Origin of the sequence: Paenibacillus sp. FSL R5-0713, assembly GCF_037973325.1 — a bacterium.
Taxonomy (GTDB): Bacteria; Bacillota; Bacilli; order Paenibacillales; family Paenibacillaceae; genus Paenibacillus.
The window spans coordinates 5,767,148-5,882,490 of the sequence record NZ_CP150229.1; the positions used below are offsets into that span (position 1 = coordinate 5,767,148).

Genomic DNA, 115,343 nt, shown 5'->3' on the forward strand with positions numbered 1-115,343 from the left:
CTGGCAGCCAGGGTCATCTGATGGAACATGTACATCCTGAGCATACCAGGCCGAGCCTTCATACTCACGTATTTTGGTCCAGGTATCGAGCCTTTCATATTCAGGCTCTTCTCCGTATCCTTGCTCTTCCCATGAACCGGGAATCTGAATGGTCTCCCATGATGTATTTTCACACTGTGAAGGCGGTAGTATCTTTTGTGCAATATGCTCATCGGGCTCCAGATCCAATCGAAACTGCCATGTTCCATTGAAGTTCAATGTATGACGTGCCTTAGCTATATCAGACAAATTCATATCGTATAACCATCCCTTCACCTGAGTTCTTGTAAACTCAGTCTATGATGTAGTGCCCTCCGTGACCATTGCTTATCATGGGAAGTGCATGGACAATATGATGAAGCTGGAACATGTCAGTGATGTCGAAAACGTTTTATTTTATAAGCAGGGGCAAGGCCCATTACTTCGTACTCATTCCTCGTTTAGGTCAGCCATTGATGCTTTGGACGAAGATTGGGTTCTCGCCTGTTTGTAAGCAGAAGGAGATTCCCCAACATATTTCTTGAATTTACTGTGGAAGTAGTCCACATTCGCATACCCGACTCTCGCCGCGACCTGATGGACCTTCAATCCTTCATCCAGCAATTCCTTGGCCTTTTCCATACGAACCTTGTCCAGGAATGCATTGAAATACTCTCCAGTATGATTCTTGAACAACTTCCCCAAGTAACTGCTGTTATAGTTAAACACTTCAGCAAGGACCTCCAGCTTGAGATTTTCGCCAGGGTTACGTTGGATAAATTCAATCATCTGTTTCAATACAGTATCCTTGCTCCCCCCACCCATACGTTGAATAAGGCGATTAAAATGTTCCAATGCCATGACCTTGAGATCCGACATCGTAAATTGATGATAGACTTCATTAATCAGAACCGAATGTTCTTGCATAATGGAGTGCATATGTTGATTCGTAGCTGCAAGCTTGTTGAACGCTAGGGAGAACACTTGGGAGAAAGCCGTTTTGATCGCTTGCTCTGTTCGGTGATATGGGACCAAGCGCTCTTCCATCTCACCCAGTACCCGCATAACGGACTCACTGCTACGGATGTCTAACGCATAATACAGCTTGTCACCGAGTTCGTCCTCAACGGGCTCATGTGTTCCATCCACAGCTTCAGCTCCTGGCTCAGCAACGCCTTTGCCTTCGCTACCTTCAGTCCACAGCATGATGCGCTTCTCTGTGAACAAGAAGCGTTCACCGAGTGTACGATTCGCCTGCGTGAATGAACGCGCAATTTCAGAAGTGAAATGTACGGGTTCACCCGCAGCACCATACATGTGGATCTCCCATTCTCCCAGAAGTCCTTCCAGCTCATCATAAAGAATTCTTGCAGATGACTCGGATGTGATTGTTTCCTTGCTTAACAACCCCAGACCGGAATGGAACGAGAAGACGATGCCCCGGTCTTTCTGGTCAAATGCTTCAATCAGTTTGCGTTTCATAACACTTCCTCGTTGCAGATCGGGGGCCGCATGCATCTCAAGCAGAATAATCTGATAATGAGGCCAGTGCAGCCCCAGGCTATCTTCTTCCATGCTGCCCGCACCTTCCAAACTGTCAAAGAGCAACGCCTCAATCTGGTGCTCCAGATAGACAGTATCTTCACCAGCTTGACGTGCCATTGTCTCCCGTTCACGGGTCAGGATCGTAGCAATCCGCTCCAGTTCACTGATGATCTCATCTTCATCCACCGGTTTGAGCAGATAACCATCCACACCAAAACTGATGGCTTTCTTGGCATAATCAAAATCGGCATAACCGCTCAATATCAAAAAGTGCGAATCCGGATGATTCCGGCGCACTTCTTCAATCACATCCAGCCCGGTCATACCGGGCATGCGAATATCAATAATCGTCAGATCAGGCTCCAATTCCTCAAACCGGGAGATAGCCTCACGCCCGCTTGCAGCTGTCGCGATGACCTGGAATCCATATTTTTCCCAATCGATAATGGTTGTCAGTCCCTCACGTATGCTCGGTTCGTCATCCACCAAAAACACTTTATACATGTTGGTCCCCTCCTGCTGGCAAGGTGAAAGAAACCTCTGTTCCTTCCCCATATACACTCTTCATCTGCAATCCATATGGCTCCCCGTACGTCAATGTTAAGCGTTGATGTACATTACGCATGCCGATCCGACTCTTCTCCTGTTCCTCCGGTCCACAGATAAACTGCATCACCTCAGCCAGTCGTTCTGGCGTTATGCCTGCACCATTGTCATCCACACGGATCTGCACAATGTTCTCTACTAAACGAATACTTATATGAACACGGACTGTGCCCTCTTTGTTCTCCAGACCATGGACAATCGCATTCTCAACCAAAGGTTGAATAATGAGAGGCGGAATGTACATCTTCTCCACCTCGGGATCAATATCGATCTGGAATGCAAGACGGTCGCCGTAACGGAATTTCTGAATTTCCAAATAGGAACGTACCATTTCAAGTTCAGCCCGGAAGGTTGTTTTTCCACTGCCAATCTCCAGACTCTTGCGCATCAGCTTGCCCAGCAGTCTGACGATGTTGGCAATCTCCGCTTCTCCCTTAATATGCGCTTTCATCCGAATGGACTCCAGTGCATTAAACAAGAAATGTGGATTGATCTGGCTCGCCATCATTTTCAGTTTAATCTCTTTTTGGGCGATTTCCAATTGATTGTTCTGTTCTGTCGCTTCTACCACCTGTGTCATGAGTTCATTGATACTTTTCACCATATAGTTGAACTGTCGTGACAATTGTCCAATCTCATCGTTTCCATCAATCCGCGAAGTCACGTTCAGATCACCTAATGCCAGCTTGTTGAGGTGTTTACTCAGCCGGAGCAATCGGTTGGAAGTGAGGAACGAGATGATATATACGAATAATAGGGCGATAACGAGCACAAGTATAATGAAAATCATGCCAATCATGCTGACGGTGTTCGCGTCTTTGACGATATTTTTGGTGGCAAAAACCGAAATAACCTTCAGACTGTTCATACTCGATCCAGGGCCCAACTCATCAATAACAATGTTGGATGGCTCCCCCCGAAAATCAGCTTCAATGGTTCCCTTTGCCTGATTCTGCAAATCAACGCCAAAATCAAGCTCGTCCAGCGTTTTCCCTACCAGTTCGGTATTCTTTGCTGCAACCACATACCCCTGCTCGTCCGTAATCATCGTCTCAAACTGTTCCTGACGGAGCAATCCATTCAGTTCATCCTGATTGATGACAATCATCAATACGCCCTCGGTCCGATATTCGGCAAAAGGTACTTTGCGTACCAAGCTGAGCTTGTGTACAGGATTATCTTCCTTGTCCGGAATGTAGAACCACCCGATGCTGGTTGTTTTCAATGCCTGTTGGTACCAGTAGCTCTCTTCCGTCTGCTTGTCTACCGGGATGAATTCGAGGTTGTTGATCAATGTTGGGTTAGTTGAGTAAAAACGAATGCCGGCGATCTCACGGTACAAACGCCTGTACTCCTGAAAGTCTTTGTACGCAAGATAAGCCGAGGTTAGCTCCACAACGCTCTTATACCGTTTATTCACGATCTCCTTGAGATCCGCATTAAACATTAAAAGATTGGATATATCCGTTGGTACACGCAGCATCGTCGCCGTCTGGCTCTTGATCTTGTCCACATTGATGATCGTCTGCCCTATCGCATTGTCCAGGGCCTGCTGGCGAAAATAACTTGTCACAGCAAGGCCAACAATCAATACCGGAATCATGACAACCAGTACATAGGAAATGAGCAATTTATGCTTTAATTTGAGATTATTGGTGGTTCGTATTAGCCTTTTAAACATGTCTGCACCTTCCGTCATCTGTATAAGCGCTTACATATAAAGAGCAGGATCAGGATGTTCTGTCCTCTAAATTAATCATACCACATAACCGCCAGAATTCGGATTGTCATCACAATGGATATATCTGTTGCCGGGCAACAAGCCAGCATAGTCTCTAAAAATAGTCTTTAAAAAAGAAGCCGCCATTAACATGGCGGCCAGATTTACCGAATTATTTCTGCTGCCAGAAGTTTAGTGACTCCTAGATGGGCGAAATCCATATCTTTTGGCACGCCATGCAACAACCAAAGCCATCAATGTTAAAGCCAAGATGGCCCAGTTAAATGACGAAGCTCCCCATTGATTCAGAAGAACACCTCCCGCCATTCCCCCAAGGGCAATAGCCAGATTCCAAACGGTTGTATTAATCGGCATTACAAGATCCACACCTTGTTCGCCCGTAGCTTGAGCAAGTCCGGTCTGCAACAGGGTAGCCGCACCTCCAAATGTCAGCCCCCACAGTGCAACAGAACCGAAGATGACAACCACATGCTCACTCCAAAGACCTAATACAAGGGAAATTAAAGCAAAACCCGCAAGGCTCAGAAGAACCAGCATACGCAACCACCGATCAATGAAAATACCTGTAATCCAGATGCCCACCAATGCCATCAGACCAAATACAAGTAAAATGAGTCCAACCTTGGATTCCAAACCGAAATCGGTGAGAAAAGGAGCAATATACGTGTATAAAATATTATGAGCCAACATCCAGGCTAAAACGACAGTTAAAATGGGAATTACACCGGGGGTAAACAGAACTTGCATGACAGAGATACGCTTATCCGCTGACTGTCCCGGATAGTCGGGTACTTTCCAAAGCACCCAGAAAATCAGTATAAACGCCAGCAATGACATCAGCCAGAACACCGAGCGCCAACCCATTAATGAACCCAGCAGCGTACCTGCCGGAACACCAAATGATAAGGCAATCGGCGTGCCAATCATAGCCACAGCCATCCCCCTTCCCTTGAGATGCTCAGGTACCATCCGTAATGCATAACCACCAATCAGGCCCCAGGAGACACCGGCTGCAACACCGGCCAAGGAACGAGCGAATAGTGTCAGCACATAGTTTGACGAAAGGGCAGTAATGGTGTTGAAGACAAGAAAACCGATAATAGACAGAAGTAAAAGCGGACGACGACGCCAGCCCTTTGTCAGCACCGCCACAGGTATGGCAGCAACCAGCGACCCAACAGCATAAAAGGTGACAAGCTGCCCCGCCCCTGCCTCAGAGATCTGCAGCCCTTCTTTAATTTGCGGTAGCAAACCCGCAGGAAGTGTTTCGGTCATAATGGCTATGAAACCCGCCATAGCCAAGGCCAACAGCCCCAACCATGGAAAACGTTGAGAAGATATATCCGACATTTGTGCAGCTCCTTTTAAGGTAGTATGGAATAAATAATTGAATTGTGGATCGATCATTCCTTATATTATTCACACTGCCTCACCTTGTCAATGACTTTTGGATCGATTAGTATATAATTAAGAAAAAGGAGGGAATATTTTATGGCGAGAACGGGACGTCCACGCATTTTCGATCGGGATGAAGCCCTATTACAGGCGATGATGCTCTTTTGGGAGCAAGGATTCGAGGCCACTTCCTTACTTCAGCTTCGAGCAGCTATGGGGGATATTTCAGCAGCCAGCTTTTATGCAGCCTTTGATTCCAAAGAAGCGTTGTATAAAGAAGCAGTAGAACGATATATGGTTACGTTTGGACGTGTGACGGAAAGCTTCTCGGATCTCACACTCTCACCAAGAGAAGCGATTGAAACAACACTAAGAAGTACCGCAAAAATGCAAACAGACAGCGCGCATCCATCTGGCTGTTTAATTGTGCTGTCAGCTAGCACATGTTCTTCCAAAAACAATCATATTCGTGACATTGCCGCTGAGAAAAGAAAGCTGACTCGTAACCGCCTGCAGGATTGCATCCAGCGTGCTGTGGATGTCGGTGAAATTCCTGCTTCCACGAATGTAGCCATGCTAACCACCGTATTTGATACCTTTATGCAAGGCATATCTACACAAGCCCGCGATGGCGTTCCTTTTGCAACGATCGATGAGGCTATCACGGAATTCATGGGCATCTGGAACCTTGTTCAACATTCAGCCTGACTTTATCTACGAACTATATGGATCGGTTAAAAAAGCCAAAAAAGGCACTCCCACAATTGGAAGTGCCTGCTCAGTATAAATTTTATGCGCGTGCTGTTAAGGACGAGGTGTGCTAACGCCGTTCAGGATCAGCTTCGGATGAATGTCAGCGTTCAGTGAAGCGGAAACTGCACAATATTTTTCCTCAGCCATCTGGATGGCTTTCCAGATACGGTAATCTGGGATATCCCCATCGACTTTGAAGATCAGATCAATGGATGTGAAGCCTTTCGGCATCTCTTCGCTGCGTGTCCCCTGCGCTTCAATCTCAATCGACTCAATTTTGTCCAGGAATGCGTCCAGAATCATCGTAATATCGATTCCCATACAGCCGCCGAGACCTGCCAGTAACAATTCCATCGGGGTTGCACCCTTGCTGTCACCACCATAAGCAGCAGTGGCATCCATGCCAACCGCGTAGCCAGACGGTCCTTCGGAAGTAAATGCGCGTTTGCCTTTCCATACGGTTGTTACATTCATGATGTTATCCTTCTTTCTTAAAATAGGTTAAGTTCAAGCGAAAAAGGTTTGCACTTTCCACTCCGATGACAGAACAACCTTCCGATCGCTGTTATCCCCAGATTTTTTTGATTCCCTTCTTCAAGGAGAAAATCAGGGGATAAAGGCGCACGCTCCGCTTCTCCAGGTTTCTTCTGTCCTCTCCGTTCTTGTGCAAAAAGTTTAGTTGAACTGATATCGTTCACGACCTTAAATACCCGCTTAGGATACGTTCGTTCTTCCGATCGCTGTTATCTTCATCAAAATTCAGTAATTTGTTGCAAGAACCGGCGGGTGCGTTCTTGCGTCGGATGTTCAAAAAAAGCCTGTGGACTTGCTTCTTCCACGATCGATCCATCCGCCATAAAGACGATTTTGTTCGCCACATTACGGGCAAACTTCAATTCATGCGTCACGACCAGCATCGTCATGCCTTCCTCTGCCAGCTCCTTCATGACGGAAAGCACCTCTCCGACAAGTTCGGGATCAAGGGCAGAAGTTGGCTCATCAAACAGCATCACTTCAGGCTCCATCGCAAGTGCACGTGCAATGGCGACCCGCTGCTGTTGTCCACCGGACAATCGGGATGGATATGCATCCTGCTTGTCCGACAGGCCCACGCGATCCAGAAGAATCCGGCCACGTTCGGCCGCTTCGTCACGCTTGATTTTTTTCACCGTCACAAGACCTTCCATGACATTGCCCAGCACCGTCTTGTGCGGATACAGATTGAACTGCTGGAATACCATGCCGGTCTGGCGGCGAATCTCCAATACCCGGGCACGCTGTACACGCAGCGAATCAGCACTGTTAACCACAACACCGTTCACTTCAATCTGTCCTCCAGACAGTTCTTCCAGTCCATTTAGGCAGCGCAGCAAGGTACTTTTGCCTGAACCACTCGGACCGAGCAATACAACAATATCTTTGGCATCGACATGAAGATCGATGTTCGTGAGCACTTCATTTTGTCCAAAACGTTTGGTAAGTCCGGTTGTTGTAATCATCGGTTCTCTCCTCCCATCAGTAAGCGCGGGCTAACCGGCGCTCCACTTGTTCCAGAATGGCCGAGAAGCCGATACTCATAATCCAGTAGATCACACCGATCGCCAGATAAAACGGCATATTCACATAATATTGCGCTACTAATAGCTGTGCCGAACGCAGCAACTCTGTAACCCCAAGGGCAGCAACAAGTGATGTTTCCTTCAACATGCCAATAAACGTGTTCCCCATCGGCGGGATGGCGATGCGCACAGCTTGCGGGAAGATAATGCGTCTCATTGCTTGAGCCGGGGTCATTCCGGTTGCGTATGCAGCTTCCATCTGTCCTTTCGGTACAGCCTGAATCGCTCCACGGAACGTCTCCGACAGAAACGCACCTGCATTCAGACTTAGTCCCAAACAAGCAGCTGTAAGGGACCCCAGGGTCACTCCATAATCGACCAATCCGTAATAAATGACGAATAATTGCACCAGCAGCGGGGTTCCCCGCATGATGGATACATAAAACCTTGCGATCAGCCTAAGCCATATCGGACCCTTCAGACGAGCAATAGCAACAAGTAATCCGATGATGAATGCAAAAAACATCGAGATCACCGTTACGTATAACGTATAGTAAGCCCCCTTCAGAAAGAAGGGGATATTCTCAAATACCAGTTCCATGGGTTAAATCTCCCCTTCGCCTTGCCAGTTCATTATTGCGCAGGCTCTTCACCAAACCATTTTTTGAAGATGGTGTTGTATGTGCCATCATCTTTCATGCCTTTGAGCGCATCATTCAATGCTGCAACGAGTTCCGGATTGTCTTTGCGAACAGCGATACCTGCTTGGTCACTCTTGATTGCTTCGCCTACAGCTTTGATCTTTAATCCGTTGGCATCAACAATCGGTTTCAGTGCGTACATGTTGTTGATTGTGGCGTCAATCCGTCCAGCATTCAGGTCTTTCAGTGAAGAGATGACATCGTCATAGGTTTTAATCGTGAAGTCTCCCACTTTAGGCAACACTTCATTACGCAGATACGTCTCATCATTTGTACCCAGACCTACGCCAATTGTTTTTCCTTTGAAATCTTCCAGCTTGGTGATATCGTTATTGTCTTCTTTTACAATGATTTTCACTTGGTTCGTAATATACGGATCACTGAAGTCGAGAACTTTCTTACGATCATCGGTAATGGTCATCTGGCTGATAATAGCATCCAGCTTCTTCGCTTGCAGACTTGGTGTCAGACCAGAGAACTCCTGGGATACAAATTCAACCTTAACCCCAAGACGCTTCGCAACCTCACGTGCGATATCGGCATCATAGCCGTCCATTTCTTTCTTATCGTTCAGGAAGTTGTATGGTGCGTATGTGCCCATCATGCCCACTTTAATCACGCCAGCAGACTTGATCTGCTCCAGTTCATTGCTTGCCTGTGCACCATTCGTGCCCCCATTGTCTGTTGCCTTACTTCCACAAGCACTAAGTACCAGCACAGTCATCAGCAGAATCGCTGTCAAAGACCAGCCTTTACGCGTTTTCGATCCATATGTTTTGTTCATTACGTTAACTTCCTCTCATTCGTGTATTGATCTGGGTGTACATTTGGTTACGCTATTGTGATCAAACAGCAGTTGTACCCATTATTCCCTGCTAGTTGTGTAATCATGTGAATCTCTGGTCTCTCGTTGAAAAATAAAGCTGCGGACTTTGCACATGCTTATGTACCCAATAGTCCGTAAAATTCAAAGCTTGCTGCCTCAGCTGCCAACGAAGAAGCTGTCATGGCGGAGAACTTGCTGTGCAACTCATCCGAACCGAACAACCAGCGTGATATCATGCCTTCGATCATGCTTACCAACAGCGCTGCTCGCAGCGGTACATCCATGCCCTGAGGCAACATGCCGAGTTCGATGGCACGTTCCATATTGTGTCGGAACGCAGTCTCGACGGCATTTCGTGTCTCCTCGACCAGTCGTTGTACGGATTCTTCAGTCACGATGCCTTTAAGCAACAGTTCCATAAAATATCGATTCTGTGCGGCGAACATGAACAGGTCAGTGAATAGCCTCTCCGATGCTTTCACCATATCTTCTACCGATCCGGCATCCTTGCGGTATCCTTGTCCAATCGCCTCAAGCAATTCCTCCTTGCCCGTTAATATAATTTCCGAAGCAATGGCTTCTTTGCTTTTGAAATGCCAGTAAAACGTCCCTTGCGCCACACCAGCCTCACGGACGATATCGGAAATTTTCGTCTGATGGTAACCTTGGGTTGCAAAACGCTCCATTGCTATGCGTATTATTTGGTCCCGCCGTTCTTCACCGGGTTCCAAACCGTTGATTTTGGTCATTCCTGTAACCCTCCCGATTGATGAGTCAGTCAGTTAATGTATATCCTATGGGATAACTAGGTTTTTGTCAATATAGTTTTAAACAAATGATTACAAGCATAAGTTGAAGTTGAGTGCATTTGTGATCATAATAGGTGATAGCCTTGTTCAAATGAACAGGCATGGTCAAGCAGGACAGCCTGTGCTGTCACCTGCATATCAAGGAGGAAGAGAATTGGACATTATATCATCCATTATTATGGGCATCATCGAAGGTTTGACTGAGTTTTTGCCCGTGTCCTCCACTGGACACATGATTCTGACTGCCCACTTGCTGGGTTTATCGGAGGACAACGAGTCAGTCAAAACGTTTGAGGTGGTTGTTCAACTCGGAGCTGTACTTGCTGTTGTTGTACTGTATTGGAACAAATTCATTGATATGTTCCGCTTCACCGGAGGCAGCAGACCTTACTCCCGCCGCCTCAATCTGGGACATATCTTCCTGGCGATGGTTCCTGCCGTAGTCATTGGACTTGTATTCCGCGACTGGATCAAAGCACATTTGTTTGGTCCGGAGACAGTGCTGTACAGCCTCGTTATAGGTGGTATATTGATGATCGTAGCAGAACGCTGGAGCCGTAAGAGTGAACGAATTACTACCCATGATGTCGATGATATTTCTTACAAACAGGCATTCGCAGTGGGTATATTTCAGATCTTGGCATTGTGGCCAGGCTTCTCCCGTTCCGGATCAACGATCTCAGGCGGTCTCTTTGCAGGGGTAAGCCGCGTAGCCGCTGCGGAGTTCACATTCCTCGTGTCTGTGCCAATTATGATTGGTGCTACGGGATATGACCTGTACAAAAGTATTGATCACCTGAACGGCAGTGATTTCCCGATCTTTGCGATAGGATTCATCGCTGCTTTCATCGTCGCCATGCTTGCGATCAAGACGTTCCTGTCCATTTTGAAAAAATTGAGCCTGACCGTCTTTGCCGTGTATCGCTTCGTCTTGGCAGCCGTGTTCTTTATTATTTTAATGTAACCTTACATTGCAATGAATTAAGACAGGCAAAATCAATGGCGGCCTCACATTCCATTTGGAACGAGGCCGCCATATTTATGCTATATGTCATGCTTCTGTTCATTCACGATTCCGTTGATCTATGATTTTTGGGCTACTTAGAAACAGGAATAGCTGTACTTAGATGAAGTCTTGCTCTTCGTGACTTCCTTTTTGGTTGGGTGGGACCATTGGTGATGCCGACTAGGTTCACTATGTATCGTGGACATTCAGATTCATGTTCACTTCTCCAAAAACAGTCTGGCTTAGGACCACTCTTTCACTTGAATGCTCCGGTGTTTCTTCCAATATTTTAATCTTTCACGCAGATTATATCTATTCTCCTTTTGTTGCTGCAGCAATTGCTTGACTCCGATCATCAACAATCGGTATCTTCGGTCATCATTGTGGCTTAATTGGTGCATTTCCTCAAAAATTTCATTTTTCATACGGATCTTGTTCACTCCAAATATTCAGTTTGTTCTCACAGTATACATGGGAGCACTGAACAAATTCTAAACAAGCGCTAGTCCTCAACTTCACTTATTCGAATACACATTTTGCGTGCTGGAATGAAGCAGAAAAACCCCTTCCAGTCGCTGGACAAGAAGAGGTCTCCGTAGTTAAGTTAATTAACAAGCTGCTTTTGCCTTCATACGCTTAAACTTTGGATTCAAGCGTCTCCAGATACTCGGAGATTTGAGCAGGTGTTTTAGCCCATTTGCTATGCAGATGTGCGATTTTCTTGCCGTTTTGGAAGACAAGCAGGCTTGGAATACCGCGTACACCATTTTCTTCAGCAAACGGCTGGAACTTTTCTGCATCTAGGGCATAGAAGGTTTTGTCCGTATGTTGGTCGATAACATCCCCGATAAAACGATCCAGGTTTTTGCAGTCTGGACACCAGGTTGTATCAAATTTAATGACGGTAAAACCATCAGAGTTGATTGTATCCAAATATTGCTGTTCACTTTGAATTCTTTCCATATGTCTTCTCTCCCTTATATGTTGTTTTTAATGGCTGATCTTCATTGTACCTTGTATAGTTACAATTGAAAATAGGCTTAATGGCGTTAGCGATGCTGCTTGTATAGATTAGCGGGACTAAGCTCACGTATTTGCTGAATTTCTACGGTGGTAAGTGCAGGCGAATTCGAAGCGGCAATATTGTGCAGCAACTGGTCTCTCGAGCTAGCACCAGGGACAACGGCTGCAACCGCAGGATGGGATAACGCATACCGAATAGCCGTCTGAGCCATGCTGCGTTGGTCCGTAACAAGACGACTTAACCCTTGCCGAATGGTATATAGTTGCTCTGGCGTATAGTCCAGATAACCTTTGTCTGCCTTGGCAAATCCGGAATCGGCGAGCACACCGCTAGCTACGGGCCCACGGGCAATTACACTGATCCCCTTTTGTTCCAATAAAGGCAGCACCTCTTCTTCCGCTCTGCGGTCAGCAACACTGTACTGGTTCATCACACTTACGATGGATGCCCTCTTTACATACTCCCGAATCACATTAGGACGAATGGAGGAAATTCCGTAATATCGGATAAGTCCTTCCTTCTTCAGTTCCTCAAACGCTTCGATTGTCTCTTCGATGGGATCGTCCAATGTGCCGCCATGCAGCTGGTATAAATCAATGTAATCGGTCTGCAACCGCTTCAAGCTTTCATGTACAGCCTGCTTAATGTAGGCTTTGGATGGGTCCCAAGACCAACCCTCTTTGCCGGGCAGACGACGATTTCCTACTTTGGTCGCCACAACGACTTGGTCCCGGCGCCCCTTAATAGCTTGTCCTACAATCTCTTCATTACGTCCTGCGTCGTAAAGATCGGCTGTATCCAACAGGTTGACCCCATGATCCAAAGCCTCATGAATCAGGCCCATTGCGGGTTCCATTTCGGTTCCAAGTGACATACATCCCAGCCCAATCTCCGACACCATCAGTTCGGATGTACCCAGACGATTTTTCTTCATACGTGCATCTCCCTCCATACGTTCTGCAAGTATCCATTGTATCATTCTTGCTGGTAAAAATCGCATTATAGATGAAAGCAAGGGGTTGCTCTCAGATTGCACAAAAAAACCTGGAAGGACTTCATCTCCAGGTTTCTCATGATCATCATGTTCATTCAAACGAAAAACGAACGATCAAAATCTATTTCACTTCCACGCGTGGTCTGGATTGACTTGTTCCATTGGACGAATTGGAGCTTTTCATCATACCCGAGACCGTGCTGAACAGCTTATCTCTTGCTTGTTTGTTCCTCATCAGATAAGTCACACCTGCGCCGATCGCCGTCATCAGTATTCCTCTTCTTTTAGACATGTGCTTCTCCTCCTTCAGGATAAATGTACATCGTGTCTTGTTTGACAATTACCCTTTGGGAGCAAAACGAAACGAAGTACAGGCTTGATCACACAAAAAAAGATGACCTCCGAATCGTTCAGAGGTCATCTTTCAAGCCACATTTGCCGTCCGCTTAATCGGACGGTGTTGCCATATGGGTCATTTCTTCATGTTTGTAGGTTGAACCATCCGCGGTCAGATAAAAGTGTCCGAGGGGATGCAGGTTTTCGTCCAACTCATAGACAAGCGGGATGCCTGTCGGGATATTGAGCGCCACCACGTCTGCCTCGGACAATTGGTCCAGATGCATGACGAGTGAACGAAGCGTGTTACCGTGCGCAGAGATCAGCACTCTTTTGCCCGCCGATACCATCGGTTTAATCTCCGCATTCCAGTACTCCAGCACACGCTTGGATGTATCCATCAGGTTCTCTGTAACGGGGATGGTGCACCCGAGCCGCTTGTACTTGTCCAGATCCTGTACATATCGTTCATCGGTCTCATCCAATGCAGGGGGAGATACGTTAACGGAGCGTCTCCATTCCTTCACTTGGTCTTCCCCATACTTCAACGCAGTCTGCTGTTTATTCAGTCCTTGCAGCGCACCATAATGACGTTCATTCAGCTTCCAGGTCTTCGTAATGGGAATCCACATAAGGTCCATCTCATCGAGCGCAATATCCAGTGTACGGATGGAACGTTTCAAGACGGAGGCATAGGCATAATCAAAATCAAACCCTTGCTCCTTCATGATCTTCCCAGCTTTACGAGCTTCTCCGTAACCATCTGTTGTGAGATCGACATCCGTCCAACCCGTAAAACGATTCTCTACATTCCACATGCTCTGTCCATGACGAATCAAAACAACTCTGTACATAACCGTGAACCCTCCTTCCATGGAAACATTACCCTCAAGATGAGCAAGATATGCTTAATTACATTAATAATACGGTGCCATCATCAGGTATACTACGACGCCCGTGGAACTGACGTACAGCCAGATGGGCATCGTCCAACGTGCAATTTTGCGGTGTTTCTTTAATTGATTCGTCCAGCCCCACACAAGTGTGAACAACGCCAACGGAACGATCAGGGCTGCCAGTATACTATGGGTAATCAGAATGAAGAAATAGATGGAACGAATGATGCCCTCGCCGCCATATTTGGACGTCTCTGGTGAGAGGTAGTGAAACGTCAGATAGGTCACGAGGAATAAAAGTGTTGTTGAGAATGCAGCAAGAATAAATCGTTTGTGCAACTTCACATTCCGCTTGATAATAGCAATCAGCGCTGCGAGCAGGAAGATGAAGGTAAAGCTGTTAAACACGGCATTAAACCGTGGCAACACCGTAATATCAAAGGTCACATCACCTTTGTATCCAATGGACGGTGCGAAGAACAATAATAAAATAATGACATTAGCGAGAATGGAAATCGTAATAATGATGCCTGCGAAATTTTTATTGCTCGTCGGGGATGGAATGTTCGGCTCCCCTTTGTTATTTTTGCCCAATGCAAAATCCTCCTCATATCCTAACTTCTATGTTCTATATCATTATATCTCGGCAATTCCGGGCTGTTAAGTGACAACACTCTGAACAAAAACCGTTGCACTCCCCTATAAAATGCCCCTTTGCTGCTGTTTTCAATCAAATCCACAGCAGCTCCCATTTACCCATGCCTTTATTTGTGGTATAATTAATGCAATTAATCACATACGCGTTGAAACTGGAGGAGCCTGTCACCAAGGGCCCCTCTTTGTCTTTTTCAGGCACAGAACGGCACTTTTCCTAATGCCTTTCTGTGTCTTTTTGTTTTATGAAGCTGAGAATGGATAGCCCTTGGGCAGGTAAACCTATAAACGCTACTGCTGGAGAGGAGCACACCTATGGAATTTATTTTGGTTCTTGCACTTATTTTGATCTTCACCAAACTTGCGGGTGATTTGTCCGTTAGATTGGGCCAACCATCGGTACTAGGGAAACTGATTGTGGGTGTCATCCTCGGACCTGCTATTCTCGGTTGGGTTCAGCAAAGTGATTTCGTCCACTATATGGCCGAAATCGGGGTACTATTGTTGATGTTCATCGCTGGACTGGAGACCGATCTGGAACAATTGAAGAAAAACTGGAAAGCAGCCTTTGCCGTTGCTGTGGGTGGTATTATTTTACCATTCATCGGAGGATACGGTTCGGCCATGGCGTTCGGTATGTCACAGACACACGCATTATTCTTTGGACTTTTATTCTGTGCCACGTCCGTCAGCATTTCCGTTCAGACACTAAAAGACATGGATCAACTAAGCTCTCGTGAGGGTACAACAATCCTTGGTGCAGCTGTTGTCGATGATGTCCTGGTCGTTGTGATTCTTGCCGTTATGATGAGCTTGCTGGGTACAGGCGGAGGTGACACTTCGATTTCTCTACTCATTGGTAAGAAGTTATTATTCTTTGTTATCATTATCGCTGCCAGCTGGTTCCTTGTTCCACGCATCATGAAGTGGATGGCACCATTGAAGGTAACGGAAACCGTTATTACTGCGGGACTGATCATTTGTTTCGGATTTTCCTACTTTGCGGAGTGGATGGGTGTTGCAGGAATTATTGGTGCTTTTGCAGCAGGTATTGCGATCTCTCAAACCAACTTCAAACATGAAGTTGAAACCAAACTGGAACCGATCGCCTACGGAATTTTTGTTCCGGTGTTCTTTGTCAGTATTGGTTTGAATGTCACGTTTGATGGTGTGGGTTCACAAATTTGGTTTATTGTCGTTATCAGTATCATCGCGATTGTAACCAAACTTATCGGTGGAGGAGCCGGTGCACGACTGACTGGATTTAATATGTCATCTTCATTGGCCATTGGCTCAGGAATGATTTCAAGAGGTGAGGTTGCTCTCATTATCGCTTCAACCGGACTTGCTTCCGGATTGCTTGATCCGGAGTATTTTACCAGCGTCGTGATCATGGTTATCGTAACCACATTGGTCACGCCTCCTCTGCTCAAAATTACCTTTGCACGCAAAAAGGGTGAAAAGCGAGTCGAAAAAGGAATTGAAGAATCACATCTTGGTGGATGAGGGCTGGCTGGGCCTGAAGATTGATCACTTTTTCTAAGGAACCCAGTACGTCTTATTTGGTCCTCTGGCTCTCTTTTTCAATTCTAAGAAACATCAGACACTTTATTTTCCAAATTTCCATAGCAAAACGCTGAAAATGGCTGTATATTCCGATATAGCGTTTCTCAGGTTCCTTATATTACTGCTAGTGCTTCGAATCCCTGAATAAGACGTCTCAGATTCCTTAGTTTTTATTGACGCTCTGCGCTTTTTTTCCAAGCATAGGCCCGGACGGACGACGCATATCGGCTCTACGGAGAACTTAATTAAATGTAAACCGCCTTGAAAGGGCGAATACTCTACTTTTACAGCGTCTACATTGCATTCGCACATTAAGGACGGCGTTCACTCACGTTCAAAGTGTAGCACTTATCAGATCCGAATACGCCAGTCTCGATTTGGCTTTCAGACTAGGAGTTGAGATACGGTCTAGTTGAAAGGTATTGAAATCATTCCGTATTTGAAGCTATACTTGATTTAGAAAAGCAATATATCGGTCGTGAAGCACACGCCGCTTTGATCTATTCTTCCCCTTCGACATGAAGGTTGGAGAGGGTCAGAGCGGCTTTTTGTATTTTCACATAACGACTTGAAGCACTATTCACGTTCGTTTTAATTTATTTTATTTTTAGAGGAGATGAAAGACGATGAGCATTGATTTTGATGAGGCTTATGAAGTTTGGATGCACTCCCTTTTGGAGAAGGAGACGAACCCTCGAGTGCTTTCCAGAATAAAAAATGGACTGGAACATAGCACATTGGAATTTTTGCGTTCCGTTTGGTTTCCAGTGATGAAAAACTTTAACCATCTGCAACCCGAATGGGAGGTTCGTGATTTTCATAACGGCTATCGGTATCTGGATCTAGCTTACCTGCCAGGAAACGGTATCAAAGGGGGGATTGAGATTCAAGGTTACGGACCACATGCTCGTGATCTGGATGTACGGCGTTTCAAAGATTTATGCTGGCGACATTGTCTGCTGACGTTGGATGATTGGATTTTTCTGCCGATCGCGTATCTCTCCATTAAGGATGAACCGAAACGGTGCCAGCAGCTAGTGCTGTCTTTTATGGGAAAATTCATGGCCACAGATGTGCCCCCGTCCCTTAATTGGCTGGAAGCCGAGACTGTTCGTTATGCCAGACGCATTATCCGTCCCTTTGCCCCGTCGGAACTTGCTACGCATCTGCGAATCACAGATCAGCACGCTCGAAGAGTTCTTCACAGTCTAATTGTTCAAGAGGTATTACATGTCGCAAGTGGCACACAACGATATCGAACCTACATCTTACGAACATGAGACACGCTATTTCACCCGTACAGCACATGTTCATTTTTTAACGAACTCAGGACACCTTATTATGATGATATGGAGTAAATCAGGGCAATTGGAGGGGCATTTTCGTGAAATAAGGTTTACCGGATTCGTTAGAATTCCAACATGCCTCATATCTCGATAATAAGCTCACCTGAGTTCGTCAGCATTTTTGGATATGCCCTTTGAAACGTTTTGAAACGCTCAGAGTTACTAGACTACTCTTAAAGCTCAATGCGAACCACTGGAGTTACTGGGGTTTCAGATCCTTGAGTCACTAACGAGTTACATGGGGAGTTAAACGGAAATTTACACGAAGAGTTACATGGAGAGTTACATAATAGAGTTACTTGGATTGTTATATGAATTGTTACACGAAGAATTAATCAGAGAAATAGCTGGATTAGCTCTGAACTTGAACTCCCTGCAATAGCTTATGGGATAGTCTACAGTTCCGAGAAGTAAGTTACTTGAAGTTGATTAAATTACTTAGAAGAGGCCTCCCATCCTACAGAGAAAACAAAAAAAGACCACCTTACACTCAAGAGGTCTTCCATCTATGCCCGTTCTGACAGCAGGCTGTCCCATTTTAAGTTAACACGCCAACATAAAAACCAATTGAAATAAAGACAGCACACCATACAAATGCGCCGATGCTGGATACCACTACATATCTGCCAATCGCCATACGGCTAATCCCGGAAAAACAGCACATCAGATGACGAATGCCTGGAATGAAATAACCCAGGATGATGGACCAATACCCATATTTGAGAAACCATGACTCCACCCTGCCAAATCGTTTGGCATTCACGCCGACCCACTTGCCGTATTTTTCAATCAGTGGTCGGCCGGCCTTCTTACCAATCGTATAGCTGAGCAGCCCTCCGGTAAATGCGCCACCGAAACTGACGGCGATGGATACCGAGTAATTCAATACCGAGATGGAGGCGAGATAACCGACAAAGGTCATCATCACCTCATCCGGAATCGGCATCCCGATAACGCCAAGAGCCAGTAGTCCGTATATTGCGAAATAACCATATTGACCAATAAATTCTTTTGCAAATTCCATACTGACTCGCTCCTTATTTCGGTTCCACAATATCCTTCTCATGTGAGGCTAGCACTTGTTTTAGAGACGGGAATCGGATTTGGCTCACCATGAGACCGGATAATACAATAATGACAAGATAGGCTACACCGTGTGTGAAATAAGGACTCCAGAGGGCGAAAAAGGACATCAGACCTCCGGCAAATGTAATCGGCATCCCGACAAAACCGCTGCTTGCTGTCTTCTGACAGTTATAACGGGCCAGGCGCAATGCACCGCAAACTGGAAACAATGCGGTCAGTGCCATTCCCAGCACACTCACTTCATTCATGGAGTTCAGGTACAGAATCAGCACAGGGGCTGTTCCGAATGAAACTACATCCGCAAGCGAGTCCAGGGCTTTCCCGAACTCACCCTCACAGTGCAATTTGCGGGCTGCATAGCCGTCAAACAGATCAAAAAACATCGCTACCCATATCATCATCACAGCCAGGGCAAATTCACCATGAATAGCCATAATGACTGCCAGCATGCCTGAACTCAGATTCCCCAAGGTTAAAATCGATGGTAAAGACTTCATAAGAGTTGACTCCCTTTCGTACTAGGCTTTAGGAAAAATAATATAAAAACGGACTCCATCCGGTGTATTCTCCACTCCATAATTGCACCCATGCAGATCGAGAATCTGCTTCGCAATGGCCAGACCGAGCCCGGTTCCCCCCATTTTGCGATTACGTGAGCGCTCGACCCGATAGAACCTCTCCCATATATACTGCCGCTCAGCTTCAGCAATGTGCTCGCCCTTGTTCTCAATGGAAATATGGACAAAACCTTCACGCCTGCTGATCTCAATAGTTATATCGGTATGTGGTAATGCATGACGTATAGCATTCATCATGATATTGAAAATAACTTGCTCCAGCTTGCTGCGGTCACCTTCAACCGTCTGTTCTGTTGTGGATACAAGCACCACATCCAATCCTTTGTCCTTCAGTTGCGGACCCAGACGGCCGGCGATATCTTCAATCATGTCAGCTAGTGCAACAGCATCCGTATTCAATTGAACCGCTGAGGATTCCAGTCGCACCAGATCCAGCATCTCTTCAACCATCGTTTCCATCTTGATCGCCTCATCGGCAATGATCTCAATGTAGCGCTCCCGCTTGCTCTCACTCACGCCGTCCTTCAGCCCTTCGGAATATCCCTTAATGATGCTGATTGGTGTCTTTAGTTCATGAGATGCATCGGCAAAAAACTTGCGCTGTCGCTGTTCAATCTGCTGCTTCATTTCCATATCCGTACGCATCTGTGTGTTGGCCTGCCTCAGCTCTTCGAGTGTCTGACCCAATGTCCCCGATAAAGCATTAAGGCTGTTAGACAGACTGCCGATTTCATCGTTACGCCGGATGGGTGATTTCACCGTGAAATCCAGCGTAGACATTTTCTTGGCAACATGGTTCAAGGCCAAGAGCGGCTTCGTTACAATTCGGGACAGAAGCAACGCCAGCAACAGAATCAATATAAATGCCCCAATGCCAAAATATGCATAGAACAAACGTGTTGCCTCATTTGCTTCCCTCATCTCCTGTAGAGAGGTGAGTGAGAAAATCAGTTGCTGCTCAGGTCCGGAACGATGCACTGGAGCAATAGTGATCACATTGCGAACACCACTCCAGCTATCCATCCATTCTTCGTTGAGCATTTTGCCGTTGGCCAACGCAAGTTGGTCTTCTGTGGACAAAGGGAACCGACTATCCAGTGCCTGCACCAGCAATCCCTGCCTCTGGCTCCACGTTGCCAGATTGGGAAGAACTACCTCGGTCAGTACGCCTGACCATTCCTTTACCGGTTCAATGGATTCCTGAAAGCTTTCTGTTCCCCATGCAGCAGAAGTAGCATCCTGGATTTTGTATGGATAGACCATGGACCCGCTGGCCGGGCCTTTCACCGTGAGTTCCTGCCCATATTTCAGATGAGATGTAATCCAGCCAGCATTCTCACTATTGATAAACAAGGACAAGGACACCTTCACGTGACTCCCATCCTGCTGTAACAACGTAATATGGAACGGGTCATTAACCAGTCTTCCGGTGTTGGTCAGAATCACCAGATGTGACTGATTCTGACGCATGAACTTACCGGTTTCCTTGGCTAGCTGCAGATCACTCCAATGGCCATTAGAGTATTGCTGTTCGAACTTGGACAGCTTTTTCTTCATACTGCTGACCTTCTGATGCTGATAGAAGTCCGGGAACCAGACCAACTGGGCAAATACCGTTGTTCCATATAGAAGAACCAGACATCCTGCCATGACCAGGAAAAGCTTCATCGTTACGCCATTTCTTCTCATGCTTCTGCCTCGAAACGATATCCGGTGCCAATTACCGTCCGGATACACTTGGCTTCATCACCTAATTTGCCGCGCAGCTTCTTGATATGAGTATCCACAACACGTGAGTCTCCTTCAAAATCAAATCCCCAGATCCGATTCAAAATGGCATCTCGGGACAACACAATGCCTGCATTTCGCACCAAATAAAGCAACAGGTCATATTCCTTTGGCGCAAGCTCAACTTCAACTCCGTCCTTCTCCAGCCGCCGAGCCCATGGATCAAGCGTTACCTGTCCGAAGCGAATGACACCTTGCTCTCGTCCAACTGCGCCTTCAACACGCTTCATTAATGTCTCTGCACGTGCAACCAGCACACGTGGGCTAAACGGCTTGGTGACGTAATCGTCTACGCCCAGCTGAAATCCATGAATTTTATCGTCATCCTCGGACCGTGCAGTCAGCATGATAATAGGTACGGTGGATTGGGATCGAATATGCTCACATAACGTCCATCCATCCATTTCCGGCATCAAAACATCCAAAATGACCAGATCCACCTCATGCAGAGCCAACAGTTCCAATGCCTGTACTCCATGTTCTGCTTCTATAACGTTCCATTGTTCTTTTATGAAATAATCGGCCACAATCTCACGAATGCGGCTTTCATCTTCCACCAGAAGCACTGTTCTGATCATGGCCGACTCTCCTTTTTAGATTCTGATGATAACATACCTATTCCATGTGTCGTTCATGTGTCCAGACATGTTTTGGAATGAACTCCATGATATATACGATTAATATAAGCCAAAAGTTACTAATTTTTATCAAAATTCGCACAAAAAAGAAGCCGTCAACGAGCAAGCTCTTGCTCATTGACAGCTACTTGAATGAAATCGACGTGTGTTATCCAGAATTGAAGCGCTACTGCGCGCTCACAGGTAACACTTAGCGTTGTTGCTCCAGACGGTGTGCCACATGCAGTGTAGGACCAACAAAACGATTCAACGGGAATCCGCCGGCAATCGCTTTAGTCACGAAGGCTTTACCTTCACGAACAGCCTCTTTCACTGAAAGACCACGAGCCAAGCCTGCGGTAATCGCCGCAGACGTAGTGCAGCCCGCACCATGCGTATATCCAGAGCCGACAACATCGGCTTCAAACCATTCGTAGTTGGTTCCATCATAGAGTAGATCCATTGCTTTACCCGGGCTAATTACACCTCTGTCCTTGATCAGAACATGTTTCGAGCCATGGGCATGAATGGTTGCTGCTGCTGCTTCCATCTGTTCCTTGGAACGAATCGGTCCACTTTTCGCCAGTTGAGATGCTTCGAACAGATTAGGTGTAACCAGATCCGCACCTGGCAACAGGAATTCGATCATCGCTTCCGTATTTTCAGGTTGCAGCACTTCATCTGTACCTTTGCAGACCATCACGGGATCAATAACGATCTGTGGCAGGCCACTGCGGCGAATATGTTTTGCCACCAATTCAATAATATCTACAGAACCGAGCATGCCTGTCTTCATGGCATCAAAACCGATGCCGTCCAGAACCGTGCGAAGCTGGGCTTCAACCACATTTAATTCCACAGGAAAGACCTGGTGATCCCATGTATCGGGCTCCATCGCCACAACTGTAGTCAGTACGGTCATACCATACACACCCAGCTCCTGGAAAGTTTTCAAATCAGCTTGAATCCCTGCACCGCCGCTCGTGTCCGAACCAGCTATTGTTAATGTTTTTGGAATCGTCATGATCGTTGCATTCTCCTTCGTGTCTCAGTTGACATTATCCTATCCCTTGTACGAGCGGATGTCAATGGCATCTGAAGCCATACGGAGCATGGTTTTCAGGATGATTCAGTTCACATCTTTGGTCTCCAGACGAAACATGGACAACGAAGCAATCCATATCCCTACAGCTCCTAGGGTCAGAGGGATAATAATCAGTGAATGAATGGAATACTCCGCCCCGTTAAATCCGGAGCAGACAATCAACACCAGCAGAAGGGAAGAGGTCATAGTAGTTGTAACTGAATGCTTACGCATACCAAAGAATAAGGGAATGAGTGCCATGCTGGCTGCCGATAAGGAACTAATACCATACTTCAACAGAAATCCCAATATATCCTGATATGTCAACGAGCCAGGAATGAAAGCGTAGAATTGATTAGCAATCAACAGCAGTGAGCCCATCAACAGGTCGGTAACCATAATCATCACAAAGGTGAAAAGAAACACGATAATCAATTTGGCTGCAATGATTTTATGACGCTGGATTGGATAGGTGAACATCACGTTCATCGTTTTATTTCGATACTCACTGATCACCAGCTTGGATAATAAAGCTCCTGCGAACACGATAAAGGTTGCCCTTACAAACGTATCAACAATCATAAAGGCCATCTGATAATCGGCATAGGCATAATCGTCTGCTCCAATATCCACAAATCCTATCATAATCAGAAAAAGAAGAATGCCCACATTGGCAATACCTGCAGCTGCAAAATTCCGCGAAAAGCGGTGCTTCCGCATCTCAAGCCTGATCAGTTTAAGCAACGTCATCATCCCCTTTCACAAGCTTCATGAAGTGTTCCTCAAGGGAATGAGCCCGTTTGGATAAGGATTCGATCTCAATGTCATACTGGATCAGCTTGGTGTTTAGTTCCGAAGGAATGATTCCCGGATCATAAATGCGTACCGTGTGGTCATCGACCAATTTATAATTACTCAAACTAAGTTGATGTTCAATGACATAGGTCGCTTTGCGGATATCTACCGCCTGTAGCTCAATGTACTCATTTTGACTTCCCCGAATGCTCTCCATCGATACTTCTTCGACCAAGCGGCCACCGCGAATGACACCAACCGTGTCGGCAATCTGCTCTATCTCGCCAAGAATGTGACTTGAGACCAACAGGGTGATGCGATACTCGTTGCTAAGGCGCTTGAATAAATCTCGCATTTCCCGGATCCCTACAGGGTCCAATCCGTTGATCGGTTCATCCAGAATGAGCAGTTCAGGTGTGGTTATGAGTGCACGAGCCAGTCCGAGCCTCTGCTTCATGCCCAGGGAGAAATCCTTGACCGATTTCTTGCCTGTATCCTTCAACCCTACCATCTCCATCGTGTTGTCGATGATCTTTTTGTTGTAGAATCCCATGTATTCACAGTGAAGCTCCAGATTCTCGCGAGCAGACAGTCTATCATAGAAAAAAGGATATTCAATAATGCTGCCCATTCGCTTCAGCACTTCATAGGAGGTCGGCGTAAGCTTCTCCCCAAACAATTCAATCTCCCCTGAGGTGGGTTTGACGAGATTGGTCAGCATCTTCATGATGGTTGTTTTACCTGCACCGTTCGGACCAAGAAACCCATAGATCTCACCTTGCTTAATACTCATATTGACGTTGGATACAACCTCTGCCCCTTCATATACTTTGGTCACATCTATCGTTCGTGCGATATAATTCATCGTCTTGTTCTCCTTTACGTCCCCTGTCCGGGTTCCTATATCTGTATTGTAAAGAGAAAAGTCTGCTTTTTTATTAATCAAATCTTACAAAAACCTTAAGCTTGCCCGATAACACCAAAACAGCTCTACCAAGCCTTGAAGGTCACTGAAAATACAGTCCGTTGATCTGGCACACTATGTAAATGAATGCTTCCACCCATCCGCTCAACTAACCGCTTCGTGATCGTTAGACCAAGACCGCTGCCCTGATAGAGTCGATTACGGGAATCCTCCAGCGTATACATGCGTTCGAACACACGATTATGCTCACTTTCCGGAATCCCCTTGCCTTGATCCCAGATCTGCAGCGTAACATGTCCATCTGTCGATCGTTCAATTGATAGACCCAACACCTTACCCTCTGCTCCATATTTCATCCCATTGGTAATCAGATTATCCAACACTCGGTCCAGAGCTTCTTCATTCGCTTGCACGAAGATATCCCCCTCAGGTATCTCCAACTGAACGTGCAACCCGAGCTTCGTCAACATTTCATAAAAGGAGAGCATCTTCACGCGGCTTAATTCGCTTATATTCACCCGACTAAGCACCAGCTCTGTGTCTCCGGATTCCAGCTTCGCCAAGTCAAAAAAGGAATGGATCAAACGCAAAACTTCCTGCGCCTTATCCTGGATTTTCTCCGTCATAATCTTCCGTTCCTGATCGGTCAGTGATGAACTGTGCAGCAAGGTCTCACTGTAACCCAGCACAACTGTGAGCGGCGTTTTCAGGTCATGTGAAATGTTGGAAAGCATATTGCGCATTTCCTTCTCCTGATTCGTATAACCGGCCTTAGCGCGATGCGCATGGTCCAACAGCTGGTTCATGTCTTTCAGAAGCTGGCTAACCTGCTCATCACTGTTGAATACAAGCAAACGCTCAAAGGTGCCTTGATCCAGAATTGCGGATATTTTCTCATGAATATAGGACAGGTGTTGGCTGCGTTTCCGCAATCTCATCCACAATCCAATGACCATAATGGCTAGAATACCTGTTGTGATAGCAAAAATCAGTGTCATGTCTGCTCCGCCTCCAGCTTATATCCGATGCCCCAGAGTGTCTTGATATACTGGGGATCTGAAGGATCAGCCTCCAGTTTCTCACGCAGACGACGCATATGTACGTTAATGATATTTTCGTCCCCATAGTAATGATCATCCCAGACCGAGGCGTAGATCTGGGCCTTGGTGAACACTTTGCCCGGATGGGTGACCAATAGCTTCAGAATGCCAAACTCCTTGGAGGTTAGCTTGACGGGTGTACCTTCACGCTCCACCTCGTACGTCTCCATGTCGACAACAAGTCCTCCAATGTGAATACGCTGATCTTTAGCCACTTCTGCCACAGGCTGAGCGGTATAATTGGCGCGACGAATGGCAGCTTTAATGCGGGCGGTCAGTTCGATTAACGAGAAAGGTTTGCTCAAGTAATCATCTGCGCCGAAGCCCAGACCGAGCGCTTTATCCACCTCCCCATCCTTCGCAGACAGAATGAGCACAGGCACCAAACTCACTGCCCGAATGGTTTGCAGTACATCCATCCCACTCTTGCGAGGGAGCATCAGGTCCAGAATAACCAGATCATATCCAGGTTGTGACTGGCTGAACTGGCGTTCTGCTTCTAAGCCGTCATATGCATACGTGACGTCGTAGCCCTCTTTTTTCAGATAAGGTCCGACCATTTCACTAATGGAACGATCATCTTCAACAAACAACAAGCGGTGACTTGACACGTGTTTCCCTCCAACATGAACATTTTTTCCTATATTACCTCACAGTTTGGTTGAATTGGCAATGACATACGAAAAAACCTGACAGGAAGTACACTTCGATATAAAGTGTGTTTTCCTGCCAGGTCTATGAGCGTTTATAGATGAATGCTTGTTCGTTTAATCTCAATATCCGTTCTCGCTGTGTATCCAGCATAGTCCAATGGTTCCTGCACCTGCATGGATACTCACCACAGGGATGAACGGCATGATTTCGGTCTTTAGTTTGGGGAGCAGATTGGCAATCTGCTTCTTGATCGTGACGGCTTCTTCCTGATTGTTCGCATGCATAATGCATACATGCTTTACTTTCTCCATATCCAGCTTAAGCATATCCAACATGCGATCTTTCGTTCGCTTGAACGTGCGAATCTTCTCATTCACAACTACTTTGCCCTCTTCAAATCGTAGCAGCAGATGGATCTTGAGCAGTTGACTGATGATCAGCTGTGTGCCGGATACCCGGCCACTGCGATGAAGATGCTGAAGGCTCGCTGGTATGAGGTAAAAGGACATGTTATCAATCATTTGTTCAATATTTACTTTGATCTCGGAAGCCGAACATCCCTGCTTCTGCCATTCTAATCCTTTCATAACCATCTCACGAAGAGGATAGGCACCTGCCTTTGAATCAATTGCGGTCACCGTCACTCCTGCAATCTCTGCAGCCTGCATGGACGTATGCAGCGTTCCGCTAAGCGCTGTAGAGCAATGAATCGTAATAATCTCATCGTACTTGTCTTTGAGCGATTCATACAGTTCAATGAACTCGCCAATAGGTGGCTGCGAACTGCTCGCACGTGAAGCCTCCGCAAGTTTCTCATAGAACATTTCAGATGTAATGTCATCGGTTTCCCGGTAACATTCCTCTCCAAATACGATGCGCAGCGGTACGATGTAGATATGATTTTGCTCCGCAAAAACGGGATCCAGTGTACTGGTACTATCGGTGACCCATGCAATTTTCTTCATGACATCCTTCTCTCTTGCCGGATTGTTCGTTCTGTATCCTCAATCGTCAGGCACAAGCCCGGCGGTTTATTTAAAATTTGAATATTTTACATTGTAAACGTTTGCGATACTGCCCCTCAATTATAAATGACTGGACAGACCGTTGTCTTGTGGCGCAATCATGAACGCCCCTATTAATCCCATTATTAGCTAAAAAAATGTCTTGCCTGTGAAGGAATAAATTGGTATGCTGTTGTCCTTCTCTCTTTTTCGCCTTGACTGAAGTGAACGGAAACGCCGTTCAATCCACTTATCGGAGGTGTCACATGCTTTATTTCACTCTGGCTTCCAAAGCCTACTCCCGGAATCTGCAATACCGCGGGGCACACATGGTACATAACTTGGCAAGCGCCATGTTTGGTTACATGTATGCCTGCCTCTGGATCGGCATCGGGGCCGACCATACGCTCGGGGAATACGGGACACAGGGGATGATCAGTTACATTGCATTCACGCAATCTTCTCTCTGGATCTCGGGTTTTCTCACGAATGGATTGGGGATTCCCCTATCCGTCAGGACAGGGCAGATTGCACTGGATCTGATGAGGCCTGTTCATCTGTTCACCCACCTGATGGCGCGCGAATGGGGGCAGATTGCCTACCAGTTCGTGTACAAAAGTATTCCAATCTACCTGCTCTTCTCCATTGTCTTTTCCCTGCATTGGCCCTCAGACGTTTCAACACTTGGTTATGCTGCACTTGGTCTTGCCGGCGCCGCATACTTGTCCATCTGTATGAACTACATCATTGGTGTCACGTCGATGTGGACCACAGAGTCCTCCTGGCTTCACTGGGGCAATCACGCGATGATGAATCTGCTGGCTGGTTTTTTCATTCCGCTGGAATGGCTGCCGAACTGGCTTGAACAACTTGCCTGGATATCCCCCTACCCATTCCTTCTCTATGTACCTACCCGAATCTATCTTGGTTTCGAAGATGGCTCCTTGTTATGGGGAACCTTGCTTTGGTGCGTCTTTATGACGTTGATTTGTCTTGTGATCACCCAAGTGTTACGTCGTAAAGTGGAGGTGCAGGGCGGATGAAGCGAACTTCCTGGTTCCATTTATATAAAATGCTCATTCGAACAAGCATCCGCAGCCGGATGCAATACAAGTTCAATTTCATCATGGCGTCCGTACTGGCCGCTTTAATTCAGATCTCCGAGTTCCTGATGGTTGCTCTTGTACTGCACCGATTCGGAGCAATTAAGGGCTGGTCCCTCCATGAGATCGGTTATCTCTTTGCGATCATGACGTTATCCAAAACACTGTATCGGACATTCGGCAATGAGGTGCATCATCTGGAAAAATATCTGGTTAATGGTGAGCTTGATCAACTGTTAACACGTCCCATGCCCATATTGCTGGCACTGCTGCCGCAAAACTTCCGCATCATGGCTGGAGAAGTCCTACAAGGCGGATTCATTCTCTGCTGGTCTTTGACAGGCATGATGCACAGCGGACAGATCGGCTGGATCGCCATTCCCTTCTCCCTGCTCATTATTCTGACGGGAGCAGTCATTCTCTTTTCTATCGGACTCGCGACTGCCACACTCGGATTCTGGACCACACGCATCGAGGAATTACAGACGATTACTGAAGATGCAGCACGAACGGCTGCCCAATATCCGCTAACGTTATATCCCAAATGGATGTCTGGCATTCTGCTAACGGTGATTCCCGTAGGGTTCGTCAACTATATCCCATCACTCTATCTACTGCGGGGTGAAGGAGGAGCGTGGATTCTTATTGTTGTTGCGGCGGTTGCCGTACTGAGCTTGGCTGCAAGTCTGCGTTTCTGGCAATTCGGCTTGACCAAATATCAAAGTACAGGTAGCTAAGGAGGCGAAAAGAATTATGAACATGATCACAGCACGACATCTGCAAAAGGAATTCAAAACTCCTGTTATTCGCGAAGGACGTTTCTCCGGATTACGTACATTATTTTCACGTGAGTATGTGTCCAAGGAAGCGGTGCGCGATATCAGTTTTGATATCGGCCCAGGTGAGTTTGTAGGCTACATCGGTCCAAACGGGGCCGGCAAATCTACAACGATCAAAATGCTGACAGGTATCCTGCACCCCACCTCGGGCGAGGTACGGCTTGACGGTATGAACCCGCATCTGGACAGGCGCAGAACCGTTGGTCGACTCGGCGTCGTGTTTGGCCAGCGGAGCCAGCTCTGGTGGGATCTGCCTGTGAAAGATTCATATGATATTCTGGCTGAGATGTACGGCGTCCGGACCGAGGACAAAAAGAAACGGCTGTCCCAGTTCGCCGAGCTGCTGGACCTTGAATCGTTCTGGGCCACGCCTGTCCGCAAGCTCTCGCTTGGACAACGCATGCGTGCGGATCTCGCAGCTTCCATGCTGCATGATCCCGAACTGCTTTTTCTCGATGAACCCACGATTGGACTGGATGTGAACGCCAAACGGAACATACGCCAATTTCTACGTACATTAAATGAAGAGTTTGGCAAAACGATTTTGCTGACCACCCATGACATGGACGACATCGAACAGTTATGCAGCCGGGTCATGGTGATCAACCATGGTCAGCTTACATATGACGGCTCGATCCCTTCTCTGCGTGACACTATCGGTCTGCCGACACTTATCCGAGTTACGTATCGGGGTTCATTTCTTATGCCTGATACCATACCGTCCCCCATTCAGATCACAGCAGTGGAAGGGCAGATTGTCACTGTGGAAGTTAACCGGAAGGAATGGAGAACGATGGACATTCTGAAGCAACTTGAACAATGGGGTGAGATTGAAGATGTGGAGATGAAGGAACCCGACTTCGAAGATATCATCCACCGGGTGTATTAGTTTGCCCATTTTGTGAGGAAATAGGATGAAGACCTGTTCTTACGCCGTTACATGAGAGAGGGACATGGCGTACTGTACTAATGGAGGTGAAGCGTCATGCTTGTGACCAAACATGTCCTTGCAGCATCCAGTGTACACGCCACTCCCTATTTCATCGTACGTGGCATGATGCCGGGACCGGTAATGTTTATTACATCCGGGGTTCACGGGAACGAAACGGCGAGCATGGCTGCTGCGCAAAAACTCGCAGATGATTGTGCGACTGGTCGCCACAGCATTCGGCGAGGGCTGTTAATTATCGTGCCACGTGTGAACCAGCAAGCCTACGCCAAGAAAATCAGAGGCAAGCCAGATCTGAATCGTACGTTTCCACGCCGTATGTCAGGCAAGGCCAAGCATCCGCTCGCTGCTGCAGTTTTTCGGTTGGCGCGTGAACATCGGGCCGATTGGTGGCTTGATCTGCATGAAGCCAATGGCCTGTCTCAACTGAGTTCCCGAGTGCTTGGACAGACGTTGATCACCAATCCCGGCAGTCGCACCATTCCAGCTTGCAGGAAAGTTATTGAACGGATGAATCGGTCGATTGCCATTCGTGATCGTCATTTTAACCTGAAGCAGCATGAATTGCCGGGATCTGCCCGTACAGCGGCTTCAAGAGTACTACAAGCCCGTTCTGTTACCGTGGAGACCTGCTGGAGTCTGAAGCGCGCGACCCGTATCAAGTATCAAACGGAGATTGTGCACCATTTTCTGCGTGAAGCGGGCATGTCATGATTAAGACCATTAAGATAGAGATAAAATAAACCTCGAACAGAGCGTGCCCGAAGTACATCTTAAGGCGCTCTTTGTCCGAGGTTTTACAGTTTATAACTCTTTCTTTTGCACCCTGAACGATTGAATATAATTGTCGATATCGTCCTCTGGTGTATGCAACAGTCTAGCCAGATGAATCTGCATCTCTTCCAGATGCTCAATATGCTTCTGAATATCAGCGATTCGGTCACGGACGAGTGTTTTTAACGTATCCTTTTCCATGTCTTCCTGGCTAAGCAGTTGCAGGGTCTCTTGTATCTCCTTTAAGGAGTAACCCAGCAACTGGGCATCCTTAATGAACTTAATTTTGACCAGATAATCCTCGGTATACACCCGGTATCCGTTGGAGGAACGACGGGGAGCAGGCAGAATACCACTATCCTCGTAGTAACGGAGGGTTGCCATACTCACACCGGTACGCTTGGCCAACATTCCTCTTGTCATGGTTTCCATGCCTACCCCTCCACCCTTCTGCAGACTTATTGTGCTTGTTCGTTACGTATCTTGGTATATTTGGCATCGTAAGTGACCTCAGGAAATTGAGATGCAGGGCCTTGCAATAACGGCTGCTCCTCCCCTTTGAGATACCGGTCAAAGAATGCGAGCGCATAGGATCTTGTTATATCCACATTATGTTCTGGCGTCATGCCTCTGGCAAACATTTTCGGTGAAATCAATGAAATATCCGTAAAGCTTTGATGGAAGAAATTCTCCACCGTCAGATAATAGGTATCATTCAGACTGCTTGTCATCACATGGTCCAAATCCGGCTCAAACTCAGGGTAGAACACGTTATCTTTGGATGTAGCATTTGGATCGAAGCTTTTAGCCGTTTCGCCAGACATGATGTACATAAAGGGTTGTTTTAATGCCGTCTTGGAGATGCTGCCCCAGAAGCCGCCTTCCAAACTGAGTCCTGCACGTAAACGTTCATCCTGTGCGAGTGCTTCGGCTGTTGTAGCCCCGCCATAAGAGTGCCCCATAATGCCTGTATGATTCAGGTCAAGCTTGCCTTCCAACACCTGATTGGGATCATTCAGATTCCACTGTTCAAGCGTGTCGAGTACAAATCGTGCATCCGCTGCACGAATGCCTACTCCCTCCACATTATATTGATACAGTTCTTCTGACGTTGCAAATTCAGGTCCGGCTTCATAAGACACTTTACGCCCATCGGGGAAGGTAACGCGAGCTGAGGTATACGGATGATCCATACCAACAACAATATAGCCATGGCTGACCAGTTCCTCGACAGCAGTCATGCTCTGGAAACGGGCAGAACGGACACCGGGAGAGAACAGCACCACCGGATAAGAAGGGCTTGCGTCTGATATGGCTGCGCCTTTAACCACATGTGTCGGAATAGTATCAAGGTAGCTGAACACCTTGGGCGGGATCCCAAATACCAGACTGATAGCTTCTCCAAGTTCAGACGGGTAAGATTCAGGAGTTATTCCCTTTGCATCCTCCGGTTTCACTGGATACCACACGTTAATCATCAGTTCCCGTTTGTCCCCACTTTCGGGTGTAAACGTCTCTTCCCGGGTTTCATCCACCAATTGTTGCGAAAAAGTACCGATCGCAAACTTCCCCGTAGGATCAGGTATCTTAAATGCTGGAAAATACCAAGTGAGCAGTCCTGAGCCAGCGCCGGAGACCAGCGCCAGCATCGCAACCAGCGTGAGTTGAAGCCAAGAACGCCATCTTGGTTTCTGCTTCTCTGCAAAATGCCCGGTGACTCTGTTACGATACTCTTTCACTACCTTAATGATTAATACGATGAAGATTATGCCTGCAACAAGATACGTTGGCAGCAGCATCACGCGAAACGAATCTAAGATACCGTGAAGCAGCAATGCTAATATCAAGGCAGCCGACATTCCTGCCGCAAGTTTCCGACGCTTTGAGTACATAGGTATACACAACGCTGCGCCAATCGTTACAAGTACCAGTATCCATTCCATTAGTTTCATCATTCATCCTCCAAACATTGTTGATGAAACCAGAATAAACCTTGAAGTATACTTCAAGGTCAAGGCTGAATTTTAGAAACAATTTATCGAGGAATTCGTATATCCCATTTGCGAAGTTCGGTCAATGTACACGTTCCGGACGCGAAAGCCTTAATACCTGTTGAGTTCGGCCCAGGATATATCCGCCCTGTCATTACCTGCTCTCCCTGCTGAATGAACACCTCAATGGAGCTGACATCCATAAAAATATGAAGCTCCAGTTTCCCGTCAAGCAGTTCCACGGTCGCAGCACGTTCTCCCCCCGGCCCTTGTCCGGCTCGCTCGCGATTTATGCATAGACGACGCTGCTGCACATCATAGGAAATCACGGTTTCTTCATCCTCACCCGTGCGCAGCTTCAATCCGAATTGTCGTGCCTGTTCCGCTTCGAATACAGCATACATTTCGTAACGGTCTCCGCTGATTCCAAGATCAAGATCATGTTCATCACCATTTAGTTGTATACCGTACTGTTCGTTGCCATCCGACCTGTACTGTATAAGTTCGGGAAGCGGCTGGAATATCAATCGGTCTCCCCTACGAATTAGCTGTCTCGGCAGAGTCATCGCTCCAGCCCAGGCATGAGACTTTTGTGTCGGAATTTCTGTTTCCCACGTATCCATCCAGGCCACCATAATTCGTCGTCCCTGTGCATCCCCCATCGTCTGAGGTGCGTAAAAGTCGAAGCCACAGTCCAGCGGAACGTACTCCTCGTATTTCAGTACACCTTGGTCTTCATCCAGCGTTCCCATCATATAAACGGTTGAATGCAAGTTGCGATAGTTATCTCCCTGAGCAGGCATACGCTGCGGAGACATGATCAGCACATCTCGGCCATCCAGTGTGAACAGATCGGGACATTCCCAATTGTCGCCAAGCGTCCCGTCACTCTGGGCCATAATGTTAACATAACTCCAATCCAGCAAGTCCACTGAACGGTATAACAGAATGACACCTTTGCCCGCAGCATCATTCGATCCAAGGACGCAATAGTACACACCGTTTCGTTCAAACACTTTCGGATCACGGAAGTCCTTCGGACTGGTATGCTCTGGGATTTGATCCAGCCGAATGACCGGATTCATTGCGCTTTTGACAAAATCAATTCCATTCTCCGAGACAGCGATATTCTGTGTCTGCAAGTAATCGTTATCCTTGTCGGGTCCAGTCACCACATGCCCCGTGTACATCAGCACCAACTTGCCATCCTGCACGATTGCACTTCCAGAGAAACAGCCTCCACTGTCGTAGCTCTGATCGGGTGCCAGTGCAACAGGTAGATAAGACCACGTAACCAAATCACGGCTCACCGCATGGCCCCAGTGCATCGGCCCCCATACCGGTTCGTAGGGATAATGCTGATAGAACATATGATACATCCCACCGAAGTATATGAAGCCGTTGGGATCATTCATCCAGCCCACTTCTGGCATCAAATGATAGGCCATTCTATAGGTTGGATCAACCTGGTGCCGATGTTCCTTGATATATGCGTTGGCCCGGGCGAGTGTATAACTCTCCTTCGTGTGAGCCGAAGCACTCGTCAGTCCAAGGTCTGTCTCTTGCCTTGTGTCTATTTCCTGTTTCTCGTATCGTTCCTGGTTCATATGTCCTTCACTCCTGTCTCTCTCTATATCACCCAACTGAACTTATTTGATAGCCCCTTGCATGACCCCCTGAATAATGTACTTCTGCGCAAACAGATACACGGTCAGTACTGGCAGCAAGGTCAAGACCAGACCAGCCATCAATGGACCGTAATCAACTGTGTATGTCCCATAAAAATAAAACGTGGACAGCGGCAGCGTACGCTGCTCGGATGATGTCAGCACCAGGGATGGCAGCAGAAAATCATTCCATATCCACAATACATTCAGCACGCTAATCGTTACGGTTGTTGGCAGTAACACCGGCAGTACGATTCGAAAAAAGGTTTGCACTCTGCCGCAGCCATCCATTAGAGCCGCCTCTTCAAGCTCCAGGGGAATACTTTTGATAAAGCCATGATAGATAAATACGGCGAGCGGACTGCCAAAGCCAATATACATGTAGATCAGCGACCACTTGTTATCCAGCAGGCTGAGCGAGCCGTATATTTTAACCAGCGGAATCATAATAGCCTGAAACGGAATAATCATCGCAGCTACCATCAGGAAAAAGAGATACTGGTTCACCTTGCTATTGTGACGAACAAAGTAATGGGCTGTCATCGCCGCAAAAAGAGCAATCAGTAACACACCTGCAATGGTTATGAGCAACGAATTGCTGAAGGCGGATACATATCCCATTTTGTCAAACGCATTGACATAATTATCGAATTGAAAGGAGCTTGGTAACCCTAGCGGATCGGAAGTAATTGCCTGGTTAGCCTTGAACGAATTGACGATGAGAAGTACAAACGGAAATACAAACAAAATCATTACAACGATTAATGCACTAAACTTGATCCAGTTAAGAATGCGCGATTGTCCAGCCATCATGCCTCGACCTCCAGTTTTTTGCTGAAATAAACCTGGAGCAGTGTAATGGCGGCTACAAGGATAAACAGCACAAAGGCTTCTGCCTGCCCCAATCCGTAGTCACGAGCAAGAAAGGCCTGCTCATAGACATGCATGGATACCATCTCGGTGCTCTTGAAGGGCCCGCCACTGGTCAGGGAGACGTTCAGATCATACACCATGAAACCCCGTTGCAGTGACAAAAAGATGCAGACAATAAACGAAGGAACCATCAGCGGCAATACAATGCGCGCCAGCATTTTGCGATTACTTGCCCCATCTATGCTGGCTGCTTCCATAACATCCTTCGGCACATTCATCAGTCCTGCAATGTAGATAACCATCATATAGCCGGCATACTGCCAAACGGTCACCACAATGAGTGCCCAGAACGCTTTGTCCGGGTCAGCCAGCCAGGAGGTGGAAAACAGAGTGAGGTTCATCTTTTGTCCTGCAAAGACGAGTACCTGATTAAAAATAAACTGCCAGATGAAACCAAGCACGATTCCACCCACCAGATTCGGCAGGAAAAATCCGGCCCGAAACCAGCCCTGCGCCTTCATTCCCCGGGTTACCGCGTAAGCGAGCAGGAAAGCAACCGCATTGGTGAGCACAACGGTAATAAATACGTACTCCAGCGTCATCCCGAATGATTTCCAGAACACGGTGTCCTTGAACACACCAATATAATTATCCCAGCCAACAAAGTTTTGATCGATGGCAATGCCATCCCAGTTCGTAAACGTCAAATAAATACCATACAGAAATGGAATAATCATTACTGTAGCAAACGCAAATAATGTCGGGCCAGTAAAGATCAGGCGGGTTCGCAGACGTGTCCATAATCCTTTTTCGGTCAGCATTGTCAACCTCCACTCTATCCAAATAATTAGCCTAACGGTTGTGCCGGAAACAACGAACAGACCTCGTGTGCAAGTTGTACATTCATCATCTCCGGCTTACCGCAAGTCTCTCTCTATGTGCTGCTCAGGGCTAAGATTAATTCCTTTATCCTTTATTTCACGTTGCTCCAGTATGCCTGAATTTCGCTCGCAAGTCCGGCACGGTCAATGACGTCAGCCAAGTATTTCTGCATGGACGCACCCAGTTTGGACCAGTGATCCGCAGGGAGTGTACTCATTGATTCCTCGATTTTGCCTGCCTTGATGTATTCACTAATGGACTTGCCAAGCGGATCGGTCGGCTCCAGTGTAATGTTGCTGAATGCCGGAATAATACTGGCTTGATTCACCAAGAAATCCTGACCCTTTTCGTTATAAACAATCCACTCCAAAAATTTCTTCGCAGCTTCCTGTTGTGCTGGTGTGCTCTTTTCCTTATCCAACAATATTCGTTTGGATACGGCAGCAGAGATTTGCGTATTACCGAAATCATCTGCATTATTGCTCACAGGTACTGGCAGGAAGCCGTATTTTCCATCTGCTGTATCAAAGCTTGAAATTTGCGGCCATGCCCAGTTGCCCTGGAACCAGATGCCAACCTCACCCTTGCCAAGCACCTCAGGTCCACGTTCATAAGTTCCGGACAGGGGAGAAGCCTTGTCAATATTGTAGGTTTTCATCAGATCAAATGTATCTAACAAGCCATTAAACACGGCGTTGGAAGCAAGGTCCACTTGACCTGCCTTCAGATCAGTTATGAATTGATCCACCTTCGCACGGTCCGGCGACTGCCCACCATATGCAAGCCCCAGATAATGCGCACCAAGCGACCAATCCATCGGAGATACAATCAAAGGTGATTTTCCAGTAGCAGCGATCTTTTGGAACAGCTCATCAAGTTGTGCAGTGGTCTGTACAGACTTTGGATCAAATGTTCCACCTACCGCCTGATCCAAAACATTCTGGTTATAGATGAATCCATATCCTTCAATAGAGAACGGGAAGGCATAATTTTTGCCATCAAACGTCGTAGCTGCTGTGCTATTCTCCACAGCGTCCTTCATCCAAGACTCGGATGTGAGATCCAGAACACGATCCTTGAATTTCTCGACATCCCCTGTATCCAGCATCATCATCGTTGTAGGACTGCCGGAAGCATACAAAGCAGACGCTTTTTCAAACGGAGACTGTCCACTGCCTACAGGTACAATTTCTAGTGTGACATTTGGATTTTCGGCATGGAAGTCTTTAGCCGCTTGCTCCAGCTGACTGTTAATTTCCGACTTGGAATTGAGCAAGGTGATTTTGACACTCTCACTGCTGCTCCCCTCTGAGGAGGTGTTGGACTCCGTCGCTGCTTTACTTCCACATGCTGACAATACAAGCATCATAATCAAAGACAATACCGATAATTTCATCATCCATCTCTGTTCTCTTTTCATCTTGTTATGGCCCCCGATCAGTAGTTTAAAAGGAAACGCTTACAAATCGAATTATAATGTCAAAGGTTTGACATGTCAATCGTTTGACATACCATTTAAAAAAAATATTGCGCCTTGATTTTTTCGAGGCAAAAGGACAAACAGGAAAAAACGACCTGTATCAGGTCGTCTCTCTCTCCACTAAGGTAACTGGCAAAATATGCTCCATTCCGATCTTCTCTTCCGCGATCTGACGCCGAATCAGATCAATCGCCAGCTTAGCCATAGCCTCCACCGGCTGCCTAATCGTTGTTATGCCAGGCACCGTATACCCTGCCGCACGACTGTCATCATAACCTACAATAGCGATCTCATCAGGTACCTTGCGCCCACCTAACACGATCTGCTTCAGCGCATGCACCGCCATCAGATCACTCGTTACAAACAGCCCATCCACCTCCGGGTGTTGTGCAAGCAGCTTATCCACCAATTCCGTATACTGATGCTGATCAAACACATTCAGATCGGTTTCATGAATCATGACCGGCTTGACTCCATGAGCCTGCAATGTATCAACGAAACCTGTCGTCCGGCGATTGGAGAGCATTTGTAATTCCAAATTACCGCAAATATGTGCCAAATGCCGTCTGTTCTTCGAGAGTAGCAATTCAGCAGCCATAACCCCTCCCTGATAGTTATCAGATGAGATAAAAGGGATGTCTTCACCGATCTTACGATCAAAGGTCACAATTGGGGAATGCAGGTTCATATACTCATCGACTTCCAGTGTATGACTTCCCATAATAATGCCATCCACGCGATTCCCCTTGAGCATTTCCACATATTCACGCTCTTTGGAAGGGTCCATGTGGGAGTTGCATAACATAATTTTAAATCCATTCTGGTATGCATGGTACTCAACATAGTTAGCCAGTTCTCCAAAAAACGGATGAGATACATCGGGAATAATCAAGCCTATAACATTGGATTGCTTACGCAGAAGAGAACGGGCAATTTCGTTGGGTCGATAGTTCAGTTCGTCCATGGTTTGATACACTTTATCCCGAGTCTTCTGACTGATATATCCCCGGTTGTTTAATACACGCGAGACGGTAGTTACAGAAACTCCTGCCCTGAGTGCAACATCATGAATAGTTGCCATAACAGCCTCTTTTCCTACAACATTCTTCATACCTTTAACATTATAAACCTATTGCTCACCCTGAACCAAACCCTTGGTATCCGCCCGCTGCTTCATTCCGCCACAATTCTTGCTCTCGGCATGCTATGCATTGCTCCGTGCGTAACATGGACCTGTACCACATACGTACCTGGTTCTTCAAAGGTATGCTGGATTTCATACAGCCCTTCCTCTGTCTCATTGGCAGTAATAGCCCCTTGATTCTCCAGTTCTTCAGCTGTCATCATACCTTGCTCCGGAGATACAGAAGGCGGATCATCAAGCTCATTCCAGATCTGGAATTGCACATTGTCGGCATGACTTAACGGTGCATCTCCCTGTGTAAGCTTCACCTGCAACCGTGTTGGTTTATGAAGAGTAGCCTTCTCCGGAACGTCAAGTTTCACCCGAACCATCTCTGGCATCTCCCCGGAAGCAGCCTGTTCCTCATAGGAGCAGCCAGCGACCAAAAACATTAGCACCAAAAAGGGCATGAACCAACGAGCTTGTACGCTCATCACCATCTATCCTTTCTTATCAAGAAGATTTGGGTGTTTTGCCGATACCCCACAGCATCACAATGATGATAATAAAGGCGATCAGTGCCAGTAGTGGAATGGTGATGAAACCAAACCAGTTCAGATAGTCGGTATAACATGGAACCTTGCCACACGCTACGGCATTACCTGTAGCCGAAAAAATACGCTGGATCGTTACATGATATAACGAAATGCCGCCACCGACGAAACTAAGTGGGAGTACGTATTTCGTGATGCCCACGTCATCCTTAAAGTAGGCAATGCCCAGCAAGATGGTTAGTGGATACATGAATATACGCTGATACCAACACAGATCACATGGAAGATAGCCCTTGATCTCACTAAAATAGAGACTCCCCCCTGTTGCAATAACCGATACCGCCCAAGCAACAAATAACCGGGTATCCACATTTTTCGCTGGACGCTCCGATTTTGATGATGTACTCATTCCTCTGTCCCCCTCTTCATTTTGCTTATGCCAAATTATCATACCTCATTCTGGACTTCATCGGCTATTCCAGCTGTTATGTAGGTCATTCTCGATGATTATACCAAATATTTGAACTTATGGGTGAAACCAAAAAAAGCTGCCGTATGGGGCAGCTTTTTTTGGTTGATTCTGTTATAAAAAACGTTGTATTACATGGATTTAGTCAGTGTAATAGAACCATCTTTTTGTGCCCATTTTACATCCCAGTTCAGAAGTTCAGCAATGAAACGCAGAGGTACTTGCGTACGTCCATCTTTGTTTACGAATACCGTTGCACCCACGTTTTTCTTCACGCCGTTCACTTCCATAACGTTGTTGTTCACCCAGAATTCAAGGGTATCATCGCCAGCCATTACCGTTACTTGTTGTGCTTTTTTGTCCCATTTCACTGTTGCGCCAATACCTTCACTCAAGAAACGCAATGGAATGTATGTTGTGTTTTTCCAAAGCACTGGTGTGGTGTCCATGTTGGTTGTTTTGTCGTTAATTTTCAGCATTTTGCTGTTCAGTTGCATCCACACCGTTGTCATTTCTGGCGCTGGTGCAGGTGTTGCTGGCTCTTGGAATTTGTCGTTAAATTGAGTCACAATTGCGTTACCCAAGGCTTGACCTACACCAAACATCACTTTGAAGCCTTCACGATTGGTTGTATAAGAAGCATCATAATTGCCTGCTGCATATTGATTCAATACGTTTTGCACTTGATTTTCATGTGTTGTCAGCGCTTGTTGTCCTGCTGCTTTTGGCAGATTACCAGCTGTTGCGGAATCCAGGAATGCTGCGAATTCTGTTGTAAATCCGTCAATACGTTTCTCTACTGCTGCACGAGCCGCAGCATCGTTGTTTTTCACAGCTTTTACATAATCGCTTTGCGCATTAACGTGATTGGTTACCCAAATTTTCTCGAAAGCATTGGCACCATCGTTACCGTAAACGGAAGCAATCGCTGCTTTGAAGTCAGCTGTGTTTCCAGCTTCAGCTGTAATCAGTGCGTTGGAAGCGGCTGTACGTCCATCATATTCCTCTTGCATTTGCAGAGCCGAAAGCGCAAAGTGCTCGGAAGCCAAATGGTTGAGTGCAGATCTCAGATCAGCTGCTTTTGTATCTGCTTTGCTATTTTCGAATTTCTCAGGCATTTGTGTAGTAATTGCTGTGGAAAGTGCCTTACTTACGTCGAACATTTCTTTGAACCCTTCACGGTAAGCCTTGTATGCATCAGCGTAATCTCCAGCTACATACTCATCAAATACTTTTTGCACGAGATCTTCATGTACTTGCAGAGCTTGTTTGGCTGCTGCTTTTGGCAATTTACCTTCGGTAGCTGTGCTCAGGAACGTGGAGAACTCATCCACGAAACCGTTGATGTTTGCCTGTGCTTGTTTGATGCCAGCCTGGTTGCCCATTTTGGTTGCTTTCACCAAATCATCGGTGTATTTGTTATGAGCACGGAAGATACGTTCGAATTCTTTGGCACCTGCCTCACCATATAGGGAAGCGATTGCTGGCTGCATATCCAGTGCATTCTGGTCGAGTGCTTTGTAGGCTGCATCTGCATCTTTTGCTCCGTCATATGCTTTGGCCATTGCCGTTACTGCGAGTGCAAAGTGTTCGGACAGCAGGTGGTCCAGGTTTGCTCTCAAGTCAGCCGCAGGTGTATTCACGGAAGCTTTCATCATTGTCATTGGTGTCTGTGGAGCGGATGCTGCTCCAGCGATCCCCGGCATCAACAGTGTCAAGCTAAGTACAGGTGCGATAAACTTCTTCATCTTCATTTTCATTACGTGTTCACTCCTCGATTATGTTTTGTGTATAATTTCTTTCCTCGTCGTCGTCTTCATAGGGTGTAACGCAGGGTTTTCTATTCTGGATCACTCTGTGGGCAAAAAAAATTACAGCCTTCAGTGAAGAAAGCTGTAGATGCCTGATGTATCAAGGTTTTTTTGAATTAAAAAAAACTAAAATTATAGTGATCTTTCCGTTCCAAGACTACCTACATACTGTAAGACAGATACTTTATTTCCCTATATTTCTCAATTAAAGCTTACATCAAAGGTTATCCTGAAGTACAATGAAGACATATCAACTTATTCGCGAAGGAGGTCCATTCATGACCTGGTTGCCTTATGTTTTAATTGTCGGTATCGCCTTGTTTGGGGGTATTGCTACCCTGATTATCGGTAATTCCAAAGCCAATCAGACCAGCAACCCCGAATATGATCGACGCACAAAGCAAAACCTCAGTAAACTTTCCTATGTATACGTTGGTGCGATTGTACTTGGTTTTGGCGGACTAGTCCTCTATCTCTTCAACTAAAATGTTTCGATTCAGCAAAGAATACGTTCAAACATGCCTAGCAGCTTACGTTTTCGTTCTACATATCCAATGGTTGAGGGGCCATCTCCCCTCTCCCTTATTACTGCCAAAAATCCTCGTAACATCCATATTTGTAACTGTTCGTAAAGCTGCCTCCTGTTAAAATTAGCATTCTCCTGCACATAGCCCTCTTCAAAGTCAGCCATAATCTTTCCAAGTTCTTGCCTATGTGTTGACGCGGGAATTGTAGAAGTTAGTACTGCTGCCAGATCGAAATGATGATCGTCCATTCTTACTTCACCGAAATCAATAATGTAGATAGACTCTTTTGTAAACAACAAATTCCACATGCCCAGATCCCCATGAACGACTGAGTGGTTCGTCTTGCGAAATTCCAGACACTCCTCTGTAAGCTGGGCTAACGTACGAACTTGTTCAGATGACGAAGCTAACACTACATTGGAAACCTCACCCCATAATTGAGATAAATCGAAACGATCTTCCATACCAGCAACCTTAAGATGATTCGTCGTACGATGAAAAAGACCGATCACCTGACCTAACCGAACAAAGTCAATGTCACTTTGGGAACGCGGAAGCAAATCCTCTATGTAGATCTGCAAATTATAAAACTCATTATTATATGTAATATACGGAATCTTGTATTTTGTCTGTATCATGGATGGTGAAATGTTTACCGATGCCAATGCCTGAAGCATTTCATACTCAATCCACGCCTGTTGTTCGTTCCTCAGTTTACGTAACACGAACTTACCTTGTGTAGACTCGATTAACATCGCTTTAGAACTATTACCGTGTTCTATGGCATTAAATCCTACAATATTCCCAATATCATAATGAACTACCACGTAATGAAAAATTGTCATGCCTTCACCTCGTTTCCTGATCCTAAGCGATCTATTCAACAGACAGATGCTAGTCTCCTGTCTCTACACACATGTTTACAAGTTGGAGATAATTCAGAATTATTCTGGATATGTTCGGGGTTTAATATAAAGCCATAAGGGACAGCGAGCCCATTAAATTAAACCAAACCCCAACTTGAAGGAGAGATATATGATGAAAAAGAACATGAAGAAATCCGTAGCAACGATGATGGTACTGGGCATGACATTAACAGGAGCAACGGGCGTATTTGCCGGAACGCAGCTGGAGAAGATCTCGGCATACCTTAACCATGGAATCAGCTTCAATGTAGATGGCGCGGCTTACTCACCAACCGATGGCAATGGCAAAAAACTGGCTCCAATTACCTATAACAACTCTACTTATCTGCCTGTACGTGCGCTTGCCGATGCGCTGCATGTGCCTGTATCCTATGACGGCAAAAAAGGTCAGGTCATTATCGGCCAAGCCACGAGCAATCCTTCGGCCTTGACGAATGTAACGTATAGCGCAGCACAAAAAGAGGCAATTCAAAAGGCTTTTGCACAATTCGATGGGTTCGAGACAGCTTATGCTCCTCAGCAGATGATTGCAGGTGACACGTTTAAAAGTGTAGGGGCAGGTGGCGACGGCGTCAGCTTTGTTTTCAACCATATGAAAGTGGATGTATCTCCAAGAGATTATTCGGACGGTTATACGAGCAAAGACGTGAAACTGTCCAATGGCGTTATCGCCAAATGGTACACACCAGACCAAACGGGCATGCTCACGTTCCAACTGGATGATCGCTACGTTACCCTTAGCTCGCCGGATCATAAATTGAGTCAAGCTCAGTTGCAACAAGTCGCTGTCTCTGTTCAAAAATCTAACAGCAACAATGATCAAGGGATCACTGCATTCGCAGATGTGAACTACAGCAAGCAACAATTGGATAACATTCGCAAAGCATTTGCGAAATTTGACGGGTTTACAACAGCTTATGCCCCACAACATATGGTTGCCGGAGACACGTTCAAAAGCGTAGGTGCAGGCGGCGATGGTGTAAACTTTGTTTTTAATCGCATGAATGTTACGGTATCTCCTAAAGACTACTCGTTCAGCTATGATGGCAAAACGGTTAAACTGCCTAATGGCGTATCCGCCAAATGGTATACACCAGACCAAACGGATATGCTCACGTTCAAGCTGGATGATCGTTATGTAACCCTCAGCTCACCGAATAACCAATTGACTCACACTCAACTGGAGCAGATGGCGGTATCCGTACAAAAAGTGAAATAATTGATGCGCGATCCTTAGATCGAAATAGGAAATATAAACACACATCATTTTGGTCCCACTCTATGAGCTGGGGCTGATTTGATGTGTATTTTATCCTTGCCCTTTATGTGTCGCAATGTATGTGAGGAAATATCTTTTAAACATCGTGCTCTCCTTTCTCCAAATGCTTTCTCCCTAGTCTCCAATTCATGAACATATTGATATCTTCGATGGCGTCTAGGATAGTTCCCCTAAATGCACTATTCTCCCTAAGTTCCTTCAGCACAACAGGCTTTACTAGCCGTTTTTCTAATTTTCCTTTGGTACGTGCCGTATGAGCCAAACCCATGACTGCACTGGCTCTGACATTGGCATTCGGATGATCTGCCACCCGAAGACATATATTCTGTGCGACCCTCCAGTCCTGATGAAACATGCCAACGGATAAGGGCAGATATAATAACTCTTCCAACAACTGCCGCTCCATGATGATCTGAATTTCCTCATCCGTATATGGAGCAACAGCTTGATAGATACGTTTCATCATAATTAAAGTACCAACTCCGTTAAACGAACAACCCTGCGATACACCATCGCATCCATCAAATCCTCCCAGTCGAATTCACTGGCATTAACGTCTCGATAATAGACCGCAGCAGCAGGCAAGAAACCAACCAGAGGCCCTGTACCACCACATATCAGACTCCCGCCGTCTCCGCCTTTGGGCATCACATCCCCAGCCGAATCGAGCGTAAGCTCATATTTGTAGGGATCACCAGCAAACTTTATGCCAAAGAAATTCGGCAGTTCCAGATCATAAGCACGATCATCCTTTTCTTCAACTCGTGAAGAGGCCGTCTCTGCCGATCCATCCACAGTTTCATCCATGCCTTCCACACTTCCAAAATGCCTCAATCTCATCGTATAGTCGAAGCTGTCTCCCCAAGGGAATAACGTGCGACAACCGCCACCATAGATATACTCCCATTCGTCTTCAGTCAGCAGACCAAAGCCCGCCGCTGCTTCCTCTCTCACGACGTCTTCCAGTTCTATTCCCTCGTTGAACCACAGGATTCGCACTTCATCTTCACTTTGGCGAATCAGACGGAATTGTTGATGCAATTCATATTCACGGATCTCCGACTGTTTAAACTGCTCCAGTGCTGCCGGAAAATCAGAATCTTCCTGCGCGAAGGCTTCCTCCTCGGACACTTCAATCCAGCCCAGCGAAATGGTCTCACATTCCACAAGCATGGGCGCAATGTTAACCGTTCTGACAGGTGACATCTGACTCGCCAGAAACGAATCCACGTCCTCTACACCATACTCACTGACCGTTTCATGTAGGTCGCCTGAGGTTTCTTCGTTCATACCATGCTGCCAACGATCCCAGCCGAGGGTTATGCGGTTCCCAGGCACAAATACAAACCTCTCCTCTTCATGCGTAAACACACCTGTCTGGATTCGCTGACCGAAACGTTCAAATGTCTCGAGACCCTCATATACCATACCTTCCGGTAACTGATGAATCAGCTTACGCATCCAAGCCTCTTTGTCCTGGGCATTCAACTCCTGCCACATGTCTCGACTCAAAGCTTCCACAACTTCCCCCGCCTCTCCTAATGCACTTTCAATTCGCTAAAATGCTCCACTGTCTGGCCCAGTACAATCTTCCTTGCCCTGTTACATTTTTATTTGCCTGCGGCCTGCAACAGTTTCAGCAATAATTCCTTCCGTCTTCCTTCCGCTTTGCGAGCGAGCGTTGTGAGCTTCTCCACCTTGCCGAAGATTGGGTAAAGTACACGTTCCACTTCGTAATGCTCAAGTCCTTGAATCTGCCTAACCAACCGTTCGAGTATTTCATCATTCTCCAGCTCAGGCTGAATCTTCAGCTTCAGACTATCCGTTGAACGACGCAAGCTGGCGACTAACGCAGGTATGGACTGAGCCGTTACACCCTGTTGTTCCACAAATGCCGCAATGAACTTATCCTGAATTAACTGATGCTCATCATCCACTTCGCCCATGTAATATTCAATCAGCGGGAAATACCGCTCATCCACAAGACCCAGTCCAAAGGTTGCATAACTGCCTGGCATACCATTTTTCTCTCCCTCGGTATCCTCGTAAAACTCAAACTCCTGGATAGCCTCACGCGCATACTCTTCTAGGAGTGGATGTAGCTCCGGGTACTCCAATGCATTGGCAAAGAATCGGTGCGTATCCGACTTGGCGAGTCCTTTGATCGGCAAATACTGTTTTACACTGGACTTGAGCTTGATCTTATAACTTTTTGGAAAGCCCTGCTTCAACAAATGAGTGATAAAGGTAAGTGCCTGCTGATAGGCACCCGGCTCTTCCTTCCGAATGTGAATGGTCATCAGAGCGAATACATCATTTGCTTTGCATTCCACTTCTTCCGTTTTCACATGAATATCCTCTTTCGCATACGTCCCGCTGCCTTCCGTCATCATCAGTGCTGCACGTCTGCTGCCGAGTTGCTTCGCGAGTTCCAGGTAAGTCTGACCTTCGGCTTTGCTATAATTCGGCTCAAATCGTAGAATCATCACCGCCGCGTATAACAGTAGATCTATCGGTTGAGTCCCGGCTACTTGCGCCTTCTGCTTCTTATCCGACGATTGGTCTGCCTGTGATTCAACATCCCATTCCAACGTCGCTCCTGGCTTAAGCGAATAGTCATTGGTACGATATGCAGAAGACTGCACATCATAATACTGTGGCAAGAACTGACTCTCCGCCCATGCCTTCAACGCACGAGTAATATCACCCCGATGTTCGGCAAGCGCCTTCGGACGACCCTGATTCAACTCTTGAATCCGGTCATACTGCCTGAGAATCCATGCCACATCCAGTTCAGGAAACAGTTTAGGGTCAAGCAGATGACGCGTCAAAAAAAAGGATTCTAACGGCTTTGTTGGATATGCACCATTCTCCAGCTTCTGATCAATGTATGTATGAATACGCTCAAGCAACTGCTGCTTTTTCTCTTCATTGATATATTCCAGCAAAGTCAGTTGCAGCTTTCCTTCTGTTGTAGGGAATTTACCACGGAAGGTAAATCGATAGTCAATCAACGGGGAATCGGCCAGCTTGTCCAGTCTTCCCTGAACAACCTCTACTAGCCTAGGTCCAATCTCGTTACGAACCTGTTCCTCGGTAAAGGCTCCTGCCTGCTTCGATTTCAGACCATCATCCAAACCCAGATCTACACTGTCTACTGTAGTCCGTCCAGGTCTATAATCCAGCAAAATATCATTGAAAATGCCCATTTGCAGCGTAGTTCGCTTCACAACACTTTCCAAGTCATCCCGCTGTTCCTGTTCATCAAACCATTCATGAATTGTCGTCATCATCTCTTCCATTGCCTGGTCATAAAGTGTACTCATCGAATCTCCTGCCTTCCCATGCATCTAATGATGTTCATCAACCAAACTTGAACCTCTATGAATCCCGGACCAATCCGGGGCATCTCTGTTATAAATACGTATTGATGTTCGTATACTACCTATTATTTTACTCTCTCAAGTACATGGGGAACAATAAGGCAGCAGGGGGAGAAAAGGTGGTGAAAGATAACCATAAGTGGTATTTAAGACATGCCCTAGTCAAAGAGATCTACGGATGCCTTTCACATCTATGTAGGCTCTCGGTATGCCCTCGCTATCATCATGCCCACGTTGTATAATCATGATATTCCTTTTCAGGAGGTCAGACGAAATGAGCTACAGCAAATACTTCCCTTTGGAAAACTATTTGAATCAGGTTGCAATCACCCTTACATATGCAGAGCTTGAGGAAATTCTCGGATTTAAGTTACCCCCGACAGCCTATAATCGCGAGCAATGGTGGGTGAATAATGCCATGAATCATACACAGGCGCTATCCTGGTTAAATGCCGGATGGAAGGTGGATAATGTGATTTTAGGCAAAAACGTTACCTTTGTCCGCTGCGAGTCATAATATATCTGAGACATACCAAAAAGCAGGTTAGACTGATGAATTCATCAGTTCTAACCTGCTTTGAATATTAATTAACTGTCTTATACCACTCATTCACTTCGGCGGTAATATCATCGCCGCCCATGGATTTCCACTTCGTCACAAACGCATCAAATTCCTCAATGCCCACCTGGCCATAGATGATCTTGCTGAACGTATCCTTCTCCAGCTTGTCGATTGCGTCCTTCTTCATTTTCATCGTCTCGGTTGGAGCCCCCGTGAATTTGTTCTTGATCGCATTATCTTTATTCGCAACGACCACTTCAGCGGCCGCAAATACTTCAGGTTTGTTGGCAATCTTCGTATTTTTCTCAAAAGGAGTCTCTGGCTCTTTGCCCTTCGCAAGTTCCGCCAGCGTATCCATCATCAGATTCGGAATTCGGGCACCATCATACGTAATCGTATATTTGAGTGGTGATACGCCATCCTTCACTTCAGCTTCACCAACGACTTTGCCATCCACGATGTCATAGTCATATCCTTGCGCGAAGCCATGCTCGAACTCGCTGCCTACTTCCGGGTTGGCAAAATTGTCGAACAGATAATTCTGATATGTGAAGAAAATCTCCGGGTTCGCCATGTCTTTGTTAATCAACACAACGCCATTGCTTGCACCAGATCCATGTTGGTGGCTCTCACCTGTTGGCCCAGTAGGTAATGCAATGGCTTTGTACGTGGCACCATCCACATTTTTCTTCACATCATCAATCGGCCAATTTGGCATCCAGTGTGGTCCAACGATAATGCCTGCTTTACCTGCGGTAAACAGTTCTGCTGCCTTGATCTCGTCATACACGCCAGCTTCTTTGGGCAGGTAACCTTTGGACAACCAATCCTTCATTGTCGCGAGGCCTTCCTTCACGCCTGGCTGAATGGAACCATATTGCAGTGTTCCGTCTCCAGCATCATTCCACTGTCCAGGCATCGTGTTGTACATGCCGAAGATCCAGCCGGATTCCGTCATCCAGGTATTCAGCGCATTTTTCATGCCCACCGTCAGACCATACGTATCTTTCTTACCGTTCCCATCCGGGTCCTGATTCGTAAAAGCATCCATGACCGTAACCAGCTCATCGATCGTTTTCGGCTCATCCAGTCCCAGCTTCTTCAGCCAGTCTTCCCGGATAAACATGACCGAATCACCATTGTAGGCATAATCGAAGATTGGAATGCCGTAACGCTCGCCCTCATACATGTACGGATACCATTCTTCCGGTGCCGATTCGGATGCCTGTTTCCATGTGTCCGAAGCATACTTGTCAAACAACTCGCCTGCATTCGCAAATTTGCCGGACTCAATTAATTCCCGCACCAGATTGTAGTCTCCCCGAATGGAGACAATATCCGGCAACTCTTCGTTAGCGGAAAGGGACAAGCGCAATTTCGTGTAAAATGCGTCATTCGTTACCGATACAGCCCACGGTGTGGTCAGATCGATGCCGAGTCGTTCCTTGGCCCATTTCGTATGCACATTGTTCTGTGCGGTTTCCCCATTCTTGAATTTCGTATCATCATTCCAGGCTCGCAGATAACTCATCTGTACCGCAGGTTCATACTTCCCGTCTTGCAGAGCAAGTGGTGCAGCAGCTTCCTTGGCCGGTTCTTCCTTGGCCCCCGAACTACATGCCGTTACAGCAACCATCGTTATTGCGAGTAATGCCGTCATCATTTTTCTATACATGAACTAACCCCTCCTCAGGTAACTTGGATACCCTTATGTGCCAAATGCACCTTACATGAAAAGGATAGTGCAGCCGGGGAGGCAAACATATATCACAATTTCAATGTTCATATCGATTTGTTAACCGTTCCGAAAATCCTGCGGGGTCAGTCCATAATGTTTGCGGAACACCTGAATGAAATAAGGCGTGTTGTTGTACCCCACTTCCTGACCGACTTCATAGATCTTCATCGCCGTATGCTTAAGCAAATGAACCGCACGTTCCATTCTGGAACGGATAATGTAATCACTAATGCCTTCGCCTGTGGATTGTTTGTACATTTTGGACAGATATACCGGGTGCAGATGCACCTCTCCGGCAATGACCTGCAACGACAGATCCTCGCCCAGATGATGATCAATCCATTGCTGCACCTGCCGAATCAGCGTTGATCCGGCATCCTGACCCGCATCGCTGGTGCTCTCAGCCCACTGCTGCATCACAGACCGAGTCCACGTTTCCAGACTACGCAGTGAGATGCCATAGCCATCCTTGAGCAACTGCTGGTACTGCTCGCCAAGCACTTCGGCTAACTGCCTTCCTTCCCGATGAGCCATATAGGAGAAGGCCGCCGCCAGATAATGAAAAGCCACATACACATGTTCCGGGAACACACTGTTCGACAGTTCAGCAAAGATCTGATCAATCTTGCGGTGTGCATCCTCCATGCGCCCCGCTTCCAGCAGCGCCGTCAGACCTGGCGGTTCATACAGCGCCGCAAGTGACTTCAACGTGGCTCCATTGGTTCCCGCTGCCGGATTCAGATGTAATCCTTTGCCCGCATCGGCTTGCTTGCGAAGTGCACTGACGGCTTGATGATATAGCTGAGGCACCTGATCTGGAAAACGTCCCATACGACTAACGGACAGGGAAATGGTCGCATTCAGATACTGCCTCACACTGTGAAGCAACCGTTCTCCAAGTCGGCCCATTAGCATTTCCGGTTCGGCTTGGGTTTGTTTGGGACTGGCCATAAAGACCAGATCATCATAGGCGTCATCCGTATGACAGAGGTGATAGGTACTGCCGTAGATCTCTTCCACTACATTGGAGATGGCGTACTTCATCAGTCGAAATGCTCTATGTGTGGGTTGATGGTCATCATACCGGATGAGCAGCAGTTGCATTTTATCCTGTGGCCGGAACCCGATCTCCAATTGCCTCAGCTTGCCTTCGAGTTCAGCATCCGCAAATTTATGTCCTAACAGTACATCCTTCATCAGTTCCGCACGCTTCTCGGGCAGATGCTCCCTTACCGAATACATGGCCCGCTGATGCAGCATTTGTTTCTCACCTTCCAGGCGAATCTGCACGGCGGCCTGCTGCACGGATTCGATCAGTTCCTCATCCCGGACCGGTTTGAGCAAGTAACTGACTGTCCCATGTTTGAGCGCCTGCTTCGCATAATCGAAGGAAGCATGCCCCGATAAAATAATACATTTGGTCTGTTCCCACTTTTGCCGAATGTGACTGACCAGATCCAGACCCGACATACCCGGCATGCGGATATCCGTGATAATAATATGGATCTGATGTGTTGCCATATGTTCCAGTGCCTCTTTGACTGAATAAGCTTTGAATACCTGACCAATCCCGTGTTCTCTCCAGGGTATGGAGACAGCGATTGACTCTACTGCGGAATGTTCATCATCCACGACCATCAGATTCATCATGCGGTTGTTCCTCCTCAAACCATCGAATTTCTACACTAAGTCCACCGTAGGGAATCGCTCCAAAATGAAGACCAGACGACAGCCCATAACGCGTAACGAGACGCTGGTGCACATTCCACGTGCCTGTTCCAATCTCCTCACCCATCGGTTCATTGATCTCCCGTTCCAATTCCGCAATCTCTTCCGCTGTCAGCGTGACACCGTCATTGTCTACAAACAGGCTATATCTTGTATATTTCCGCCCCTCAATATGTTCGGGTACCGCCATCCCCGTTACGACGACATGCCCACTGCCCTCCATCGGCTCAATGCCGTGGATCACCGCATTTTCTACGATGGGTTGAATGAGCAGCCGCGGAATATGGAGCTGCATCAAGTGCTGCGGTACGGCAATCTCGTAGGTCAGCCGATTGGTCCGCATCTGCTGGATGGACAGATAATGGTCTAATAGCCGGATCTCTTCCTCCACTGTCGTCATGTCATTCTCGCCCCGCGTAATGTAGCGATAGTAATCTCCCAGACTTAGCGACATGGCAATCACCGCTTCCCGGTTGCCAAGCTGGGTCATATTTTTGATATAAAACAGGCAGTTGTACAGGAAATGGGGATTGATCTGTGATTGCAGATGTTTCAGTGTGGCTTCCCGTGACCGGATACGTTCCTCATATACTTTCTCGATCAATTCCTGAATCTGCTCCGCCATATGGTTGAAGCTCTGGGTCAGGTACGCGAATTCATCACGGGAGTGATCGACTGGAATCCGCGTGGACAACTGGCCTTTGCGAATCTGTTGCAGCCCTCTCATCAAGCGATGAATGGGCACCTGAACTTTTCGATACAAAAGTAATGCAGCACCGATACTCAGCACGAGCAATAACAGAATGGAGATAATAAACATATTTCGGCTCTTATCCATCGGGTTCAGCAGATCATCCAATACCACCGGGTTCACGTACACTGCTTGCAGTTGTTTGGAGTGCACGTAACTGACCAGATACTGTTTGTCGCCCACCTCCAGCTGATGATTACCTTCCCTCTCCGGTCCGTTAAAGGGGATATCTCGCATGATCGCTTCGACCAGTTCGGGGTCTGCCGTACGGTTCAGCAACGGATCGTTACCTGGTACGAGCAAGAAAGGATCTCCGCCCTGCGTTTCTTTAAAATCATCCAACATGGCAACCACGTTCATCGGGTCAAAATCAATCTCCATCACCGTTCGCACGCCTGCGTTCACCGGTTTTTCATTCCACTCGTAGTTATCCGTGAAAAAGTAGGTGAAACTCCCCTTCTCCAGCTGCCATTGGCCAGGTTGCGGGAACGTCAACATTTTCTCATCGTAGACCGTCCGGCTGGACATGGTAGATAACACAAGTTCCGCTTGTGGCAGCACAATGGTAATATCGTTCTTCCAACGGCTGGTGGACTGGTACAACGATAATTTGTCGAGAATATCCAGATAGATGCTGTTTTTCTCATATTGGCTGGTTGAGTCCGTCATGTAGCGGTAATGCAGAATACTCGGATCTCGCAGCAACGTCAGGCCATACAGCGAAAGCTGCTCGATATTTTTATCTACCTGAGAACTGAAATAATTGAACTGGTTCAGACTCGATTGCTGTTTCTCTTCGACGACCATATCCACATTTGCTTGGTTCGCGTACGTATAGAGCAGCAGAATGGGCACAAGCAGGCAGATTAAGAGAATGACCGTCTTCGCAAATACTGTGAATTTCATCGTTTCACCCTGTCCCTGAATTTGAAGTCCTTCTATACCGAAGTCCTATTTTATATTGAAAACCCTTACATTTCTAGTTGATTTTATATTCGCACGCTTTCCTGCAACTTGTAATCCCCTGTTTCCATTAACAAGTTAATATTTCAACATCCGCATTGAAATGTTGTTCTATAGTCCGCCCTTTTCCGTTGCTATAATTCAGTTGCTCCACTCTGTGCAGAGGCTTGCTCGCCTCATGTTTCCAGGGTTGGACGAGATAAAGGAGGGACCCTGATGGCTATCGAACAACCGTTAACAACCCATACGCCGGTACGAAAAATGACACCCCATCCACGCAAACGTACCCGCTGGAATTTCAAACGCACGTGGCCGCTGCATCTGATGCTGCTGCCTGCTGTACTGCTCACATTGCTGTTCGCCTATGTGCCCATGGGCGGCATTATTATTGCTTTTCAGGATTTCAAACCGTGGCTGGGGTTCACTGGCTCCAAATGGGTGGGCTGGGACAACTTCCGGTTCATGTTCGAATATCCCGACAGCGTTCAGGTCATCTGGAACACGGTACTGATCGCTTCAATGAAAATTGTGGCCGGACTTATCGCCCCTGTTGTATTTGCCATTTTACTGAATGAGGTTCGGAACTCCACGTTCAAACGTTTCTCACAGACCTTGGTGTATCTGCCCCATTTCCTATCCTGGGTAGTCCTGGGCGGCATTCTGCTCGATATGTTATCACCGGAAGGTGGACTGGTAAACCAGGTGCTGGCGGCGGCTGGTGTTGAACCAATTTTCTTTCTGGGGGATGGCGACTGGTTCCGTGTAACGGTGGTGGTCAGTGATGTATGGAAGGAATTTGGATTCGGCACGATTGTATTTCTGGCAGCACTTGCAGGCATTAATCCCGCATTGTATGAGGCTTCTGAGGTAGATGGAGCAACGCGGCTCAGACAGACATTACATATTACCCTGCCTGCACTTGTGCCGATGATTATCGTGGTAGGTACGTTATCACTGGGCAATATCCTGAATGCAGGTTTTGACCAGATCTTTAACCTGTACAATCCGCTGGTGTATGAGAAAGGCGATATTATTGATACCTTTGTCTACCGGATGGGGATTCTGAATGGCAAAATGAGCTTTGCGACCGCTGTTGGACTATTCAAATCATTTGTCGCGATGTTCCTGGTCATCTCCGCGTACCGAATGGCGTACAAAATCGCCAATTATCGTATTTTCTAAAAGGGTTAGCATAATGCATTAAGGGGGAATCAAGGTGTATCATAAAACAACCGGGTACCGTATATTCAATGGTTTTAACCTGATATTCATCGCGGCCGTCTCGATCCTGTGCATCCTGCCGCTGGTCCATATTCTGGCCGTTTCCTTCAGTGGTAAGGCGGCAGCATCCGCCAATCTGGTAACACTTTGGCCGATTGATTTTACGGTGGACGCGTACACCAAAACATTTGGTAACAGTAACTTTCTCAGTGCACTCTGGATCTCAGTCCAGCGTACGGTTCTGGGCACACTGCTCAGTATGACACTTGTCTTCCTGACGGCTTATCCATTATCCAAGGAAAGTCTGCACTTCAAGGGGCGCTCGTTATATGCATGGTTTTTCATCTTCACGATGCTGTTCAGCGGGGGATTGATTCCGTCCTATATTTTGATTCAGAAGCTTGGACTGATTAATACGATGTGGGCTCTCATTTTGCCGGGAGCGGTCGCTGTTTGGAACCTGATTCTGATGATGAACTTTTTCCGCAACGTACCGAAAGAACTGGAAGAAGCTGCATTCATCGATGGGGCCAATCATATCACGACCCTGTTCAAAATCTATCTGCCAGTCTCCATGCCCGCGATTGCGACGATCTCTTTATTCACCATGGTAGGTCAGTGGAATTCCTGGTTCGACGGGCTGATCTATATGAATGATGCTTCCAAATATCCACTCGCCACGTTAATGCAGACCATAATCGTACAGCAGGATTTCTCCAACATGAACGTGGATGCAACGCAGCTCCAGAACATGTCTCAGCGTACGGTGAATGCGGCTCAGATCTTTATTGGCGCTCTGCCGATTCTGCTTGTGTATCCGTTCTTGCAGCGTTTCTTCGTAAAGGGAATTGTGCTCGGGGCGGTAAAAGAGTAAGGCAAACACACGGAATCCCGTCATGGGATTCTTCTCCGTTGTATAAGTGCACTCTATAAGCTCATTATTTCAGTTGTTTTGAGATTTTTCTGCCGCGAATAGCGTTGTTATATTCATTAATTAATTCATCCAGCACCATGGATTGGCGAATAACCTCCGGATGCCACAGTTCCGCATATTGATCAGCAATCTGGTAGAGCCTTTGCCGTGCATGTTCGATACATTCCTGAATGGTTTCCGGATTATGTACCATACTCCCGCCCCCTGTTATCCTTGAATATCATCATCCAAAAAAGACCATCTAATATAATATTCGGAACAATAGGGGGTTTGGATTACCCCAAAATTAAAATTTTGGTTATTTTTTCTTGTAAAATTTATTATGGCGGGGTTCACATGAACTGATGTTACACATCTGTTCAAATCAAATAAACCGGATCGGCTGTCGCCTCTCCGGTTTTATTCAGCTGCGCTTTTCAATATGTTAGCTATCATGCTTCATTCATCTTAAACCTACGTCATCAAAGCGATTGTGTATCGTCTCTGGAAAGGCACGTTTAATGGCATCAATGGCACGTTGTTCGGTCACTCCTGCCTCTCGGATAAGCTCAATCACGTTCTGCACACATTTCGGTTCCTTCGTATTCCATGAGATCGAATCATTAACTACATCAACAATCCGCGAATACAGTTCTGCGAGCAATGCATACTCATGCATGACATGAACCATCCGATCTGATAGGTACGCCAGCCCTGCAACATAAGAGGCAATGTCCAGTCTTGATCTGGCATAATAGCGCAGTACAGTCGCCGCTTGTTCTGTATCATATGCTCCAGCCTGCAAAGTAGCAGCCATAACCGTATACGCAGCCGCTCCACAGGCATAATCCTGGGAGGGCAGCATGTAGTCATGGGTTTCCCATTTGTATACGGCCTGAATTAATGATTCCTTGCAAACTTCCCATAGATCCACAGATTCATGAGATTCCAGCACCTGATAGTACCAGTATGGCGTACTGTTCCTGCCAAATGAATCATAAGAAAGACGAATGATTTCATTGCCTTTACTTTCACAGATGAATAGCACCTGCTCCGCATCATCATATCCGGCTGCAATGACAAATTGATCATGCCAGAGAATCGCACCTACGCCCCGGTCAATGGACGCCTTGATGTCCAGCACGGCCTGCTTCTGATAGAGCGGAAAAGTCGGTTCAAATGAAAATCCACCATGTTGTCCCGTTGTTACGCCAAGAAAATCAGCCGCCACAAAGTTCTCTGCCATCCAGTTGTATGCCGAGATTGATTCTGCGGTCAGACGCCGATCCACCACTAATCGGAATGCACTTGCCGTCATACCTGCAATCATGTGGCGAGGGAAATCCATCCACTGTGTGTGCAATAAAATACGGTACATCGCATCTGTATACGAACCCACACTATTCCATGATAGGTGTGCATCAGCAGAGGTTGGGGCTTGCGGGAAGCGGATCCAGTCCTGCAATACTACTTTTGTCGCCATCATCCTTCACTCCCTTCCTCTCTCATCCTATCGTGCTGAATGTGCTCCCCACCGTGGTATAGTAGACCTTTTACGGTCAGGATACTTCCTGGATATCAATCGAAAATAATCAATAGCCTGCTCTTCCAGTGCTTTCGCCTTCACTAGTAACTGTGCTAGATCTTCTGTGATATCTGGTCTCAAGACACGTCTATTCTCCTGCTGAACCATATATCCTTTCATTTGGTCAATTAACGTCCCAAGCTGTTCATAACATGTATAAGCCTGATCCAGTTCGTTCCATATCCCTCGAACATCCTGCAGATACATTCTTATTTCGGTTCGCGAATGGCAGAAGGATTCCAAAATATAACCCGCACCCGACTCATCAAAATCCCCACTCCGTAAAGCCAGCACCCACTCATCATATGCCTTTCTACCTGAAGCAATATTCTGATCAGGTAACAGACGATAGGGAATATCCCAATCCTCTATCGCCAGTCGCAGGGATTCCAGCAGCATCTGTTGTTCAGAAATGCGGACCTGACCACCAAATACCTGACAATACCAAAATCCGGTAAAGTTTAAACCGAAATTGTCATACAACAAAATCTGCGGTTCCTTGCTCCATCCGTCTTGCACATAAAAGATGCGGTCACGGTCATCATATCCAGAAATAACACCGAACTCAGGAATCCAGTAGATCACACCAGTACCTTCATCAATACTGCGTCTCACCCAATTCACTGCATCCTGCTGGTAATAACCAAACGTGGAATGACGTGTACGTCCCCCATCCCAGATCGTGAATATCCCCAGGTTATCAACTCCGGGACGATGTGCTTCCCCCCATTGTCCATACGCTGTAACCGACATGGGAAGTAGCCGGCGATGTACTGCCAGCTTGAAAGCCATGCCTGTATATCCGGCAAGTACATATTTGGAACCTTGAAACTGGCCCGTATGGGTTAGTATCGCATGCAGACTATCCACGTATGATTTGGACTCCCGCTTCATGATGAGGTTATTTAACACGACTTCAGCCAAAGAAAAAGCTCCTCTCCATGGTGGTTTGCCTGATGTATTTACGAGAAACAGCAGCTTGCTCTGCACTGCTCGTTTGTTGCGTGTTTACAGACTCACTCTATGTTCCAAGCCTGTGGATCAACACTTCTGCGCTTTGCTGAAGCTTGCGTCTAAGCCACCCAGGAGACAAAAGCTCTTCCCATTCGCTAATAAACAAATGCTGCAAGAAAGCGTCCGTGTCATAAAATTCAACCGAATAAATCCGATCGTGGCTTGCCCGAATACGATACCCCTGCCACATCTCCATTTGCTGCACTTCCTTCAAACGAATCTCAGCTACAAACGGTTTTCGCACAGGCAATGATTCTTCCCATCCACCTAGCAAGGCGTCTGATCTATACTCAAATCTCTCATCCGATATTGATACATGGACAACACCCTCCAATCGAATGGCCACTTGCTGTACTGGGTCTGCTTCATAACCCACCACGTAATCGGCGTTAAACTGGGATATCATCTTTAATGGGCACAAGGAAAACTGCCGTTCTCCATCATGATCCCTGTAATGAATATGTACTCTGCGCAAGTCAGTTATGGCATGGGACAATAATTCAAAGAATTGCAGTTGCTTCGGTTGCGCCGAAAACACCGGAAGCTCGCTACTTCCCATCTGTTGTTCCTCCAACGTAAAACGCTCCAGCAAATGTGCTACACGTTTCACCGCGTCTGCTTGATCATAATCGTAATGTCGATATCGATGCGCCAGATATTTCAACACACGTTGCTCTTCTTCTGTCATATACAAATGGGGCAATCGAAAAGTCTGATCCTCATAACAATAGCCCCGATATTTTGCCATATACACCAAAGGGGCTCGCAAGGAACTTGCCATATATTCAATATCACGCTGAGCCTGACGACGGGAGATTTCAAATTCACGGGCAAGCCAGCTGCTATTCGGAAAACGTCCACCCCGAATCTGTTCGTCAAACCAGTGAATCCGATGCATATTACTCATCTTCCCGCCCCCGATCTTTTCCGATCCTATTTCACTTATTATATCAAAAGACATGGCCTGTTCCGAAGAACAGGCCTGATATGTCAGACGTGTGCCTTATCCACTCTGGATTGCACTGCTTTGGAGCATTTCTTGCATACTTTCAGACTTGTACCGTCTGTTTTTGTTTGCGTATATAACAACTTTATTCGGGTACTGCTACATACCGGGCATGTTCCCCGGCCCCTGGAAGGAAGACTCCACAAGACGCGTCCTCTTTTGGTTTTTGCCAATGGTTGTGAACCTCTTTTCAATATGGTTTGTGTGTTCACCGTTATTATATAGGGCATGGTACGACACAGAATGTCGCATCAGTTTTAAAGGTGTTTCAGAAAATAAAAAATGTCCCCTCTTCGACCTGAAGAAAGGACAACATTTAGGAAATATCTGTGCTCGACTGAGCTGCGGCCTGCAATAATGGTTGCAGGAGTCCTGGAAAGCGCATTTCCAAATCATCGGACCGCAGGGTGAGAAAATGCTGGGTGCCTTGCACTCTGACCCGAATAACTCCGGCTTCCCGCAGAGTTCGAATGTGGTGTGACATCGTTGACTTCACAACAGGTGCATGAAAATGGCTGCACGGCTGCTCCCCGCTTCTGGCTGCTTCCGCAACAATCCCAAGGCGAGTCGGGTCACTCAGCGCATACAGTACGGAGGAAAGTTCAATATCTGACACCTGTGGATGATGTAAAATTTTCATACGGTAGTCTCCTTTTTTCAGACTATGCATTGTATTCTAACACAGATCCATGATATATTTCTAATGTTCGACACCAATCGAACTTTAATGATTTCGTTATGAAACCCCTGCTGTTAGGCACGGGATTGACATCATACTACATTTTGCAAATGTTACACACCGTTTCTGAAATGTTGCGAAATACACATCACTTTAGGAGGTTTTTATGAACAACACCGCAACCGCATCATCAGGGGAACGGACCGGAATACAGGAAGGATTAATTGTAGGCTTGCTTGGCTTCACCGTTGTACTCGTTGTTATGAATACAATGATGTTTAATCTGGCGCTGCCCAAAATTGCAGCCGAATTCATGCTTACTTCCGTCGCTTCCTCATGGATTGTTACAGGGTATTCCATTGTATTTGCCATCTCCTCGATTACGTTCTCACGTCTATCGGATTTCATACCCATTCGTACATTATTCACAACCGGGCTTACGTTACTTGGTGCAGCATCCGTTCTCGGGTTCTTCAGTAATCATTTCATCATTTTGCTTATTGCACGTCTGATTCAGGCTGCGGGTGCTGCTTCTGTTCCGGGTCTCGCCATTGTACTGATTACACGATACATTCCCAATGATCGCCGGGGTAAATCGATGGCTGTCATCATGTCCGCCAGTTCACTGGGGCTTGGACTTGGTCCCGTCATTGGGGGAAGTATTACTCAATTTCTGGGATGGCATGATCTATTTATCGTTACGGGACTAACGTTATTCTTGATTCCTGTATTCTTTAAACTACTTCCGCGGGAAACCCCGCAAAAAGGTTCATTCGACCTGCTGGGTGCCGTGCTTCTTGCGATCGGTACTACCGGTGTATTGTTATTCCTGACTTCACGTCAGTGGTTCACGCTTGTTATCGGTGCAGCGGCACTGCTTCTGTTCTGGCTCCGAATTCGGCGCGCGGCAGATCCATTTGTTCAGCCTGCTTTGTTCAAAAACAAAAAATATATGATGCTCAGCTCGCTGGGGATTGTATCGTATATCAATAACTTCTCAACGCTGTTCCTGCTGCCGCAAATTTTGGCGCATCTATATGGACTGACCCCTGCTCAATCCGGACTTGTCATCTTCCCGGGCGCAGTCGTGTCCATGCTGTTGTCCAATCGAATCGGTCGAATGATTGACCGCCACGGCAATACGTTGCTGCTGAAGTTTGCACCATGGTTGCTACTGGCCGCAGCCGGATTGTTCGCCTTATTTGCAGACAATAACATCTACGCCATTATGGCTGTGTATGTCCTGCTCAGCGTTGGTTTCTCATCCCTGACCACCAGCGTGTCCAATGAATTGTCTGGTAACCTGACCATGGATCAGGTGGGCGCAGGTATGGGACTGTTCCAACTCAGTCAGTTCTTCAGCGGTGCTTTCAGCGTTGCAGTTACTGGTGTAGCATTAACAGCTATGCAGAACTTGCCACTCTCCTCGGCGTACACCAATATTTTCTGGGGTATGACCGTAGTTGCACTGGCATCCGTTATTTTCTCTCAGGTGTATCTTAGAATGCAGTCACGGAAAAATAAAAATTTTGTGTAAACGATCCTCTTCAGGATCGTTTACATTCCGGTACTATTGTATTAGAAAAACAAGCTGTTCAAGTATTTCCAATAAAACAAAGGAAGCCAACTTTGTCATTGGCCTCCTTTGTTTTATTTTTTATGACTCTTTTAATTTACCATTGCTTGTGAGCAATAAAATGATGCTTCCCAATAAAGTTAAAATAAAGATGGTATATACAAGACGTGAAGTTTGCAACTCGTACATCGGGTTAAATCCGTTCACTGAATTAGATTGATCTACTAATGACCACAATGGCGCATATTTCACATCAAAAATCATATGTTCAGGACCATACACCAATTTGAATGGGACGAGAATTACACCAAACAAGATTAGTAAAACTCCATATGTAATAAGTATTCTTTTTTGAATCTTGTTCATATAAAATAATCTCCCTTCAAATCATTCAGTGGTTTAGAATTTAGGCACTTGGAGCACCCGTTGGAGGAGCAGGAGTTGTTGCAGAGCTATTTTTACTGCTATTTTCTCGAGACCAATATTCGTTAGATTTTGTTCTTAATTTTTTGTTGATTCCAGACACAGGTCCTTCAATGACTTGAACGATGCCACCTGTAGAATCAATATAATAATATGTTCCAGTCCAGTTTTCCTCAGTCCATTTAATATACGGTCTTGTCCCCCAAACTGTCCATCCCGGTACTGTAGCTCCCTGAGCTATTGTCGACTCTTGCGTAGCACTAAATGTAGCATTGAATCCCATTTTATTTTTTATCACATTAGCACCCGTGAAGCCGAGCGAAACACTTGTTGTAAGTTTTTTAGTATACGTCGCGGTTATGGGTACACTCGAACGGTAATTATCTTCTGTGATCCAAGTTGTGCTATAAGTGATCAAATCTTTTGAAGAAGTAATGGCAGGTTCCTTGGACCAGCCTTGCCCAACAATAGCAGACGGAGAGATATCCCCATTTTTAGTGTTAGAAATATTTTGAGATGTTGTGATGACTGCATTCTCAACAATTGTATCAATATCTCTTATACTGTCTCCATATTTTTGTGGATCAGAGTTAAAAAACTTTAATAAAGACTGTGCATATGCAGCTCTATTAGTAATCTCACCGGTTTCTTTGTCAACACCTCTAATCGGAATGGTTGTTACTTTTTCAGACATCAGTGTAGTTTGATCGAATATCTGAGACGACTCAATTATAGTCAAATCTTTTAATTGTTGTGCCTCATTTTCCACGTTTTGAGCACTTATACTTGCTACTTCAGATCCCAAAAGCAACGAACTAATCACTATAGAACTAATTAAAATCTTCTTCATTTGAACGCCATCTCCTTTATAATAGATTAAAATTTTATATGAAGCCCTATCCTCCCATCATTCCAAATATATTTACAATACATATAATCTATTCAATATAAAACTATATACCCCTTCTTTTTCCATAAATTCTTTTTAAAAAATACAGTGTCATCTAACCCATCTAGAGTAAAAGGCTGGGCAAAACCCAGCCCCTCCTCATCAAACCGTACGTGAGATTTTCCCTCATACGGCTTTCCGATGTTCGTCTTTCATGGGCATGCAGCATATTTACTTTGGCCTCATGACCTAGTTTCCCCTATGAGAGTTGTTGAGTGTTTTCTAGCGTGTCGTTAGCCATTTTGCCAGTCACAAACTCGTACCTCTTGGTGAAACGTGAACAAAGCAGGGCTCCTTCCCTCCCCAAAGTTATGTTGTCCTTGGGTTCTTCGGTACTATGAGCCCCTCGGACTCCCTTCCCACAGACGTTTCACTTCTTCTTTTGGACTTATAGAGCATCTCTTTATGGATTCCTAAAAAAAATTCGTGTGGGGGAAGGTCTCCCCAGTTCACTGTATGATCTTTCAAGCTATGCCGCTCCCTTTACGCCGGAAGGTTCTTCACTGCTGCTCCAAGTTCTGTACAGTTTCCTTGGCCTTCGTCTATTTTCTCGAGACTCGGCACCTTCTCTTCCCCCTTGCAGGACCTTTTTGACGACGCGACAGGATTCACTTCATGTTGCGGCCTGGCTTGTTGCTCGCCCTGTCTCTGACAGGTGTAGTTTTGTTGATGCGCTTTTACACACAGATTTCGCCATATGCAAGCAAGCCACCTAGCTAGCTACCAAGGTGGCTTGGCCCCTCCTTCGGTTGGACTTCCACCAACAAGATCATGTGTGCCTCTGGGAACGCAAAAAAATAAAAGAACCTGAAATTATTCAGGTTCTTTATAAATATCTTCAGATTTCTTTTGATCAAAATATATCCAGACGAAGACGTTTCAGACTTGTATGTTTGATGTACCATTGGCCGTCGATTTTGACAAAAGTTTCGTGGTAGTGCCCAAATCCGTGGAAGGATTTGTTCTCATTGCCCTCCGGGAACGTCACCCAATCTTCCATTGGGGAGATAACCTTCGCTTCATTCTCGGATACGAATTCAACTTCCGCGCTATGAACATGATGTACGGTTACGGCAACATCCACCAGATCACGGAATACTTGTACGATGGTGTCGCGACCGGTTAATACCGGAATTGGATTGCCTTCTGTGCTGAAATCAGCCACTGCATCGGGAGCAAACACATCACCCAAAGTGTCCCATTGTTTCGTATCAATATAGCGGCAATAACGCGCCTTGGTGTTCCGAATGTTTTCCAGCGCAAGCAATTGTTCCAGTCCTGTGATCGTTGATTGGCTCATGTGTTGTCCCTCCAGAGATGTAAAATGTGATATATGATTGGATCAAGTATGTATGCACCTATAGCTTCCTTATTGTACCATTCGACTTCTATTAGGCACAACGATACAAAAAAATCTTCCCTTACCTCTTGTGAGGTTGAGGAAAGATCTGGATATACCTATGGTAGACGAGTTAATCCCATCAATTCAAGCCTCACTTCCAGCCCCAAGCTACTGCTGTGCACTCCAACTTTTCATCTGGGAAGCGAGTTCTGACATTTTCTTATTGTTCAGGAAACTCTCCATCTCTTCTTCCGCCTGAACCATTACCTGCTGGATCAAACAGCCTGCGTTATGATTCTGGGAACATTCGAACAGGGATGCCTGACCTTCAATCGCATGAATGATCTCCAGGAAAGAAGGATCAGGATTTTTACGACTAAGCCGATAACCACCATTGGCACCGGATGTGGATTCGATCATACCCGCCTTAACCAATTTGGTCAATATTTTGGACAGGTAGGTTGGTGATACCTTCTGCAATTCTGCAAGTTGGTGAACACTAACCAGTTGTTCAGGGGCAGTGCTAACAAGATGAAGCATGGTATGCAAAGCATAATTTGTTGCTTTTGAATATTTCATGAGGGCACCTCATTATACACGGATTTAATTTATCCATAATAGACTTGATTGGGCTCTCTGTCAAACTACTACACTTCAAGCGCTGACAACATCGAAAGGGTAAGAGTTAATTGTGATACAATCCGCGATAATCCGTAGGTGTCATCCCCTCATGAGCCATAAACTGGCGGTTAAAATAACTGGCATTGGGATATCCCGCTTCCTCTGCAATCTGTCCAATGTTGGCCGAAGGTCGTTCCAGTAACCATTGCTTCGCCATCTGTAGTCGTGAACGAGTGATAAACTCCATAGGCGTCATCTCTACAGCACTCTTGAACATCTTGCAAAAGTAATACGAACTCACACCTGCAAGATCTGCCCAGTCCTGTAACAGGAAAGGTTGACAGGCCTCTTGCTGCATCTGTGGAAGAAGCGCAAGTACCCGACTCTCCGCCTTACTTGTGGTACGTGTGTTCTTTAAAGGTACCGCATGCTGCACGAATTCGGCGAGTACGGAATAGGTCAATGTGGATAGCTGAGCCGGACGCAGCATGGTATTCTGTTCCGCTTCAGTCAGCAAGGCCAGATGAGCCTCTTCCCAAGAGCTGCGCTGCCGCAATGTCCATAACAGATTACGATGTAACCCCCGTTCAATCATATAATCATGCAGACGTTCACCGTAAAAATGAACCCATCGTACATCCCATGGATCATCTTCACTACTATAATAATGTTGTCGCTGCTGCGGGAAATAAAGTACGGCCTGACCTGCACGAAGTTCATGCTCTACCCCGTCCACTTCCACATATCCCTTGCCCGAAGCAACATAGTGAATATTAAAATTGTTTAGCACACCTGCCTCCCGTAATACGGAATGCTGGGGATGATCCATATAGTGTCCAACGGATTCGGGATAACAAAAATATGGAATATCCTGCAGGGTAAGCAATACGGTTTGTCTCATCATAGCCGGTTCTCCTTGATCAACAATATTGTGTTAACTAAATTCAATATATTATCATTTTAATTCATTGGTCTATTCATTATAATCACAATATACATTTATACACAGGAGGATACAACACATGAATTCAGTTCAAAAATTGCGTTGGGGCATTCTTGGTAGCGCTAGCATTGCTGTGGAATCCGTCATTCCTGGATTGCAGCAATCCGAGTTGAATGAAGTAACCGCGATTGCCAGTCGAGACGAACATAAAGCCAAACAAACGGCCGAACAACTTGGGATCGACAAGGCTTATGGCAGTTATGAAGCTTTGCTCGCTGACGATTCCATTGATGCCGTATATATCCCACTGCCGAATCATCTGCATCGGGAATGGACGATCCGGGCTGCAGAAGCAGGCAAACATATTTTGTGCGAAAAACCACTGGCTCTGACAGAGCAGGAAGCTCAGGAGATGGTTCAAGCTTGTGCAGATGCAGGTGTGCATCTCGCGGAAGCATTCATGTACCGTCATCATCCACGTTATGAGCAGATCAGGGATATCATCGCCAGCGGTGAGATCGGTGAGATCCGTGGTATTCACAGCACATTTTCATTTAATAACTCCAATGCATCCGGCAATGTCCGCTTTCGGAAAGAGTGGGGCGGAGGTGCACTGTATGATATCGGATGTTATTCCATCAGCGTAGCACGTCTACTACTTGGTCAGGAACCAAGCGCAGTTACCGTTATTGGCATGTTCTCCCCACAGCATGATCAGGTCGATATGATGGCTTCCGGATTGCTGGAATTCGATAATCATGTTGGCGTGACGTTTGACAGCAGCATGTGGGCAGCCTTTCGCAACACGCTCGAAGTTCTAGGTTCTGATGGCATCATTGAGGTACCATCGGCCTTTATCGGTCGTCAGGATCGCAGTTCCAACTTCTATGTCACAGCAGGTGGTGAACGCAGGGAGATTGAAGTTCCACAAGTAAACCACTACTCACTGCAAGGAGATGATATGGCTCGTGCCGTACTTCAGGGCAAGGATCTGCGCTTCGCCCCTTCCGATGCAGTAGCTAATATGAAAGTGCTGGAAGCTTGCCTTCGTTCAGCGGAAGAACGTACACGAATTACACTATAATTGAGAGGATGAACTGACTTATGGAATATATCGAAATTGCTGGTGCAGGTAAACGCGTCTCCAGATTGATTAAAGGAACCGATTATTTCGTGCATAGTGCTTACGATAAAGCAGCTACGAACATGGATGCTTTTCTGTCGATTGGCGGTAACACTGTCGATACAGCACATATTTATTGTGGTGGACAGAGTGAAGAAGTCCTTGGCCGTTATATGAAGGAACGCGGTAACCGTGACCAGATCGTCATTCTTACCAAAGGCGCGCATCATGACCAGAATGGACCACGCGTGAACGCTGATGCCATCCGCAGTGACTTGATGGAAAGTCTGGAGCGTCTTCAGACAGATCATGTAGAGATGTATGCGTTGCACCGGGATGACCCAAATATGCCTGTCAGTGTTATTCTTGAAGCACTGAACGAACATATTGAATCTGGCAAAATCGGCGCAATTGGCGCCTCCAACTGGACCTGGCAGCGGCTCGAGGAAGCCAATGCGTACGCTGCGGCAAATGGCTTGAAGGGCTTCACATTCAGCAGTCCGAACCTCAGTCTCGCCAAAGCAAACGAACCTTTCTGGGCAGGCTGTGTGTCGGCAGATGCAGAGACACTGGCATGGCATGAGCAAACCAAGCTGCCATTGCTATCCTGGTCCTCCCAAGCGCGTGGTTTCTTCACGGGAAGATTCACACCTGAAGTTCGCGATAACGAAGATCTGGTGCGTGTATTCTACAGTGATGGCAACTGGGAACGGTTACGCCGGGCAGAACAATTGGCTAATTCGAAGAAAACATCACCCATTCAGATTGCACTCGCTTATGTATTGAATCAGGCGTTCCCAACCTGTGCGCTGATCGGTGCCCAGAATCAGGCGGAACTGCTCTCCTGTGACGAAGGCTCCCGCATCACACTGACTCCTGCTGAAATCGCATGGCTGGATCTGGGAAGTGATGTACCTGCCGGCATCTAAGACGGATTTTCGGTTGAACAATGGAACGGTTCGACCTTCATATTGAGACTGACACTTCCGTATGGTATCGGAAGTGTCAGTCTTTTTTTGTGATATCTCTAAACTCAAATAAAGAAGGACTTACCCCAGAACAGATCTCCGAAGGTAAGTCCCTTATATCATGGATTAGGACATATAGAATGTTAGAAATTGCACTGTCATTCGTATGGATTACAGTTTAACGATCTGACCTGTTTTCTCGGATTCGAATGCTGCCAGGATCACTTGCAGGGAACGTAAGCCCTCTTCCCCGGAAATCGCTGGAGGTGTTTTCGTTACAATGGACTCTACAAATGCGTCAATTACACCACTCGGCACTTGTTTCTCGTTAGTAGCCATGGCACCAACTTTGTACGTCTCAACTGTACCATTGATCAGCTCAACGATCACTTCATCGCCTTCCACTGTTCCGATCTTCATAACGCCATTCTCACACCACAGCACGGTACTGTTGTCTCCAGCTCTGTATTGCGTCCAGCTTGCTACCAGCGTTCCGATCGCACCGCTCTTCATACGCAGCAGACAAGTTGCGTTATCGTCAACTTGAGTACCTTCCTTGTGCAGTGTGCTGATGAAACCAGCCACTTCAGATACTTCATCATTCAGCAAGTAACGGATGAAGTCTGATTTGTGCACGCCCAGGTCACCCATCGCGCCCATAATAGCTTCTTCTTTACGGAAGAACCAGCTTTCAGCACCGTCCACACTCCATCCTTCCGGACCCGGGTGGCCAAAAGATGTACGGAAATTCAGGACTTTACCAAGTTTGCCGGAGTCGAGAATTTCTTTTGCTTTGACATGAGGAGGCATCAGACGCTGGTTGTGTCCAACCATCAGATACACGCCATTTTTCTTGGCAGCTTCAATCATTTGCTCGCCTTCTTCAGTGGATACTGCCATTGGTTTCTCAACCAATACATGCTTGCCTGCATTGGCAGCAGCAATCGCCATTGGCGCATGCAGATAGTTCGGTGTACACACACTGACTGCATCCACCGTTTCATTAGCAAGCAATTCTTCGTAACTGGAGTAAGCTTTACCTCCATAAGTTTCGGCCATTTCTTCCGCACGCTCCACGATCGGATCGGCAAAAGCGACAAGTTCCACGTTCTCATTGGCAGCGTACTCCGGAATATGTCTGCGCTGGGCAATGGCTCCACAGCCGAATACAGCAACTTTAATTTTACTCATGTATATAAGTCTCCTTTGAAAAATAGATTAGCATTTTAGCAGCGTTCGATGGTTCTGTTAGAATTGATTCAAATAGTTTTCTTTCAACCAGTTGTAGCTATTGGATACGCTCTCAAGTGGAGGATTCTGACACACGTCTTGTTCCACGATCAGCCATTCCACGCCTGCATTCGTAGCGCCTTCAATAACAGCTGGCAGGTCAACCGAACCTTGTCCCAGTTCCAGCGTTTTCATCTGGCCCTGTTCATCTTTGCTGAAGTCCTTCAGATGAAGCAGCGGCAAGCGACCCGCATATTTATTAATATACTCGATCGGATTTTGTCCCGCAAATTGTACCCAACATACGTCCATTTCCACTTTTACCGCTTCCGGTGATGTTTGAGCGAACATGGCGTCAAAGGCATTGGCATCGCCAACCTGCCCATGGAATTCAAAATCATGGTTATGGTATCCGAAGATCAATCCTTGCTTCGCTGCTTCAGCTCCATATTGTTGCAATTCGGCGAACAGCTTGGTCCAGCCTTCTGCATTCTCAGGACGATCTTCTGGCATCAGGTAAGGGCAAATGATATATTGTGCACCAATTGTTTTCAGGTAATCGATTTGTTTTTGCAAGTCTTCACGCATCGCATGTAGTGAAACGTGGCTGCTGAAGCCTTTCAGCCCAAGTTCGTCTAGTAGCGCTTTCATTTCCTCAGCTGGAATATCACCATATCCGGCAAACTCCACACCTTCATATCCAAGGGCCGCTACCTTACGCAACGTACCACGAAAATCTGCTGCAGTTTCATCACGGAGTGTAAACAATTGCAAACCAATATTAAGTTTTTTCATGTAGGATACACCTCTGTTCTCAAATTTGCTTTCATTGCTCTATCTGGTATCATCCTAACGCAAAACAGGCTAGAATGAACATATACAATATAGTCAGAACATGAACTATCTGGTCAAATTTTATTTCCATCATTTTGCATCTATTCAATGTACCCATTTGATTGCATGCAGGATGTACATATTGGGGGATTTTATCTTTGGATACGTTAGAGACATCTGTACTGATCTGTGACTACTCATACCACTATAAAGCGTTCACTCATAATATGAAGGGTGAGCTGCAAACCTATCTGTTCCGTCTACAGACAGAAGGTTCGTGCAAAGTGTATGTACAGGATGAAGAGTTCAGGATGACTAGCGGGGATCTGCTGCTGCTCAAACCTGGCGACGACTATCATCTCGTGGTGGATGAACCACATAAGGAAGGACGCTTGTCCAGCGGAGATTATTATCTGTTCTGCGAGGGCAGTTGGATCGAGAACTGGTGGAAAAGGCAGCAACGTTCTACCGTGAGCCGGATTGGACTTGATGATAAGCTCATCAGCCTGTGGAGAAATATGTTGCTTGAGAAACGTCGCGGACCTCTTGAGGAAAATGCGGAGCTAAAGGATGCGTTACTGCGCGGATTATGTCTATATATTGACCGGGCAATCAAAGAGAATATTCAGACCGATCGGGCAGTTTCCTCTGCGCTGAAGTTAAAACGTTATATTGAGGAGCATGCCACGGTTACGTTCAAGCTTGAGGAAGCGGCACGTTATGCCGGACTCAGCCTGTCCCGTGCAGTCCGTTTATTCAAGGAACATTACAATCAGACCATGATTCAATACGCGATTGAGATCCGGCTGAATGCGGCGCTGGAACGCATGAAATACAGTGAAATGACCCTGGAGCATATTGCCGAATCCTGCGGATTTGCGAGCTACTCCTATTTCCACCGGGTATTCCGGGCACACTTCGGTGTGTCTCCGGCCGAGTATCGGGACAAAGAGCATATCATTGTTCAGGATGAGGCATTACAACAGCGAACGTGACCTTGGAATCATATATGAACGTTTTATATGATATATTATAGTAGAATATACCTAATTAAAAGGAGTTGTTTATTCTTTGAGAATGAAAATTTTAAATTGCTTGCTGATCGCAAGTATGATTAGTTCAATGTTGGCACTGAGTAGTTTCGCCAATTTTAAAAGTCTGCCTGCACCACAATGGACAAGCACGATTCCCGATCGCGGATGGAGCACGGGTCAGTACACATCGCCAACAATTACAACAGATGCAGAAGGAAATCAGCATATCATTGGCTTAAAGGAAAAAGGAAATCAAGGTTTTCTAGAAAATATGGATGGAAAAACAGGTGAAATAAAGTGGTCCATACCACTGAATGGAACTTACAATGTATCCAATGATGGTTATCTATTTATGTTTGAGAATAATCAGATCACCGTAATGAATCTGGCAACAGGTTACACGATTTGGACTAGAGAACTGCCGCCTGAATTTAAAGATTATAACTATTATGGCGAGAAATATCCAAGCAAGAATGGCACGTTATATGCAACTATTGCATCACGCGATGGGAAAAGTAGTACAATCTATCATTATAATTCAGAAGGTCGAAAAACTAAAAAGTACACCCTGCCATACTCGGAAATTCAGATTGATGGAGATTATCTCTTCGCTAAAACTTATAGTGATGATCCCAATACCTACGTAATAAACTTGGATACTGGCAAAAAAATAAGAACTTTCCCGAATGGAAAAAATTTTGTCCCTGTTTCTGTTATGGGAGATGGTACACTTCTCTATCAGAATATCGTCAAAAACACGCTGCACGTCAAAGCTTATAGCCCTAAGGGAACATTGAAATGGAATAAAAAATTTTCGTATGAACATTCCAAAACTGACCTTGTAATTATTCAAAGCAACTTCTTGTTATTTGACAGAAAGAAAAACAAACTCACTCTTTATAATTCCAAAGGTGCTCTATTAGCAAGTAAACCATTTGATTATAAGTATGATTACATAAGAGATTTTATAGAAGTCTTTAAAATTGCCAGCGATCAGAAGAGTTTTATGTACACTGTTAAGAAAGGAAATAATTATGAACACCAACTAATTGATTCTAGTAATTTAAAGATTATATCCCGAATTCCTTTTAATATGAATGATAGAGACCACATGGGAGACAGATACTCCTTCATTTTAAATAACAGAACTCAAATTTTCTTATTAGATAACATTGAAAAGAATATTTCCAAGTATAATTTGAAATAATGTTGTCTTTCCCTAAACTTATGATTAGACAGAAACCCGCTCTTTTGAAGAGGCGGGTTTTTATGAATTCAAAGAATCACATTTTATTTTTCATATTTCCCTCATGACGCATCCCAATCTAACCTGTATAGTTAAAACCAAAGGCTTCTTACAGTTTCAAACAATCACACAATTATAATAGATTACCCTAGTACTGGAGCGATACATATGCTAACCCACCCGCGCAAAGTCCTCATCATCGAGGATGAACCGGATATCTCACGTATTTTGCGAGATTATTTGACCAAAAATCAATATGAAGCTGTTGTGGCAGCCACTGGACAAGACGGGCTTCAGATTATGGAGCTTATTCAACCAGATTACATCATTCTGGACATTATGCTTCCGGACATGGACGGGATCGAGGTGTGCCGCGAGATTCGACGGCGCAATAATATCCCCATCCTCATTCTAAGTGCCCGAGGCAGTGATACGGATAAGGTACTTGGTCTTGGTTTTGGCGCAGATGACTATATGACCAAACCCTTCTCCCTAAGTGAATTACTTGCACGAATTAATGCCCACTTTAGACGTTACGACAGCATGACCTCAGACCTGGACAGAACGGATCTACTGCGCCTTGGAAATCTTGTGATCGATAAAAAAGCCTACAAAGTTACATTGAACGGATTGGAAGTGTCTCTGTCTGCCAAGGAATTCGAGTTACTTCATTATTTGGCAAGCCATAAAAATCAGGTATTCTCCAAAGCCCAGTTGCTTGACGCCATCTGGGGTTATGCAACCTATGGTGATGAAAACACCGTAACCGTGTACATTCGCAGACTGCGGGAAAAAATCGAGGAAGACGCCTCACATCCAACTGTTCTAAAGACAGTATGGGGTGTCGGTTACAAGTTCATTTATGAATAATCGAGATTGGAGACATCCACATGTCATTAAACACCTGGTTCAGACGCTGGCTGTTAACAACACTTAGCCTTCTGATTATTATAAGTATCCTCGCACTGGCGTTAATACTATTCCAAAACCGAAATTCGGAACAATCCAATCCGTCCATAAATCAGGTTCGGCTCAAGATTAATCCAACTCTGTTCGCTCTGGAGCAAAATCATCAACATCTGGACAAACAAACTACCCGAGAAGACATACGTTCCATTGCCAGAGAAAGCGGGATTCTGCTTACCTATGTGAACCTGGATGGAACCGTAGCTCTGTCCTCCGATCCCACCTCTGAAGGAACCCAGGTTAATCTGCGTTCTTCCCTTCATTATGATCTGCATCATGCCGCGCAGACTGTGGACGATAGTGAATCACTTGATATCGCGTTTCCCGTGATGGACGGTCCCGTGGGAAGTCAGATCGGCAATGCTATCTTTTCCATCCCCCAAGCTATGGTTACGGTTCAGAAACCGATGACTTTTACGGTTATATGGATTAGCGTACTACTACTCCTGTCACTGATCCTGGGCTTATTTTTATTTTGGATGAAAAGAATTCTGGACAAGCTGCTCCTCTCTCCCATTCATCATTTGAAGCTCCATGCGGAATCCATCCTCAAAGGGAATTATGATGATCAGATCCAGTACAACAGGACAGACGAAATGGGCGGCCTTTACGCCATGTTGGATTTGATGCGCACAGAAATCAAACATATGAACGAGCTGCGCATCCAGCAGGAACAAGCACAAAAGGAACTCATCACCAATATATCTCATGATATTAAAACACCGATTACTACGATAAAAGCATACATAGAAGCTATTGAGGAAGGGCTATGTTACGATCAGGAAACGCTTATGGAATACATGAGAGTGATGCGGACACATACGGATAAAACGGCCCGACTTGTGGAAGACCTACTGGTTCATGCACTTCAAGAACTAGGGCAGATCTCTGTGGAACCTCGTGAAATGTACATTGGTCCTGTCCTTGAAGCTATGTTGAAGCCTATTAAACATGTTGTTGTTACGAAAGGTCTGATCTACGACGGACCTCATTCCAACCATATCCCCAATGTGTTGGTCGCAATCGACCCTATCCGAATTGAACAGGTGATCTCCAATCTTGTCGCCAATGCTCTCAAGCATACAGCTCCGGGAGACACGATACGTATGGCCACGGAACTGGAATCCGGGTACTTGAAAGTGACCATCGCCGATTCGGGTCAGGGCATACGTGTGCAGGATATGCCGTTTGTTTTCCAGCGTTATTTCAGAGGACAAGCGAGTCATGCAGACCCACTTGTGCAGGAAGGTACGGGACTGGGACTTTCCATCTGCCAAAGCATTATTGAAGCACACGGAGGCCGTATTTCCTTCACTAGCAAAGAAGGACAAGGTACGACCTTCCGGTTCTACCTGCCGATCTGCTGAGCCACACTGGCGTGGCTATTTTACCAAATGCCTTTAATTTCAGCTTCAACTTGGAAGTCAGTAATACTTTATTCATAATTTGATAAGGCTTCCTCAACATCCCTCCGCTAGAATGAATCCTATACTGCACTCGGGAGTGATTCGACTTGCCTAAGAAAGCGATTATTCGTGCACAGAATCTGTGCAAGACGTACAACAGCGGAAGTGAGCAACATCATGCCATCCGTAATGTCGATCTCGATATCTATGAAGGGGAATTCACGGTCATCATGGGTAACTCTGGCTCTGGCAAATCAACCCTCTTATATCTGCTTAGCGGACTGGATCAGATTACAGCTGGTGAGGTTTATTTTTGTGACCAGCGGATCGACGCTTATGGTGAACGAGAAATGTCAGACTTCCGCACGCGCCGAATCGGTTATATTTATCAAAGTATAAACTTGGTCCCGGACCTTTCCATCAAAGAGAACATTGCTTTACCGGGATATATCGCTGGAAACAAAAAGAAAGACATCCAATCCAGGGCTACTGAGCTGATGAATGCCATGGATATTGATGGACAGCGTAACCGCCTCCCCTCCCAAACGTCTGGAGGACAGCAGCAACGAGCAGCCATTGCACGAGCTTTGATCAATTCGCCGGATATCATCTTTGCGGATGAACCGACCGGAAGTTTGAACCTGGAACACGGCACCGCCGTTCTGGATATCCTTACGGATATCCACCGGAAAGGACAGTCCGTAGTTATGGTTACGCATGATATTAAGGCAGCCTGCCGGGCAGATCGTCTGATCTATATTCAGGACGGCAAGATAGGCGGAATCCTTGAGTTTGACACCTATGACGAACATCAAATTCAGGATCGTGAAGCGATCATCTTCGCTTTGGTTACGGGGAAGGAGTAACCTATGGCAGTCATTCTAAAGCTGAGCTTTTCTTATCTGAGTAAAAATAAAATTCAAAACCTGCTCATCACCCTGCTTATTTTGCTGTCTACCCTTCTGGTGTCCACATCTGTCATCATCATGGCCAATACGGGTAACCAGTTCAAGGAAATGCATAGTCGGACCAACGGGTCCCATCAGATCTTGACGTTCGACAAAGGACTGAATGGTCCCCAAGCTGTGCATGACTGGTGGGCTGCTCAGAACGGTGTTCAAGTCTCGCCTTTGCTTACTTACCGCATCTTGTCGGGCATCACTTTTGGCGGCACTGACATCCCTAACCTGTATGTGTACATGATGAATACGCCGCCTCCGCAGTGGGGGGTAGATGAACTTGTATTTGCAAGTGGTACACAGCATTCGGCTCCTGAACAAGGAAGCATATGGATCCCAACTTCCATGGCGAATGGTTATAACATTGCTGTCGGTGATACCATTCAATTCAAAACCGGATCTACCACACTTGACCTCGCAGTTTCAGCTATTGTTGTGGATGTTCCTTATGGAGCACCGTTCACCAATACGGCAAGAATTTGGATGAACAGTACGGATTACCAAAATGATTTTAGTACGGTTGCGGGAAAAGATATTCACATGATGGGCATCCATTTTGATGATTACAGTACGAACTCCAGCTACTGGGATCGTTATACAAGCGAGACGGGTGGTCCATTTATGGAAACCAAAATGGAATTTGAAAGTATCTCATCCTTTTATCTGATCATCAATCAGATCGTTGGGTTCATTATGATATTCTTAGGGGCCGTCATGATGATTATTGCCCTCATTACGATTGGTTTCACCATATCCGACGCCATTCTGGCCAACTACAAAACGATAGGTATCCTTAAATCGCTGGGACTCACTTCCCGGGGCACCATTGGTACTTACGTCATTCAATATGCCCTGCTGTCCATCATCGCCGTTCTTCCCGGGCTGGTACTTAGCGTAATCGTCTCCAAATTCATCATCAACATCTCCGTATCGTCCCTGCGGACTGGCCAGGGTGATCTTCCAATTGAGGGCATTGGAGTTGCTATTGTTGTAGGGCTGCTGTTACTCGTCTTGGTTATTTTATTCGTCGTGTTATACGCCAGAAAAGCTCGCATGATTGAGCCTGTACAGGCCATTCGGTACGGTATGTCGGAGAGCGACAATGTACGCATGGCGCAACGAATGAATTCACCGCTCGCAAACCAGGCCTTGTTTGGACAATTGCCCGTCTCTTTTGTCATCGGTATACGCAATCTGATCAAAAACAGCAAAAGCTCGGTTCTGATGTTGTTGCTAACCACGATGGCTGCTTCCGTACTTGTTCTCGGGTATGTTGTACTGACCAGCATTACCGGAATCTATCAGACGGCGGCCAAATGGGGTTATGACAATGCTAACATTGCCGCAGTCGTTGTAAACAAAACTACGTTTCCGAGAGCAGAGCTGCAGAACGTATTGGAAGAAGACCCTCGCATCAAAAATGTGGGCTGGCAAGGGAACATCACCGGAGTTATCCTTCCAGATGATCCAACCGATGTGGCCAGCCAGTCTACCAGTCTTTATCTAAGAGTATTGGATGGAAGCTATCAGGATCTTGGTTTTGAGACGTTGAGAGGAGACAATCCGACACTCGAAAATGAAATTTCAATCGGAGTTAGTGTTGCCAAGATGTTTAACAAGGATATAGGAGATCTCATGGATCTCTACATTGAAGGAGAAAAGCGAACGTTTATGATTTCGGGCATCTATCAGGCCATCTCCGACTTGTCGGTATCCGGAAGAATCACAGCTCAAGCGGTTCGAAGCGTAAATCCGAATTACAGAGATGTAGATGTCGCGTTTATCAATGTCAACGATCCTTCACAGGCGGATGTCATTGCTAACCAATTGAATGAGCGTTTCAAAGACTCTGCTTCCATCGTCACGCAAAAAACGCTGCTGGATTCTGTTTATGCAGAAGCTGCAAGCATTCTGGTGTACCCCATGGCTCTAATGGGTCTGCTGTTCATTTTGGTTACATTCATTATTATTTTCAGCACCTGCCGGATCAGCATTCGCAAAGAGAGCAAGACATATGGCATATATAAGTCGATTGGAATGACATCTGGAAAAATCCGATTCTCCATTGCTGCCGGAGTAGTTGCATTAGCTCTGATTGGTTCAATGCTTGGAGTCATTGTAGGCGTATACCTTCTCCCCCTGTTACTTGAAAAAGTCCTATCCGGATACGGTATCGTACAGATTCCTCTCATTCTGAACTGGGGAGGCATTATACTCTTTGCTTGTCTGAGTATTGTTGCCGCAGCTCTAGGATCCTGGGTATCGTCCAAGGTGATTCGTCAGGCATCGCCGCGTATTCTTGTCGTGGAATAAAGTGTAGCAAGAAGGTATGCTCATGCAAAAGAAGCCCTTTCCTATCCTTTATAAGATAAGAAAGGGCTTTTCCACGCAGATCTGGATCGGCTAAATATACTTCAGCTCCGCCACTTCTTCGCAAGCTCGTCAATCTGATGTGGCGTAGTACGGCAACAACCGCCAATAATCTGTGCGCCCGCAGCAACCCACTGTTCCGAAGCATCACTCATACTGCCACAGGTACCCTGCCCACTCCACGTCTTCGTTGCAGCATCGTATACTTCTCCCGAGTTCGGATACACAATAACAGGTTTATCGCTGGCACGGCTGAGAATACTCACCGCTTCCGTCACCACTTCCATAGGAGCACAGTTCAGGCCAATCGCAGCAATCTGCGGCTCGGAGCCAAACAATTGTGCACATGTCTTAAGCGGCGTACCTTCGCTGATGCTTGTCCCATCTTTTAATGAAAAGGATAGCCAGGCATAAGCATGAGGAAACTCCTTCAGCAAATCAACCAGCACCTGTGCTTCCTGCAAGGATGGTATGGTCTCAAAAGCCAGAATATCAGCACCCGCTTCAAGCAACGCGGCCATCCGCGGACGATGGAATGCAGCCAGCGTTTCATCTGATACACCGTAGTGACCGATGTACTCCGATCCATCAGCTAGATAAGCGCCGTAGGGTCCAACGGATGCAGCAACCAACGGTCGTGGCCGAGCCAAGCCCCCGGTCCCCAAGACATCAGACGTTTGTTGTGCTGTTCCGAGGACCAGATCACCATCCAGTTTGGCTTCCGTATTATCAACTCCGTCTTCCTGCACTTCTGCCCATACGTCATCTCTCGCCTGTGCAGCCAGTTCCACCGTCTTGCGAATCAGGTCCAACGCTGCTTGCTCGCCGATGCCTCTCTTGCGGAAGCCATCCACTGTCGCCTGATAACTGGATGTAATCGCACAGTCGGCTCCTGCTCGAAAATAATCCGTATGGACCTGAACAATAACATCCGGATTCTCAAGCAACACACGTGCAGACCATAATGGATCATCCAGATCACATCCATGCTGTTCAAGTTCTGTTGCCAGCGCTCCATCCAGAATCATGACCGGATGTTCACGAAGGATCTGTTCTATGGGGTTAGTCGGTTGTGTTTGTGTCATGTACTTGTCCTCTTTTCTTATTCACACGTTCTGTCAGATAATAAGCTGCGTAACATACTGCGATAAATGGAATCCCACAATACAGCGCAATTCGCTGTGTCGGGTCGAAGGCAATACCTATGCATGAAGCCAGGCATAATATAAATGAAACAATAGGTACCACCGGATACAGTGGTGCACGGTAGACCAGATCTTTGATCGCATGTCCTTCCCGGATATACTGTCTGCGGAACATGTACTGGGAAGCGCTGATGCTCATCCATACGGCAACGACAGCCAGACCTGATATGGAGACCAGCGTAATATACACCGTACCTGGCGCAATGATGCTGGACAGCAAAGCCAGTGCACCACCCACCATACTGATCAGAAGTGCATTCAGCGGTACCCCGCGCTTGGTCAATTTGGCAAACCACGGAGAGATCGTTCTTTTGTCAGCCAGAGACCAGAGCATCCGTGAAGATGCATAGAGGCCCGAATTGGCAGCAGAGAGAATTGCCGTCAGAATAACAAAGTTCATAATGTCTGCAGCGTAGGGTACACCCACCCGCTCCATTACCGCTACAAAAGGACTTTCCAATACACTGGCGTCCGACATGGGCAGCAAGGCCGACAAGATAACAATCGTTCCGATGAAGAAAATAACCAAACGCCACAGTGTGGTATGAATAGCTTTGGGAATCGTCTTTTCTGGATTCTCCGTCTCCCCGGCGGCAATACCGATTAACTCAGTGCCTGAGAATGCAAAATTTACAGCAAGCATAGTCATCAATATCGCTGTAGCCCCATGAGGGAACCACCCGGATGCTGTAATATTGGAAAGGAATGGAGCCGGTTCAGCATCCCCCATGGGGATGAACCCAAACATGGCTGCGCCACCGATAATAATGAAGATTACGATAGTAACTACTTTGACAGATGAGAACCAGAATTCGGATTCCGCAAAAAGTTTTACCGTTAAAGCATTGAACAAAAAGATCATCAGTGCAAAAAGTGCGCTCCATATCCATACGTTTACCGATGGGAACCAACGCTGCATCAGCAGACCGGCGGCAGTGAATTCGGAGCCAAGCGCAACAGTCCAGGTTAACCAGTACAACCAAGCCACCGTATAGCCTGTTGCTGGTCCAATATATCTTGCCGCATAACTATGGAATGCTCCCGTCTCTGGCATATGAACAGACAGTTCACCAAGACAGAGCATCACCAGATATACTACGATCGCTCCAATCAAGTAGGAAAGAATAGTTCCCAGTGGTCCCGCCTGCTGAATCGTATAACCCGAGCTCAGGAATAATCCCGTTCCAATGACGCCACCCAGAGAGAGCATGACCACATGCCGTGCCTGCATTTTCCGCTGAAAATGCCCTTTGTCGTTGTTGTTCTCCATACCTGCTGCTCCCTACTTCTTCATCCAGAAAAACAAAAAAGACCCACTCTTCCTAAAGAGTGCGCCGTTACTGACAAATAAAAACAAACGCTCCTATCTATCAGGCTGTTCACCCGCTGGAATTAGCACAGTATCCTTCAGATCTGTTGCTGAGGTTTCTAAGGGCCAGTCCCTCCACCTCTCTGGATAAGAAAATGATTTTTTATAAATATAGCGATTGATTATGAATGTGTCAATATTTATATCATAAATGGCACATCTCGCTATTCTGTGGAAGACCCTGGATTGGTAATGGTGGTCTTTACCTCATACGTGATCGGCACGGTACTGAAAATTTTATCCCAATCACCTTTGACTTTCTTCCATGTCTTTGGATGTTTAATACGCAAGCTGTCCCGAAAATCCGCTACATCGACTTTATAAGTATGCTGAAGTTTGTACAACACCTGACGAATCTGTTGTTCGGCCAGCTCAGCAAAATCCTTTTCCAATTCTCTTAGATATTCACCTTTCTCCTCTTCCTCCGGAGCCCGCCAATCCTCCATCAGCCAGCCTTCGGATTCAGTCTTCACATGGAATGAAATATCATTGCCGACCACCTTGGGAATAATTTTCACCTTTTTCTTCTTGATTTCATATACCACGGTGAATCCTTGCTTGTTATGTGTTTTTAAGACACCTCCTTTTTTTTTGGAATTGAGCCATGACAAACCCTCAAGATCTGTTTGACTAAGTTCTCCAATGAATTTCGTTGTTTTTCCATCAAAAATGCTACCTCCAGAGAACTTGTCCTCTCCATGGGAATTCAACACATTTTGCAGCAGAAAGCTGGAACCGGACTGCATCTGTGCATCTAACTTAGACAATAATACAGGATCCAATATTTTGTTGGACAAGTACGAATTGTTCGTAATTCCTGTGAGATAAAATGCCGGAATCCGAGACGGGTCCTGTGAAGTCAACACATCTAATGCAGAATGATGACTGATCAGCACCAGGCAGTTCGGTCGAATATCATTATCCCGTAGTACAAAATCAAGCAATTGGTCCAAACCATATTTTTTGGCAATATCCTTGGAAACGACGATAACTTTCAGATGATGTCCAATAAGTGGTCGATCCCGCCTTAACGCAAACTGACGGAAGATTTGCAACATGGAATCTCCACTGAGCTGTTCATTGGCATAGGATGTTTTGCCGGAAGAAGGAGAACCGGATTGCTGGCTCGATTGACTGTTGGAGAAGCCCGGAGCGATCTGCACCGTGGCAGTTACATAGTTCTTCTTAGGATATGAGCCTCCTTGAGCAGCGATGTCTTTCTCGAATTCCGTCTCTTTGCCGACATCGATTCCAAGACCAACATAGAGACTTAGATCCTCTATTTCCCGACTGCTCCAGCATCCGGACAGCGTCAACAGAATACAAAAGGCAGAAGCTAAACGTAAGAGCATACGGAATGGCATCATGCATGTTTGCCTCCTTTTTTGCGAATCAGACTTATCATCAGTAACACCATAGGAAGAATGCCAAATAAAAACACAGATGCATTACCCAGCATATCTCCAAGTGCAAAAGTATCATCAACCGTTTTGGGCATCATGGCTGTCACATAAATGAATGGAAGCAGACCATACATAATCCCCTTCATTTTTTTGGAACGGAACAAATCACGAATACCCACCGAAGCACAGTAATGTGTGATCGCGGTAGTCGAAAAAATCTGCATAATCCAGATGACCAGCAATAAGGATTCAAATCGTTCGAATATTAATCCCTGTATCTCGAAGCTTCTCACCAAATCCAGCGTTGGCCAGGTTCGAGTTTTGATTCCATCCAGGGACAGGCTACCTACAACCATGACAACCGTAATCAAATATATAATGGTGGATATAAGTATGCCCCAGCTCATCGCCTTATTGCTTTTCTTCGGATTTTTCATATAAGCAGTCATAATTAGCATCACCTCATACCCCGTATATGATAATAGAGAAGGCTTAAGTCCTTTGAAAACAGGCATAAGACCTTCGCCGAGCACTGGTCTAAGATTTCCAATCTCAAATAGCTGATTACTCAGCAGAATTTCAATGACAAATATAATGATTGTAATCGGTAGAATAATCTCGAACACCCGTATTATGACACCAAGTCCGCCTGAGATCATATATATACCGATCCACATGAAGACCATAACAATCGCCCATGTGGGCGTACGTTCAAGCAGATACATCCCTGTTACTTCAGCCATGACTCTAATTTCGAATGCGGCAATCACCATAAAATACATAATCATGGCAAATCCCAATATGTAAGCAATCCAGCTCCCCGTAATTTCACGGGTGAACTGGAATACCGTTTTCCCCGGAAATCTGCGACACAAGGTAACCAGAATAATGCCGACACCTGCAATAATCAGTCCCGACAGAATAATGGATATCCAGACATCCGGTGTTCCGACAGCCTTACTGGTCGTTCGAGGTAACGTCAGGATTCCGGCACCAAGCATGTAATTCACAATAATTATAACGGCCTGTGTCGTGGTTATCTTTTGTGGGGAGCCATTCACTTTAGTTCACCTCCAGAGCTTCTGTAGATGGAAAATTTGATTACTTTTTACGATCCTCATCGAGCGGATTTGTCATTTTGGGACGCATTCTCATCATGTTCAACGGAGCACGAATAACGAAATCCTTCCATTCATTGATGTGATAAGGGACGGCCGGAGCTACGTAAGGTACGCCAAAGCTTGAGAGCCGTGCCAGATGCGTGCACACAAGCAGGAAGAACATAACCACGCCATACAAACCAAGAACTGCGGCACTAAACATTGCGGCAAATCTCAGAATTCGCAGAGTTAGCCCTGCACTATAGACAGGAATGGTAAAGGAAGAGATCGCCGTAACCGCAACGACAATAACCAGGAATTGGCTTATGATTCCTGCTTGTACTGCTGCTTGTCCAATAATCAGACCTCCCACGATACCCATCGCTGGCGCAATCGGTTTAGGCAGCCGTATCCCTGCCTCTCTCAGAATTTCAATGGAAATTTCCATGATCAGTACTTCGATGATCGAAGGAAACGGTACCCCTGTCCGCGTTTCAATAATCGTCAGAACCAGCTTGGTCGGGATAAGACCAGGGTGGAACGAAATAAACGAAATATAGAGTGCAGGAGCGAGCAATGCCAGCATCGCAGCTACAAAACGCAGCATACGTAAAAAGGTTCCTGGAATCCAACGTTCATAATAATCTTCGGGAGATTGAAGCAACATGCTAAAGGTCACGGGTACAACGAGTACAAATGGCGTTCCATCCAACAAAATAGCTACCCGACCTTCCAGCAAAGCACCCATTACCCGGTCAGGCCTTTCCGTATTTAGTACCTGTTGAAAAGGACTCAGGGTACTGTCTTCGATGAGTTGCTCCACATAGCCTGATTCCAGCATCGAATCCATATCCATCTCTTCGATTCGCTTACAGACTTCAGTAACGAGATTGGGATCGGCAATATCCTGAATATAAGCTATCGCCAATTCTTTTTTGATCCGTGAACCCACTTCAAACTTTTGAATAAAGAGACTCTGATCACTTCCGTAACGACGTAAAATGCCTGTGTTATCGCTTAATTGCTCTGTAAAACCAATCCGGGGTCCACGAATCAATCCCTCTGACAGCGGTTCATTCACACCTCGACTTTTGATCTTGTGGCCTCCAATTAATAAAGCACCTGGCAACCCATCAACCAACAGTGCATTTTTTCCGAAAAGCACGCCAATTGAGAGCTCTTGGAGAGACGAAGTCTCCTCAACCAGGCTGACAGGAAGTAATTGATCCTTCAGGTATGCCGACAACAGATGTGCGTTGTCTGGATGAAGAAACCCCTCCTGCTTAAGTAGGGGAACGCCCTCTAACATTAAAGGGGAAATCAAGTGATCATCTACCAAGTCCTGATCTACCAGACCTTCGGTGTAGATGACCGCAGCCCGTGTATTCGTTCCCCTAATCGTAAATTCCCGAATATGCACATCTGCATTTTGTCCGAAGCTTTCTTTCACGCTAATCAGATTGGTACTATACTTCTCCGTTAACTTAATATTGGCATAATGGCCTGTCTCGGTTCCTTGACCCTGTCCTTTGGCTGCTGGAGAGATATCCTTCGAGGATATCGAGGGTTTCTTAGAACGAGAGAAGCTTCCGCGCTTAATGGCGGCATTGATCCAGCGCGTAGTCATGGTAATGCCAATTGGAATAATGAAAACCAGGAATGCCTGAATCCATATGGGCCCTTCTGGCACGTAGGATAGAATTGTTGACCACATGTTCCCACCCCAACATTTCTCTGCATGCGAAGCTGCAGGTATTCCCAAGTATTGTGTCCCCGTTTGATCACAATAATTCCCGTTTTTTTGCGGACCCTCTAACCTAAAATGCGTTAAGGACAAACCCGTAATCTCATTGTGTGGGTAGTAATCTACCCAAAGACAAAAAACGGCTCCTCTGTGAGGAACCGCTAACAATAAATAATATTATATTCTTATACGATTCTGGTTACATGCTCTGCCTTGGCATCTAACAAGTGAGCCGATGCAGCGATTGCCATGAAGTCATTCAAAGCAATTTCAATCTGCTGCTGGCTCCGCTCGACGTATTCCTCTACTTTTTTGGTGCCACCTGTAATATTACCAATTTCCTTGGTTATTCCAGTCACACTATCACGGATCTCATTGATCGAACTCTCTACCATTGCGGATAGTTTCTTGACTTCCTTCGCCACAATATCGAATCCTCGTCCGTATTCCCCAGCATGTGCAGCCTCAATGGCGGCATTTAATGCAAGCAACTGTGTCTGTGATGAAATCTCGCGTATGGTTCGCACCACGCCCTGAATCGATCCCGCTTGTTCCTGAAGATGAGTCAGTGTCGCACGGTTAGTGGCCGACACCTCTGAGATATAGGAAATACTGGACATTAATTCCTGGCTCCGTTCAATGCCTACATCTGCCTGCCCATTCAGCTCATGTGACATCGTTTTCAGCTCATTCACTACGACTGAGATGTTATTCTGACGGTTGGTGATGTTAGTGGCGATTTTGGAGACACCCAGTATCTTCTGATTCATCTCATCGTACACCGGCATATATGTCGCTTCAAGCCATACGGAATTCCCCTTTGCATCCTTGCGTTCAACCTTATCTTGGTAGCTGACACCATTTAATATACTATTCCAAAAAGCGTCATATTCCGGGGTATTTGCAAAATTGCCGAAGCATAGTTGCTGATGCTTCATTCCATACATTTCATCTACCGTATATCCCATGGTCTGGGCAAAAACTTCATTCACATAAGTTACCCGTCGATTCAGATCGAATCGAATAATAGCCAGACTTTTCTCCATCGCCTTGATGACTAGTGCATCGGTGACAACATCTTTCTTTTCCATAGCTAATATAGGCACTTGATAACCCCCACAGTTCATTCCATAATAGATAGCCTTTAACTAAGCAAAACAACAATCACAACAACATATGTATCCATCAGGTTCTAATGACTCTACTATTGATACCCAATTTGCAGCATTTTGGATCACCTGTTGTCATTTATTTTTTTATAAGAGAAACTGCTGCACTATATCCGCTGACAACCACTTATTCCATCCGTAAAATGTCTCTGTATCTACTTTTACGTATCGTAACATAAAGCAAAGCAGCATACACTTCTGTATTTCTAACATTTTTTCTGTTTTTTAGTAACCGCCTGGCCGTTATATACGAGGAAAACAGGACGATTCATCGCGCATCGCCCTGTTTCTTAATTATTCTCATCTTTATACTTTTTTTTGTGGTGTCCAGCGCTTCGCTTCACTGTGATGTGGATACTGTATACCTGCTGGGTAGGAGATCAGCTCAATCAGCATCCCCCATGGCGCTCTTCCATACACAAACTCATTCCCTTCCCCGCCTTCAATATGCCCGGACAGCGCTCCAGGCTCTGTTAACAACACTCCTCCTGCTGCCTTGAAGCGTCGTGCAGCTTCCGGCATATCATCCACATACAACGCCATATGCTGTAATCCGTAATCCGATGCTCTGACTGTCTCTGATTGTACTGTATTTGCGTACTGAAATAACTCCATACTGGCGCTCTCCCCGAGCGATAACATTCGAATATGAATAACCTTTGCCCCTGAATGAAGTCCTAATTTACGCTCTGTCTCAGGCCCTTCCTGTGGCGGATCATCCGGCGTTATATGGTCATAGGCAAGTTGGGCTCCAAAAGCCTCTTGTAAAAATAGGGTCGCCTGCTCCATGTCCGGTACAGTTATTCCAATATGGTCGATACCTCTCGTAATCATGTTATCCCTTCTTTCCTTTGTGTCGCTATAATCATTACCCATTCCCCTACATGCGCCATCAAGGTCGACATCCCCAGGTGTGAAAAAATGACTAGCTCAAGCGGTAACGCTCAGCACATAAATGAACGATAGTGATCTGATAAATGATATGCAGTAACGTTTTGGACTTGCGGGACCTTCTGGCTACTCCAACGACCTTTTATAGAAAAGCCAAAGAAGAGCGCATGTTATTCATGGCTCTTCTTTGTAATGTTTTTAAGTTAGTTATAGTTACGTACCAATTGAGCCCCAAGGGTTCTCATCTCATCTAAAAATCATGTACCGTCACACATAGCTGAATCGCAATGCCAAACGGGTCCCGTACAATGCCATAACCTGGGCTAAATTCATTTTGCTCATAAGGTACCAGTACCTTCACGCCCTCATGTTGCATCAGAGAATGATACAGTTGATCGATCGTATGTTTATCCTTGGATTGAATACATAGTGATGTGCTGTTCCCCAGCTGCCATGCTCTCTCCGTGTCCATTGCTTCTTCCGCAATCATGACTTTGTTAACCCCAATCTCAAGTACCGAATGTGTAATATACTCATCTTGACCAGCAGGGTACTCGAAGCCCGGGTTCATCTCCTTCATCTCTTGATAACTTTTTTTGAATATGACTTTAGCGCCCAGAAACTCCTCATAAAAAGCAATGGCTGCCGCCGCATCCCCGTTCATCGACAAAAATGGTACCACTTCAAAGTTCATGTTATTGCCTCCTTGTTCCTATTGAATTACACTTATCACTATAACAACGAAAGGTGCCATACCATGGCACCATTAAGAGGGTTAGATATGAAAAAATCAGAACGCATGAACCAGATGCTGCGCTATATTAATCAAAAACAACAGTTCACCCTGCAAGATCTTATGCAGGAGTTTCAGATTTCCAAACGAACCGCGATTAGAGATATCGCTTCATTGGAAGAGTTGGGTGCGCCCATCTATGTCGAATATGGACGCTACGGCGGATATCGACTGCTGCAACAGATGCAGCTGCCTCCCATTTCGTTCAATACGGGTGAGCTTCATGCCCTTTATTTTGCGATGCAGGCTCTCCGAAGCTTCTCCAGCTTACCCTTTGAGGTCTCTTTCCGTACCATTCATGAGAAATTTATGAGTGCGTTATCCGACAAGCAACGACAAAATATTGAGAATATCCAACACCGGGTTTCCTTCCGACATACGGAGCAGATCCGAGATAGTGCACATTTGGAGTTTCTGTTGATGGCTGCTGTGCAGAATATAGTGATCCAGGTTACTTACGCTAATCAGCGGATATCCCCTGATCATAGGCCATCCCCTGCGAATCTTGCAGAGTCTGAACAATCAGATCCATCATCCCGCACGTCCAACACCAGTATTCGCACCATCCAACCCATAGCACTCTATGCGAGGAAAGGCTACTGGTATTGCCAGGCTTATGATCTGCAAAAAGAAGCGTACCGGGTGTTCCGTTGTGACCGGATCATATCAGCCGAAGTGTCCGACATTGAACCTTTGGCTCACGTGATTGAGCTTCATGCACAGGATACCCATTTGTTATGGGAACCATCACCAGATGCTATTCCATTTCAATGTCGGATTGACGAAGCCGGGGTTGAACTTTTCCGGCAAGAACATTTTCCCTCCATGCAGATCATACACGTCAACGAATCGGGCAGTGAACAGGCACACATGCTTCTTGCAGGTTCGTATGAGCCTCATGAACTTAATTTCATAGTGAGATACCTCGCAGGATTCGGTAAATCCATTCGAATTATGGAACCCGACACGTTAAAGGAATCATTGCGACAGTATTATATGGACTTGTTAGATCATGTATAAAGACTATATTTTCTATACACATTTTCTTCACATGACTTTTAGCTCCGCTTCTGGCCAACAACTTCCGTGCTCTTCTTATTGCCAACAGCTATTTGCACGATGATCTGCAGTACAATGATGATAGCCAAACCATAGAATGCTTGCACTAAGCTGCCTGTCAGGTCGTGAAGCCAACCAATTGCCAGCGGCCCAAGTGCGCCAAGAATATAACCACCAGATTGCGTCATGGCAGACCAGCTGCTGGCTTCCTGAGCATTGCTTGTCTCATCAATCGGCAGCATCAGTGCAATCGGGAATAACCCACCTGCACCAATCCCAAGCGGGATCGCCGCGAGCCACGGACTGACAGAGAGATTCAGCATCAGGACCCCTATCAATTCCAGCAACGCACATCCAACAAGCCAGAACACACGTCTTTGGTATCGGTGTACAAGCATGGGAATGAATAACGTTGAGGGCAGTGATATTAACGTAAATAACGTTTGGACGTTGCCAGCAGTCTCTTGGCTATATCCCAGACCCTGAATCGCTGCTGCAAGCCAAGCGGTTAATGAATAGAAGATCGCTGCCATCAGTCCGAAGAATAAGGTCAGCACCCATGCACGCTTGTTCTTCATTGGTAGTGGCGCATGAATGACAGACGGAGTTTGTCCGGATTGTCGATCTTTACGCGCAGACCAGGCTAACTTTAACCAGATCGGCAATGCAATGACTGCAAGTAATGTCCATGTGGCCAAAGACCCTCTCCAAGATCCACCCAGCATATGCTGGAGCGGAACGGATAATCCTACACTAATGCTGGCCCCCATCACCATCGCAGTAGAGTAGATGCCGACCATGGCCGCTACTCGGTTAGGAAAATACTGCTTAATGAAGCTGGACAACAGCGGCCCTGCCAATGCAATCCCTACACCGGATAAAAAAGAAGTAAACATCAGCAACGGAGTTGCACCCACGAACAATCGTAATCCTGTACCTATTCCAATAAAAATTAAAGCCAGTACAATAGCACCCTCGGTCCCCCACCTTCGACTTAGTCTTACGGAGAACGGAGCGAATATGCCCATACATAATACCGGTAGTGTTGTTAACAGACTGGCCGTCATGCCACTCAAACCCAGATCATTCTGTATGGTACTCATCAGAGGAGATATGGAGGTAATGGATGGTCTTAAGTTTAGTGAAGCCAGAATCAGTGCCAATACAATATAAAGTAGTTTCATTATGAATCACCTCATGGTAGTAATATCTTTGCCCTTATCCAAGATCCAAATCATTAATGACATGATCTTCGAGTGGTATAGGATTAAGTATAGAATCATTAGAATGATTGAACAATACTATTATTTCTATTAAAATGATTACTAAAACCAATGATACGAGGTGATTCCCCATCGAAATTCGTCAGATGGAAAACTTTATTACCGTGTGCGAGGAGCTTCACTTTACTCGGGCGGCTGAGAAACTTGGTATATCTCAACCTACGTTGAGTCAACAAATACGTGGGTTGGAGGATGAACTTGGTGTTCCTTTGTTTGACCGTGTCGGCAAAAAAATTGTGATGACCCAGGCAGGTACCCTATTTCTGGAGCACTGTGTACAGATGATTCGGCATTTACAGAATACCCAGGATGCGCTAGCAGAATTCCGCAATGATCAGCGGGGACGATTGGTTATCGGTGTTCTTCCATCCGATTTGGATTACCGTATCACTCCATTGCTCGTTGATTTTCATGCCCGGTTCCCCAAGGTGCAATTGAAGGTTATTTCTTCGATCTATGTCGTGAATCAAGTGTTGGAGAATGAAGTCGACATCGGTATAGAGATCACATCTGCCCCTGATGATCGGCTTGTACGCATTCCTTTGTGCAGTGAAGAATACGTACTTGTCGTTTCCGAGAATCATGATTGGGCTGACCGCAGCACGATTAAAATTCAGGAGTTACGTGATATTCAAACGGTGATGTTCCCCGAAGGATTTACCGGCAGGGAATTAGTCGATGACTATTGTCGTAAATATGGTTTTAGCCTTAATACCATCATGGAGACCAGTTCGGCAACCTCCATCATTAGTCTGGTCAAAGCCAACGTTGGAGGAACACTGCTGCCTTATCCTCTGATCCAAGCCATGAATGAACCCACGCTAAGATGCATTCGAATTACAGATGATCCACCATACCGACACTTTGAGATCATCCATCGGTCCGACCGTTACCTGACGCAATCGGCTAAGGCATTTATTGAGAAAACGATCGAGTATTTCAATCAATGATGAGTTTAGAAGGAGAGGTATTGAATTGAAAATAAGAGAAGTTAGTTTGTTGACACATCAGATCGAGGCCATGAGAGAGTTTTACGGTAGACTACTGGAGTTGGAGCTTGTGGAGGATGATACAACATTCGTTTCATTCCGTGCAGGAGACTCGGTCCTTGCATTCAAGAAGGCACCGGAGGAAGAGAATCCATACTATCATATAGCGTTTACGATTCCAACGAATACACTCGCTGATGCAAAAAAGTGGGCCCAAAACCGTAACATTCCGTTGCTTTCCAAGGATGGACAAGATCAATTTTATTTCCCCTACTGGGATGCAACAGCCTTCTATTTCTATGACCCAAGCGGCAACTTGATGGAATTCATCGCTCACCACTCACTCGATAATGCAGTCGATGAAGCTTTCGAAGCGAAGCATCTGATATGTATTAGTGAAATCGGTCTGCCTGTGGATGATGTTCCTGAGACGATGAGCACATTGAATGAGCATTATCACCTTGATCCCTTTGCGGGAGATGGAAAGAAATTCTCCCCCACAGGTAATGCAGAAGGCATGTTTATTGTGATTGATAAAAAGATGCCCTGGTTCCCAGACGGGCGGATGCCCGGTGTATTTGCCACTGAGGTGAAGGTGGAAGCTGGCAAGCCCGGTAATCTACATTTACAAAAGGGTCGGTACTCTATTGTTTCAATATGATGTAAAAATATACTGACTGAGAAGCTCAAGAGGTACGTCCCGCTCAGTACTTACCAAATCCATCCTCACACGTGATATCCGATTTAAGAAGCTCGTACAGAGTTTGTTTGGAATTCTCTAATTTTTTTTGCACCTCTTCAATTTCTGATATTCTCGCTTGGATGATGCTTGCCTGATCTTTACTTGAAAACCCATTTTTAGAGATCATCGATTGGATCTCATGAATCGTAAAGCCTACAGCCACACATTGTTTCACCACAGCCAGATGCTGAATAATGCTCTGCGCATATTTCCGATAGTTATTTTGATCTCTAAGCACATGTTCATCCGTGATAATTCCTATTTTCTCATAGTACCGAATCGTGGAAATCGGAAGGTTTACACTGTTCGCTACTTCACTAATCTTCATCTAAATCGCCCCGTTTCTTCTTCTTGCTATAAAGTATACTTCATAGTTTACAATCCTCATAGTGAGACGGATGCAGATATAACCACCGATATCCTAATCTCACCAATATAGATATGAGGAGAGATCGATATGAATACAATTACCGGCCAATTCAACAAAACCAATGATTTTGATACCATCGTCTTGGAGCGCCATTCCGTTAAAGCTTACGACCCTGAAGTGAAAATCAGCCGCGAGGAGATGACCGAAATATTGGCGAAAGCTTCACGTGCCCCCTCGGCGATTAACATGCAACCGTGGCGTTTTCTTGTCATCGACAGTGCTGAAGGCAAAGAAAAGCTTGCACCACTGGCCTCTTTTAACCAGACACAGGCACTAACGTCTTCCGCTGTCATTGCCGTATTTTACGACGCTAACAATGTTGAGTACATGGAGGAGATTTTCAGCAAATCGGTGGAACTTGGATATATGCCACAAGACATCATGGATATGCAGATGCAGCAGGTACAACCTTATTATGCAAACATAACTCCAGCCGAACTGCGTGATATGAACCTCATTGACTCAGGCCTCATATCCATGCAACTCATGCTCGTTGCCCGTGCTCATGGCTATGATACGAATCCTATGGCCGGTTATGATAAAGCCCAGATTGCTGAGGCCTTCGGCCTGGATAAAGAGCGTTTCCAGCCCGTGATGTTGATTTCCATAGGTAAAGCAGCCAAAGATGGCTATCCTTCCTATCGTCTTCCGGTTGAAACGATTACGAGTTGGGCGTAACCCATAGCTTTAAACATTCCTTCTTATCTAGACCACTGTTAATATAGAAAACGCGTACTTGTATTTAAATAAAAAAGAGGTCCTATGACCATATTTAATGTCATTAGGACCTCTTCTATATGCCTTCAATTTTATGTTAGTGATACAGAGATTTGGTCTTATTTAGAGATTTTATGTGGCGAGTTTTGTACGATCCGTTGTTCTACGATCCACCATCTATCCATTTCAAGAATCTATGGTTCCATATGTTTTCATAAAAAGAAATCGTTTCTTTTCCAGACATCCATGGATTATCCAAAGTGGAAGTGCCATTCTGTATCATATAGTTGTCGTATCCCAATCCATGAGCATATTTTATTGTAGCATCCATACAGTATTCTGTTTGGGCGCCACAGAACTCGATACGACTTACAGCTAATTGGTCCAACAGACTTTTCAGATTTGTTTCGTAGAACGAATTCGCATGCATTTTCTGCACAAAAAAATCTTGCTCTTGAACATCAAGATCGGCATGTATCGCCCATGGTTCTTCTCCTGGCACTAATGCTTCATCACAGTGTTGAACAAATATAATCGGTTTATGTATTTCTCTATACAATGCAATTCTTCTATTCACTCTATTCAGTAAGTTATTCAAATCATACAAATGATTTCCATCATAACAAACGCCATTTTGTAGATCGACCACGATCAACACATCCGCACATGTCTCCATCATTTTAACCTCTCTTCGTTTGCAATATGTTCATTCAACTTAGATCTATTGATGATGAAAATTCCTATAATCAGTATACTGAATAACAAAAAAAGATGATATGACCAGGTCATATCATCTTTTTAAATACCTATTTACTTTTAAAAAATAAATTCAGAATCAACCTTACTCAACCGTTACGCTTTTCGCCAGGTTACGTGGTTTATCCACATCGTGACCCAGTGCCAGGGAAGCGTAGTATGCCAGCAATTGCAGCGCAACTACAGACAGAGCCGGGCTCAAGAGTGGCAGCGTCTTAGGAATCGCAAACGCTTGGTCTACGGATTTCAGCAATGGTGCTACGTGCTCTTCGTACGTAATCGCCAGTACATCCGCGCCACGTGCTTTCACTTCTTTGATATTGCTCACTGTTTTCTCAAGTACGTTCTCCTGCGTTGCCAGGGCAATAACAGGGATACCGTCTTCGATCAATGCAAGCGTACCGTGTTTCAACTCACCTGCAGCATAAGCTTCGGAGTGAATGTAAGAGATCTCTTTCAGTTTCAACGATCCTTCTTGAGCTACTGCATAGTCAAGACCACGGCCGATGAAGAAGAGATGTTCATGTTTGGAGATTTGCTCTGCATATCCTTTGATTGCTTCCGCTTGTTCCAACATGGATTCCACTTGCTCAGGCAATGCTTGCATCGCTGCCAGCGTGTGTGCAATTTCTCCTGCAGTTTGAGTACCACGAACTTGTGCAAGGTACAGACCAAGCAAGTTGAACGCGATCAACTGTGAAGTATACGCTTTGGTAGAAGCTACAGCAATTTCAGGACCTGCCAATGTTGCGATAACATCATCTGCATCACGTGCAATGGAGCTGCCCACGACGTTTGTGATTGCAAGTACATGTGCGCCATTGGATTGTGCTTCACGCAATGCAGCAAGCGTATCGGCAGTTTCACCAGATTGGCTCACTACGATTACGAGTGTATCTTTGTGCACGATTGGGGAACGGTAACGGTACTCGGAAGCCACATCTGTTTCAACCGGAATACGCACCAATTGCTCAATCACTGTACGTCCAACCAGACCTGCATGGTACGCTGTACCACATGCAATGATTTGAACGTTACGGATATTTTTAATTTGTTCTTCAGTCATTTTCAACTCAGGAAGTTGAACTTTTTTGCCTTCATTATCGATGCGACCCAACATTGTATCACGATATGCTTTTGGTTGCTCATGAATTTCTTTCAGCATGAAGTGCTCGAATCCGCCTTTTTCTGCGGTTACAGCATCCCAATCGACACGAATCATTTCCCGAGAAATAAAGTTGCCTTCAATCGTCATCAATTCGACAGCATCATGTGTCAATACAGCCATTTCACCATCATTAAGAATGTACACGTTACGTGTATGTTCCAGAATTGCCGGGATGTCGGAACCAATGAAGTTCTCGCCTTCACCAATACCGATAATCAATGGACTTGCTTGACGCACAGCTACGAGTTTCTCAGGCTCATGCTCAGTCAACACACCCAGTGCAAATGCGCCACGCAACAACGTGATCACTTTTTGTACTGTTTTAACGATATCACCATTGTATTCACGTGCGATCAGGTGAGAGATAACCTCAGTATCTGTCTCGGAAGTGAACGTATGACCTTGAGCCATCAATTCGTCCTTCAGATCCAGGTAGTTCTCAATAATACCGTTATGCACAACAGAGAACTTCTGACTTCCATCTGTGTGTGGATGAGAGTTCTCATCCGATGGTTTACCATGAGTAGCCCAACGTGTGTGTCCGATTCCGGCATTACCTACCAGTGGTGCACCATCCAGCTTGGCTTCAAGGTTCGCAAGGCGACCCAGAGCTTTCGTGATTTGCAGACCTTCTGGTGTGAATACCGCAATACCTGCAGAATCATAACCACGATACTCGAGTTTCTTCAATCCTTCGACCAATACCGATTGAGTGTTCTTATTACCAATATATCCAACAATACCGCACATAGTTTATTTCCTCCGTTTGTATATGAATACTGTGTCACGAAGAGAAACAGGCAGAGGCGGCATATCGGAAAAATGAGTGATTGCCTAGCGTTTCTTGAATACTTGGTACTTATTCAATTATCAATGATCAGAGCGACCTCGTGTCGCCCCGCTGTCATCATAAGCTGTTATGAACGCAATCATGAATGTACATCATTTTCCCGTCCGCGTACTGTTTACGCTCTTCACGCACATTCATTTGAATTTTAGTATGACTCTTGCACCTGCACCGGCGCGTTGTGTGGACAGTCACCTATCCATTTTCCGCAATCCGGTTTACGGCTCTGGTGCTTCACCGGGAGGTCCCCGCCGAACAATCCGAACACCTCCACCTCGTCAGCTTGATTGCCGTTGATGTTAATCAGCCGTTCTTCAACCTAGAAGAAATCCTGATCAACATCTTCCCGCGCAACTCCAAGCTCTGGCGCTTGTGTAACTGTAACCTTACGTTCCTCACTTTCTGTGTCTGAATGACGACTCCACTCATTATATGCACGTCAGGTCCATTTTGCAATGGAGCAAAGTACCTGTGACAATTTCAGCATATTTACCCACAATCCCGACCGGATAATCGGACCTATGGTCTCATCAGGCCGGGACGCAGGAATATTCATGAATAGAGGAAATTCAAAAAGTCCGCTTTTGATTACGAATCATGCCTAATGGCATTATCAGCATCGAATATGAAATTCAGCCGAAATAAGCAGGAGGCTTACGAAGTATGTTTCCTTTGGAAACATTGTGGTTGCTCACGTAGTTTGCCTACGCTCCGCTACTCCATTTCTATCTTCATTCCATCTTCTTGGTACTGAAAACCAGACTTTTTGAACACGTACCAATCCTATACCAGTTCTTTTTGAACTACATCTGCGATTTGAGACACAAATTGTTCAAGTTCGTCTTTGTCTGGTCCTTCTGCCATAACACGGATCAGAGATTCTGTCCCAGAAGCACGAACGAGCACACGCCCATTATCGCCAAGTTGTTGTTCTACTGTAGCAATAGCTTGCTCAATTGCAGAATTGCCCTCATATTTGCTCTTATCTTCAACACGCACATTCACCAATACTTGTGGGTACTGGGTCATTAGCGCTTTGAGCTCACTCAGTTTTTTACCGGAAGCCTTGAGCGTATCCACGAGTTGAATCGCAGTCAGCATGCCATCTCCCGTTGTATTGTAATCCAGGAAAATAACATGGCCAGATTGCTCTCCGCCCAGGTTGTAACCGCCGCGACGCATTTCCTCCATCACATAACGGTCACCTACTGCAGTTTTAGCTGTTTTCAGTGCAAGTTTCTCTGTTGCTTTGTAGAATCCGATGTTACTCATAACCGTTGATACAACGGTGCTGTCCTTCAACTTGCCTGCACGATTCATGGCATCACCACAGATACACAGAATGAAGTCTCCATCCACCTCAGCGCCAGTCTCATCAATAGCAATCAGACGATCTGCATCCCCGTCAAAAGCAAGACCCAGATCCGCTTTATGTTTGAGCACTTCCTGTTTCAGGTTCTCTGGATGCGTTGAGCCACATTGCTCATTAATATTCAGGCCGTTTGGCTCAGCGCCAATGGCAATGACTTCTGCACCAAGTTCACTGAATAATTTCGGTGCCAGCTCATAAGCTGCTCCGTTCGCACAGTCCAAAACAATTTTAAGACCAGAGAACGACTCATTAACCGTCGTTTTCAGGAAGTCGAGGTAACGATAACGGGATTCCTCATCCATCGTTACTGTACCTAGACCGCCACCCACTGGTCGTGGCAATTGATCTGTCTCCGCATCCATCAGCTCTTCAATCCGGTTCTCTGTCTCATCGGACAGCTTGAAGCCATCTCCCCCAAAGAACTTGATACCGTTATCCTCTACAGGATTGTGGGAAGCCGAGATCATCACACCTGCGTCAGCTTTCAGCAAACGTGCAATATATGCTACTCCCGGAGTGGATACAACGCCCAGACGAATTACATCAGCGCCAATGGACAACAGACCTGCAACCAGTGCGGATTCCAACATCAATCCCGAGATACGAGTATCCATGCCAATAACCACTTTTGGTCTTTCCACACCACCTGCAAGCACGTAACCACCACAACGTCCAATGCTGTAAGCAAGCTCTGCCGTTAACTCTTTATTGGCAACTCCTCTTACACCGTCTGTACCAAAATATTTCCCCATGATTTAACTCCTTCTATTCGCATCATATACGAGCACTAATATTATTTTTTGAGAATTTTAAAATTAGAACGTTTACGGATTCGTGCCACTTTTACTGCCAGTACCGCTGTTATTATTATTTAAATTACCTCGACTGTTTGTGTTCCCCTGTTGGCCCTGATCCTGAGTATCCGTATTCGATTCCGTTTCTTCTTCATCAGGAACAGGCTCAGTTCCCCCATTTTCGACCTCGGCTGGTGAAGGATCAGGTGCTACCGTTCCCTCGTCAGTCGGCTCTTCGCTAGGAGTAGTCGTTGTGTCTTCAGCCTTTTCGCTAATTTTGACCGTTGCACTCAGAGCATTGGACGATTCATCCAGTTTGGCAAAACGGGGCAGTTCGGCTTCAAGCTTGATCTCATGCGTTCCAACCGCAAGTCCAGCAAGATCACCTGTCAACTTGATATCCTCACTACTCAGACCCTCAAGCATGCTTGGTGAGCCTGTGAGTGTAAGGTTCAGACCGCCGCTTCGAGGCGTAACCAGCGTCCCTTCCAGTCCATTTCCCGCACCGGTAAGTGTGATGGGGACGTTCGGAAAGACTTTCGTTGTCTCCTCTGCCTCGTCAAATGGTGATATGGTTACCTTGAGCTGAATCGAACTAGGCTCGATTTTCTCAAAACCGGAAGGCGGCGTCAAGTCCACGTTAACTGTCGATGTACCCGACTGATCAAACTGGGTAAGATCAAGGGTTACTTGGTCGTAGGACTGTATACCCGCAAGCGCATCCTCAGATCCATAAACCGAGACTTCTTTCACGCTAGGCTCTACTGTGGAGAGAACCAGGCCTTCTGGTAGCTGTCCCGAATATTTGATTCTTAAGGGTATAGATGTATAGGGCTGACTGACCGGAACTCGGACTTCAACCGTTTGAGGCGTTATAATCGCGTTTTCAAGGACCTTACCTTCAGCATCGTATGCTTGAAGCTTCACTTTTTTCTGTATGACATCTTCCTTGGCATCTTTTACGCTCAGACTGCCCTGGACCTTCGCTACTGCCTCGAGTTGTCCTTCCGGCAGAGTTACCTTGACCGGCGTCGAAGGTTCAATCACGGGCGCTCCAGCGCTGTATCCGGCGGATGGTTCCCCTTCGGGTACAATATTCACATTGAAGGATTTGGTGCCCAATTTTTCTACATTTACGGTAACCATGGAAGGCTCCATACTGACTACTTCCACCCCGGATGGCAAATCAGGTACAAGCGGCAGTGTATTCGACCCATCTTTCACTTGGCTCAGATCCACCAGTACCTTGTAATCATCATTGGTAAAAATCGATGTGAGCATCGAACGCTGTCCTTTAATCTCCAACCGGACCTCATCCGTACTTAATGAAGTAAGCACATAGCTGTTGCTGTCTAATCCATAAGGTTGAACAGGCACCGTACGTTCCACAACCTTATTGGTTGTGCCTGTTGTAATCGTAGGGGTGGTTGGTACTTCATCCAGATGAATCATGAACCAGAGCAGCAGACTCACCGCAAGCGCAAGTATTTTGGCGAAGTTATTATTGTTAAACCACTTATCCATTGTTACGTCCTCCCTTCCGTTTCCAGAAGGTTGTCCAACCATTCTTTTTCAGATTGGATGTAGGGCGCAACTCCTCATACAGTTTGGCAATCAGTGATTCTTCCTTAATATCACGAACGACCTGCCCGTTCATCGCCAGTGATACTTGTCCGGTCTCCTCGGAGACAACCAAACAGATCGCATCTGCAACTTCGGTGATCCCGATGGCTGCACGATGGCGTGTCCCCAATTCTTTACTGATAAACGGATTCTCTGATAATGGCAAATAACAAGCTGCCGCCGAAATCTGTTTCCCTTGTATAATGACGGCTCCATCATGGAGCGGTGTATTTGGAATAAAGATGTTAATCATCAGCTCCGAGCTGACCAGAGAGTGCATCTTAATACCCGATTCTGTGTAATCGTTCAGACCCGTTTCACGTTCAAATACGACCAATGCGCCGATTTTACGCCGTGACAGATAATTAACAGACTTAATAATCTCACCAATTAACACCGTTAACTCTTCATCACTCGCTGCCGCTGAACGACCAAATAGCTTACCGCGTCCCAATTGCTCCAGACCACGACGCAGTTCCGGCTGAAAGATAATGAACACCGCAACGACACCAAACGTAAACATTTGGTTCATTAACCATTTGAGCGTATACAGGTTTAGCCACGTACTTAATGCCCAGATCAGCACAAGGAACAGAATTCCTTTCAGGAGCTGAACAGCACGTGTACCCCGCACAAGCAAAATCAGTTTGTACATAATATAGGTAACGATCAATATATCGATAACGTCCTTAATGGACTCTGTCCACGTTAAGTCAGCAAAATAATTCATAAGCCAGCCCCCGCTATCCCCATTGATGAGTAAACCCTGATCTCATATTAACCCATTAGGATTTTATATAATCCTTTGTCTACGCATTTTTGCATCATTCGATATATACAAAATGCTTATCTATATGTAGTAGTATGTTCTCTTTAGTATCTAGGTTATAACGTTAACGTTCAGGTTGCAAGTTACGGCAGTCTCAAACTGCACATAAACATCACATTTACCATGAATTACAAAGTTTACGTATAAAAAAAGAGTACCCCATGCAATCTGGAGGTACCCTGCTTGGTATATACCATTGAAGATTTTACCCTGTTCTAGCGATAAGCCACTTCATTTACCATATTGGTTATTTTGTACCAGACCCAGTCCAGCGCTTGATCAATACTTTTCACCTGACCCGAAATATGCGCCGTTGAAGCCTGAAACAGTTGTCCGTCGATAACCGTCAGATTGCCGTTCACATCACCATATACTTGTGCGGTTCCATTTTCTATCGTAAGATCGCCAGCAATTGACTTACCTTCAGGAACAATAACCGTGTTACCTTGAATCACGATCTGGTCCAGATTATTTCCCTTAACAACCATTTCGTTATTCTGATTCCAGAAATTCAAGGCGCTAAAGAGCATCACGACCAAAAAGAAGGCTGCCGCCGTCAGCGCGGGATGTCCTTTGACCCATTTGAGCCATATTTGCTGTCTCTTGGGCTGGGGCAGAGCATTCATAATTCGATTGGTCAGCTCATCAGAGGCAGACGGTGAATAGTGTTTCATGGCAAAGAGTAGCATTTCCGTCTGTTCCAACTCTTTAAAGCGCATGCGACAATCCGGACAGATCACCAGGTGACTTTTTAATTCAACCTTCTGGGCCGGGGACAACGACTCATCCAAACATTCATGCATTAAAGAGACGGCCGAGTTGCAATCCATATGAGAGCCAATCCTTTCTTAAATCACTTAGTCCATGAGCCATTAAAAAGCACGCATAAGACTTGCATACATTACATACGCATCCGTTTCGGATATGTTTCAAATAATTTTGCCCATATTTCAAGGCGTATAACATTTATAACTTGTATTCCAATTTTTTACGTAGAAAATCACGGCCCCGATGAACGCGTGTCTTGATCGTTGTTACGGGCATACCTGTCACGTCACTGATTTCCTGTAACGACAAGTCCTGTAAATACCTTAGAATCATAACGGACTTATACTTGGCTGGCAAACTGTCAATGGCTTCACGAATGAGCGTTTGCGTCTCTGACAGCAGTGCCTCACTCTCTGGTGTACGATCATCACTCGGAAGCATCGCATAACCATCCGATCCTTCCTGATCATTCAGTTCAGCATCCAAAGAGTATGAAGGTTTCTTTCTGCGCAGTCGGTCAATACACAGATTGGTCGCGATCCGGTAGATCCAGGTTGAAAACTTCTGGTTCGGATCATACTTCTCCATATTGCGAAACACACGCAAAAACGTCTCCTGCACAACGTCCTCAGCTTCATGACGATTGTTCAGCATCCGATATGCCAAATGAAACAGCTTGTCCTTATATAGTTCAACGATTTCTGCGAAGGCTCTCTGGTCGCCTTTAAGCACCAGTCTCACAAGCCTATTCTCCAAATTGTCCACCCTTATTCCCCCAGACATGCTGATGGGTCTTCCGTCTTCTGATACCCGTCCACACTTGTAATTCACCAATCAAATCGTAAATCAACTTTGGTCAAAAATCAAGACTGTATGACAAATATCCGCCAAAAACAGTAAAAACGGGAACTCCTGCAGGAGTCCCGTTTCATCTCTCACTCCGTGGAGTAGAGAATGGAGCTATTATTTAACAACGTAATGGGTACTTTGTTACATATAATTTTTCAGATGCAGCAGTTGAATCCTCAACCTGTATTACGCAGCCCTGCAGCGATGCCATTGATGGTCAGCAACACTTCTCTCAGCAGTTCCGTATCGTCCTCACCACGTTCACGCATATCTCTGAGCTCACTCAGAAGCTGGACCTGCATGTAGGACAACGGATCAACATAAGGGTTACGAAGACGAATGGATTCTTGAATAACTGGTACATCATCCAGAATTTCAGCTTCTCCGGTAATTTTCAGAATAAGCTCTTTTGTAAGCTTGAATTCAGATTCGATTTGTCCATATATGCGATCCCGTGCTTCCTTGTTGGAAGTCATGGCTGAGTACTCTTTGGCAATTACCAGATCTGCCTTCGCTACAGCCATCTGAACCGTATCAATCAGCGTGCGGAAGAATGGGAAGCTTGCATACATTTCTTTTAGGACAACCAGATTTTCCTCTTTATCCTGATAGAAACTTTGTAGCCCTGTTCCTGCCGCATACCATGCTGGAAGCAGATAACGACTTTGCGTCCAAGCAAATACCCAAGGGATTGCTCTCAGATCTTCGAACTTGTCGCTACCTTTCCGTTTGGACGGACGCGAACCAATATTCAGTTCACCCACCTCTGGAAGCGGTGTGGATTCCTTGAAGAAGGTAAAGAAGTCCGGATCACGGAAAATCAAATCCTGATATTTCGTCAAAGATACTTGTGAAATCTCTTTGATGATGCTGTCCCAATGACGCTCGGATTCTGATTCTTGCGGCTCAAGACCATTCAGTGCTGCTGTAATCAGTGCAGAAGTTGCCTGCTCCAGACTACGGTATGCAATTCCCTGAAGGGAGTAACGAGAAGAAATAACCTCTCCCTGCTCTGTAATCTTGATGCCTCCACCAATGGTATGTGGTGGTTGAGCAAGAATACTGCGATTGAGTGGCATGCCGCCACGTCCAAGAGCTCCGCCACGTCCATGGAAGAACTTCAACTTAACGCCGTGTTCATTACCTACAGCCGTGATCGCATTCATTGCTACACGCAGTTCCCAGTTGGCTGTAACCACTCCGCCATCCTTGTTACTGTCGGAATAACCTAGCATGATTTCATGTAGTTCATTCCGTCCTTTTACGCTTGCACGGTATACAGGAAGGTTAAATAGCTTCTGCATAATGTCCGAAGCCGCATGAAGGTCATCAATCGTTTCAAACAGCGGTACCGCTTGAAGTGTAGATACAACCTCACCATTGTTTCCTTTGGTGAATAAGCCTACTTCCTTGGCAAATACCATAACCTCCAGCAAGTCACTTGCGCCCTGTGTCATACTGATCAGGTAACTTGTGATACAGCCGGTCCCAAATTCGTTCTGGGCACGCTTAATGGTACGAAAAACATCCAGACACTCTTTGGTTCCCTCCGTGTATTGGTGATAAGGAGAAGTAAGCGGACGCGGATCATCCAGCAAACGAGCAAGCAGATCGATTTTACCGTCTTCAGTCAGACGCGCATAATCTTCTACAATGTTCATTTTCGCCAAAATCTCCGACATCGCATTTTCATGTTCCTGACTGTGCTGACGCACATCCAATGCTGCGGTATGGAAACCAAACAACTCAACTTGACGAATCATTTTGCGAATAGTTGTATCCGCTACGTAATCGGCAAAATGATGGCGCAGACTTCGATCAATAATCATCAGATCATCAATCAAATCCTGAGCGCTATGATAACGGTCAGCCTGACCTAATTTGTTCTCATCCAATACATTGTTCAACTTGGCAATCATATAGGCCAATTTGATGCGATATGGCTCTTTTTCATTCCGCCACATATCCACTTTTTTCAACGTTACACAACTACGGTCCTGCTCAATCGACTGCACCAGCTCATCCGATACGTGGATGATGTTCGTGCTGAAGCTGAGATGGCCCATAAGTTCAATCATAATCCGTTGGTATTCACGCAAAGCGAGCTTGCGCTGCATCAACAACGTCTGCCATGTTACATCTGAAGTTACCGAAGGATTTCCATCCCGGTCTCCACCGATCCAGGAACCGAACCGCAAATACGTCGGCACATGCCAGTCATGGTCAGGGTAAAATTTGTTCAGGCAGCGTTCCAGCTCCTGATATACATCCGGAAGTACGTGGAACAACGTTTCATGAAAGTAGTACATCCCGTTCCGCACTTCATCGAGTACAGTCGGTTTGCGGTCGCGAAGTTCATCTGTCTGCCAGAGTGTAATAACCTCATTCAGCAGTTTCTCACGCAACTGTTCACGTTCACGCAACGTCAGCGTAGGATTATCAAGTAGCATGACATCTTCGGATATCCGTTTGTGGATGTCCAGAATAACCCGGCGCATGGCTTCGGTTGGGTGAGCTGTCATCACGAGTTCCAGCGACAAATCGTCGAGAATCTCTTCCACCTCTGTATGAGACAATCCACGTTCCTTAAGATCCTGTACTGCTTTCTCAATCGATCCTGGCTGCACAGCGTCCCCTGCAGAACGTTCATAATCCCGTTTACGCCGGATCCGATGGTTTTGTTCAGCAATATTAACTAATTGAAAATAAATAGCGAATGCCCGAATAACCTGATGACGATTGTCCGAGTCTAATTCCTGGATCATCGTTTTGAACTCTGCATAGAGTTCTGGCAGAAATTCTGCACGCAACGATTTGCTCGTTTCCCGAATCTTCTCAACGATATCTAGAAGCTCCGTGCCGCCTTGATGGACAAGAACTTCTCCGAGTATATTGCCCAGGAACCGCACGTCTCGCCGAAGCAGGTTGTTGGATTGGCTTTTGCTGGCGGTTACCATAGTTTCAGTCATGCTTATCCTCCCATCTGATCGTTCCATTCGTACACGCAAATTTGACACCTTCATAACATCATACAATAAAATGGTACGAAAATCTTCATTTTTCTACTAGAAAAAATGGGGATTATCCCCGATTTACAGCACAAAAACACGCTTTTTTATTCATTTTCTTGTTCTGCTTCAATTAATGGTCATATGCTGTCGCATGATACCTTTTTCACATACTTTAGATAAACCTAAGGTCTCATACCTATACCTAAAAACTCATAAATATACAATTAATCTAGATATGAGTAACCGTACATGTTTATAAGGTAAAACCGCATAATTTCATTATTCGTAACCAGGTTCATACAAAGAAACATGACCGGCAAAGCAAGCTTTTGTATACTTTACCACAGTGACGCAATAAATTAAAGATGTAAATATAATTTTCTTCATAGTACAGTCTGCTTTTTAGAAAAGTTTCTTATGTATTTCACCCTAACATACTGTAATTAAGGGATAACTTTACAGATCATTCCTACATAGTTTTCTTGTCCTCTTGGGCAGATTAATCTGTAGCTCTAAAAAAAAGGAGGACTCAACTTAATGAAAAAAGCTACAACGATTATTGCTTCTGTGCTTCTCGTCGCCTCTTTAGCTGGTCCTGCTGCTGCTGATAATCATATGACCAAAGGAATGGACACCAACGGTTCACGTGTCCAGTCTTATCAGGACAGCAACTACATGAATCGCACAAATACCAACATGAACATGAACATGGATGGGAACTACCGCAACAATGGTGACTATCGTACGAACAGTGTTCGTGCTAACGCCGCAACAACCAATCGGGATAATGGCATGGATTGGGGCTGGCTCGGTCTGCTGGGACTCCTCGGTTTAGCAGGTATGCGTAGAAGAGTAACCGATCACAACGAGCGCTAATTGGCCCAAATCCCAGTCTAACTGATGCTCTAAAAGCATCTTCTTCCCAAATAGTAAACAAAAGAGCCAAGCGACCCTATTTAGCATACAGAGGTCGTTTTGGCTCTTTATAATAAACCTGTAAAGCTACATAATATAACTGCTTCTTCGCGCATAAAAAAATAAAAAACCCTCCACATATGCGGAGAGTTTTTTATAAATAATGTAAGCGGGTGATGGGAATCGAACCCACGCTATTAGCTTGGAAGGCTAAAGTTCTACCATTGAACTACACCCGCATAATAACAATCGGGATGACACGATTTGAACATGCGACCCCCTGGTCCCAAACCAGGTGCTCTACCAAGCTGAGCTACATCCCGATATTAATGAAGATAATGGCGCGCCCTGAGAGATTCGAACTCCCGGCCTTTTGATTCGTAGTCAAACGCTCTATCCAGCTGAGCTAAGGGCGCAAATATTGGAGCGGAAGACGGGAATCGAACCCGCGACCCTCGCCTTGGCAAGGCGATGCTCTACCGCTGAGCCACTTCCGCAAATAAAGGATGCGCGTGGAGGGACTTGAACCCCCACGTCAAAGACGCTAGATCCTAAGTCTAGTGCGTCTGCCAATTCCGCCACACGCGCATATAATGGTGAGTCATGAAGGGCTCGAACCTTCGACACCCTGATTAAAAGTCAGGTGCTCTACCAACTGAGCTAATGACTCATAAAATGGCTGGGGATATAGGATTTGAACCTATGCATGACGGAGTCAAAGTCCGTTGCCTTACCGCTTGGCTAATCCCCAATAATTAGATGGTGGAGGCTGAGGGGATCGAACCCCCGACCCTCTGCTTGTAAGGCAGATGCTCTCCCAGCTGAGCTAAGCCTCCATCTATATGACCCGTAGGGGATTCGAACCCCTGTTACCTCCGTGAAAGGGAGGTGTCTTAACCCCTTGACCAACGGGCCCCATTTCCAAAGCTCTCAACCGGGATCGAACCGGTGACCTCATCCTTACCATGGATGCACTCTACCTACTGAGCTATGAGAGCAAATGGCTCCCCGAACAGGGCTCGAACCTGTGACAACTCGATTAACAGTCGAGTGCTCTACCAACTGAGCTATCAGGGAATAATATGCATTTGCAGGGCAAATGCAATTCATCGTACAACGTCCACATGCAGAGCCTGTTTTCTATGTATGATGAAAGAGTTCGCTTGGCGGCGTCCTACTCTCCCAGGACCCTGCGGTCCAAGTACCATCGGCGCTAGAGGGCTTAACGGTCGTGTTCGGGATGGGTACGTGTGGAACCCCTCCGCCATCGCCACCAAACGCGATTTGTCGAAGCAAAGCTTCTTGAAATCAGATATGGAACTGAAAATCATACACACGTTCTGTGATGTACCAATTTTCATTTCAGAGATCATTCTCTGAAAACTAGATTCGAAACGAAACATGCGAATTACAACTTGCTATTGGATAAGCCCTCGACCGATTAGTACTGGTCAGCTCCATGCATTGCTGCACTTCCACCCCCAGCCTATCTACCTCGTCGTCTTCAAGGGGTCTTACATACTGGGAAATCTCATCTTGAGGGGGGCTTCACGCTTAGATGCTTTCAGCGTTTATCCCGTCCGTACATAGCTACCCAGCGGTGCTCCTGGCGGAACAACTGGTACACCAGCGGTACGTCCATCCCGGTCCTCTCGTACTAAGGACAGCTCCTCTCAAATTTCCTACGCCCACGACAGATAGGGACCGAACTGTCTCACGACGTTCTGAACCCAGCTCGCGTACCGCTTTAATGGGCGAACAGCCCAACCCTTGGGACCTACTTCAGCCCCAGGATGCGATGAGCCGACATCGAGGTGCCAAACCTCCCCGTCGATGTGGACTCTTGGGGGAGATAAGCCTGTTATCCCCAGGGTAGCTTTTATCCGTTGAGCGATGGCCCTTCCATGCGGTACCACCGGATCACTAAGCCCGACTTTCGTCCCTGCTCGACTTGTAGGTCTCGCAGTCAAGCTCCCTTATGCCTTTGCACTCTTCGAATGATTTCCAACCATTCTGAGGGAACCTTTGGGCGCCTCCGTTACTCTTTAGGAGGCGACCGCCCCAGTCAAACTGCCCACCTGACACTGTCCCCGCACCGGATTACGGTACCAGGTTAGAACCTAGATACGATCAGGGTGGTATCCCAACGTTGCCTCCATGGAAGCTTGCGCTCCCACTTCAAAGGCTCCCACCTATCCTGTACAGATCGTACCCAAATTCAATATCAAGCTGCAGTAAAGCTCCATGGGGTCTTTCCGTCTTGTCGCGGGTAACCTGCATCTTCACAGGTATTAAAATTTCACCGGATCTCTCGTTGAGACAGCGCCCAAGTCGTTACGCCATTCGTGCGGGTCAGAATTTACCTGACAAGGAATTTCGCTACCTTAGGACCGTTATAGTTACGGCCGCCGTTTACTGGGGCTTCGGTTCACAGCTTCGGATTGCTCCTAACCACTCCCCTTAACCTTCCAGCACCGGGCAGGCGTCAGCCCGTATACTTCGCCTTACGGCTTCGCACAGACCTGTGTTTTTGCTAAACAGTCGCTTGGGCCTTTTCACTGCGGCCCCCTCGTGCTATTCACACTACCGGGGCACCCCTTCTCCCGAAGTTACGGGGTCATTTTGCCGAGTTCCTTAACGAGAGTTCTTCCGCGCGCCTTAGAATACTCTTCTCGCCTACCTGTGTCGGTTTGCGGTACGGGCACCTTCACCTGGCTAGAGGCTTTTCTTGGCAGTGTGAGATCATGACCTTCGCTACTACAATTTTCGCTCCCCATCACAGCTCAGCCTTAATGATGTGCGGATTTGCCTACACATCAGCCTCACTGCTTAGACGGACATCCATCAGTCCGCGTCACTACCCTACTGCGTCCCCCCATTGCTCATAACGGCTTACGGTGGTACAGGAATTTCGACCTGTTGTCCTTCGACTACGCCTTTCGGCCTCGCCTTAGGTCCCGACTTACCCTGAGCGGACGAGCCTTCCTCAGGAACCCTTAGGCTTTCGGCGGATCAGATTCTCACTGATCTTTTCGTTACTCATACCGGCATTCTCACTTGTATAATGTCCAGCGCTCCTTACGGTACACCTTCAACCCTTATACAACGCTCCCCTACCCCTGATGCAAAGCATCAAGCCATAGCTTCGGTGGTGTGTTTAGCCCCGTTACATTTTCGGCGCAGAGTCACTCGACCAGTGAGCTATTACGCACTCTTTCAATGGTGGCTGCTTCTAAGCCAACATCCTGGTTGTCTGTGCAACTCCACATCCTTTCCCACTTAACACACACTTGGGGACCTTAGCTGATGGTCTGGGCTGTTTCCCTTTTGACAATGGATCTTAGCACTCACTGTCTGACTCCCGGAAGTAAGTCTATGGCATTCGGAGTTTGACTGAGCTTGGTAACCCTTGCGGGCCCCGCACCCAATCAGTGCTCTACCTCCACGACTCTGTTTTCCGAGGCTAGCCCTAAAGCTATTTCGGGGAGAACCAGCTATCTCCGAGTTCGATTGGAATTTCTCCGCTACCCCCACCTCATCCCCGCACTTTTCAACGTGCGTGGGTTCGGGCCTCCAGTGCGTGTTACCGCACCTTCACCCTGGACAGGGGTAGATCACCCGGTTTCGGGTCTACGTCCACGTACTATGTCGCCCTATTCAGACTCGCTTTCGCTGCGGCTCCGGCTCTTCACCTTAACCTTGCACGGGAACGTAACTCGCCGGTTCATTCTACAAAAGGCACGCCATCACCCCTAAAACGGGCTCTGACTTTTTGTAAGCACACGGTTTCAGGTTCTATTTCACTCCCCTTCCGGGGTGCTTTTCACCTTTCCCTCACGGTACTGCTTCACTATCGGTCGCTAGGAAGTATTTAGCCTTGGCAGATGGTCCTGCCGGATTCATACGGGGTTTCACGTGCCCCGCACTACTCGGGATCCGTCTCGGAGAGAATCAACTTTCAATTACAGGGCTTTTACCTTCTTTGGCGGGCCTTTCCAGACCTCTTCGTTTAACTGACTCCTTTGTAACTCCATGTGAGACGTCCCACAACCCCAAAGAGCAAGCTCCTTGGTTTGGGCTTCTCCGCGTTCGCTCGCCGCTACTGACGGAATCACTATTGTTTTCTCTTCCTCAGGGTACTTAGATGTTTCAGTTCCCCTGGTATGCCTCTACACAACCTATGTATTCAGTTGTGAGTAACTGGAAATTACCCCAGCTGGGTTTCCCCATTCGGACACCCCCGGATCAAAGCTTGCTTACAGCTCCCCGAGGCAGTTTCGTTGTTCGCCACGTCCTTCATCGGCTCCTAGCGCCTAGGCATCCTCCGTGTGCTCTTAGTAGCTTAACCATTGCGCTCGTGTTCGAGCTGTCGCTCCGCTTGGTTTGCTTGCGCAAATCCAAAAGTCGCTCCATTTCGATCACTCGCTCCAGCAATTATCTACCGTTTTTATTGAAACTTGTTATACACAAGCTCAGCTAAAAAGGAATGTTCTAATTCGCATTTACTTTCGTTTCGATATCTAGTTTTCAAAGAACAAACTTGTAAAACATTTTTGGTGGAGCCAAGCGGGATCGAACCGCTGACCTCCTGCTTGCAAGGCAGGCGCTCTCCCAGCTGAGCTATGGCCCCATATAAAGTTTTAAAGGTATAGATGGTGGGCCCTGGTGGACTCGAACCACCGGCCTCACCCTTATCAGAGGTGCGCTCTAACCAACTGAGCTAAGGGCCCACATTATATATACTTTTTTTGAACCCAGAATGGGTTACGCTTGGCGGCGTTCTACTCTCCCAGGACCCTGCGGTCCAAGTACCATTGACGCTGAAGGGCTTAACGGTCGTGTTCGGGATGGGAACGTGTGGAACCCCTTCGCTATCGCCACCAAACGTTTGAGAGTTTGAGCTCTCAAAACTGAGCAACGAGTGAGTTAAAAGCTTTACGAAGTAAAGCTCGCTTCGGAAGCATGCTTCCTGAAGACTTATATTTGAATGTTTCCGTTACAGGAAACGATTCTCCATAGAAAGGAGGTGATCCAGCCGCACCTTCCGATACGGCTACCTTGTTACGACTTCACCCCAATCATCTATCCCACCTTCGGCGGCTGGCTCCTTGCGGTTACCCCACCGACTTCGGGTGTTATAAACTCTCGTGGTGTGACGGGCGGTGTGTACAAGACCCGGGAACGTATTCACCGCGGCATGCTGATCCGCGATTACTAGCAATTCCGACTTCATGCAGGCGAGTTGCAGCCTGCAATCCGAACTGAGACCGGCTTTTTAGGATTCGTTCCACCTCGCGGCTTCACAGCCCGTTGTACCGGCCATTGTAGTACGTGTGTAGCCCAGGTCATAAGGGGCATGATGATTTGACGTCATCCCCACCTTCCTCCGGTTTGTCACCGGCAGTCACCTTAGAGTGCCCATCCGAAATGCTGGCAACTAAGATCAAGGGTTGCGCTCGTTGCGGGACTTAACCCAACATCTCACGACACGAGCTGACGACAACCATGCACCACCTGTCTCCTCTGTCCCGAAGGAAAGATACATCTCTGTACCGATCAGAGGGATGTCAAGACCTGGTAAGGTTCTTCGCGTTGCTTCGAATTAAACCACATACTCCACTGCTTGTGCGGGTCCCCGTCAATTCCTTTGAGTTTCAGTCTTGCGACCGTACTCCCCAGGCGGAGTGCTTAATGTGTTAACTTCGGCACCAAGGGTATCGAAACCCCTAACACCTAGCACTCATCGTTTACGGCGTGGACTACCAGGGTATCTAATCCTGTTTGCTCCCCACGCTTTCGCGCCTCAGCGTCAGTTACAGCCCAGAGAGTCGCCTTCGCCACTGGTGTTCCTCCACATATCTACGCATTTCACCGCTACACGTGGAATTCCACTCTCCTCTTCTGCACTCAAGTCACCCAGTTTCCAGTGCGATCCGGGGTTGAGCCCCGGGATTAAACACCAGACTTAAATGACCGCCTGCGCGCGCTTTACGCCCAATAATTCCGGACAACGCTTGCCCCCTACGTATTACCGCGGCTGCTGGCACGTAGTTAGCCGGGGCTTTCTTCTCAGGTACCGTCACCTTGAGAGCAGTTACTCTCCCAAGCGTTCTTCCCTGGCAACAGAGCTTTACGATCCGAAAACCTTCATCACTCACGCGGCATTGCTCCGTCAGGCTTTCGCCCATTGCGGAAGATTCCCTACTGCTGCCTCCCGTAGGAGTCTGGGCCGTGTCTCAGTCCCAGTGTGGCCGATCACCCTCTCAGGTCGGCTACGCATCGTCGCCTTGGTGAGCCGTTACCCCACCAACTAGCTAATGCGCCGCAGGCCCATCCCCAAGTGACAGATTGCTCCGTCTTTCCAGTTTCCTTCAGGCGAAGAAAACAACTATTCGGTATTAGCTACCGTTTCCGGTAGTTGTCCCAAACTTGAGGGCAGGTTGCCTACGTGTTACTCACCCGTCCGCCGCTAAGTCTCAAAGAAGCAAGCTTCTTCTCAACTCCGCTCGACTTGCATGTATTAGGCATGCCGCCAGCGTTCGTCCTGAGCCAGGATCAAACTCTCCAATAAAGTATTGAAAAGAGCGATAAGCTCATTTTGAATCTGACGAGATTAAACATCTCATTTGTGCTCCAGTCGATCCAAGCCAAGGCTTGTTTCAAACTTTCGCGTTCATTCTGCAAGCAGAATGTTTACTCACTCGTTGTTCAGTTTTCAAAGATCAAACATCCAATTCAGTGCTGTTTTTCATGTTGTCGTCGTTTCAGCGGCGACTTTTATAATATATCATGTTCAAGTTCTCTTTGCAAGCATTATTTTTCGATTATTTTCAATCGTTTCATTTTCATGCTTGTTTTGGCGAACCGCTCCTAAAAAAGGAACGAAAATTAATTTACCATATGAATTTAGAAAGGTCAACCCTTTTTCGACAAAAAGTATGATCCCCTCAACAATTTCACACTTTCACGGTTCAGAGGTACAGCCCCCGCTATCAAGAGCCGCACCTCACTTTAACTACTGTGAATCGAATATATGACTAGCTGCAGCATTAAGGCTTCGACTTTTTCAGCTTCCCACCTCTTGCATACTTGGACAACTCTTTTGGCGGGGCAAATCGCGCATACATGCGGAACACAGTCTTATATCGGCTCGCAATGGCGTATTTAATCTCTTGGTCAAGACGATTATCACTCAGATCAAAAAGCATCTCATCTAATTCTTTACGCAGCACATAGTCTAGTTCCTTGCATTCCTTCTCGTTAAACAGCATACCCAGCATTAGAGTTCTCCTTTTTGTGCATAGCCTCTTTATCACACACTTTCACAAGTTCCATGCAGCACCCCGTGCCTTCGCTTTTGTGAGTGCTGCTGGAACCCGTTTTATTGTTATGGTCAACTTTCTGAAAATTTATGAATGCCAACCATCACAAAATTTTAACCCCTCACCAGAGTATAGGTAAGTGTGCTTTCAATGATTGCTGCAACAAGAAGCAAGATAACAACCCAGAAGGATGCCGTTAACGTCCTATTCATGAATGCTCTCCACCGGGTACCCAACGTATTTCGTTTGTCACTTCCAAGTTCTACAAGACTTTTAATAACCAGACCACCAAACTTCAGTCCGAATGCGCAAGCAATAATAATGACGGGAATCTCAATAATGCCATGCGGAAGCAGGCCTTTAACCACAATATCATAGAAAGTTGCTCCATAATTCATGGTGGTGTGCACTACAAATCCAAGGACCATCCCATTGATTAGCAGGAAGATGACCGGCAGAATACCGAAAAATATACCAGCGTAGATGACGAGCACACTTTTGATTGCATTATTAAAAAAGATAAACAGGAAGAAGTTCCACTGCACATTCCCCCCCTGCTCCAGCCGCTCACTAACTTCACGTAATCCTCCGATTTGATTCAACAACAGTTCTTCCAGTGGCCCTGTGCTCACCCATCCTGTTCCTATTCCAACAGCAAACAATACCACGGACCAGATTAATGCACTGCGGATGGAACCAAGATCTCTAAGAAATGTACTGAATTTTAACATAATAACCTCCTGTAGAATCTAAAATGTTGGACAAACAAGGTGCCGTTACGAATAACTGGGGAGTACGAGCATACATTGGAGAGTAAACAAGCATTTCTTATGGGAGAGGGGCGCTTATTGAAATGAACTCGTTCTATGTATTTAGCGGCAAAAAGATTAAACGGTACCTGATTGTCCTCGTTGCTGCCATCTTTGCGATCGGTATTATTTATCTGGAGAGAGGCAATGTCTCCGTATTCTCGGAGGAAGCACCATCAGCCGTCTACAGCGTTCCAACCGAGAAGAAGGTAATTGCACTTACCTTTGACATTAGCTGGGGAGATAAACGGACAGAGCCGATTCTGAAAGTTCTTCAGGAGAATAAAGTGCAGAAGGCAACCTTTTTCCTTTCCTCCCCCTGGAGCAAGACACACCCCGAAATTGTTACTGCCATCAAAGAGGCAGGATATGAAATTGGCAGCCATGGTCACAGACATGAGAACTACAGCAGCCTGACCGAGGAAGAAATTCGCAAAGAAATTTCGACAGCTCATAGCATTTTAACCGATTTAACGGGAAAAGAACCGAAATTACTGCGTCTGCCCAACGGGGACTTTGACAAGCGAGTGCTTCAGGTAGCCAATAGTCTGAATTATCAGGTTGTTCAGTGGGATACCGACTCTTTGGATTGGAAAAACCCCGGAGTACAGACCATTGTTGATCGCGTAGTAAGCAAAGCACATCCAGGGGACATCGTACTGTTGCATGCAAGCGATTCTTCTAAACAGACTCATGAGGCACTTCCTGTCATTATCGACAAATTAAAAAATCAGGGCTATGAATTCGTAACTGTATCAGAATTGCTTAACCATTCCAGTGTGGAAGGTAAGGAAGTTCGTGATCAAGCCAGTGGTCAGTAACTGGCAGATTGCCGGATCTACAGACTCTATACGAGCTTAAAAGTTGAAAAGAGCTAACCAGGTTAGCTCTTTTTGGTATGTTTTATACTAAACGAAATTTATGCTCGACTTTCATTCAACTGTTCTGCCTTTCCACTTACGCTGGGCTTCGCTGATACATCCACAAGCCTATGCAATATCAGCATTTGGTATGCATTACATAAGAGCAAGGGTACCACAATAAATATGGTTGCCGCATTCACATCAATACGCAATACGCCAATCGTCTCCACTATGGTGACCGCAATCATGAAGAACAGTGTAGGTACAAGCGCGGAGAGATGAGTCAGCTTTACTTTAACGTAAGCGGTAACAATTGCAGCTGCCAAAATAATGATAC

General features: G+C 46.2%; 104 protein-coding genes, 13 tRNA genes, 4 rRNA genes and 1 riboswitch (2 of these 122 running past the window's edge). Of the genes, 28 read left to right on the plus strand and 93 right to left on the minus strand.

The genetic code is table 11. The features are described 5' to 3' along the window. The 4 genes from MKZ12_RS25665 to MKZ12_RS25680 all read right to left on the minus strand — a co-directional run. Positions 1-294, minus strand: the beginning of a protein-coding gene (locus tag MKZ12_RS25665) for a sugar-binding domain-containing protein (RefSeq protein WP_339257453.1). 2,616 nt of this gene lie to the left of the window's left edge; only the first 294 of its 2,910 coding nucleotides appear in the window; it begins with the start codon at positions 292-294; its stop codon lies beyond the left edge, outside the window. 174 nt (positions 295-468) lie between these two features. After that, positions 469-2,067, minus strand: a complete 1,599-nt coding sequence (locus tag MKZ12_RS25670; protein ID WP_339257455.1) for a response regulator transcription factor — start codon at positions 2,065-2,067, stop codon at positions 469-471. Then, positions 2,060-3,850, minus strand: a complete 1,791-nt coding sequence (locus MKZ12_RS25675; protein ID WP_339257457.1) for a histidine kinase — start codon at positions 3,848-3,850, stop codon at positions 2,060-2,062. Before MKZ12_RS25675 ends, MKZ12_RS25670 begins: the two co-directional genes overlap by 8 nt. A gap of 231 nt (positions 3,851-4,081) precedes the next feature. Next, on the minus strand, positions 4,082-5,260 hold the full coding sequence (locus MKZ12_RS25680) for an MFS transporter (RefSeq protein ID WP_339257459.1): 1,179 nt from the start codon (positions 5,258-5,260) through the stop codon (positions 4,082-4,084). A 141-nt stretch (positions 5,261-5,401) separates the two neighbouring features. Between MKZ12_RS25680 and MKZ12_RS25685 the strand changes: the two genes are divergently transcribed. Continuing rightward, complete coding sequence (locus MKZ12_RS25685; RefSeq protein ID WP_339257460.1) at positions 5,402-6,013, plus strand: TetR/AcrR family transcriptional regulator; 612 nt, start codon at positions 5,402-5,404, stop codon at positions 6,011-6,013. Positions 6,014-6,109: 96 nt separating this feature from the next. On the opposite strand, the gene MKZ12_RS25690 is transcribed toward MKZ12_RS25685, so the two are convergent. The 5 genes from MKZ12_RS25690 to MKZ12_RS25710 all read right to left on the minus strand — a co-directional run bounded on the left by MKZ12_RS25690 (position 6,110) and on the right by MKZ12_RS25710 (position 9,893). Beyond that, positions 6,110-6,532 (minus strand): OsmC family protein, encoded by a 423-nt coding sequence (locus MKZ12_RS25690; RefSeq protein ID WP_017692209.1) that lies wholly within the window; start codon positions 6,530-6,532, stop codon positions 6,110-6,112. A gap of 278 nt (positions 6,533-6,810) precedes the next feature. Continuing rightward, positions 6,811-7,557 (minus strand): amino acid ABC transporter ATP-binding protein, encoded by a 747-nt coding sequence (locus MKZ12_RS25695; RefSeq protein ID WP_339257462.1) that lies wholly within the window; start codon positions 7,555-7,557, stop codon positions 6,811-6,813. A 16-nt stretch (positions 7,558-7,573) separates the two neighbouring features. Next, positions 7,574-8,218, minus strand: coding sequence for an amino acid ABC transporter permease (locus MKZ12_RS25700; protein WP_339237823.1), 645 nt, complete (start codon positions 8,216-8,218; stop codon positions 7,574-7,576). A gap of 32 nt (positions 8,219-8,250) precedes the next feature. After that, positions 8,251-9,102 (minus strand): transporter substrate-binding domain-containing protein, encoded by an 852-nt coding sequence (locus MKZ12_RS25705; RefSeq protein WP_339257464.1) that lies wholly within the window; start codon positions 9,100-9,102, stop codon positions 8,251-8,253. A gap of 158 nt (positions 9,103-9,260) precedes the next feature. Continuing rightward, complete coding sequence (locus MKZ12_RS25710; protein WP_339237825.1) at positions 9,261-9,893, minus strand: TetR/AcrR family transcriptional regulator; 633 nt, start codon at positions 9,891-9,893, stop codon at positions 9,261-9,263. 238 nt (positions 9,894-10,131) lie between these two features. Here MKZ12_RS25710 and MKZ12_RS25715 point away from each other — a divergent pair, with 238 nt between their 5' ends. Beyond that, complete coding sequence (locus MKZ12_RS25715; protein WP_253442834.1) at positions 10,132-10,917, plus strand: undecaprenyl-diphosphate phosphatase; 786 nt, start codon at positions 10,132-10,134, stop codon at positions 10,915-10,917. Positions 10,918-11,201: 284 nt separating this feature from the next. Here the strand turns inward: MKZ12_RS25715 and MKZ12_RS25720 are convergent, their stop codons facing one another. The 6 genes from MKZ12_RS25720 to MKZ12_RS25745 form a co-directional block, all read right to left on the minus strand. After that, positions 11,202-11,384: a hypothetical protein gene (locus MKZ12_RS25720; protein ID WP_339237829.1), complete on the minus strand. Its 183-nt coding sequence runs from the start codon at positions 11,382-11,384 to the stop codon at positions 11,202-11,204. Between the two features lie 211 nt (positions 11,385-11,595). Beyond that, positions 11,596-11,922, minus strand: coding sequence for a thioredoxin family protein (locus MKZ12_RS25725; protein ID WP_017692202.1), 327 nt, complete (start codon positions 11,920-11,922; stop codon positions 11,596-11,598). Between the two features lie 86 nt (positions 11,923-12,008). Further along, positions 12,009-12,917 (minus strand): aldo/keto reductase, encoded by a 909-nt coding sequence (locus MKZ12_RS25730; protein ID WP_339257466.1) that lies wholly within the window; start codon positions 12,915-12,917, stop codon positions 12,009-12,011. 181 nt (positions 12,918-13,098) lie between these two features. After that, positions 13,099-13,269 carry a hypothetical protein gene (locus tag MKZ12_RS25735; RefSeq protein WP_339237833.1) on the minus strand — a complete coding sequence of 57 codons (171 nt, stop codon included), beginning with the start codon at positions 13,267-13,269 and terminating at the stop codon, positions 13,099-13,101. A 154-nt stretch (positions 13,270-13,423) separates the two neighbouring features. Then, positions 13,424-14,167 (minus strand): 2,3-diphosphoglycerate-dependent phosphoglycerate mutase, encoded by a 744-nt coding sequence (gene gpmA / locus MKZ12_RS25740; RefSeq protein ID WP_339237835.1) that lies wholly within the window; start codon positions 14,165-14,167, stop codon positions 13,424-13,426. Positions 14,168-14,230: 63 nt separating this feature from the next. Further along, a complete protein-coding gene (locus tag MKZ12_RS25745) occupies positions 14,231-14,803 on the minus strand; it encodes a DUF420 domain-containing protein (protein WP_017692198.1) in 573 nt (190 codons plus the stop codon). A 375-nt stretch (positions 14,804-15,178) separates the two neighbouring features. Between MKZ12_RS25745 and MKZ12_RS25750 the strand changes: the two genes are divergently transcribed. Both MKZ12_RS25750 and MKZ12_RS25755 read left to right on the plus strand, forming a co-directional pair. Further along, positions 15,179-16,369, plus strand: coding sequence for a cation:proton antiporter (locus MKZ12_RS25750; protein WP_339237837.1), 1,191 nt, complete (start codon positions 15,179-15,181; stop codon positions 16,367-16,369). A gap of 686 nt (positions 16,370-17,055) precedes the next feature. Then, complete coding sequence (locus MKZ12_RS25755; RefSeq protein WP_339257468.1) at positions 17,056-17,709, plus strand: transcriptional regulator; 654 nt, start codon at positions 17,056-17,058, stop codon at positions 17,707-17,709. A gap of 604 nt (positions 17,710-18,313) precedes the next feature. Here MKZ12_RS25755 and MKZ12_RS25760 read toward each other — a convergent pair. The 10 genes from MKZ12_RS25760 to MKZ12_RS25805 all read right to left on the minus strand — a co-directional run bounded on the left by MKZ12_RS25760 (position 18,314) and on the right by MKZ12_RS25805 (position 27,367). Then, positions 18,314-18,799 carry a DedA family protein gene (locus tag MKZ12_RS25760; RefSeq protein WP_339237841.1) on the minus strand — a complete coding sequence of 162 codons (486 nt, stop codon included), beginning with the start codon at positions 18,797-18,799 and terminating at the stop codon, positions 18,314-18,316. 13 nt (positions 18,800-18,812) lie between these two features. Further along, positions 18,813-19,358 (minus strand): CDP-diacylglycerol--serine O-phosphatidyltransferase, encoded by a 546-nt coding sequence (gene pssA, locus MKZ12_RS25765; RefSeq protein WP_253441014.1) that lies wholly within the window; start codon positions 19,356-19,358, stop codon positions 18,813-18,815. A gap of 21 nt (positions 19,359-19,379) precedes the next feature. Next, a complete protein-coding gene (locus tag MKZ12_RS25770; RefSeq protein ID WP_339257470.1) occupies positions 19,380-21,128 on the minus strand; it encodes a HAMP domain-containing sensor histidine kinase in 1,749 nt (582 codons plus the stop codon). Next, positions 21,125-21,805 (minus strand): response regulator transcription factor, encoded by a 681-nt coding sequence (locus tag MKZ12_RS25775; RefSeq protein WP_339237848.1) that lies wholly within the window; start codon positions 21,803-21,805, stop codon positions 21,125-21,127. The genes MKZ12_RS25770 and MKZ12_RS25775 overlap by 4 nt, the downstream gene beginning before the upstream one ends. A gap of 250 nt (positions 21,806-22,055) precedes the next feature. Beyond that, the gene (thiD, locus tag MKZ12_RS25780) at positions 22,056-22,868 is read right to left on the minus strand and encodes a bifunctional hydroxymethylpyrimidine kinase/phosphomethylpyrimidine kinase (protein WP_278298228.1); all 813 of its coding nucleotides are present in this window, start codon (positions 22,866-22,868) and stop codon (positions 22,056-22,058) included. A 105-nt stretch (positions 22,869-22,973) separates the two neighbouring features. Then, complete coding sequence (locus MKZ12_RS25785) at positions 22,974-23,672, minus strand: ABC transporter permease (protein ID WP_339257471.1); 699 nt, start codon at positions 23,670-23,672, stop codon at positions 22,974-22,976. Beyond that, positions 23,665-24,588: an ABC transporter ATP-binding protein gene (locus MKZ12_RS25790; protein WP_339257472.1), complete on the minus strand. Its 924-nt coding sequence runs from the start codon at positions 24,586-24,588 to the stop codon at positions 23,665-23,667. The genes MKZ12_RS25785 and MKZ12_RS25790 overlap by 8 nt, the downstream gene beginning before the upstream one ends. 125 nt (positions 24,589-24,713) lie before the next feature. Beyond that, positions 24,714-25,646 (minus strand): sensor histidine kinase, encoded by a 933-nt coding sequence (locus MKZ12_RS25795; RefSeq protein WP_339257474.1) that lies wholly within the window; start codon positions 25,644-25,646, stop codon positions 24,714-24,716. Next, a complete protein-coding gene (locus MKZ12_RS25800) occupies positions 25,643-26,359 on the minus strand; it encodes a response regulator transcription factor (RefSeq protein WP_339257476.1) in 717 nt (238 codons plus the stop codon). The genes MKZ12_RS25795 and MKZ12_RS25800 overlap by 4 nt, the downstream gene beginning before the upstream one ends. Before the next feature lie 162 nt (positions 26,360-26,521). Continuing rightward, positions 26,522-27,367, minus strand: coding sequence for a DegV family protein (locus MKZ12_RS25805; RefSeq protein WP_339257478.1), 846 nt, complete (start codon positions 27,365-27,367; stop codon positions 26,522-26,524). Between the two features lie 305 nt (positions 27,368-27,672). Here MKZ12_RS25805 and MKZ12_RS25810 point away from each other — a divergent pair, with 305 nt between their 5' ends. The 4 genes from MKZ12_RS25810 to MKZ12_RS25825 all read left to right on the plus strand — a co-directional run bounded on the left by MKZ12_RS25810 (position 27,673) and on the right by MKZ12_RS25825 (position 31,011). Next, complete coding sequence (locus tag MKZ12_RS25810; RefSeq protein ID WP_339237861.1) at positions 27,673-28,449, plus strand: ABC-2 family transporter protein; 777 nt, start codon at positions 27,673-27,675, stop codon at positions 28,447-28,449. Next, complete coding sequence (locus MKZ12_RS25815; RefSeq protein ID WP_339237863.1) at positions 28,446-29,246, plus strand: ABC-2 family transporter protein; 801 nt, start codon at positions 28,446-28,448, stop codon at positions 29,244-29,246. The genes MKZ12_RS25810 and MKZ12_RS25815 overlap by 4 nt, the downstream gene beginning before the upstream one ends. Before the next feature lie 22 nt (positions 29,247-29,268). Then, positions 29,269-30,237: an ATP-binding cassette domain-containing protein gene (locus MKZ12_RS25820; RefSeq protein ID WP_339261524.1), complete on the plus strand. Its 969-nt coding sequence runs from the start codon at positions 29,269-29,271 to the stop codon at positions 30,235-30,237. Between the two features lie 96 nt (positions 30,238-30,333). Beyond that, complete coding sequence (locus tag MKZ12_RS25825; RefSeq protein WP_339257480.1) at positions 30,334-31,011, plus strand: succinylglutamate desuccinylase/aspartoacylase family protein; 678 nt, start codon at positions 30,334-30,336, stop codon at positions 31,009-31,011. 90 nt (positions 31,012-31,101) lie between these two features. Here MKZ12_RS25825 and MKZ12_RS25830 read toward each other — a convergent pair whose 3' ends face one another. The 10 genes from MKZ12_RS25830 to MKZ12_RS25875 all read right to left on the minus strand — a co-directional run bounded on the left by MKZ12_RS25830 (position 31,102) and on the right by MKZ12_RS25875 (position 41,870). Continuing rightward, positions 31,102-31,503 (minus strand): MerR family transcriptional regulator, encoded by a 402-nt coding sequence (locus tag MKZ12_RS25830; RefSeq protein ID WP_339237867.1) that lies wholly within the window; start codon positions 31,501-31,503, stop codon positions 31,102-31,104. Between the two features lie 26 nt (positions 31,504-31,529). Then, the gene (locus MKZ12_RS25835) at positions 31,530-33,026 is read right to left on the minus strand and encodes a lipase (protein WP_339257482.1); all 1,497 of its coding nucleotides are present in this window, start codon (positions 33,024-33,026) and stop codon (positions 31,530-31,532) included. A gap of 80 nt (positions 33,027-33,106) precedes the next feature. Further along, positions 33,107-34,669: a glycoside hydrolase family 32 protein gene (locus MKZ12_RS25840; RefSeq protein WP_339257484.1), complete on the minus strand. Its 1,563-nt coding sequence runs from the start codon at positions 34,667-34,669 to the stop codon at positions 33,107-33,109. Between the two features lie 42 nt (positions 34,670-34,711). Continuing rightward, on the minus strand, positions 34,712-35,539 hold the full coding sequence (locus MKZ12_RS25845) for a carbohydrate ABC transporter permease (RefSeq protein ID WP_339243214.1): 828 nt from the start codon (positions 35,537-35,539) through the stop codon (positions 34,712-34,714). Further along, a complete protein-coding gene (locus MKZ12_RS25850) occupies positions 35,539-36,423 on the minus strand; it encodes a sugar ABC transporter permease (protein WP_091019202.1) in 885 nt (294 codons plus the stop codon). The genes MKZ12_RS25845 and MKZ12_RS25850 overlap by 1 nt, the downstream gene beginning before the upstream one ends. 152 nt (positions 36,424-36,575) lie before the next feature. Then, positions 36,576-37,904, minus strand: coding sequence for an ABC transporter substrate-binding protein (locus MKZ12_RS25855; protein ID WP_339257486.1), 1,329 nt, complete (start codon positions 37,902-37,904; stop codon positions 36,576-36,578). A 160-nt stretch (positions 37,905-38,064) separates the two neighbouring features. Next, entirely contained in the window at positions 38,065-39,045 is a 981-nt protein-coding gene (locus MKZ12_RS25860) for a LacI family DNA-binding transcriptional regulator (protein ID WP_339237876.1), read from the minus strand. Positions 39,046-39,137: 92 nt separating this feature from the next. Then, positions 39,138-39,581, minus strand: a complete 444-nt coding sequence (locus tag MKZ12_RS25865; protein WP_339237878.1) for a FixH family protein — start codon at positions 39,579-39,581, stop codon at positions 39,138-39,140. A gap of 19 nt (positions 39,582-39,600) precedes the next feature. Beyond that, the gene (locus tag MKZ12_RS25870) at positions 39,601-40,050 is read right to left on the minus strand and encodes a disulfide oxidoreductase (protein WP_339237880.1); all 450 of its coding nucleotides are present in this window, start codon (positions 40,048-40,050) and stop codon (positions 39,601-39,603) included. A gap of 191 nt (positions 40,051-40,241) precedes the next feature. After that, positions 40,242-41,870, minus strand: a complete 1,629-nt coding sequence (locus MKZ12_RS25875; protein ID WP_339237882.1) for a copper amine oxidase N-terminal domain-containing protein — start codon at positions 41,868-41,870, stop codon at positions 40,242-40,244. 329 nt (positions 41,871-42,199) lie between these two features. Here MKZ12_RS25875 and MKZ12_RS25880 point away from each other — a divergent pair, with 329 nt between their 5' ends. Continuing rightward, positions 42,200-42,406, plus strand: coding sequence for a hypothetical protein (locus MKZ12_RS25880; protein WP_091019193.1), 207 nt, complete (start codon positions 42,200-42,202; stop codon positions 42,404-42,406). An 11-nt stretch (positions 42,407-42,417) separates the two neighbouring features. Here the strand turns inward: MKZ12_RS25880 and MKZ12_RS25885 are convergent, their stop codons facing one another. Continuing rightward, positions 42,418-43,293 (minus strand): phosphotransferase, encoded by an 876-nt coding sequence (locus MKZ12_RS25885; protein WP_339257488.1) that lies wholly within the window; start codon positions 43,291-43,293, stop codon positions 42,418-42,420. Positions 43,294-43,483: 190 nt separating this feature from the next. On the opposite strand from MKZ12_RS25885, the gene MKZ12_RS25890 reads away from it, so the two are divergent. Beyond that, positions 43,484-44,593: a hypothetical protein gene (locus MKZ12_RS25890; protein ID WP_339257490.1), complete on the plus strand. Its 1,110-nt coding sequence runs from the start codon at positions 43,484-43,486 to the stop codon at positions 44,591-44,593. A 136-nt stretch (positions 44,594-44,729) separates the two neighbouring features. Here MKZ12_RS25890 and MKZ12_RS25895 read toward each other — a convergent pair whose 3' ends face one another. The 3 genes from MKZ12_RS25895 to MKZ12_RS25905 all read right to left on the minus strand — a co-directional run bounded on the left by MKZ12_RS25895 (position 44,730) and on the right by MKZ12_RS25905 (position 47,979). Beyond that, positions 44,730-45,119, minus strand: a complete 390-nt coding sequence (locus MKZ12_RS25895; RefSeq protein ID WP_339257492.1) for a hypothetical protein — start codon at positions 45,117-45,119, stop codon at positions 44,730-44,732. A 2-nt stretch (positions 45,120-45,121) separates the two neighbouring features. Further along, positions 45,122-46,174: a hypothetical protein gene (locus MKZ12_RS25900; protein WP_339257494.1), complete on the minus strand. Its 1,053-nt coding sequence runs from the start codon at positions 46,172-46,174 to the stop codon at positions 45,122-45,124. Between the two features lie 89 nt (positions 46,175-46,263). After that, a complete protein-coding gene (locus MKZ12_RS25905; RefSeq protein ID WP_339257496.1) occupies positions 46,264-47,979 on the minus strand; it encodes a DUF6138 family protein in 1,716 nt (571 codons plus the stop codon). 331 nt (positions 47,980-48,310) lie between these two features. On the opposite strand from MKZ12_RS25905, the gene MKZ12_RS25910 reads away from it, so the two are divergent. Then, on the plus strand, positions 48,311-48,553 hold the full coding sequence (locus MKZ12_RS25910) for a hypothetical protein (protein WP_339237895.1): 243 nt from the start codon (positions 48,311-48,313) through the stop codon (positions 48,551-48,553). A 67-nt stretch (positions 48,554-48,620) separates the two neighbouring features. Here MKZ12_RS25910 and MKZ12_RS25915 read toward each other — a convergent pair whose 3' ends face one another. From MKZ12_RS25915 to MKZ12_RS25925, 3 genes are all read right to left on the minus strand, one after another. After that, a complete protein-coding gene (locus tag MKZ12_RS25915) occupies positions 48,621-50,273 on the minus strand; it encodes an extracellular solute-binding protein (protein ID WP_339257498.1) in 1,653 nt (550 codons plus the stop codon). A gap of 120 nt (positions 50,274-50,393) precedes the next feature. Continuing rightward, entirely contained in the window at positions 50,394-51,986 is a 1,593-nt protein-coding gene (locus MKZ12_RS25920) for a response regulator (RefSeq protein ID WP_339257500.1), read from the minus strand. Next, positions 51,961-53,721, minus strand: coding sequence for a histidine kinase (locus MKZ12_RS25925; RefSeq protein ID WP_339257502.1), 1,761 nt, complete (start codon positions 53,719-53,721; stop codon positions 51,961-51,963). The genes MKZ12_RS25920 and MKZ12_RS25925 overlap by 26 nt, the downstream gene beginning before the upstream one ends. 318 nt (positions 53,722-54,039) lie before the next feature. Between MKZ12_RS25925 and MKZ12_RS25930 the strand changes: the two genes are divergently transcribed. Both MKZ12_RS25930 and MKZ12_RS25935 read left to right on the plus strand, forming a co-directional pair. Further along, positions 54,040-54,960, plus strand: a complete 921-nt coding sequence (locus MKZ12_RS25930; RefSeq protein ID WP_124118238.1) for an ABC transporter permease subunit — start codon at positions 54,040-54,042, stop codon at positions 54,958-54,960. A 34-nt stretch (positions 54,961-54,994) separates the two neighbouring features. Then, entirely contained in the window at positions 54,995-55,873 is an 879-nt protein-coding gene (locus MKZ12_RS25935; RefSeq protein WP_017692164.1) for a carbohydrate ABC transporter permease, read from the plus strand. Between the two features lie 64 nt (positions 55,874-55,937). Here MKZ12_RS25935 and MKZ12_RS25940 read toward each other — a convergent pair whose 3' ends face one another. From MKZ12_RS25940 to MKZ12_RS25965, 6 genes are all read right to left on the minus strand, one after another. After that, on the minus strand, positions 55,938-56,126 hold the full coding sequence (locus MKZ12_RS25940) for an aspartyl-phosphate phosphatase Spo0E family protein (protein WP_339257504.1): 189 nt from the start codon (positions 56,124-56,126) through the stop codon (positions 55,938-55,940). Positions 56,127-56,375: 249 nt separating this feature from the next. Beyond that, positions 56,376-57,398: a hypothetical protein gene (locus MKZ12_RS25945; RefSeq protein ID WP_339257506.1), complete on the minus strand. Its 1,023-nt coding sequence runs from the start codon at positions 57,396-57,398 to the stop codon at positions 56,376-56,378. A gap of 24 nt (positions 57,399-57,422) precedes the next feature. Further along, on the minus strand, positions 57,423-58,421 hold the full coding sequence (locus tag MKZ12_RS25950) for a C39 family peptidase (protein WP_253441057.1): 999 nt from the start codon (positions 58,419-58,421) through the stop codon (positions 57,423-57,425). 97 nt (positions 58,422-58,518) lie between these two features. After that, the gene (locus MKZ12_RS25955) at positions 58,519-59,418 is read right to left on the minus strand and encodes a WYL domain-containing protein (protein ID WP_339257509.1); all 900 of its coding nucleotides are present in this window, start codon (positions 59,416-59,418) and stop codon (positions 58,519-58,521) included. Between the two features lie 83 nt (positions 59,419-59,501). Continuing rightward, positions 59,502-59,690: a hypothetical protein gene (locus MKZ12_RS25960; protein WP_076253532.1), complete on the minus strand. Its 189-nt coding sequence runs from the start codon at positions 59,688-59,690 to the stop codon at positions 59,502-59,504. A gap of 143 nt (positions 59,691-59,833) precedes the next feature. Continuing rightward, on the minus strand, positions 59,834-60,157 hold the full coding sequence (locus tag MKZ12_RS25965) for a helix-turn-helix transcriptional regulator (protein WP_339257510.1): 324 nt from the start codon (positions 60,155-60,157) through the stop codon (positions 59,834-59,836). Between the two features lie 205 nt (positions 60,158-60,362). On the opposite strand from MKZ12_RS25965, the gene MKZ12_RS25970 reads away from it, so the two are divergent. After that, on the plus strand, positions 60,363-61,733 hold the full coding sequence (locus MKZ12_RS25970) for an MFS transporter (RefSeq protein WP_339257512.1): 1,371 nt from the start codon (positions 60,363-60,365) through the stop codon (positions 61,731-61,733). 120 nt (positions 61,734-61,853) lie between these two features. Here MKZ12_RS25970 and MKZ12_RS25975 read toward each other — a convergent pair whose 3' ends face one another. The 5 genes from MKZ12_RS25975 to MKZ12_RS25995 all read right to left on the minus strand — a co-directional run bounded on the left by MKZ12_RS25975 (position 61,854) and on the right by MKZ12_RS25995 (position 66,011). Beyond that, entirely contained in the window at positions 61,854-62,138 is a 285-nt protein-coding gene (locus tag MKZ12_RS25975) for a hypothetical protein (RefSeq protein WP_339257514.1), read from the minus strand. 40 nt (positions 62,139-62,178) lie between these two features. Further along, positions 62,179-63,045 (minus strand): hypothetical protein, encoded by an 867-nt coding sequence (locus MKZ12_RS25980; RefSeq protein WP_339257516.1) that lies wholly within the window; start codon positions 63,043-63,045, stop codon positions 62,179-62,181. A gap of 952 nt (positions 63,046-63,997) precedes the next feature. Continuing rightward, on the minus strand, positions 63,998-64,444 hold the full coding sequence (locus MKZ12_RS25985; protein WP_339257518.1) for a nuclear transport factor 2 family protein: 447 nt from the start codon (positions 64,442-64,444) through the stop codon (positions 63,998-64,000). 210 nt (positions 64,445-64,654) lie between these two features. Beyond that, positions 64,655-65,065 (minus strand): Rrf2 family transcriptional regulator, encoded by a 411-nt coding sequence (locus tag MKZ12_RS25990; RefSeq protein WP_091019160.1) that lies wholly within the window; start codon positions 65,063-65,065, stop codon positions 64,655-64,657. A 106-nt stretch (positions 65,066-65,171) separates the two neighbouring features. After that, positions 65,172-66,011, minus strand: coding sequence for a helix-turn-helix domain-containing protein (locus MKZ12_RS25995; protein ID WP_253441065.1), 840 nt, complete (start codon positions 66,009-66,011; stop codon positions 65,172-65,174). Positions 66,012-66,129: 118 nt separating this feature from the next. Between MKZ12_RS25995 and MKZ12_RS26000 the strand changes: the two genes are divergently transcribed. Together MKZ12_RS26000 and MKZ12_RS26005 are read left to right on the plus strand one after the other, a co-directional pair. After that, positions 66,130-67,134 carry a Gfo/Idh/MocA family oxidoreductase gene (locus MKZ12_RS26000; protein ID WP_339257519.1) on the plus strand — a complete coding sequence of 335 codons (1,005 nt, stop codon included), beginning with the start codon at positions 66,130-66,132 and terminating at the stop codon, positions 67,132-67,134. A 20-nt stretch (positions 67,135-67,154) separates the two neighbouring features. Next, a complete protein-coding gene (locus tag MKZ12_RS26005) occupies positions 67,155-68,102 on the plus strand; it encodes an aldo/keto reductase (protein ID WP_339257521.1) in 948 nt (315 codons plus the stop codon). Between the two features lie 210 nt (positions 68,103-68,312). Here the strand turns inward: MKZ12_RS26005 and MKZ12_RS26010 are convergent, their stop codons facing one another. Together MKZ12_RS26010 and MKZ12_RS26015 are read right to left on the minus strand one after the other, a co-directional pair. Next, complete coding sequence (locus MKZ12_RS26010; protein ID WP_339257523.1) at positions 68,313-69,332, minus strand: Gfo/Idh/MocA family oxidoreductase; 1,020 nt, start codon at positions 69,330-69,332, stop codon at positions 68,313-68,315. A gap of 57 nt (positions 69,333-69,389) precedes the next feature. After that, positions 69,390-70,166, minus strand: a complete 777-nt coding sequence (locus MKZ12_RS26015; protein WP_036606781.1) for a sugar phosphate isomerase/epimerase — start codon at positions 70,164-70,166, stop codon at positions 69,390-69,392. Positions 70,167-70,363: 197 nt separating this feature from the next. On the opposite strand from MKZ12_RS26015, the gene MKZ12_RS26020 reads away from it, so the two are divergent. The 6 genes from MKZ12_RS26020 (at position 70,364) to MKZ12_RS26045 (ending at position 78,129) form a co-directional block, all read left to right on the plus strand. Next, positions 70,364-71,200 (plus strand): AraC family transcriptional regulator, encoded by an 837-nt coding sequence (locus tag MKZ12_RS26020; RefSeq protein ID WP_339237920.1) that lies wholly within the window; start codon positions 70,364-70,366, stop codon positions 71,198-71,200. A 76-nt stretch (positions 71,201-71,276) separates the two neighbouring features. After that, positions 71,277-72,446 (plus strand): hypothetical protein, encoded by a 1,170-nt coding sequence (locus tag MKZ12_RS26025; protein WP_339257525.1) that lies wholly within the window; start codon positions 71,277-71,279, stop codon positions 72,444-72,446. A 207-nt stretch (positions 72,447-72,653) separates the two neighbouring features. Beyond that, entirely contained in the window at positions 72,654-73,355 is a 702-nt protein-coding gene (locus MKZ12_RS26030) for a response regulator transcription factor (RefSeq protein WP_339257527.1), read from the plus strand. Between the two features lie 20 nt (positions 73,356-73,375). After that, on the plus strand, positions 73,376-74,818 hold the full coding sequence (locus MKZ12_RS26035; RefSeq protein ID WP_339257529.1) for a HAMP domain-containing sensor histidine kinase: 1,443 nt from the start codon (positions 73,376-73,378) through the stop codon (positions 74,816-74,818). 146 nt (positions 74,819-74,964) lie between these two features. Then, positions 74,965-75,723, plus strand: coding sequence for an ABC transporter ATP-binding protein (locus tag MKZ12_RS26040; protein WP_339257530.1), 759 nt, complete (start codon positions 74,965-74,967; stop codon positions 75,721-75,723). Between the two features lie 3 nt (positions 75,724-75,726). Continuing rightward, on the plus strand, positions 75,727-78,129 hold the full coding sequence (locus tag MKZ12_RS26045; protein WP_339257532.1) for an FtsX-like permease family protein: 2,403 nt from the start codon (positions 75,727-75,729) through the stop codon (positions 78,127-78,129). A 101-nt stretch (positions 78,130-78,230) separates the two neighbouring features. Here the strand turns inward: MKZ12_RS26045 and mmuM are convergent, their stop codons facing one another. The 8 genes from mmuM to MKZ12_RS26085 all read right to left on the minus strand — a co-directional run bounded on the left by mmuM (position 78,231) and on the right by MKZ12_RS26085 (position 87,761). Then, on the minus strand, positions 78,231-79,271 hold the full coding sequence (gene mmuM / locus MKZ12_RS26050; RefSeq protein ID WP_339257534.1) for a homocysteine S-methyltransferase: 1,041 nt from the start codon (positions 79,269-79,271) through the stop codon (positions 78,231-78,233). Then, positions 79,249-80,661, minus strand: a complete 1,413-nt coding sequence (gene mmuP, locus MKZ12_RS26055; RefSeq protein ID WP_339257536.1) for an S-methylmethionine permease — start codon at positions 80,659-80,661, stop codon at positions 79,249-79,251. Before mmuP ends, mmuM begins: the two co-directional genes overlap by 23 nt. A gap of 90 nt (positions 80,662-80,751) precedes the next feature. Continuing rightward, positions 80,752-80,854: riboswitch (SAM riboswitch) on the minus strand. 70 nt (positions 80,855-80,924) lie between these two features. Continuing rightward, positions 80,925-82,127: a Ger(x)C family spore germination protein gene (locus tag MKZ12_RS26060; protein ID WP_339237935.1), complete on the minus strand. Its 1,203-nt coding sequence runs from the start codon at positions 82,125-82,127 to the stop codon at positions 80,925-80,927. Continuing rightward, positions 82,124-83,224, minus strand: a complete 1,101-nt coding sequence (locus MKZ12_RS26065) for a GerAB/ArcD/ProY family transporter (protein ID WP_339257538.1) — start codon at positions 83,222-83,224, stop codon at positions 82,124-82,126. Before MKZ12_RS26065 ends, MKZ12_RS26060 begins: the two co-directional genes overlap by 4 nt. Positions 83,225-83,264: 40 nt before the next feature. Then, a complete protein-coding gene (locus MKZ12_RS26070; RefSeq protein WP_339237939.1) occupies positions 83,265-84,977 on the minus strand; it encodes a spore germination protein in 1,713 nt (570 codons plus the stop codon). A 215-nt stretch (positions 84,978-85,192) separates the two neighbouring features. After that, the gene (locus MKZ12_RS26075; RefSeq protein WP_339257540.1) at positions 85,193-86,113 is read right to left on the minus strand and encodes a PAS domain-containing methyl-accepting chemotaxis protein; all 921 of its coding nucleotides are present in this window, start codon (positions 86,111-86,113) and stop codon (positions 85,193-85,195) included. 369 nt (positions 86,114-86,482) lie between these two features. Further along, complete coding sequence (locus MKZ12_RS26080) at positions 86,483-87,010, minus strand: VOC family protein (protein WP_339257542.1); 528 nt, start codon at positions 87,008-87,010, stop codon at positions 86,483-86,485. A 307-nt stretch (positions 87,011-87,317) separates the two neighbouring features. Then, positions 87,318-87,761: a VOC family protein gene (locus MKZ12_RS26085; protein ID WP_339257543.1), complete on the minus strand. Its 444-nt coding sequence runs from the start codon at positions 87,759-87,761 to the stop codon at positions 87,318-87,320. An 87-nt stretch (positions 87,762-87,848) separates the two neighbouring features. Between MKZ12_RS26085 and MKZ12_RS26090 the strand changes: the two genes are divergently transcribed. Next, positions 87,849-88,880 (plus strand): YafY family protein, encoded by a 1,032-nt coding sequence (locus MKZ12_RS26090; protein ID WP_339257545.1) that lies wholly within the window; start codon positions 87,849-87,851, stop codon positions 88,878-88,880. A gap of 38 nt (positions 88,881-88,918) precedes the next feature. Here the strand turns inward: MKZ12_RS26090 and MKZ12_RS26095 are convergent, their stop codons facing one another. Beyond that, entirely contained in the window at positions 88,919-90,103 is a 1,185-nt protein-coding gene (locus MKZ12_RS26095; RefSeq protein WP_339257546.1) for an MFS transporter, read from the minus strand. A gap of 185 nt (positions 90,104-90,288) precedes the next feature. Between MKZ12_RS26095 and MKZ12_RS26100 the strand changes: the two genes are divergently transcribed. Together MKZ12_RS26100 and MKZ12_RS26105 are read left to right on the plus strand one after the other, a co-directional pair. Beyond that, positions 90,289-91,152 (plus strand): LysR family transcriptional regulator, encoded by an 864-nt coding sequence (locus MKZ12_RS26100; protein ID WP_339257548.1) that lies wholly within the window; start codon positions 90,289-90,291, stop codon positions 91,150-91,152. Positions 91,153-91,177: 25 nt separating this feature from the next. Continuing rightward, a complete protein-coding gene (locus tag MKZ12_RS26105; RefSeq protein WP_339257550.1) occupies positions 91,178-91,852 on the plus strand; it encodes a VOC family protein in 675 nt (224 codons plus the stop codon). 43 nt (positions 91,853-91,895) lie between these two features. Here the strand turns inward: MKZ12_RS26105 and MKZ12_RS26110 are convergent, their stop codons facing one another. Next, entirely contained in the window at positions 91,896-92,261 is a 366-nt protein-coding gene (locus tag MKZ12_RS26110) for a MerR family transcriptional regulator (RefSeq protein WP_339257551.1), read from the minus strand. Between the two features lie 129 nt (positions 92,262-92,390). Here MKZ12_RS26110 and MKZ12_RS26115 point away from each other — a divergent pair, with 129 nt between their 5' ends. Continuing rightward, positions 92,391-93,041 (plus strand): nitroreductase family protein, encoded by a 651-nt coding sequence (locus MKZ12_RS26115; protein WP_339237960.1) that lies wholly within the window; start codon positions 92,391-92,393, stop codon positions 93,039-93,041. A 202-nt stretch (positions 93,042-93,243) separates the two neighbouring features. Here the strand turns inward: MKZ12_RS26115 and MKZ12_RS26120 are convergent, their stop codons facing one another. The 8 genes from MKZ12_RS26120 to ppc form a co-directional block, all read right to left on the minus strand. Then, positions 93,244-93,756, minus strand: a complete 513-nt coding sequence (locus tag MKZ12_RS26120) for a cysteine hydrolase family protein (RefSeq protein WP_339261527.1) — start codon at positions 93,754-93,756, stop codon at positions 93,244-93,246. Positions 93,757-93,921: 165 nt separating this feature from the next. Next, positions 93,922-95,754 carry a glutamine--fructose-6-phosphate transaminase (isomerizing) gene (gene glmS, locus MKZ12_RS26125; protein ID WP_339257552.1) on the minus strand — a complete coding sequence of 611 codons (1,833 nt, stop codon included), beginning with the start codon at positions 95,752-95,754 and terminating at the stop codon, positions 93,922-93,924. A gap of 880 nt (positions 95,755-96,634) precedes the next feature. Further along, complete coding sequence (gene glmM / locus MKZ12_RS26130) at positions 96,635-97,975, minus strand: phosphoglucosamine mutase (protein ID WP_339237964.1); 1,341 nt, start codon at positions 97,973-97,975, stop codon at positions 96,635-96,637. 72 nt (positions 97,976-98,047) lie between these two features. Continuing rightward, positions 98,048-99,541, minus strand: coding sequence for a CdaR family protein (locus tag MKZ12_RS26135; protein ID WP_339257554.1), 1,494 nt, complete (start codon positions 99,539-99,541; stop codon positions 98,048-98,050). Continuing rightward, complete coding sequence (cdaA, locus tag MKZ12_RS26140) at positions 99,534-100,370, minus strand: diadenylate cyclase CdaA (protein ID WP_017692119.1); 837 nt, start codon at positions 100,368-100,370, stop codon at positions 99,534-99,536. Before cdaA ends, MKZ12_RS26135 begins: the two co-directional genes overlap by 8 nt. Before the next feature lie 314 nt (positions 100,371-100,684). Next, positions 100,685-101,299, minus strand: coding sequence for a zf-HC2 domain-containing protein (locus tag MKZ12_RS26145; protein WP_339237968.1), 615 nt, complete (start codon positions 101,297-101,299; stop codon positions 100,685-100,687). A gap of 136 nt (positions 101,300-101,435) precedes the next feature. Further along, complete coding sequence (gene sigW / locus MKZ12_RS26150; RefSeq protein ID WP_264933311.1) at positions 101,436-102,002, minus strand: RNA polymerase sigma factor SigW; 567 nt, start codon at positions 102,000-102,002, stop codon at positions 101,436-101,438. Between the two features lie 260 nt (positions 102,003-102,262). Continuing rightward, entirely contained in the window at positions 102,263-105,055 is a 2,793-nt protein-coding gene (ppc, locus tag MKZ12_RS26155; RefSeq protein WP_339237973.1) for a phosphoenolpyruvate carboxylase, read from the minus strand. A 579-nt stretch (positions 105,056-105,634) separates the two neighbouring features. On the opposite strand from ppc, the gene MKZ12_RS26160 reads away from it, so the two are divergent. After that, the gene (locus tag MKZ12_RS26160) at positions 105,635-105,973 is read left to right on the plus strand and encodes a WGxxGxxG family protein (RefSeq protein WP_339237975.1); all 339 of its coding nucleotides are present in this window, start codon (positions 105,635-105,637) and stop codon (positions 105,971-105,973) included. Between the two features lie 207 nt (positions 105,974-106,180). On the opposite strand, the gene MKZ12_RS26165 is transcribed toward MKZ12_RS26160, so the two are convergent. From MKZ12_RS26165 to MKZ12_RS26255, 19 genes are all read right to left on the minus strand, one after another. Next, a tRNA-Gly gene (locus MKZ12_RS26165) sits at positions 106,181-106,251 on the minus strand. 10 nt (positions 106,252-106,261) lie between these two features. Continuing rightward, positions 106,262-106,335, minus strand: a tRNA-Pro gene (locus MKZ12_RS26170). 16 nt (positions 106,336-106,351) lie between these two features. Further along, positions 106,352-106,428, minus strand: a tRNA-Arg gene (locus MKZ12_RS26175). Between the two features lie 6 nt (positions 106,429-106,434). Further along, positions 106,435-106,509 (minus strand) — tRNA-Gly (locus MKZ12_RS26180). A gap of 10 nt (positions 106,510-106,519) precedes the next feature. After that, a tRNA-Leu gene (locus tag MKZ12_RS26185) sits at positions 106,520-106,600 on the minus strand. A gap of 6 nt (positions 106,601-106,606) precedes the next feature. Then, positions 106,607-106,682 (minus strand) — tRNA-Lys (locus MKZ12_RS26190). 6 nt (positions 106,683-106,688) lie between these two features. Then, positions 106,689-106,763 (minus strand) — tRNA-Gln (locus tag MKZ12_RS26195). 9 nt (positions 106,764-106,772) lie between these two features. Then, a tRNA-Val gene (locus MKZ12_RS26200) sits at positions 106,773-106,848 on the minus strand. A 7-nt stretch (positions 106,849-106,855) separates the two neighbouring features. Beyond that, positions 106,856-106,927, minus strand: a tRNA-Glu gene (locus MKZ12_RS26205). 10 nt (positions 106,928-106,937) lie between these two features. Continuing rightward, positions 106,938-107,010 (minus strand) — tRNA-Thr (locus MKZ12_RS26210). 3 nt (positions 107,011-107,013) lie between these two features. Continuing rightward, positions 107,014-107,089 (minus strand) — tRNA-Asn (locus MKZ12_RS26215). Positions 107,090-107,173: 84 nt separating this feature from the next. Next, a 5S ribosomal RNA gene (gene rrf / locus MKZ12_RS26220) occupies positions 107,174-107,290 on the minus strand. A 143-nt stretch (positions 107,291-107,433) separates the two neighbouring features. Further along, positions 107,434-110,360, minus strand: a 23S ribosomal RNA gene (locus tag MKZ12_RS26225). A 206-nt stretch (positions 110,361-110,566) separates the two neighbouring features. Then, a tRNA-Ala gene (locus MKZ12_RS26230) sits at positions 110,567-110,642 on the minus strand. Between the two features lie 23 nt (positions 110,643-110,665). Then, positions 110,666-110,742, minus strand: a tRNA-Ile gene (locus MKZ12_RS26235). 38 nt (positions 110,743-110,780) lie between these two features. Then, a 5S ribosomal RNA gene (gene rrf / locus MKZ12_RS26240) occupies positions 110,781-110,897 on the minus strand. Between the two features lie 134 nt (positions 110,898-111,031). Further along, positions 111,032-112,583, minus strand: a 16S ribosomal RNA gene (locus MKZ12_RS26245). Together the 16S, 23S and 5S rRNA genes with 13 tRNA genes alongside form the textbook arrangement of a ribosomal RNA operon. Before the next feature lie 478 nt (positions 112,584-113,061). Then, the gene (locus MKZ12_RS26250; protein ID WP_017692114.1) at positions 113,062-113,292 is read right to left on the minus strand and encodes a hypothetical protein; all 231 of its coding nucleotides are present in this window, start codon (positions 113,290-113,292) and stop codon (positions 113,062-113,064) included. A 155-nt stretch (positions 113,293-113,447) separates the two neighbouring features. After that, positions 113,448-114,065, minus strand: coding sequence for a stage II sporulation protein M (locus MKZ12_RS26255; protein ID WP_339257556.1), 618 nt, complete (start codon positions 114,063-114,065; stop codon positions 113,448-113,450). A 122-nt stretch (positions 114,066-114,187) separates the two neighbouring features. On the opposite strand from MKZ12_RS26255, the gene pdaB reads away from it, so the two are divergent. Beyond that, on the plus strand, positions 114,188-114,964 hold the full coding sequence (gene pdaB, locus MKZ12_RS26260; protein WP_036607219.1) for a polysaccharide deacetylase family sporulation protein PdaB: 777 nt from the start codon (positions 114,188-114,190) through the stop codon (positions 114,962-114,964). A gap of 98 nt (positions 114,965-115,062) precedes the next feature. Here pdaB and MKZ12_RS26265 read toward each other — a convergent pair whose 3' ends face one another. Beyond that, positions 115,063-115,343 carry the 3' portion of a KinB-signaling pathway activation protein gene (locus MKZ12_RS26265; RefSeq protein ID WP_339257558.1) on the minus strand. 352 nt of this gene lie beyond the right edge of the window, so 281 of the gene's 633 nt are visible here — the last part of the coding sequence; its start codon lies beyond the right edge, outside the window; its stop codon occupies positions 115,063-115,065.

What these genes read in the sequence shown, in the direction of transcription:
- MKZ12_RS25670 (WP_339257455.1), bottom strand. Translation starts at nt 2,067, where the DNA reads ATGTATAAAGTGTTTTTGGTGGATGACGAACCGAGCATACGTGAGGGA.
- MKZ12_RS25675 (WP_339257457.1), bottom strand. Translation starts at nt 3,850, where the DNA reads ATGTTTAAAAGGCTAATACGAACCACCAATAATCTCAAATTAAAGCAT.
- MKZ12_RS25680 (WP_339257459.1), bottom strand. Translation starts at nt 5,260, where the DNA reads ATGTCGGATATATCTTCTCAACGTTTTCCATGGTTGGGGCTGTTGGCC.
- MKZ12_RS25685 (WP_339257460.1), top strand. Translation starts at nt 5,402, where the DNA reads ATGGCGAGAACGGGACGTCCACGCATTTTCGATCGGGATGAAGCCCTA.
- MKZ12_RS25690 (WP_017692209.1), bottom strand. Translation starts at nt 6,532, where the DNA reads ATGAATGTAACAACCGTATGGAAAGGCAAACGCGCATTTACTTCCGAA.
- MKZ12_RS25695 (WP_339257462.1), bottom strand. Translation starts at nt 7,557, where the DNA reads ATGATTACAACAACCGGACTTACCAAACGTTTTGGACAAAATGAAGTG.
- MKZ12_RS25700 (WP_339237823.1), bottom strand. Translation starts at nt 8,218, where the DNA reads ATGGAACTGGTATTTGAGAATATCCCCTTCTTTCTGAAGGGGGCTTAC.
- MKZ12_RS25705 (WP_339257464.1), bottom strand. Translation starts at nt 9,102, where the DNA reads ATGAACAAAACATATGGATCGAAAACGCGTAAAGGCTGGTCTTTGACA.
- MKZ12_RS25710 (WP_339237825.1), bottom strand. Translation starts at nt 9,893, where the DNA reads ATGACCAAAATCAACGGTTTGGAACCCGGTGAAGAACGGCGGGACCAA.
- MKZ12_RS25715 (WP_253442834.1), top strand. Translation starts at nt 10,132, where the DNA reads ATGGGCATCATCGAAGGTTTGACTGAGTTTTTGCCCGTGTCCTCCACT.
- MKZ12_RS25720 (WP_339237829.1), bottom strand. Translation starts at nt 11,384, where the DNA reads ATGAAAAATGAAATTTTTGAGGAAATGCACCAATTAAGCCACAATGAT.
- MKZ12_RS25725 (WP_017692202.1), bottom strand. Translation starts at nt 11,922, where the DNA reads ATGGAAAGAATTCAAAGTGAACAGCAATATTTGGATACAATCAACTCT.
- MKZ12_RS25730 (WP_339257466.1), bottom strand. Translation starts at nt 12,917, where the DNA reads ATGAAGAAAAATCGTCTGGGTACATCCGAACTGATGGTGTCGGAGATT.
- MKZ12_RS25735 (WP_339237833.1), bottom strand. Translation starts at nt 13,269, where the DNA reads ATGTCTAAAAGAAGAGGAATACTGATGACGGCGATCGGCGCAGGTGTG.
- gpmA (WP_339237835.1), bottom strand. Translation starts at nt 14,167, where the DNA reads ATGTACAGAGTTGTTTTGATTCGTCATGGACAGAGCATGTGGAATGTA.
- MKZ12_RS25750 (WP_339237837.1), top strand. Translation starts at nt 15,179, where the DNA reads ATGGAATTTATTTTGGTTCTTGCACTTATTTTGATCTTCACCAAACTT.
- MKZ12_RS25755 (WP_339257468.1), top strand. Translation starts at nt 17,056, where the DNA reads ATGAGCATTGATTTTGATGAGGCTTATGAAGTTTGGATGCACTCCCTT.
- MKZ12_RS25760 (WP_339237841.1), bottom strand. Translation starts at nt 18,799, where the DNA reads ATGGAATTTGCAAAAGAATTTATTGGTCAATATGGTTATTTCGCAATA.
- pssA (WP_253441014.1), bottom strand. Translation starts at nt 19,358, where the DNA reads ATGAAGTCTTTACCATCGATTTTAACCTTGGGGAATCTGAGTTCAGGC.
- MKZ12_RS25770 (WP_339257470.1), bottom strand. Translation starts at nt 21,128, where the DNA reads ATGAGAAGAAATGGCGTAACGATGAAGCTTTTCCTGGTCATGGCAGGA.
- MKZ12_RS25775 (WP_339237848.1), bottom strand. Translation starts at nt 21,805, where the DNA reads ATGATCAGAACAGTGCTTCTGGTGGAAGATGAAAGCCGCATTCGTGAG.
- thiD (WP_278298228.1), bottom strand. Translation starts at nt 22,868, where the DNA reads ATGACGATTCCAAAAACATTAACAATAGCTGGTTCGGACACGAGCGGC.
- MKZ12_RS25790 (WP_339257472.1), bottom strand. Translation starts at nt 24,588, where the DNA reads ATGAATTATATCGCACGAACGATAGATGTGACCAAAGTATATGAAGGG.
- MKZ12_RS25795 (WP_339257474.1), bottom strand. Translation starts at nt 25,646, where the DNA reads ATGACACTGATTTTTGCTATCACAACAGGTATTCTAGCCATTATGGTC.
- MKZ12_RS25805 (WP_339257478.1), bottom strand. Translation starts at nt 27,367, where the DNA reads ATGAAGAAAATTGCATGGGTCACCGATAGTACCAGTACACTGGATCCC.
- MKZ12_RS25810 (WP_339237861.1), top strand. Translation starts at nt 27,673, where the DNA reads ATGCTTTATTTCACTCTGGCTTCCAAAGCCTACTCCCGGAATCTGCAA.
- MKZ12_RS25815 (WP_339237863.1), top strand. Translation starts at nt 28,446, where the DNA reads ATGAAGCGAACTTCCTGGTTCCATTTATATAAAATGCTCATTCGAACA.
- MKZ12_RS25820 (WP_339261524.1), top strand. Translation starts at nt 29,269, where the DNA reads ATGATCACAGCACGACATCTGCAAAAGGAATTCAAAACTCCTGTTATT.
- MKZ12_RS25825 (WP_339257480.1), top strand. Translation starts at nt 30,334, where the DNA reads ATGCTTGTGACCAAACATGTCCTTGCAGCATCCAGTGTACACGCCACT.
- MKZ12_RS25830 (WP_339237867.1), bottom strand. Translation starts at nt 31,503, where the DNA reads ATGGAAACCATGACAAGAGGAATGTTGGCCAAGCGTACCGGTGTGAGT.
- MKZ12_RS25835 (WP_339257482.1), bottom strand. Translation starts at nt 33,026, where the DNA reads ATGATGAAACTAATGGAATGGATACTGGTACTTGTAACGATTGGCGCA.
- MKZ12_RS25840 (WP_339257484.1), bottom strand. Translation starts at nt 34,669, where the DNA reads ATGAACCAGGAACGATACGAGAAACAGGAAATAGACACAAGGCAAGAG.
- MKZ12_RS25845 (WP_339243214.1), bottom strand. Translation starts at nt 35,539, where the DNA reads ATGGCTGGACAATCGCGCATTCTTAACTGGATCAAGTTTAGTGCATTA.
- MKZ12_RS25850 (WP_091019202.1), bottom strand. Translation starts at nt 36,423, where the DNA reads ATGCTGACCGAAAAAGGATTATGGACACGTCTGCGAACCCGCCTGATC.
- MKZ12_RS25855 (WP_339257486.1), bottom strand. Translation starts at nt 37,904, where the DNA reads ATGAAAAGAGAACAGAGATGGATGATGAAATTATCGGTATTGTCTTTG.
- MKZ12_RS25860 (WP_339237876.1), bottom strand. Translation starts at nt 39,045, where the DNA reads ATGGCAACTATTCATGATGTTGCACTCAGGGCAGGAGTTTCTGTAACT.
- MKZ12_RS25865 (WP_339237878.1), bottom strand. Translation starts at nt 39,581, where the DNA reads ATGAGCGTACAAGCTCGTTGGTTCATGCCCTTTTTGGTGCTAATGTTT.
- MKZ12_RS25870 (WP_339237880.1), bottom strand. Translation starts at nt 40,050, where the DNA reads ATGAGTACATCATCAAAATCGGAGCGTCCAGCGAAAAATGTGGATACC.
- MKZ12_RS25875 (WP_339237882.1), bottom strand. Translation starts at nt 41,870, where the DNA reads ATGAAAATGAAGATGAAGAAGTTTATCGCACCTGTACTTAGCTTGACA.
- MKZ12_RS25880 (WP_091019193.1), top strand. Translation starts at nt 42,200, where the DNA reads ATGACCTGGTTGCCTTATGTTTTAATTGTCGGTATCGCCTTGTTTGGG.
- MKZ12_RS25885 (WP_339257488.1), bottom strand. Translation starts at nt 43,293, where the DNA reads ATGACAATTTTTCATTACGTGGTAGTTCATTATGATATTGGGAATATT.
- MKZ12_RS25890 (WP_339257490.1), top strand. Translation starts at nt 43,484, where the DNA reads ATGATGAAAAAGAACATGAAGAAATCCGTAGCAACGATGATGGTACTG.
- MKZ12_RS25895 (WP_339257492.1), bottom strand. Translation starts at nt 45,119, where the DNA reads ATGATGAAACGTATCTATCAAGCTGTTGCTCCATATACGGATGAGGAA.
- MKZ12_RS25905 (WP_339257496.1), bottom strand. Translation starts at nt 47,979, where the DNA reads ATGAGTACACTTTATGACCAGGCAATGGAAGAGATGATGACGACAATT.
- MKZ12_RS25910 (WP_339237895.1), top strand. Translation starts at nt 48,311, where the DNA reads ATGAGCTACAGCAAATACTTCCCTTTGGAAAACTATTTGAATCAGGTT.
- MKZ12_RS25915 (WP_339257498.1), bottom strand. Translation starts at nt 50,273, where the DNA reads ATGTATAGAAAAATGATGACGGCATTACTCGCAATAACGATGGTTGCT.
- MKZ12_RS25920 (WP_339257500.1), bottom strand. Translation starts at nt 51,986, where the DNA reads ATGATGAATCTGATGGTCGTGGATGATGAACATTCCGCAGTAGAGTCA.
- MKZ12_RS25925 (WP_339257502.1), bottom strand. Translation starts at nt 53,721, where the DNA reads ATGAAATTCACAGTATTTGCGAAGACGGTCATTCTCTTAATCTGCCTG.
- MKZ12_RS25930 (WP_124118238.1), top strand. Translation starts at nt 54,040, where the DNA reads ATGACACCCCATCCACGCAAACGTACCCGCTGGAATTTCAAACGCACG.
- MKZ12_RS25940 (WP_339257504.1), bottom strand. Translation starts at nt 56,126, where the DNA reads ATGGTACATAATCCGGAAACCATTCAGGAATGTATCGAACATGCACGG.
- MKZ12_RS25945 (WP_339257506.1), bottom strand. Translation starts at nt 57,398, where the DNA reads ATGATGGCGACAAAAGTAGTATTGCAGGACTGGATCCGCTTCCCGCAA.
- MKZ12_RS25955 (WP_339257509.1), bottom strand. Translation starts at nt 59,418, where the DNA reads ATGAGTAATATGCATCGGATTCACTGGTTTGACGAACAGATTCGGGGT.
- MKZ12_RS25965 (WP_339257510.1), bottom strand. Translation starts at nt 60,157, where the DNA reads ATGAAAATTTTACATCATCCACAGGTGTCAGATATTGAACTTTCCTCC.
- MKZ12_RS25970 (WP_339257512.1), top strand. Translation starts at nt 60,363, where the DNA reads ATGAACAACACCGCAACCGCATCATCAGGGGAACGGACCGGAATACAG.
- MKZ12_RS25975 (WP_339257514.1), bottom strand. Translation starts at nt 62,138, where the DNA reads ATGAACAAGATTCAAAAAAGAATACTTATTACATATGGAGTTTTACTA.
- MKZ12_RS25980 (WP_339257516.1), bottom strand. Translation starts at nt 63,045, where the DNA reads ATGAAGAAGATTTTAATTAGTTCTATAGTGATTAGTTCGTTGCTTTTG.
- MKZ12_RS25985 (WP_339257518.1), bottom strand. Translation starts at nt 64,444, where the DNA reads ATGAGCCAATCAACGATCACAGGACTGGAACAATTGCTTGCGCTGGAA.
- MKZ12_RS25990 (WP_091019160.1), bottom strand. Translation starts at nt 65,065, where the DNA reads ATGAAATATTCAAAAGCAACAAATTATGCTTTGCATACCATGCTTCAT.
- MKZ12_RS25995 (WP_253441065.1), bottom strand. Translation starts at nt 66,011, where the DNA reads ATGATGAGACAAACCGTATTGCTTACCCTGCAGGATATTCCATATTTT.
- MKZ12_RS26000 (WP_339257519.1), top strand. Translation starts at nt 66,130, where the DNA reads ATGAATTCAGTTCAAAAATTGCGTTGGGGCATTCTTGGTAGCGCTAGC.
- MKZ12_RS26005 (WP_339257521.1), top strand. Translation starts at nt 67,155, where the DNA reads ATGGAATATATCGAAATTGCTGGTGCAGGTAAACGCGTCTCCAGATTG.
- MKZ12_RS26010 (WP_339257523.1), bottom strand. Translation starts at nt 69,332, where the DNA reads ATGAGTAAAATTAAAGTTGCTGTATTCGGCTGTGGAGCCATTGCCCAG.
- MKZ12_RS26015 (WP_036606781.1), bottom strand. Translation starts at nt 70,166, where the DNA reads ATGAAAAAACTTAATATTGGTTTGCAATTGTTTACACTCCGTGATGAA.
- MKZ12_RS26030 (WP_339257527.1), top strand. Translation starts at nt 72,654, where the DNA reads ATGCTAACCCACCCGCGCAAAGTCCTCATCATCGAGGATGAACCGGAT.
- MKZ12_RS26035 (WP_339257529.1), top strand. Translation starts at nt 73,376, where the DNA reads ATGTCATTAAACACCTGGTTCAGACGCTGGCTGTTAACAACACTTAGC.
- MKZ12_RS26045 (WP_339257532.1), top strand. Translation starts at nt 75,727, where the DNA reads ATGGCAGTCATTCTAAAGCTGAGCTTTTCTTATCTGAGTAAAAATAAA.
- mmuM (WP_339257534.1), bottom strand. Translation starts at nt 79,271, where the DNA reads ATGACACAAACACAACCGACTAACCCCATAGAACAGATCCTTCGTGAA.
- mmuP (WP_339257536.1), bottom strand. Translation starts at nt 80,661, where the DNA reads ATGGAGAACAACAACGACAAAGGGCATTTTCAGCGGAAAATGCAGGCA.
- MKZ12_RS26060 (WP_339237935.1), bottom strand. Translation starts at nt 82,127, where the DNA reads ATGATGCCATTCCGTATGCTCTTACGTTTAGCTTCTGCCTTTTGTATT.
- MKZ12_RS26070 (WP_339237939.1), bottom strand. Translation starts at nt 84,977, where the DNA reads ATGTGGTCAACAATTCTATCCTACGTGCCAGAAGGGCCCATATGGATT.
- MKZ12_RS26080 (WP_339257542.1), bottom strand. Translation starts at nt 87,010, where the DNA reads ATGATTACGAGAGGTATCGACCATATTGGAATAACTGTACCGGACATG.
- MKZ12_RS26085 (WP_339257543.1), bottom strand. Translation starts at nt 87,761, where the DNA reads ATGAACTTTGAAGTGGTACCATTTTTGTCGATGAACGGGGATGCGGCG.
- MKZ12_RS26090 (WP_339257545.1), top strand. Translation starts at nt 87,849, where the DNA reads ATGAAAAAATCAGAACGCATGAACCAGATGCTGCGCTATATTAATCAA.
- MKZ12_RS26095 (WP_339257546.1), bottom strand. Translation starts at nt 90,103, where the DNA reads ATGAAACTACTTTATATTGTATTGGCACTGATTCTGGCTTCACTAAAC.
- MKZ12_RS26100 (WP_339257548.1), top strand. Translation starts at nt 90,289, where the DNA reads ATGGAAAACTTTATTACCGTGTGCGAGGAGCTTCACTTTACTCGGGCG.
- MKZ12_RS26110 (WP_339257551.1), bottom strand. Translation starts at nt 92,261, where the DNA reads ATGAAGATTAGTGAAGTAGCGAACAGTGTAAACCTTCCGATTTCCACG.
- MKZ12_RS26115 (WP_339237960.1), top strand. Translation starts at nt 92,391, where the DNA reads ATGAATACAATTACCGGCCAATTCAACAAAACCAATGATTTTGATACC.
- MKZ12_RS26120 (WP_339261527.1), bottom strand. Translation starts at nt 93,756, where the DNA reads ATGGAGACATGTGCGGATGTGTTGATCGTGGTCGATCTACAAAATGGC.
- glmS (WP_339257552.1), bottom strand. Translation starts at nt 95,754, where the DNA reads ATGTGCGGTATTGTTGGATATATTGGTAATAAGAACACTCAATCGGTA.
- glmM (WP_339237964.1), bottom strand. Translation starts at nt 97,975, where the DNA reads ATGGGGAAATATTTTGGTACAGACGGTGTAAGAGGAGTTGCCAATAAA.
- MKZ12_RS26135 (WP_339257554.1), bottom strand. Translation starts at nt 99,541, where the DNA reads ATGGATAAGTGGTTTAACAATAATAACTTCGCCAAAATACTTGCGCTT.
- cdaA (WP_017692119.1), bottom strand. Translation starts at nt 100,370, where the DNA reads ATGAATTATTTTGCTGACTTAACGTGGACAGAGTCCATTAAGGACGTT.
- MKZ12_RS26145 (WP_339237968.1), bottom strand. Translation starts at nt 101,299, where the DNA reads ATGGATTGCAACTCGGCCGTCTCTTTAATGCATGAATGTTTGGATGAG.
- ppc (WP_339237973.1), bottom strand. Translation starts at nt 105,055, where the DNA reads ATGACTGAAACTATGGTAACCGCCAGCAAAAGCCAATCCAACAACCTG.
- MKZ12_RS26160 (WP_339237975.1), top strand. Translation starts at nt 105,635, where the DNA reads ATGAAAAAAGCTACAACGATTATTGCTTCTGTGCTTCTCGTCGCCTCT.
- MKZ12_RS26250 (WP_017692114.1), bottom strand. Translation starts at nt 113,292, where the DNA reads ATGCTGGGTATGCTGTTTAACGAGAAGGAATGCAAGGAACTAGACTAT.
- MKZ12_RS26255 (WP_339257556.1), bottom strand. Translation starts at nt 114,065, where the DNA reads ATGTTAAAATTCAGTACATTTCTTAGAGATCTTGGTTCCATCCGCAGT.
- pdaB (WP_036607219.1), top strand. Translation starts at nt 114,188, where the DNA reads ATGAACTCGTTCTATGTATTTAGCGGCAAAAAGATTAAACGGTACCTG.